Below are 115,343 nucleotides of genomic sequence, written 5' to 3'. Positions count from 1 at the left end.
GAAATGTCGTAATAGTAACTGGATTTCAAGGAATCAATGAAGATGGTGATGTAACTACTCTTGGGAGAGGTGGTTCAGACACATCTGCTGTGGCTCTTGCAGTTAAATTAAATGGGAAATGTGAGATATATACAGATGTTGATGGAATCTATTTTACAGACCCAAGAAAATATTCAAAGGCTAGTAAACTTGATGAGATTGAATATGAAGAAATGCTTGAGTTAGCAAGTTTAGGAGCACAAGTAATGCATTCAAGAAGTATAGAACTTGCACAAAAATATGGTGTTGAAATTTATGTTGGACGTACATGTGGTACAGTAAAAGGAACATATATAAGAGGGGGAAAAGATATGAAATTAGAGGATAAAGTAATAACAGGATTAGCTACTAGTGATGACGATAGCTCTATAACAATCAAAGATTTTAAAGCAGAAAATATATCTAGTTTATTTGAAGATATAGCAACTATAGGGATAAGTGTAGATATGATAAGTCAGACTGCACCTATCTTAGATAAAATAAGTGTATCATTTACAGTTCCAAAAGAAGAATTAGGAGAATGTAAGAAGATAGTATCTAAGTACACAGATGAAGAACATGTAGTGGTTGATAATAATATCACTAAATTCTCTTTGGTAGGTCTTGGCATGAAAAATACTTCTGGAGTTGCTGCTAAGGTATTTAAGATATTCAATGAAAATGGTATAATGATAAAACTTATAACTACATCAGAAATTCGTATAACATGTGCTATAAATTCTGATGATAAGCAAATAGCTATAGAAAAAATAGCAGAAGTATTTAATATATAAAATTTGGGGAGGATATTATGAAACTTCATGGAACTATGACTGTAAATGATAATGAATTATATATTGGAGGAGTGAGTTGTTTAGAGCTTAGTGAAAAATATCAAACTCCACTTTATGTATTTGATGAAGCTTTGGTAAGACAAAACTGTAGAGAATATGTAGAATATTTTAAAGCCAAAGATGGAAAAAACAAGGTTGCTTATGCAGGTAAAGCTTTTTTACCTATTTATATGTGTAATCTTATAAATGAAGAACAAATGTGCCTAGATGTAGTTTCAGGAGGCGAATTATATACAGCCTACAAATCAAATTTCCCTATGGAAAAAGTTTTCTTCCATGGAAATAATAAGACTAAAGAAGAAATAAATATGGGATTAGATTTAGGTGTAGGTAAGTTCGTAGTAGACAATTTTTATGAATTGGATTTGATTGAAAAGTTATGTGAAGAAAAAGGTAAAGTTCAAGAAATATATTTTAGAATAACACCTGGAATAGAGGCTCATACACACGATTATATAAAAACTGGACAGATAGATTCTAAATTTGGATTTGCCTTAGTGAATGGAGATTTATTTAGAGCAATAGAGAAATTGAGTGAATACAAGAATATAAGACTTGTGGGTCTTCATGCTCATATAGGCTCACAAATATTTGATGTAGAGCCATACATAGATACAGTGGACATAATGATGAACTTAGTAAAAGAGATAAAAGAAAAATTCAATATACAGCTAACAGAAATTGACTTAGGTGGAGGTGTAGGGGTTTATTACAGTAAAGAAGATAAGCCTAAGACTATAAAAGAATTCTGTGAGACTATAATTGCTAAAGCGGAAAGTTCATGTAAAGAGCTTGGGATAGAAGTACCTATATTGGTAATAGAACCAGGAAGATCAATAGTTGCAAATGCAGGAAGCACATTGTATACAGTAGGTTCAATAAAAGATATAAAAGATGTTAGAGTTTATGTAAGTGTAGATGGAGGTATGACAGATAATGTAAGACCTTCTCTGTATCAAGCTAGTTATGAGTGTAGTATTGTAAATAAAATTAACCATGAGACTATGAATCATGTAACAATAGCTGGAAAATGTTGTGAAAGTGGAGATATATTGATTGGGGATATAGATATAATGGATATTAAAAGTGGAGACATACTTATAACGACATCAACAGGTGCATATGGGTATTCAATGTCTTCAAATTATAATAAAATACCAAGAGCAGCAGTAGTATCAGTATTTGATGGAAATGATAAGGTAATATGTAAGAGACAAAGTTATGAAGATTTATTAGCTTTAGAAGTATAGAATGAAAATTAAATATTAAGTTTATTATAAGTAGATTTACTAAGGTATATATGGCTCTAAATTAATTTTTAGTTTGTTGTAGTTATACATAGCATATCTACTTATTTTTTTCTTTTACTAACAAATTTCTTGTAATAAATATAAAATATTTTAAAAACTTCCTAATTATGATAAAATTTAAAGTATATAACAAGGAGGGGTTTAATGAGAGGAAGAGTAATTTTATTAATATCGATATTATCTATATTTCTTGTAGGATGTTCATTTAATAATAAAGATGAAATAAATTTAACTGAGCAAGGAAAAACATACTTAGAAAAACATGACTATAAAAAAGCTATGGAATCATTGTCCTCTGCATTAGAAGAAGATAATACTAATGAGAATGCAAGGGCTATGTATATGCAAGCTATGAGAATGTCAAATATGACTGAGTTTGAAGAAGCGAAAAATTATGAGGATGCAATTAAGGAACTTAAGCTTATAGAGAAAATAAAAAATGGTTCATCTGTTATTAAAGAAGAAGCAACTAAAAAGAAAGAAGAATTAACTAAATTAGAAAAAGAACAAAATGAAGCAGAAGAGCAAAGAAAGAAAAAGGCAAAAGATACAGCAGGAGAAGATAGGTACAGAGTAGAATCAGACGCAAGAAAAACTTCTTATAGTAGAAATAGTAAAACTAATAAATCTAGTTCTAAAAATAACAGTAAAAAATCAGATGATGATAAATCTGATAATAATAGTAGCTCTTCTCAGAATCAAGAAAAACCAAATAATAATCCAGCACCAACACCACCTTCTCCAGATACTAGTGGTGGAGCAGAGAGTGGTGAAAATTCTCAAAGTTCAAATAATCAATAAATATAAAATGTGCATATATTTTTAATAAATAAAATATGCATTATAAAAAATTAGCTCTTAGCAAATTGTTTTTGCTAAGGGCTAATTTTTTATAAAATAGTTCAATAAAAAGCAACTAAATTTGAAATTAAAAATTTAAAAGTATATACAATAAATATAAGTTATTGTAGCCGATTATCTATATATTTATCAACATAAGTTTTTACAACAGCTGCTATTGGCACTGAAAGGAAAACACCTATAAAACCAAATAGAGATTGACCTATTAAAATTGCAGAAATTACCCATATAGCTCCTATACCAACTTGATTACCCATAACTTTTGGTTCTATAAAGTTTCCATCTAGTTGTTGTAATATAAATATGAATATAACAACCCAGATAGTTTTTTGTGGGCTATATAAGATTGTCATGGCTATTGGAGGTATTGCACCAATAAAAGGACCAAAATACGGTATTATATTACCTAAGAATATTATTGAAGCTAAAAATAAAGCATTTTCTATTCTGATAACAAATTGAAATCCTAAGAATGCAATTATACCAATAATAAGAGAGTCTAATATTCTACCAATCAAATAATCATAGAAAATGTCATGAGTAGTTCTAAAGAATTCTATAATATCATCTGCTTTGTTTCTATCAGTAGAAGAGTATAGTAATTTTTTAAACCCCAATGCAATTTTTTCTTTGTCATATATAATATATATAGACAGTATAAATCCCATTGTCATATTAAATAACATAGAAGATATACTAAGTGCATAGACTAATAAGTTTTTAGGAATTCTACTAATGGAATCATTTGCCTCTTTTAACACATTATCTAAGCTATGTTGTATGTGAGGAACTAAAGTCTTTAAAAAATCTATGTTTGACATATTTTTTTCTATAAAATTGTTTATATAATCAGTGTACATAGGCATTTCACTTATTAACCTGTTTAATGTATTGGCGATTGATGGAATTAACAATCTAATTCCAAAAGCTAAAATAAGACCTATAAATATATAAGCTATAAAAATAGCTAAAAGCCTATGTGCTTTAAATCTTATTTCAAAAAGCATTACTAATGGATTTAAAAGTAAAGCAAGCAAAATAGCTAGAAAAAATGGGCCAAAAAACTTTAAGAATCCTTCAATACTAGATATAAAATCTGATGGAGTATTAACAAATTTAAAAAATAAAATTCCAATAAACACGACTATTAAATAGTATTTTACATTTTCTTTTGAAATAATAATCACTTCCTTAAAATAGTGTTTAGTCAGCTATTACATATTAATAGTATGTGAAAAGAAATTACAATTATTTAGGAAAATTAAATAATTTTTTAGCTTGTTTTTAATCAAGGTCTAGTATAGTATAATAATGTAACAAAATTAACATTGATAAAAATATCAAATAACATATAATTTAAGATAAGAAAGGATTATGTATGAGAATTAATAAGTATATAGCTTCTTGTGGGATTGCATCTAGAAGAAAAGCAGAAGAAATTATTCTTGAAGGAAGAATAAAGGTAAATGGAAATGTAGTAAAAGAGTTATCATTTAATATTGAGGAAGATAAGGATATAGTGGAATTTGATAATAAAAAAGTAAAGCCAAGTGAAAAGCATGTATATATAGTGTTAAATAAGCCAGAAGGATATATAACTACAGTGAAAGACCAGTTTAATAGACCAAGTGTAATAGATATACTTAAAGATGTGAAAGAAAGAGTGTATCCAATAGGTAGACTAGATTATGAAACTAGTGGATTATTGATACTTACTAATGATGGAGACTTAACATATAAACTTACTCACCCAAAACATGAGGTTAACAAAACATATGTAGCAAGTGTGAAGGGAATTATAAGTAATGATGAAATAAGAAAGTTTGAAAGAGGATTAAACATAGAAGATTACACAACAGCACCTGCTAAAATAAGAGTAACTAAAGAAAATAAAGAAAAGAATTATTCTGTATGTGAAATAACTATACATGAGGGAAGAAATAGACAAGTGAGAAAAATGTGTAAGGCTATAAATCATCCAGTTTTAAATTTAAGAAGAATTTCTGTAGGTAAGATAGAATTAAAAGATATAAAAGTCGGAGAATATAGATACTTAACAGAAGATGAAATAAAATATTTAAAGTCAATAAAATAAGATAACAATGAAATAAGGTTAACAGTAGGGAGAGATAGTATTATGGCATATGCAAAATATTTAACTAAAATTACAGATATAAATAAATTTTATTTAGAAAAGGTTATAAGTAAAGGTGATATAGTAATTGATGCTACTATGGGAAATGGATATGATACAATGTATCTGGCTGAAAAGGTTGGAGAAAAAGGGTTTGTATATGCCTTTGATGTACAAGAAGAAGCAATAAAGTCTACAAGTAAAAAAATAGAAAAAGAAGGCTATGTAGACAGAGTAAAACTAATATTAGATGGTCATGAAAATATGAATAAATATATAAAAGAAGAAGTTTCATGTGTTTTATTTAATTTAGGATATCTTCCAAGAGCAAAACATTCAATTATAACCAAACCAGATACAACTTTAAAAGCTATAAAGTTGAGTTTAAAAATGTTAAAAGAAAATGGAGTAATAAGTATCGCTATATATACAGGGCATGATGGAGGTCAAGAGGAAAGAGATTGTATATATAATCTTATCAATAATTTAAGTCAGGATGAATTTAATGTTTTAGAATCTAAATTTTTAAATCAAGTCAATAACCCACCACAATTGATTTTAATTGAAAAGAAAAAATCACAATAAATACTAAAAAAAACTTGACAAGATTCTATTAAGAGTTAATATATATATTGTGACCTCTTAAAAATACTTTAAATAATAAGCATACGATAGTTTGCTTTTAAAATAAAATATATACTTAAATATGCAAAATAAGATAGGAAACTTTTAAATGAGTAAAAATTGAAAAATTTAAAAGAAATATTGGATAAATATTAAAAAATGCAAGGAAAGATGGTATAATAAATTTAATCGAAAATACTATGTGATGTATAAGGTACAGAAAAGTTAGAATTTTATGAGTTTAAGAAGTTATAATAAAAATTAATATGAAGTTGAGATAAAAACAAAATAATAGAATTTTTACAGAAAAAGACAATATTAACAAAAACAAAATAGTTTGTATAACTAAAAGGAGAAAAAAATGGAAGAAACAAATGAAATGAAGGACAGTAAACATTTGATATCAAATATACAATCTCAGTATACGAGATTGAGTAAAGGTCAAAAACTTATAGCACAATATATTTTAAATAATTATGATAAAGTTGCATTTATGACTGCATGTAAATTAGGTGAAACTGTAGGTGTAAGTGAGTCTACTGTTGTAAGATTTGCAAATGCCTTAGGTTATAGTGGATATCCTAAATTACAAGCAGCACTTCAAGAACTCATAAAAAATAAGCTAACTACAGTACAAAGAGTTGAAATGGCACATGATTATTCCGATGATTTTGCAATATTAAACAAAGTTTTAAAGAGTGATATAGATAATATAAGGTCCACATTAGAAGAAATTGATGAAAGAGCATTTAAAGAAGCTTCTAATAAACTTTTAAGAGCCAGAAAGATATATATACTTGGTATGAGAAGTTCTTTTGTAGTAGCTCAATATTTAGGTTTTTACTTAGATATAATACTTGACAATGTTCATATAATTAGAATGGATATGGGAGATGCTTTTGAGCAAATTGTAAGAATAAATGAAGAAGATGTTATAGTTGCAATTAGTTTCCCTCGTTATTCAAAAAAATCTTATCAAATTGTCGATTATGCTAAGGAAAAGGGAGCACATGTAATATCATTAACAGATAGTTTGTTTGCACCAGTAGCATCACTTGCAGATAATACTCTTTTAGTTAAAAGTAATATGGCTTCATTTGTAGATTCTTTAGTCCCAGCACTTAGTATTTCAAATGCTCTTGCTATATCTGTTGGAATGAAAGAGAAAGAAGATATTAAACAACACTTTGATGATTTGGAACAAATTTGGAAAAGATATTCTGTATATGAGTAAATTTTGTATATTAATAAATAGTTTCAAGGGTTAAAATGTTCAAATTTAACCCTATTTAAACAAAGATATTATAAAAAAACTGACTGACACTTAACTGACAAATTCCTTTTTTTAGGTCTAACTGACATTTAACTGACAGTCAGTTTTTTGTTTATCTGAATAATGTTTTGCTTAAATTGTTAGAGACTTCTTTGGTCATTTCCTCTAAAACAAGAGAATATCTATTCATAGTTATTTTTATATATGTATAACCCAACCTTTAAGAAACCACTTTCATATTTAGAAGAGGAATTTAATACTCTAGGAAAAGATGTTTGGAATACAATACAAGATTTTCCTCTAAGGTATCTAAAACATATTTTGACTTATGCTTAGATTGTGGTGAAATAGTGAGAACTTATATAAAGGGTAAGACTGACAGGAATTGGTGTAAAGATGAGAAATAAAAATACATAGGATTTAGACTATCTTTATAGATGCTCTTTTTTTATACAATAAATTAAGAGGACAATGAAGTTATTAAATTTAAAGAAGTATATAAAAAGATTAAGGAATTGATAGAAATTATCTAAACTAATATTAGTACCTGTTGGCTAATAATTAGCTTTATTCTTTATTATATGATATAATATAAAATAGAGATAAGGAAGTGGTTAGTATAGGAATATTAAAAAGTGCTGAATTAGTTAGAAAGATAGCACAAAGAATTGCTAGAGAAAAAGGAATAAGAGAGCAAGAAGCATGAAATGATGCTGTTACAGAGTATAAACAAAAACATAGATACTTAGTCTAGAGAATCATCTTTATAGATGGTCTTTTTTTATGTAAGAAGTTTGTGTAATAAATTAAAAATAAATGTAAAAAATATTATACAACTATAATAAGATAAAGTAATGTTTTTAAGGAGAAAAAGATATGCTTAATCAGTTTAATGAATTTCTTGGTAATTATATAAATATAATTTCTGTAATTGCATCATTTGCATCAATAGCAGCCTTGATTATATCAATTATAGCTTTTATGGAATCTAATAAACAAGCCAAATTAATACTAAAATATAGAAGAAATAATGAGAATAATATAGCTGGTGATTATTATGAAAATGGTAATGGATATATTAGACTTGATTCTAATAAGATAGATGATAAACCTGGTATCTATACTAAGATTCGTAGTAATAACTTGGTTGATTTTGTAATAGAAAACAAAAGTACAATTGTTGCAAAAAGCCCTATATTAAGTTTGAAATTTATTAATATGGAAGTAGAGATTGAAGAAAATAATAACTTTGAACAAATAAATAGTGAGCTTAGATGGCATCCAAAAGATAATACTACAATCCATAAAGGAATAAATTTTAGAATAGAGCAATTTAATTTTAGAAACTGTGTTATGCTTAAAAAAGACGTTTATATAGAGGTAGTATTATCAGCTGATAATATGGAGACAAAGGAATTTAGAATACCAATAAAAGTATATTAAGGGGCTGTCGCACTATAAAATAGTGCTACGCCCTTTTTTGTATAAAAAAATAAATCCCAAGTTCAAAAGAGCTTGGGATTCCTGTATAATAATTGTATGCTAAAACAAAATACTATACAAACTGATTATACTACTTATGGTGATAATTATCAATTTAAGTTACCACTAAATATTGATTACATGATTCCAAAAGATGATTCTGTAAGGTTATTAAGTCAAATTATTGAGGAGATGAATTTAGAAAAATTATATAAGACTTATTCTCGAGTTAGAGTAAATAAAGTAACCCCTAGACAACTTTTGAAAATTATAATATATGCAAACATGAACTGTATTTATTCTTCAAGAGAAATAGAGAAAGCATGCAAAAGAGATATTAACTTTATGTATCTTCTAGGCGGAGCCTCACCTCCAGACCATTCAACAATTGCAAGATTCCGTAGTATTCATTTTTCACCAATAAGCAAAACTTTGATTGCACAGTTTACAAACTTTCTTGGAGATAGTAAGGAGATTTCAATGGACACTCTATTTATTGATGGCACAAAAATAGAGTCATCTGCAAATAGATATACTTTTGTTTGGAAAAAAGCTATAAATAAAAATATAGCTAAAATGATGAGTAATATATCTGACTTCATATTAAAATGTGAAACTGATTTTGGTATTAAAGTAATTTATAAAGATAAAATAAAAATCTACCATTTGAAGAAACTTTTAAAGAAACTAAAAAAAATATCAAAAGAATTAAATATAACATTTGTTCATGGAAAAGGAAAGAAAAAATCTATGGTTCAAAAATCTATAGAGCAATTAAATAATTATATTGATAGATTGAAAAAGTATACTAAAGACCTTCATATAATGGGTGAACGGAATAGTTATTCTAAAACAGATAATGACGCAACTTTCATGAGAATGAAAGAAGACCATATGAAAAATGGACAATTGAAACCAGCATATAATATACAATTTGGTGTAGATTCAGAATATATAGTTTGGGTAAGTTCAGGACATCAACCTACTGATACGACAACATTAATACCGTTTTTAAAATCGATTGAGGACTATGCAAAATTCAAATATCCTAAAATAGTTGCTGATTCTGGGTATGAAAGTGAGGAAAACTATACATTTTTAGAGTGTAATAATCAATTATCTTTCATAAAACCTGCAAATTATGAAATTAGTAAAACTAGAAAATATAAAAATAATATTGGACATATTGATAACATGGATTATGATGAAAAAAATGATTATTATATTTGTAAAAACAATAAAAAACTACTTGCTAATAAAATAATAAATAGAAAGTCAAAAACAGGTTATAAAAGCGAAATAACTTGTTACACTTGTGAAGAATGTCATGATTGTCAATATAAAAGTAGTTGCATTAAGAGAAGTAATAGTAAGATTTCTCTTGAAAATAGGACTAAAAACTTACAAGTATCTAAGTTGTTTCATGAAAAAAGGAAAGAAAACTTAAATAGAATTATGAGCCCGGAGGGGTGTGAACTTAGAGTGAATAGAAGTATACAAGCAGAAGGAGCTTTCGCTCAAGTAAAACAAAATATGAAATTTAGAAGATTTTTAAGCCGAGGTAAAGAAAATGTTCTATCAGAGTGTATTATTGTAGCGATAGCTCATAACATTTCTAGGCTACACAATAAAATAGTAAAAAATAAATGTGGAATATATCTTCATACTTTAAAAAAAGCATTCTAAATTTATTATTTATAATCAAATATTATCTGAAAAAATGGTATTTTTATACCTTATATTTGTCATGCATAATTTTACTTAGAAAATAAACTATATATAAAATAATTAAAAATATACCTATTAAGATAAGTAAAAAGAGCTCTCACAGAACAAATTTAATTTGCCCATGCGACAGCCCCTTTTTTATTTAATGAATTGGAGGCAGCAAATGAATAAAAGAGAAGTTGTGTATTTAAATTTAGAAGATATAAAACCTTATGAAAATAATGCTTTAAAGATTCAATTAAATTCAAGTAAAATCTCTATATAAATCTTATTATATATTTAAAATATTTTTAGAATAATTATAAATTTATATTAATAAATAACTGTAAGAGTACACTTGTTTTATAGTATAATAAATTAATATATTATTCAGAAAATTAAGGAGAGATACTTATGCAAACCTTAGATGTATACATGAAAAAATTATGTCCACAGTATCTAATAAAACATAGTGAAATCGTTGATGAAGTAACTGTTGATGTACGTACACCAACAGAATATGGTAGTATAACTAAATTACAACATAATATCTCTGTTATTGATGAAAAAGAATATGACTTTCTGCACAGGAATAAACCTATTGCAGGAATTATTGTTTTATATGGTTTAATAAAAAATCGCAAAAATATAAAAGATAAACTCCTATCTATTAGTGATAACAATAGTAAAAAGATAATAATTGCTTGTTCTAAAGGTAGGATTCGTAGTCCAGTTGTTTGGATGTATTCTAGATATTTAAAAATAGATTCTAAAGTACTATTGGATGGAATAAACTCTATAAAAAATAATTCTTAAAAGCGAAAATTTGAGTATTTTGTAATTGTCTAATAGTTTTTGAAGGATATTGACCTTTGAAGTTGAATTTTATACTTTGGAAGAAATTAATATGGATGAAGAGTATTTAAAAGAATATTTATTTTATTATGAGAAATTAAAAGGTAAGAAGAGTAAAGAAGAAACTATAATTTAATAATAATAGAAAAAATAAATATATAGGACAATATAACTGTAGTAGATTTAAATGCTAGAAATAATATGTTGATATGGTTTTATACAGAATTGACTTTGTTTATTGAAATAGATAGTTTATCCATACAAGTTTTAAACAAAGCTTCATTTTCCATACTCATAACAATAATAGTTTTGATTCTTATGATGTATTTGTTATGAAAAAATGGAAAAGAGCTTAAGAATTTAAACAAAGGAATAGAAGAAGAAAATAGCTTTGTGATTAAATAACATCTATATATGAAAGGTATGAGTCCTAAAAAGGGCTCTTTTTTTATTCTCAAAACAAACAAAAACGAGATGGTTATATGGCTAAATATGAATATTGGATAACGGAATGGTGAGTATTTGGATGAAGATATGGGATTTACATGTGAGTATTGGAAATTAGTTAAAAAGTTCAATTTAATATCAGGTACAATATAAAATATACAATAAGAAGAGATTAAAATAATATGAGTAATTCAAGTGCTTTTTAGTCTGAAATACGACAAAGATTGACAATGTAAAATATGTAGCAGATGATAGATTCTTAGATGAAGAAGGAAAATCAGTTGAATGGAAATTAAGATTTTTATCTTCTAAGGAATACGAAAACTTAAGAAGAAAGTGTCCTAAAAGGGTTAAAAGTTGTAGGCAATAATGGGAAAGCTACAGGGCAATATACAAGTGAAATTGACTACAATAGCTATGTAGCTGAATTATGTGTAGCATTAACAGTATTTCTTGATTTAAAGAATGATGATTTACAAAATAGTTATGGAGGAATGTGAGAATTTCAGCTATTAAAATAATGCTTACAACAGGAGAATATATAAATTACACAGTAAAAGTGAATGAGGTTAATGGATTTGACACTTCATTTAAAGATAACATAGAAAAAGCAAAAAACTAATTCGAGATGGAGAAGAATGTAGAACTTAAAACTAAAGATTAAATTGGCATAGTCACATTACTAATATATGAAAATGTTACAATTTTGGAAATAGATGGATATATATGTTGTATAGTGTAATGTAGATAATATATCACTAAGTAAAAAATAACAAAGAAATCTAAATTATTAGAGGTGTATTTATGGAAAATAAGGATATTAAACTTACAATATGTATATTTGCTTTTGTAATTGGAATAATAGTGTTATTTTGCTGTATAGGTTTAGGGCAATTTAATATAGAATGTATTATGCGACAAAATGGTGGAACAATGGATACCAACCAATACAATATATATTTAGAACAATCTATTTCACAGTATAGAAATTTTGGTTCTATATTGGCTTTATTAGGAGGAATAGGAATACTGTGTGATAAAAAAGAAGTGATGTAAAAGGTAATAGAATTAGTATCATATCAACAATAAATAGTAATTTAAAAATATCACATAGAATATTTGATGAGCTGGAATCAAGTTATCTATTTACAGTAACTGAAAAAATTAACAATGAGCTTATTTCAATTAGGTCTAGTTCAAAAGATGTAAAGTACTACTATTTTAACAGATGAACAGATACTAAAATTGGCAATTGATTCTATGAATGTTTATTCTATAGAAATTAGCACAGAATGTGGAGTTGTAACAAGTAACGTTTACAAGAGTAAATAATAAACTAATTATTACAGTTAATTCATATAATTCCAATATTGCAAAGTTTACAGTATATGACTTAGATAATAACTTATCCAAAATAGAATGATATTTAGATGATGTACTAAAAGATACATTTACTACAGATTTAACAACAGAAAAAACAATAAACTATGAACTTACAGACAATGCAATTCACACACTTAAAATAGTAGCTACAGATGCAGAGCATGCAACAGTTAAGAAGGTCTTGAGTATAAGTAAAGAACTTATGCCTTTGCAAACAGATGCAACTCTGCAACATATCAACCAGGAAAGAGATATGGCCTCAAACTGGTGAAGCAACATAAGATGAATGTATTTTACGCAGTAAACAGAATTACAGAGGAACAATATTTAAAGTTAACACGTTTATTAGATAAAGAAGAAACACAAGTAGAACCAACAGTTTAAATAGGTTCTTTTTATTTACATTTATTGGGTCAATTTGTATTATAATTAATTTAAAAAAGGGAGATGTATTATGAATGAAGGTTTAGATATTAGAGAATCAATTATAAAAAGTGAGGTGGTTTTTAGCAAAGACAAAAAACATAGGTATTTGATAAAATGTATCTGGGATGAGGATAAACCTAAAGCATCAATTATATTGCTTAATCCAAGTTCAGCTAATGAATATAAATATGACAATACAAGTATGAAAGTAATAAACTATTTAGTTGATAATAGAGAATATGGTGGTATTTATATAGTCAATTTATATTCTTATATAGAAACAAACAGTGATAAAGTAACTGGTAATATAAAAATATTAGGTAAAAAAGAAAATGATAAATGGATTAAATCTGCTATAAATAACTCAGAGAAAGTTTATATAGCTTGGGGGTCAAATGATGGAAATAAGACACGAATTAAAGAAGTTATAGATATTTTAAAGTGCAATAATTGTAAAATTGTTTATAAACTATTGGATAAAAATGGGGATGCAAAACATCCATCCATATGTAACATAGTAAGTGAAGAGCAAATAGATATTGCTAGCATTTTATAACAATATACTAGATGAAAGAATTCTTATTTAACAAGGGTTTTTTAATACAAATAAGGAGGTTTTCATGAATGAAGAACTTTTCAAAGAGGCATATTTTAAAATAAGATGAAAATAAATAATGAAAATAGAATATTACTGATTTAATTGTTAAATGATTGAAACAAGGTGGAGCAACTGTATATACTACTGGTGAGATAGATAAATCGAATAATTATCTATCTGAACAATGCCAAATAGCAAATAAACAAGACATAGGCTTAGCAGTACAAATTAACTTTAATGCAAATAATACAACACTAAATTATAGAGGTACAAAAATAATATATAAAACTAATAATTGCAAAGTGTATGCAGATAGAGTAAATGATAAATTAGAAACAGTATTTAAAAATAGAGGTGCAAAATCAGATGAAAGTGGATTATATTGGCTTAGTCATACAAAGCACCAGCAATTCTAATTGATGTGTGTTTCGTAGATAGCAAAGCTGATACAGATTATTATATTAAAAATAAAAATATAGTTGCAAAGTTGATTGCTGAAGGTATATTGAATAAAAATATCGATAATACATAGGTTAAAAAGATAGTTAAACATGGAATAGTCCACAGTAGCGATGATAAAATATCAACAGACATCTTAGGGTTATATTACAAAATATTAAAAGAAAGTTATTTAGTTGTAGACATAAAAGATTATAAACCACATCAAACAGAAAATCTGTATGTTATTGGATGAGTTACTTGTAATAAGATGAAAGAGCTAAGCAAGACTACAGGAGAAAAATTTACAGAGATTTATTCTGATTATATGTGTTCAACGATAGATAGAGCTAGAGCATTTGTAAAAACTAAATTATAGAGTTAGAAGTTTTTATAATAAATTCATATGAAAATATAAAAAATAAGAACTTATTTAATTATGCATTTAAATAAGTTCTTATTCTTTGGTTCTTTTTTATAATTTCTCCTTTAAACTTTTAGGCATTTTTGGTTGGTTAATATACCATACTGATGTTGTGTTTGCAGATATAAAGGCTATAGCTATAGCTACACCACCAAAGAATTTCATAAATTTATATAAAATTTTATTCATATTATAACTCCTTATTTTTTATATTTATAAAGATTTGTATAATTAATAGTAAACTTACCCAAAATAAAGCTGAGGAAATATATATAATACAGTCATAAATGGGAGAATAGATACAACCTATAAAAATTAGTATTAATAGAATCGTAGATATAACTCTAGAAAAAAATTTATTTTTTTTATATCTATTTTTATCCAATGGGTTATTAATGTGGCAAACTGGAGCAAGTAAATATATACATAAAAAACTTAAAGTAGATATTAACATAATGTATATAGATAAAGCATTAAGTTTGTTTAACTCAATTCCCAAAAACATAGATAAAGAAAAAATGCTAATATTGCTGCTATTCTTCTACCCATTTTCATAATATAACCCCCTCATATTTATCATTTACTAATTTTATTTTAGCACCATATTTTGACAAAGTCATTAATTTATATAGTATTAATTTTAATAATAGAGTTATTTTATCCTAATAGATTTAATACTTATATTGTTATAGATTTTATTTATAGGTAAATATGTAAGCATTAATAAAATGGAAGATGTGTTATATCAATAAAAATATAGAAAATATCTTTTTATTATTGTGGATAAAAATATAAATAAGTTGTAGAAAAAACATACAAAAACTATGGATAAAATATTTAACTGACATTTAACTAACATGTATATACAATCTAAAATATAGAATGTTGAAAAAATAATGTTTATAGATGAAAATACAAGACAAATCTTATTTTGTATACGAATAATAATCTTATAACTTCTTAAAGATAGGAAAAAGCAATAAAACTTAAAGTCAAGCTATTAGAAATTTCATAGAAATTAGTCTAGACTATAATAAGTGGAACATTTTAAGTTACAGAATAAGTAAGAGTGTAAAAAATTAAAAACTCTCCCTTGACATAGTTAATTTGATATGCAACAATAGTTATACAACGTTAGTAATCTGAAAATCTAATAAGGAAGTGAAATTTAATGCCACCTAAAGCAAAAATAACAAAAAAAATGATTTTGAATATTGTATTGGAAATTACAAGGGAAACAGGATTTGAGACTGTAAATGCAAGGAGTATAGCAAACAAACTACAATGTTCTACTAGACCGATTTTTACTTGCTATGAAAATATGGATGAATTAAAAAACGAATTTCTTGCTTTTGCATATGAATACTACAAGCAGTATGTCACTAATTACAGTAATTCTGTAAATGTTAGCCCTTATTTAATTCTTCCTCTTTCATATATTGAATTTGCTCAAGAAGAAATACATTTATTTAAGTTATTATTTATAAATGATATGGATTTGAATATGACAGAGGCAAAGGATTTTTACAATGAGATTGACAATGAAAAAAGGGCAAGAGATTTTTCAGAAATCATTGGAATAGAATTAGAACGTGCAAAAGTAATATTCTTGGATTTATTCCTTTATACACATGGTATAGCAGTCTTAGTGGCAACGAAAAAATTAACATTAGATAGAAATAGTGCTGAAAAAATGGTAAGAAAGATATTGTCAGCTTTTATAATACAAGAAAAACCAGATTGGAATTTATCTATTTGATGTTTAATAATTAATATAGAAGGAGTATAATATGAAAACAAACAAATATTTAATTGATTTTTATAATAATTATGATGAAGATAGTAGACTGAGATTAAAGCATGGATTAATTGAGTTTTTTACAACTATGCGTTATATTGAGAAATATATAAAACCTAACGACCATGTTCTTGAAGTTGGGGCTGGAACTGGACGATATTCTCATACGTTGGCACGTCAAGGATATACAGTTGATGCAGTGGAGTTAGTAGAGCATAATATAGAGATTTTCAATCAAAATACACAATCTGATGAAGATATAACCATCACTCAAGGTAATGCCAAGGACTTATCTATTTTTCCTGACAATAAATATGATATGACGTTGCTATTAGGTCCACTATACCATCTTTATAGCATAGAAGATAAACAACAAGCTCTTTGTGAAGCAATTCGTGTAACAAAACAAGGAGGAGTGATTTTCGCTGCATATGTCATATCTGATGGATGTCTTCTTGATGAAGGGTTTAAACGCAGTAATATTAATGTTGCTGAATATGTTGAAAAAGGATTAATCGATTCTCTGACATTTGACACCAAATCCGAGTCAAAGGATTTATTTGAACTTGTACGTAAAGAAGATATTGATAATTTAATGTCCATATTTCCTGTAACCCGATTGCATTATGTAGCATCAGATGGATGTGCATTATTTATGCGTGAAGCAGTAGATGCAATGGACAATGACACATTTGAATTATATCTGAAATATCATTTTGCTACTTGTGAACGTGAAGATTTATTGGGAGTTACAAGTCATGCGATTGATATATTCAGAAAATAAGTATATGGATTTAAATTTAGAGATATTTTATAAATTGATGGTTGTTATTTATGAACTTACACCAATTAATGTAGTTTTAAAAGTATTATAAAAGTATAATTGTTTTTGTTGAAATACTACATAATTTAGACTACTATTAAAGAAAAGGTATTGGAGGAAATAGATATGATTATAAGTACTGGAGATATTAAAGAAGAATATGGGGTTATAGATGCTATATTTGCAATAGACTCTCATAAGGAAGGAATTTTTAGAGGTGCAGACCCAAATTCAGCGTTTAAAGGAGTAAAAGAACAATTAAAGAAAAAATGTGAACAATTAGGTGGAAATGCTGTAATTAATTGCCAATTTGAATATCGTATTGCTGTGGCAGATGGATTTGCAAGCAAAAAACAAGTTGTTGAAATATTTGCGTATGGAACAGCTGTAAAAACTTTATAATGAAATATAGATTAATTCAAAGGGTCACTTTAATCGATGGTCTATTTTATATATTATGGTAATATATAAAATAATTACTATGTAGTAAAGCATAAAGACATATTTACAAAATTAATAGCAAAAGGAGCATTAAATAAAAATATAAATGATAATGTATAAGTAAAAAATATGCTTAAAGGCACTATAATGTACAGTGGTGATTATAAGTATACATATTAGGATTTATATTATAAAAATGACAAAAGAGAATAATTTAGTAGTTGGTCTATCGAGTGATTTACTGGTTTGACAATACCAGCAAGAATAATAGGTAAGATTACATTTTTAACTAGAAAAGGGAACACTATAACAACGGGAAAAAAATTAACATTAAAAAAATATGAAAGTTTTACTTTAGAGCCAGAGTTAGGTAAGCAAATATTTGTACTTCAAGGTTCTTATTCAGTGCATAAATTTAAACCAGAATATAGCAAAAGATATTTAGATTGTTTAGGAGTCGCTTGCATGAAATAGTTATATGGGAGAAATTTTGAAAATTAAATTAGAAGTTTTTATTTAATATATATGATTAGAAGGTATCAGCTAGAGTTAGTTGTTACCTTCTTTTTTAATAAATTCAAAGTTTATAGAACGATATATCTTTTTCTAATTAAATAATACAATATGGCTGTTATAATTGCTACTACTATTATTACTATTATTGTACTCTCTGATTTTTTTATGAATAAACCCATTGTTATATATTCAAAGCTTATTAAATAGCTATAAAATATATCTAGTTTAACAGTTTTTTTTCTATCTATATTCCCATATTTTAATTCTAATTTATTGAAATATCTTTCACTACAAAAATTAGTTTTCCGTTTAATTAAATACCTTATTGTAGTCCCTATTATAATACCTATTCCAATAAGTATAAGATTGATATTATTAAAACTCATAGTAGGTACCTCCTTTAAAATTTAATAAAATAGAGCTGAGTTAAATTTTATTTTTTTTAGTAAATAAATGTGCCAAAAAATAAAATATACAAGCACCTGTTAGCATTCCAACTATAGTGTGAATTTCTATTTTCTTTTTAAATATAGAAATAAGTATAAAATATGAAATAAGTATGCCTAATATGTAGTATAGGAAAAAAATTAAAAGTTTTCTTTTCATATAATCACCAGCTTGTATAAGATTTGTTTTTCTTAATTAAAGTATAGCAGTAGTATATAGATAAAAAGAGTCTAAAATATTACAAATATATACAGTGAAAATTAATAATGATATAATACATTTCAAAAAAATTAGTTGTAAATATGACATACAATAAACATAATATACTTGATGGATATTCTGGATATAAAATAACTGATTGTCATATATTGAAAATCAGTTATTTTTTATATTGCTCAAATTACTATATACTTCTTTGGTACTGCATGTTTTGTAAAAGAATACCTATATTGTTTAAAAACTTTAATATAATTTTATACTCTATAACATATTTGGATAAACTATGTAATGAGATAAAAGGAGGTATAAGCAAATGGAAAATTCTATGTTTTGCTACCAATGTGAACAGACAGTAGGTGGAAAAGGATGTACAAAGATAGGGGTTTGTGGTAAGACACCAGAAATAGCAGCACTTCAAGATTTATTAATTTATCAATTAAAAGGTATAAGTTGTTATGCTAAAGTTCTTATAGATAATGGAGAAGAAATAGATAAAGAAATAGTTTCTTTTGTAGAAAATAGTCTGTTTACGACTCTAACTAATGTTAATTTTGATGGTGATGCTCATGAAGAAATGCTTAGAAAATCACAAGAAATAAAGCAGAGATTAAGAGAAAGAATTAAAGAATCTATTAAAAGTAATGAATATACTGAATATAATTTGAGTGATACAAGAAGTCAAATGTTAGAAGATGCTAAGAGAGCTGGAATAATGTTTGATGAAAGTTTAAATCCTGACATACGTTCACTTAGAATGACAATACTTTATGGGTTAAAAGGTATAAGTGCCTATGGACATCAAGCTAGAGAACTTGGATATTATAATAATCAAGTAGATGAATTTTATTTTAGAGCACTATCAGCAATTACAGATGATGATATTTCTTTAGAAAATTTAATAACATTGACTCTTAAGACTGGAGATATGAGTGTCGCTGTAATGCAAAAACTAGATGAAGCTAATACTACTGTTTATAAAAATCCAGAACCTCATAAGGTAAATGTCAAAATAAAAAAAGGACCTTTTATAATAGTATCGGGGCATGATTTAAAAGATTTAGAAATGTTACTCAAACAGACAGAAGGAAAAGGAATAAATATATATACTCATGGAGAAATGATTCCTTGTCATGGATATCCAGAATTAAATAAATACTCTCATTTAGTAGGTAATTTTGGTGGAGCGTGGCAAGACCAACAAAAAGAGTTTGATTCTATACCAGGATGTATATTAATGACAACAAATTGTTTGATGAAACCTAGAGATTCTTATAAAGATAGAATTTTTACGACTAGTGTTGTTGGATGGGATGGAGTAAAGTATATAGGTAAAAATGAAAATGGAGAAAAAGATTTTAGTGAAATAATAAATAAAGCACTAGAATTAGGTGGATTTAAGGAAAGTGAAGAGCCGCACGAAATATTAGTTGGTTTTGGGCATAAAGCTATATTAAGTAATGCACCTGCAATAATAGATTCAGTTAAATCTGGAAAGATAAGACATTTTTTCCTGATTGGAGGATGTGATGGTGCAAGACCTGGTAGAAACTATTATACAGAATTTGCTAAACAAGTACCAGAAGATTGTATAATTCTAACTCTTGCATGTGGGAAATATAGATTTAATAAGTTAAATTTTGGGGAAGTAGCAGGATTACCTAGACTGTTAGATGTTGGTCAATGTAATGATGCTTACTCAGCAGTAAGAATAGCCTTAGCTTTAGCTGATGCATTTGACACAGATGTAAATAGCCTTCCTCTTTCAATAATATTGTCATGGTATGAACAAAAAGCAGTAGCAGATTTGTTGGCATTATTATCATTAGATATAAAAAATATATATTTAGGACCAAGTTTACCAGCATTTATAAGTCCAAATGTACTACAGTATTTAGTTGATACATTTAATTTAATACCTATTAGTACTCCTGAAAAGGACTTGGCAACATGCTTAAATATCCCAGCAAAGTAATAAAAATTTTAGATTATAATCAAAAAAGAGTGTTTTAAACACTCTTTTTTAATCATCTTCATCTTCTACATACTCAAGTATATCTCCTGGCTGACATTCTAAAGCTTTACAAATTTCATTTAAAGTAGTGAATCTAATGGCTTTTGCTTTTCCAGTTTTTAATATTGATAAATTAGCATTTGTAATATCTATTTTTTCAGCCAAATCTTTAAGTGATATTTTTCTTTTTGCCATCATTACATCTAGATTAACTATAATTGCCATAACATCACCTCTATATTGTCAAGTCATTATCTTCTTTTATTTTTATAGCTTTATCAAATGTTTCAGCAATTACAAAACACATTAGTGCGAATATAAAAGAAATAATCATAAGTGGTGAAATACCACCATTGTCGCTTCCAAAAATTATTAGATTGTTTGTATTCAAACTGTAACCATTGATACATTCAATCATGGTATTGACTAACAAGCAATATCCCATTATTTTAAATCTCTTTACATTTTCAAGTATAAAAGGTGAGTATTTAGTGCTATTAATTATAAATATTAAGAATAAAATGACTATAAAGTAGTCAGAAAAATATAGTATTCTTGCAATTAAAGTAATTAATTTATCAGAACTAAAATCATACAAAAACATAGGTATCATACACAAAAATGTTATACCAGCAACTCCCAAAATTAATAATATAAAATATAGAAAGATTGATAAAATGTTACTAAAAAATTTTGTAATCATAAAAAATATTCTCTCCTTAACATAGACTATATTATTGATTATAATATATAATTTATTGTTTTTCAATAATAAATTATTGACATAACATATAAAACTATTATAATATATATTAAAAATAAGAATGTATAAGGTGGTAAGTTTATATGAAAAAGAATTTAAGTTCTAAAATATTAAATAATATTGTATTGGTCGGAATAATTTTGACCTTATTATCACTTATTTTAGTGCCATTAGTATTGACTGCATATTTTAAAAGTGGTGTGGGTATTACAGATACGAACATGCCAACTGTGATATCAGTGGCTATATATATATGTGCTATCCCATATATTGTGTCATTGTTTATATTAAAAAAATTATGCAAATTATTAGCAATCAATAAACCATTTTCAAAAGAAATACCTAAAGACTTAAAAAAAATATCTGTATGTGCATTTAGTGAGATTTTTATATTTAATTTTGTAGTGATAATATTATATTATTTCTATGATGTATATTTATATGCAATTACTATAATACCTTCAGTTATAGTGTCATTTGTTTCATTATCTATAGGTTTTTTGACTTTAGTTTTATCAATTTTATTTAAGAAGATTATTGAAATAAAAGAAGAAAATGATAAAACTATATAGTAGACTTAAAATTTGAGTGATAATATTTTATTATTATTTTTTTATAATTAATTTTATTAGATTTATTTAATATCATAACCTTAATGTCACAATAAATATGCATATATTAGTAAGAGATAAAAGATTGAGTTTTGTACATAAATACAGTTTATTGATAACAACAAGTAAAAACTGTACACTGTATAGAAGAGAGAGGGAAAGATAATATTTATCTTTCTTCTCTCTATGTCAATTAATTATTAGTGCTTGTTTAAGATTTTGTATACTTTTAAAGTTTTTAAATAACAATTAATTTATTGTCTATTTAATTACCTTAAATAACATCAAAATTAATTAAAGGCTTATAGACAATGTAATCATGAAAAGAATATTGTTATTTTTTATTTAAATGAGGTATTTATCCATTCATCTAATGCGTTTAGTTCTTCTGGAGTGTTAAACCAATGTTTGCTATTTTCAAGAATAGTTAGACTACAATCAAATTTTTGTACAAATTTTTCTACCACACTGATTTCAGTAAGTTCATCATATCTGCCATATAATATTTTTGTTGGTACATTCCATTTAGTAATAGGATGTTTTTTTGCATATAATAGATATTCCCAAGAAAGAGTATGCCCAAATGAAGTTGGAATAACTAGTTCATGTTTAAGTTGTTCTTCTGATACATTTGCCCAAAGCATCATATTTGAAATGAGCTGTTGCATATCAAGAATTGGAGAAACAAAAATGCATTCTTTTAATGTATCTCTTTCAAAGCTCAACATACTATACCATGCTCCAATACTATTTGCATATAAAGAAATTTGATTCCAATGACACTTTACATATTCCATAATAGTTGATAACTCTGGGACAACATGCCAAGGGTCAAATGAATTATTTTCTTTTTTACGCTCTCCATGTTCAGGTAAATCTATACTTAAAACCTGATATCCATGATAAACAGCGATATTGGCAAAAGCTTCAGCCTCCTCTTTATAACCTGATTGTCCATGTATGTAAATATACAATTGATTTGAAGGATTTCCCCAAAGAATTGAAGGAATCCCATGAATTTTAAAATATTTTTTTTGCATAAAAATCTCCTCTCAGTTTGACATAGTAGTTATTTCTATAATTAAGCAAATTATAAAATAATATTGCAATGAAACAAATTAGCAAAATACTAATTAAATTAGCTAAAAAACTAATATAATTAGTATTGTATTGAATTGAAATCAAATTGTCAATACTTTATAACAGTATAAAATATTTTCTAAGTTTCAATTATTGACGAAACTAATTAGATTAATTAAACTAATAAGGTAAGTAATTTAAAATGAAAGAAGGAGAATTATGCGTGTTAATAGAGAAATAGTTATACAAACTGCATCAGATATAGCTGATAAAGATGGTCTTAATAGGGTTTCTTTAAAAGTTGTTGCAGCAAAGCTAGGTATACGTACACCATCTTTATACAATCATATAGAAAGTTTAGATGACCTGCTACTTGAAGTGGCACATAATGGAATGCGAAAAATGAATAATCAGATGGAAAAGGTTGCTATTGGTAAGTCTGGAGACACAGCTATAAAATGTATAAGTATAGAATATTTTAATTTTGTAACTTCTCATCCTGGTGTCTATGAAACAATACAATGGGCTACTTGGCATGGAAATAATGAAACATTAGAGGTATTTGGTGAATATAAAACCTTATTAGAAAAACTTATTGTTTCTTGTAATTTAGAAATAAAAAACACAGATGAAGTGTTAAATTTGATAATGAGTGTACTGCATGGTTATTCGACTTTACAACTTGGAAAAGCACTTGTAAGTCAAGAAGAAGCTATAAAAGGTCTAGCTGATTCCATTGATACTGTTCTATTAGGTATTCATAAAAAGTATGATTAGTAGGAAACTCTTAGGGCTATATGTTAATACAATAGATGATTGATATTATATATCTAGTGGGTAAATTGTAAAAATACAATAATAAAAAATATCTCTTGTTTATATAAAGCTAATAGTTTAATAATTAATTTGATTGATACATTAACAAAAAAGATATAAAAAAATAAATCAAAGTTCCATATTAGTAAGATTTTTAAAGTGTGTTATCAAAAATAAAAAAGGTATAATTACTTTTAAGCATTAATAAAAAGCAAAGCTACTATAAAATATTTAAGAGACTTTGCTTTTTATTTAAGTTATTATATTGTCAATTTCATAGGTGTAAAACGTATACCATCAACAGTTTGCTCAATATCAACATCTTTAAATCCTAATTTGTGGTAAACTTCAACTGCATAAGGTGATGAATTTACAGTGATTTCTGTTAGATTGGTTTTGTTATTAGTACAATATTCTATACCTGTATTCATTAATTTTCTTGCAATACCACGTTTATGATAATTTTTATCTACAAATAGCATACATATATGATTTAAATCTCTAATAGATAAGACTCCTATTAATTTTTTACAATCAAAACAACCCCAAAAGAAGAGTGGTTTTTCTTGGACTTTTTCAATAATAGAGTTATATTCTATAAATTCATGAAATGATTTGATTCCATCATCACAATAATCTGGAGATTCAAATTCTTCAAATACATTCCATATTAAATCTAATGCATTTATAATGTCCTGTTCTTTTAATGCTCTTATTAAATATTCTTTACTTATCACAAGCAACACCTCTATTATTAAAAAAATTTTATTATAAGTATATATCTTAAATATATTTAAGTCAATACGATTTATTTTATAAATTTAGAATATTATGATAATATATAATTTATATACAATAGAGATATACTATAAAATTTACTTAAATATATACAATTTAGTAGTTTAAATAAGTCTAAAATGACATTATTTAAAAACTATAAATATGACATAATATTGTCGTATTTAAAATGTTAAAATAAAAATATATAAATGATATTCATAAACTATTATATAATTAGAAAAGGAGAAAAGTATGAAAATTATTGATATAAATATAAATAATATTGACAATGAACATATATGCTGTTCAATTTCTGAAAAAAAAGGAGAAAATTGTGCTCTTTCTAAAAAACTTTGGATGAAAAATCATTTTGATAAAGGTCTTGTTTTTAAACGACTTGATGTAAGAGGTAAAGCTTTTATAGAATATATTCCAGCAGAAAATGCATGGTCTCCTATTATCGCAGATAATTATATGTTTATTAACTGTTTTTGGTTATCTGGAAAATTCAAAGGTCAAGGATATTCTAATTTATTGCTACAGGAATGTATTGATGATGCAAAATCAAAAGGAAAATATGGATTAGTTGTGCTTTCATCCAGTAAAAAAATGCCGTTTTTATCTGATGCTAAATATCTAAAATATAAGGGATTTTGTTTAGCAGATACATCAGAACCAAATTATGAGTTATTATATCTTACATTTACTGATAATGCTCCTATTCCATGTTTTAAGGATTGTGTGAAGCAAAGAAAATTAAATGGAAAGAGCATCGTTTTATATTATAGTAACCAGTGTCCACACACAGAAAAATATGCTTCTATTTTGAAGAAAATTGCAGATTCTAGAAGTATAGATGTAAATCTCATAAAATTTGAAACAGCAAAAGAAGCTCAAAATGCTCCTGCACCATTTACTACATACAGTCTTTTCTTTAATGGTGAATTTATGACTAATGAGATACTTTCTGAGAAAAAGATTGAAAAATTTTTAGATAGTAAGGTTCAAAATATATAACTAAAAAATGATATAAATATTGCAATCTGAAATTGTAGTATTCTATAATTTAATATATTTTAGATGTCTCTTAAATTGATATATGATAATATAAAAGAATAGTATTAGGAGGTGATGAATATGAAAAGACTCTTTAAACAGATTAAAATATATATAAACAATAATAGAAGGATTGTTATTGTATCTGTTTAGGTGTTTTTTTGATAACAATTATAATCTTTCTCTTAAAAAGGAGAAAAAATGATATTAAAAACAAAAAGATTAACTTTAATTCCACTATCACTTCGTCAACTTGAGCTTTGGATTTTCGATAACTCAAAATTAGAAGGAGAATTAAACTGTACTTATTGTGCACAACCAGTAACTGGATTTTTCTATGATATTGTAAAAGGACAAATAAATATTGCTAATAAAGATAAAAAAAATATATTATTTTATACATTTTGGTTTATTATGTTAAATGAAAATCGTAAAGTTATAGGCCTAGTTGATTTTAAAGATGTACCAAATTTTCATGGTGAAATTGAGATTGGTTATGGTTTAGGTGATAATTACAGAAAAAAAGGATATATGACAGAAGCAGTTGAAAAAATATGTGACTGGGGATTAAATCAACCAAATGTATCTTTTGTAATAGCTGAAACTGATATTGAAAATATCGCTTCACAAAATGTTTTATTACGATGTGGATTTAAATTATATCGAAATTCTAATACAAAATGGTGGAAATTAAGCATATAGAAAAAAATTCCAAGATTTTATAAATTATATTGACAAAGTTAAAAAAATAAACTATCATATAAAACAATAAGAAAATAAATTGAAATTCTATGAAAAAGAGAGTAGCATAAAAATAATTGATAGAGAGCTGGGGTTGGTGGAAGCCTAGTAATGAATTTTATTGTGAATAGAGCTTTGGAGAAGATTACCAGAATTAATAGTATGGTAATTGGTGAGTCTCGCCTTAAGAGATTAGAGTGGGTAAGATTATCTTATCAATTAGAGTGGTAACGCGGGTGTATATTCGTCTCTTGGTCTTTGACCAAGAGGCTTTTTTAATTTTAAGAATTCATTTGCAGATACTTTTTGATTTGATTTGTAGAGATTATTATAATTTTACCAATAAGAGTGGTACCGCGGAAATTCGCCTCTTAGTATTTATAATACTAAGGGGCTTTTATTTTAGTTAGAAGGTTTTAATCTATGTATTATCAAATGATTATTATATGATAAGAAATAAAAATAGAATTCTAATATTGCTTTAATATAAAATGGAGGGAATAAAATGAGTAAAATAAAAGCTGGGATTATTGGCGCAACTGGATATGTTGGAGTAGAATTACTAAGATTATTAATAAACCATGATAAAGTTGAAGTGACAGCAATAGGTTCAAATTCGTATGTAGGAAAAGATATAGTTGAACTATACCCGAGTATAGGCTATAAAAATAGCATGATATGTATAGAAAACGAAAAAATTATTGATATGTGTGATGTTGTGTTCACTGCTCTCCCACATGGGGTTAGTGAAAAGTTTGCAATAAAAGCAATTGAATCTAAAAAGAAAGTTATAGATTTAGGTGCTGATTTTAGAATAAAAGATGAAGAAATATATAACAAGTGGTATGGAGTACCATTTATAGATGAGACTTTACATAAAAAAGCTGTTTATGGATTAAGTGAAATATATGAGGATGATATAAAAGATGCAGATATAATTGCAAATCCAGGATGTTATCCTACTAGTATTTCTTTACCATTAATACCATTATTGAGTTCTAAGTTAATAAAATGCAATAATATAATCATTGACTCTAAATCAGGTCTTACAGGGGCTGGTAGAGAATTGTCATTTAGTAGCCACTTTACTGAGGTTAATGAAAATATAACTGCATATAAAATAGGCAAACATAGACATACTCCAGAGATAGAACAAAATTTAAGTGAAGCATATAAAGAAAAAATAAATGTAGTTTTTACACCGAATCTAATTCCAGTAAATAGAGGGATATTATCAACTATATATTGTGCAAAAGAGGATAATATCTCTATAAATCAGATATATGAAAAATTGACTGATTATTATGAATATAAAGAATTTATAGAAGTTCTTCCATTGGGAAAAGTAGCCTCTTTAAAGAATGTTAAGTTATCAAATAAATGTGCAATATCATTACATGAAAATGGAGATACATTGATAATTTGCTCAGCTATAGACAATATGATTAAGGGAGCAGCAGGGCAAGCTATACAGAATATGAATATAATGTTCGGTATTGATGAAACTACAGGTTTAAAAAATATAGCACCATCATTTTAGGAATAAAAAATACTAAACTCATATAGGTAGGAGGATAAAGATGGAAATTATAAAGGGTGGAGTTACAGTTTCAGAAGGATTCTTTGCTTCTGGAATTCACTGTGGCTTGAGAAAAAATAAAGAAAAAAGAGATTTAGCCTTGGTTTATTCAGATGTTTTATGTGATGCAGCAGCGGTAGTTACTCAAAATAAGGTAAAAGGAAATCCTGTTTATGTAACACAGGAACATATTAAAAATGGAAAAGCACAGGCTATTATAGTAAACAGTGCCAATGCTAACACATTTAATGGAAAAGAAGGACTTATAAATGCTTACAAAATGGCTAAATTCACTAGTGATAAATTAAATATTAAGGAAAATGATGTTTTAGTTGCATCTACAGGTGTTATAGGAAAGCCATTAAATATAGACTTAATAGAAGAAAATATGGATGAATTAGTGAATAATCTAAGCAAGCAAGGTCATATTGGAGCAAGAGAAGCAATTATGACGACTGACATTATAAAAAAAGAAATAGCAGTAGCAATAATGTATGGGGATAAAAAGATAACTATTGGTGGTATGGCAAAAGGTTCAGGTATGATACACCCTAATATGGCTACAACTTTAGGATTTATAACTACTGATGCAAATATTGATGGAGTTTTGCTAAAAGAAGCTTTGAAGGTGGCTGTTGATAAAAGTTTCAATAGAGTTAGTGTAGATGGAGACACAAGTACTAATGATATGGTAATGATTCTAGCGAATGGAAAAGCAAAGAATGAGAAGATGAGTAAAAAGGATGAACATTATCAAGTATTCTTGAGTGCACTTACATATGTTTGTATAGAACTTGCTAAATTAGTTGCCAAAGATGGAGAAGGATGTACAAAATTAATTGAATGTTATATAAATGGAGCATTAAGTGAAGAACATGCAGTAAAATTAGCAAAAACAGTTATATCTTCTTCGCTAGTAAAGACAGCTGTATTTGGAGCTGATGCAAATTGGGGAAGAATACTGTGTGCTTTAGGATATGCAGGTGAAGATATAGATATGGAAAAAGTGGATATTATTTTTGAAAGTATGAAGGGATATATTGAAGTATGTAAAAATGGAAATGGATTAGATTTTAATGAAGAAAAAGCAAAAAAAATTCTTGAAGATGATGAAATAAGTATATTAGTAAATTTAAATATGGGAAATGCTCGAGGAAATGCATGGGGATGTGACTTAAGCTATGATTATGTAAGAATAAATGGAAGCTATAGAAATTAGGAGGAAATATTTTAATGATTAATATAGAAAAAGCAAATACACTTATAGAAGCTTTACCTTATATAGAAAAACATCAAGGTAAGACTATTGTGGTTAAGTATGGTGGAAGTGCAATGAAAAAAGATGGTCTAAAAGAATCTGTTATGGAAGACCTTGTACTAATGAGTTATGTTGGAATCAATATAGTTCTAGTACATGGCGGAGGGGCAGAAATTAATAAGATGCTCGCAAAAGTAGATATAGAAAGTAAATTTGTAAATGGACTTAGATATACAGATGAAGAGACTATGGAAATTGTAAAAATGGTGCTTGCTGGTAAAGTAAATAAAGACTTAGTGAATAAAATACATACGAAAGGTGGAAAAGCAGTGGGTCTTTGTGGAATAGACAATAATATGCTTTTATGCGACCCGTATAAAAATTATGAGCTAGGATTTGTAGGTGAAATCAAAAAAGTAAATGTGGAGCTTATAGAATCTTGTTTAAAGTCAGGTTATATTTCAGTAATTGCCACTATAGGTGTTGGAGAGGATGGCGAAACTTATAATATAAATGGAGATACAGCAGCTTCTGCTATAGCCAAGGAATTAAATGCAGATAAATTGATACTTCTTACAGATGTACCTGGCTTATTAAGAGATCCAGATGAAGAAAAATCATTAATAACAGAAGTTATATTAGAGAATGTTGATAAATTATTTGCAGAAGGAATAATTACTGGAGGTATGATACCTAAAATATGTGGTTGTGTAGATGCCTTAAATAATGGAGTAAATAGAGTGCATATTTTGGATGGAAGAGTTCCTCATTCTATAATAACAGAGTTATTTACTGATAGTGGTATAGGAACATTAATAAGAAAAGAAAATGAATAGAAAAGAAAATAATATATAAGAAAATTATGAATCTAAGAAGGGATGATAAGAATGAATAAGAACAGTACAATCTCAAAATGGAATGAATATTTTATAGATACATATAATCAACCTAATTTTGTTATAGATTATGGTAAAGGAAGTTGCTTTTTTGATATTGATGGTAATAAGTATATAGATTTTACAAGTGGATATGGAGTATCTTCTCTTGGATATAGTAATAACAGTCTAAAAAATGCTTTAAAAGAACAAGTGGATAAACTACTTCATACTTCAAATCTATATTTTAATGAACCAGTATTATATGCTGGAGAGAAAATAATTAATATAAGTGGAATGGATAAAGTATATTTTTGTAATTCTGGAACAGAGGCAAATGAGGCAGCATTTAAAATAGCAAGAAAGTATAGTAGTGATAAATATGGTGAAGGTAGAGGAACTATTATAAGTTTAAAAGACTCTTTTCATGGTAGAACAATGATGTCTTTAATGGCAACTGGTATGGATAAATATCATAAGTACTTTTATCCACTTCCTGAAGGTTTTAAGTATATAGAAAGAAATAATATTGAAGATTTAAAAAGTAACATAGATTCAAGTGTTTGTGCAATAATACTCGAAGCAATCCAAGGTGAAGGTGGAGTTAATGTACTTGAAAAAGATTATGTTTTAGAACTATCAAAAATATGCAAAGAAAAAGATATAGTGTTGATTTTTGATGAAGTCCAATGTGGTATAGCAAGAACTGGTAAGCTTTTTGGATATGAATACTTTGATGTAAAACCAGACATAGTTACAGTAGCAAAAGGATTAGGAGCAGGCATACCAATAGGTGGAGTACTAGTAAATGAAAAGCTTTCAAAAGTACTAGGAAAAGGAGACCAAGGTACAACCTTTGGAGGTAATTTATTGGCCATGGTGGCAGCTACAGTTGTATTAGATGAGATATCTAAAGAAGGTTTTTATAATGATATAACAGAAAAAGGTGCTTATATAAGAAAATCTATTGAGGATTTTAATAGTGAAGTAGTACTAAACACAAAAGGTCTTGGTTTGATGATAGGAATTGAAACTAGTGTTGAATCTAGCATTATAGAAGAGAAAGCTAGAAAAAAAGGGTTGCTTATTTTGACTGCTGGTAAAAATGTATTAAGATTTTTACCACCATTAACAGTCAGTTACAAAGAAATAGATGAGGCTCTTAAAATTTTAAAAGACATACTACTAGAAATTAACTAAATATTCAAAAACAAATAATTAAAATAAAGAATTAATATATATAAAATAAATAACTCGCAAATTTAACTGAATTTAAAAAAGTTTACAAAAAGGGGAGAATGAATATGAATAATATAAGCTTAAAGGGAAAGAGTTTTTTAACATTAAAGGATTTTACAAAAGAGGAAATCAGATATTTATTAACTTTATCTAGTTATTTAAAAACTAAGAAAAAGGTCGGCATAAAAGGAGATTTACTACAAGGGAAAAATATAGCTTTATTATTTGAGAAAACATCAACAAGAACTAGATGTTCATTTGAAGTAGCTGCCCATGATGAAGGAGCACATGTAACTTATCTAGGCCCTAATGATTGTCATATGGGAAAAAAAGAGTCTGTATCTGATACAGCAAAAGTCTTAGGCAGATTTTATGATGGAATAGAGTTTAGAGGCTTTAAACAGGAAACAGTTGAAAGCTTGGCTAAATATTCTGGTGTACCTGTTTGGAATGGACTTACAGATGAATACCATCCAACGCAAATACTTGCAGATTTTTTAACAGTGATTGAAAATGTAGATAAGGATTTGAATAAAGTCAAATTCGTGTATGTTGGTGATGCTAGAAATAATATGGGAAATTCATTAATGATAGGATGTGCTAAAATGGGAATCCATTTTGTAGCACTTGCACCTAAAGAACTTTGGCCAAATGAAGAGTTAGTGAAGGATATGAAGGAGATAGCTAAGAAATCTAAGGGAGATATAATATTGACTGAGAATATTGATGATGTAAAAGGTGCAGATGTTATATATACAGATGTATGGGTTTCTATGGGAGAAGAAGAACAATATGAAACAAGAATAAATCAACTTAAGGATTATCAAGTAAATATGGAAATGATAAAGAAAACTGAAAATGAAAATGTTATATTTTTACACTGCCTTCCAGCATTCCATGACTTAGAAACTAAAGTTGCTCAAGAAATTTATGAAAAATTTGGATTATCAGAGCTAGAGGTTACAGATGAGGTATTTAATTCAAAATATTCAAAGGTATTTGAAGAAGCTGAAAATAGAATGCATACTATAAAAGCGGTTATGGTTTCTACTATGACTGATGTAGACATGAATAACAGTTTAGTATAGACATCCTTTATCCTAAGCCTTATTTTAAGGAAAATGCATAAATATTCTAAATATATTATTCAAAAACTCTTATTATATGTTAAAATAACTTATGTATCAACAAATTAAGAGGGAGGATTTGAGATATGAAAAAAATCATATTAGTTTTAACAACTTTTTTATTAGCAATATCTTTAACAGCATGTTCAAGTGCAAAACCAGAAGATACAATCGATAGTTTTTTTAACAGTGCAAAGAAGTTTGACTTTGAAGGCATGAATAAGGTAATGGAGAATAATGATGAAAAATATAAAGATGTATTAAAAGAACTAGATACAAAAGACCCAAATGCACAGTATGCTTTAGATTATCTAAAACAAAATGCATCTAAAATCACATATACAATAAAAGATAGTGAGATTAAAGATAATAAGGTGACAGTAAAAGTAGAGTGTAAGTTTGTAGATTCAACACCATTACTTAAAGAGATAGTAGCTGAAGCATTTACAAAGATGCTTGGTATGAGTTTTTCAGGACAAGACTTAACTGATGAAAAAACAACTGAAATGCTAGTATCAATTATGAAAGAAAAACAAAAAAGTGTTAAAGAGACTTATGTAACAAAAACTGTAGAGTTTGAGTGTTCTAAAAAAGATAACAAATGGATAATAAGTTCAGTTAATGATGCAGTAGCTGATGTATTATTATCTAATCTTGTTACAGCAGGACAAGAGTTATCTAATTCTATGGGTACTATTCAATAGTATAATCTTAAGTGTAATAAATAGAAAAATATTTAAAAAGGATACCAATCTTGGTATCCTTTTCTATTAAAATACTATAATATATAGCTAAATTTTATATCATCAAAGAATTAAAATATAAAACTATAGGTTTATATTTTTTTAACTAAACAAACAACTTGTATCTTTTCTAAAATATAGTATCTAAAAATTTATTTAGCTAGTTTTAGATATTTGTTGATAACTGCTTCAGCTAAACATTTTGATGAATCGATAATATTAATTGAAGAATGAGATTTTTCTAAAACTACATTTAAATCAGTACAAGCAATTATTATATTTTTAATAGATTCTTTTTTCACATCTTCAATAAGTTCATTCCAAATATCAATATTATATGGGTTTCCTTTATCTGTTTTTATATTTTGAATAAGAGTATTTAATTTTTTCTGCCATTCATCTTTAAATATAAACTCATGCCCATTATGTAGTATGCCCTCTTGATAAATTGTAGATTCAAATGTTGATTTAGTTGAAAAAAGGGTTACTTTTTGTGAGACAGTAGGAAGTTTCTTAATGGTTTCTTCTACAATGTTTAACAGTGGTATATTAATTGATTCTTTTAATTCTTTAAAGTATATATGTGCTGAATTACATGGCATAGCAATAAAATTTACTCCAATTGATTCAAGTTTTTGCAAACCATCAATAATAGTTTGTTTCATAAGTTCATGGTTTATTGAACGGTCAATGTAAAATGGAGTAGGTAAGGAATATATCATCATCTTTGGGAACTCATCATCATATTTTGCTCCATATTGTGATTGACATTCATCAATAACTAAATCCACAAATGGTGCAGTTGACCTTGGGCCCATTCCAGCTAAAATTCCAATTAATTTTTCATCCATAAAAATTATCTCCTTAATGTACAAATTTATCTTAGGTATAAAATATCAAAACTGGTTATATAATAGTATAAAAGTCTGCTTTTATAATAGATAATATAATACAATTATATAGCATAAGGTAAGTAATGATAATATGCTTTAATTGTGTATTTTTTCTGGTATAAAATTATTTTAAATCGAGATTATCTAATATTTTTAAAAATATTTTTACAGCAATATCTAAATCATCTACAGAAACACTTTCGTCAGGATTATGACTTATTCCTCCAGCGCATCTTATAAATACCATACCAATATCAGTTATATTGTCCATTTCTTGAGCATCATGACCAGCTCCACTGTAAATATAAAAAGGATTAAGATTTAAGTCTATAAAACTTTTTTCTATAGTTTTAGTTATTTTATCAGAACATGGTACAGGAACATTTTCAAAAGAAAGTTCACTTGTATAATTAAGCTTTCTATCCTCACATATATGAGATATTTCGTTGAATATCTTTTCTACTGAACTATCAAGAACTTCTTGAGAACAAGAACGTACATCAAGGGTAAATTCAACCCTTTCAGGTACTACATTTGATGAAGATGGATAGAAATTCATCTTTCCAACAGTAGCAACTAAATTAGTAGTCATTCTAGCTATATTTTCAATGGCTAACACACATTCACAAGCACAACATCCAGCATCAAATCTCATATCCATTGGTAGTGTACCAGCATGTCCAGATTTACCATTTACTGATATCTTAAAACTTTTAAATCCTGTAATACTTGATACAATTCCAGCAGGAAGAGATTCATTTTCTAAGACAGGTCCTTGTTCAATATGAAATTCTAAATACGCATCTATATCTTTTCTAGGATGTAAATTTATTAAGTTTTTAGTATTAAATCCAAACTTTGTTACAGCTTCTTCAAGTGTAATTCCATTTTCATCAACAGATTTAAGAAGATTATTTTTAAAAGTGCCAGCAAAAACTTTACTTCCCATTAAAGATGTTTCAAATCTAGTTCCTTCCTCTTCGGCGAAGGCAACTAGCTTAATGTTGAAAGGATAAGATTTATTCTTGTTTTTTGACTCTTCAAGTCCAATTAAAGGGACTATTATTCCTAGCATACCATCAAATATACCTCCACATTTTACACTATCTTGATGAGATGCAACTACTAATGTAGGGGCATTTGGAATATTAGATTTATATGTACCTATGACATTTCCAATATCATCAATTTCAATATCAAGATTCAAATCTTTCATCCATGAACTTATTAAATCAATAGATTTTTTATGTTCATCAGTTAATATAAGTCTTGTAAGACCATTTGTTGTTGAACTTATTTTTCCTAATGTTTGCAGATAATTCATACATTTTTGACCTAGCATGTGTACCTCCTAAATATGTATTTTTTTATTTTCAGGATTAGTAAGGTTATATTCTAATAATCCTTGAAAAATAACATCCTCATCTTGCTTTTCTACTTTTTCTGTAATTTCTAATTCCGTGTTTGAATTGTCTCCTTATACAATCTTTTATTTATTTTCATTTTTTATCTAGAACAATTGAAATACTCTAGTTTAACATTATTCTAATAGTCATTTATGCTGATGTCAAATTAAGAAAATTTATTTTTAACTTTATATTATCAAGATTAAAATTTTTAAAAATAAAATAGAACTTTAATTCTATTAATAATGATTAATAAATTTAGTAATTTTGGCATTAAGTATTAAAATAATTTAATTTACTGTGTATAAGAATTATTTTTAAACAGAGTCTTGTTTTTAGATTCAAGAATGTAATTAATAATTAAATTTATATGAACATCATGTTGAATGAATATACTGATAAAAGAGTAAAGTATTATTAAAGATAAATATTCAAAATATAATACCGAGTAGATATAAGGCATAAAAATAAAATACTATCAAAACAAAATTGATAGTATTTTTAATAAAATCTTACTTAAACAGTTTAAATAAAAACCCATATAAAATATTTTATATTTCTTTTTTGCTATAAATTTTTGATGATATAAAATATGAAATTACAAATAGCAATATAGCAATAAATGGAAGAGAATATAATAGTGTATTAAATATAATTTCTAGTGAAAGAGGTGAACTAATAGTTTCTAGAATATTTTTAGAAACTAATAAAAGTAATGTTGGAACTAAAAAACATAAAATCATTAATACACGAGCTTTTTCTGTACCAAATTTATAAACAAGTGGTAAGATAAGACTACCAAAACATATTGAAATAGATAAGACTAATGCATTAATAAGTAGAGTTTCACTTAATATAAAATTATGTTTAAAATAACCAATAATGATACTAAGTATAAGTGAAACCAATACACCTACAAAGCTAAATATTAACATAGTCAAATATTTACTTAGTACAATATCATTACGCTTAATAGGCATTGTAAGTACATAACTATCCCATTTATTTAAATCATCATATGAGAATGTTGAAACAATCATTGTTGTACATAGGACTACAATAATACCCACAAGATTATTAGCATCTCCTCCTCCAAAAGAAGATATAAGCCCAAACATAATTACAAATAAAAGTAGAAATTTTATATTGCCTTTTAAATTAATTAAATCTTTTAAAATTAAGCCTTTCATTATTTATCACCTCTCACATAAAATAACATAATTTCTTCTATAGACGTATTATCAACTACAAAGTTTGGATGTTTTGCTATAAATCTATATTTATCATTAAGAAGTACTTCATATCCAAATTGGCTTTTACGATAATATGAGTAATCTTCTTTTGAAATATTATCAAAATCAGTAGGTTTGCATTTTAAAATTCCCATATTATTAATTAATTCATCCTTATTTTCACTAAAGACTATTTTACCTTTATGTATAAATGTAATATAGTCAGCTATTTTATCTAAATCACTTGTAATATGTGAAGATAAAATAATAGAGTGCTCTTCATCTTGTATAAAATCTAAAAATATATCCAATATTTCTTCACGAACAATAGGGTCAAGTGAACTAGTTGCTTCATCTAGAATTAATAATTTTGGATTATGTGATAAAGCTACAGCAATACTAAGTTTCATTTTGTTACCCTTTGAAAACTCCTTAATTAGCTTATTCTCTGGAACTCTCAACTTTTTTAAATAGTCTTTGAATAATGCATGATTCCAATTTTTATAGATTTTACTCATAATTTTTGATACATTATCTAGATTTAAATTTTCATGAAAATTACTTCCTTCAAATACGACACCAATTTGTTCTTTAATTTCTTTTTCATTTTTTTTGTTATCAAGACCAAATATTTCTATATTTCCACTATCATAAGAAATTAAATTTAAAATTGCTTTCAATGTAGTAGTTTTTCCTGCACCATTTTCACCTACAAATCCCATTATGCTTCCTTTTGGTACTGAAAAAGATACATTTTGTAGACTAAAATCTTTATAAGTTTTATTTAAGTTTTTTATAGTTATTGCATCCATAATTATCATTCTCCCTTATATAATAAAAGTAAAATATCTTTTAGTTCGTCATATGTAATACCACTACTTTTAGCTGTATCAACTGCTTTTTGTAGATACTCTTCAATTAAACGAAATTGCTCTTCTTTCACAAAATCCATGTTTTTACTAGATACAAAGCTACCTTTACCAGTAACTGTCTCAATAAATCCATCACGTTCTAAATCACTATATGCTCGTTTTGTAGTAATCACGCTTATTCTAAGTTCCTTTGCCAATAGTCTCATACTTGGAAGAGCTGACCCTTCTGGTAATTCTCCACTTATAATCATACTTTTAATTTGTGTAGTAATTTGTTCATATATTGGCTTTCCACTTGAATTACTAATAACTATATTCAACAAAACACCTCCTTAAAGTGTATATATAGTATATACACATTATATAAATATATATATAATATGTCAACTGTTTTTAGAAAAAAAGGAATTTGAAATATATATATTTGAAAAAAGTATTTTATAAGATACTAGTTTTTTTGATGTATTAAAATTTTAAAAAAAATTTATAAATATTGTTCTAAAATGTTACCAATAAATTGGAAATGCTAATTTAAAAACGTAATAAAGTTTAGCTTATAGGTAAACAAAAGTTTAGTCTAGAGCTAAACTTCTTGCATTCTTACTTTTGACATACATATTTTTTTGTAATATATTTATATTATCAATTAGAGGTAAGGAGAGTGATAAGAGATATTTAATTTAGATAAGACATTAAAAAAAGACCTAAATCAGGAATATACAGAGAGTAAAGATTTAGTTATGAATAAAAGTAAATATATGAATATTTGCTTTAAAAATTATATTAAAGTAGTAGAAGGAATGTATACTAAAAGAGATTTAATTCCATTAAAATTAATAAACTCTATGGATAAAAATAATAAGATTAGAAAAACACTACATGAATTATCTTGTGAACTTGAATATCCAAAAACTTCTTTATCTTCATTGTTTACAGAATTGAAAAAAATGGATTTTTTACAGAGAGTGAAAAATGGGGAGTATATGATAAATCCACATATAGCTTATAAAGGTAGTAGAGCTGATAAAGAAAGTTTATTAGCAGAATATAATGAGATAAAAAGACCTAGTAAGGTTAGTAAATAAGGAAGAAGGTTTTTATATGAGTTTAAAACTTGATAGAAATGTTCTACAGTGGTTTGATTATGTATTTGAGAATGAAAAAACTAGTTTAAGACACTACAATTTTGATTGTACACTAAAAGAGATTAGTCGTGCTAGTTTAAATAGAGTAGCTTTTATATTAGAAAAAAATAATTCTAGGTACTGGAAGCTTTATTTTGAAATACCAGCCGAAGTCACTTTAAAACTTAAACAAAACATTCATCCTTTATTTAGGGAGTATATATATGAACAAATATCACTGTATAACGATAATCAAATTTACAATTTTGTAAATTCAAACATATTAAAAGTGTTTAACAATATTGCTATTTATCAATATAATATTTTAGAAAATCTATATACTATTGATTTTAGAAAGAGTTTTATAGATAAATGTCAATATTTATTAATTGGTGAAAAAAGACTTATAGATGAAGATTTATACTTAAGGGCAAAATCAAAAGAAGTATTTGATTTTTTTAATTCAGATGAAACTTTTAATCTAACGTTAAGTTTTGACATGCAAAAAAATGAGAATTTACTCGATAGTCTTTTGGAGCTTAGGAAATCAATAATCATAAATGAGAGAATTTAATTTATTTGGATATAATATTAAAATGGAGGGATTTATATGGACGTAGAAAAAATGACTTTAAGAGTTCAAAAAAGTTTAAATGAGGCTTATAATGAAGCAGTAAAAAATCACAACCAACAAGTAGATGTAATTCATCTTTTCTCAGCACTTATTAACCAAGAAGATGGATTAATACCAAATATAATCGAAAAAATGAATATATCAATTGATTCTTTGAGAAATACTGTAAATTCTGAACTGGATAAGCTTCCAAAAGTATATGGAGAAGGCGCTGACTCACAAGGAGTATCAGCTACTAGAAAAATAAATGAAGTACTTATAAAGGCAGAGAGTATTTCTAAAGAATTTAAAGATTCATATATAAGTGTAGAGCATGTCATGCTTGCAATGATGGAAACAGAATCAAAATCAATTGTTGGTAAAATATTAAAACAATATAATATAAATAAAAATGACTTTTTAAATGTTTTATCACAAGTTAGAGGGAGCCAAAGAGTAGAAACACAAGACCCAGAAGGGACATATGATGCACTTGCTAGATATGGAACAAACTTAGTAGATTTAGCTAAGAAAAATAAATTAGACCCTGTAATTGGAAGAGATGAAGAAATAAGAAGAATTATAAGAATTTTATCAAGAAGAACTAAAAATAATCCTGTATTAATTGGTGAGCCAGGTGTAGGTAAGACTGCAATTGTTGAAGGATTAGCAGAGAGAATTGTAAGAGGCGATGTACCAGAAGGATTAAAAGACAAAATTGTATTTTCCCTTGATATGGGAGCATTAATTGCTGGTGCAAAGTATAGAGGTGAATTTGAAGAAAGATTAAAGGCAGTTTTAAAAGAAGTTCAAAGTTCTGATGGAAAGATTATATTATTTATAGATGAAATTCATACTATAGTTGGAGCTGGTAAAACAGAAGGTTCAATGGATGCAGGTAATCTTATTAAGCCTATGCTTGCAAGAGGTGAATTAAATTGTATTGGTGCAACTACTTTTGATGAATATAGAAAATATATAGAAAAAGATAAGGCACTTGAAAGACGTTTTCAGCCTGTAATTGCAGAAGAACCTACTGTTGAAGATACAATATCTATACTTAGAGGTTTAAAAGAAAGATTTGAGATACACCATGGAGTAAGAATACATGATAATGCTATTGTAGCAGCAGCAAAACTTTCTCATAGATATATACAAGATAGATTTTTACCAGACAAAGCAATTGATTTAATTGATGAAGCAGGAGCTATGATTCGTAGTGAAATAGATTCGTTACCAACAGAATTGGATGTTGTAAGAAGAAAGTTATTTATGCTAGAAACTGAAAGAGAAGCATTACTTAAAGAAAATGATGATAAGAGTAAATCAAGATTGGATGATATTCAAAAGGAAATAGCGGAATTAAAATCTAAAAATGATGAAATGACTGCTAAATACGAAAAAGAAAAGAGTCAAATATTAGATATTAAAAACTTAAAATCTCAATTGGATGAAGCTAAAGGTAAAGCTGAAAAATATGAGAGAGAATATGATTTCAATAAAGCAGCAGAGGTTAAGTATGGTGAAATACCTAAATTAGAAGAACAAATAAAGAACTATGAAGAAAGTATGAAAGATGGTTCTGAAAATTCACTTTTAAAGGAAGAAGTTACTGAAGAAGAAATATCTAGTATTGTATCAAAATGGACAGGTATACCGGTAACTAAACTAGTTGAAGGTGAAAGAGAAAAATTACTTAAACTAGAAGAAGAGCTTCACAAAAGGGTTATAGGGCAAGATGAAGCAGTTACAGCGGTTTCAAATGCAGTAATACGTGCAAGAGCTGGTCTAAAAGATGAAAGAAAGCCAATTGGTTCATTTATTTTCTTAGGACCTACAGGTGTTGGTAAAACTGAGCTTGCAAAAACTCTTGCTAGAAATTTATTTGATAGTGAAGATAATATAATTAGAATTGATATGTCTGAATACATGGAAAAACATGCTGTATCGAGATTAGTTGGACCTCCTCCAGGATATGTAGGATATGAGGAAGGAGGACAACTTACAGAAGCAGTTAGACGTGCTCCTTATTCTGTAATACTATTTGATGAGATAGAAAAAGCACATGAGGATGTATTTAACATGTTCTTACAAATATTGGATGATGGTAGACTTACTGATAATAAGGGTAAAACTGTGGACTTCAAAAATACTCTTATAATAATGACTTCTAATATAGGAAGCAATTATCTATTAGAAGCAGGAGGAAATATAACAGAAACTACTAACAACTTAGTAATGAATGAAATGAAACACAGATTTAAACCTGAGTTTTTAAATAGAGTAGATGACATTATAATGTTCAAGCCTCTAGACCAAGAAAATATCAAGAAAATTATAGATATATTTATGACAGATTTAAAAAATAGATTAAAAGAAAAAGATATTACTATTGAGGTTACAGATTCAGCTAAAGATGTTATGGTGAGAGAGGGTTATGACCCTGTATATGGAGCAAGACCACTTAAGAGATATATAGGAAATACATTAGAAACTGTAATTGCAAAGAAACTTATTGCTGGAGAAGTATATGATGGATGTACTATAGTTATAGATGGAAAAGATGAAAATATTGAAGTTTTAGTTAAATAATTAAAAAAGAAGCAGGGTATAATTATGTTAAAGATTTTACCCTGTTTCTTTTTGATTTATAAACTATAATAAAATATATGTTTTGTCAAACTGATAAAAATACTTTTAAATCAATATATTAAAACTAATCTGATTCAAAGTCAGTATTTTAATAAGTTCTCTATGATATATTCATAGTTCTAAGATACTTATAACTTTAAGATAATTGTAAAAAACTATTATTCATTTTTATTATACTTAAATAAATAAAAGCCAATTAATAGTGCCCCTATTAGGCAAAGAAGTGTAATAATAATATAAACATTTCTCATTCCAAATACAAATATTTTATCATTATCAATTATATAGTCGTTAACCTTATACCCAGCCTTAATACTCATAAAATTATATAAAAGTGTTGTAGAAATGGTAATACCTATAACTTGACCTAAATTTCTTACAAGAGAATTTATACTTCCGACAACTCCCAACTTACTTTTGGGACAATTTGACATTATCAAAGCATTATTGGCAGGTTGAAACACAGATTGTCCTATTGATATTATTGATACAGAAATCACGAATAAAATAAGGATAGAACTCTCTTTTAATCTTGACATTAAGAAAAATCCAAAGCTCATAACAATAAGACCAATTAAAATAATTTTTTCTGACTTAATTTTATCTGATATATTCCCAAATATCGGTGAAAAAATGGCTAAAATCAAAGGGGATAATATCATAAATAAACCTGCTTGAATTGGGGAAAGTTTCATAGTATTTTGTAAATAAAATGGAATTAAAATACTAGATGATGCAATACAAATGAATGATGTAAGAGCACAAACTAAATTCAATGAAAATTTTAAGTTTCTAAAAATTTCAAGGTCAAGAAGTGGTTGAGGATGATTTTTTTCTAATATCAAAAATAATATAATAAAAATAATTGATAGTAATAGTGTAATTAATATATATGGATTTAGTAATCCCGTTTGTTGAGCAATAATTAGAGCACTAAAAAATAATGTTGTTCCTAAAAATTGAAGTATAGCACCAGCCTTATCCATTTTTTCTGAAGTTATTTTACTGTCTGGGAGAAATTTTGTATTTAAAAATATTACAATAATACCTATTGGAATGTTTATAAAGAATATAAAGTTCCAATTAAACATTGATAAAATAAATCCTCCTATAGATGGTCCGACCATATTGCCAATAGCAACAGCAGTAACCAAAATTCCTAGAGCTTTACCTCTACTTTCCTTTGGAAATAACTCTGTAATGATTCCATGATTGTTTGCCATGTAAGCAGAAGCACCTATTCCTTGAATAAAACGGCAAATTATAAGTAAAGTTAAAGAATTACTTAATCCACACAATAATGAAGCTGTTGTAAAAATAATAGTGCCTGCTTGAAATATTCTAGGTTTACCAATGATATCTCCAAGTCTTCCGAAAAATAATAGTGTTGAACAAATAATAATTGAATAACTTGCTATTATCCATTCAATGGATGATAGAGAGACATTTAATTCACTTGCAAGAACAGGAAGTGCTACATTTATAATACTAGAATCTAATGTTGCCATAAAAGTCATTGCAATAACTACAAATAAAACTGTTATACTTTTTTTGTTTTCACTTTCTTTAAAAAATTTTGTCATTTTTATTACCTCCTTATTATAATTACTAGTATTATTTTAATGTTTACAATAATAATTACATTTTATATAATATCGATATGAAATAATGAATACAACAACGATATTGCTTATAATTAGCACTATTTTGATAAGAGGTAAATAATGAATGATAAAAACAAATATTTTGACAGAAAAAGTCAAGAAAGTTTCATAGATATTTTTTTAAAAGAGGATATTAAAAAGGGAGAAAATTTTAAAAGACATTGGCATGAGCATCTACAAATATATTATTTTGTTGATGGTATAGCATACTTAGAATGTGGCTTGAGTAATTTTAAAGTAGTATCTGGAAATATTGCAATAGCAAATAGTAATGAATTACATTATTTAGAAAGTCTATCAGATAATCTAAAATTTTATACTATTCGTATTGAACCTAGTTTTCTTTTTAGTAATCAAGTTGATTTGTTACAAACTAAGTACTTAGCACCAATAACTCTAAATCGTATTGTATTTAAGAATTTAATTCAAAACGATTATTTTATTTTAAAATATATTAAAGATATACTTGATGAATATGACAATAAAGAAATTGGATATGAGTTATCTATAAAAGCTAATATTTATCAATTTATAGTATTTTTGTTAAGAAATCATGTTGACAAAATCTTTTCTGAAGAAGAATTTATAGAAAGAAAATATTCTTTAGAAAAATTTGAAAGTGTATTTGATTTGATAGAAGAAAAATACATGGATAAAATCACATTAAAAGAACTTGCTTGCAATATGAATTTGAGCACACATCATTTTTGTAGAACATTCAAACAAATAACTGGTAAGACTACAACTGATTATATAAATGGAGTAAGACTTAATAAGGCTATATATTATTTAAAACAAACAGATTTAAATATGACAGAAATTGCTATGAGATGTGGTTTTGATAGTATAAATTATTTTAGTCGTTTATTTAAAAAGAATTATGATATATCTCCAACTAAATATAGACATGAACATAGAGATGCTTGCAGTATTCTCTTAAAAAATAATAACGAATAACTCATAAATATACTTTATAGAAAGTGTAGTATTTCAAGTTTTTGAATTTTTATAAAGATTGATAAAATATATGATATAAAAGAGTAAAATTATTAATAAAATTAAAGTTGTAAATGAATATGAAAGGATATTGTACCTAATGAAAAATATTTTTTATTATGAAACTAAAATTGGTAAAATAGGAATAGCAGAAAAAAATAGTTGTATTACAAATCTGTTTTTTGACACATCTAGCTTAGATTCTAAAGAATATTTAGTCAAAGAAACCAAAATTATAATAGAAGCAAATAAACAACTAAAAGAATATTTAGATGGAAATAGAAAAGAGTTTGATTTACCTTTAAAGTTGTCTGGAAGTGAGTTTATGAGAAAAGTTTGGAATGAACTTTGTAAAATTCCATATGGAGAAACAATGACTTATATAGAGCTAGCAAACATAATTAATAATCCTAAAGCATACAGAGCAGTAGGGATGGCAAATAGCAAAAATCCTATTTCTATCTTTATACCTTGTCATAGACTAGTAGGTTCTAATGGAAGTTTGAGAGGTTATCTAGGAGGAATAAAGGTAAAGGAATATTTGTTGAAACTTGAAAAAGATAATAAATAATATATGCAAAGTAGAAGTTTAAAGACAATGATTATTAGAGAAAAGTTAAATTCTATCTAAAAAACTACAATAAGTTAAATGAATATAAAAATTTTATATATTTATAAAAAGTTTTATAATAAAAATTATCTTAAAAATATATAAAAATGTAAAAAATATACAAGATTCTACAACAATAGATTTTTTTGTTATTATTACGGGTTTTTTATTGCATCTGTAGAATAAAAGTATTATTATATAGTTAAGATAATTATCTAGGAAAATTTTGGATGATTATAACATATTTTATAAAATATAAATACATAAACTTTATTAAAAAATTGTTGGAATTTCTGACTAATATTAAGAACGTAAGTTTGCTGGGGGATGGTGTATGTGGAAAAATCAAATACTACTGTTACAAGAAAAGAAAAAATTGAAGATACAGGAATGAAATTAGATTATTTATTGAGTGAAGATATTACTTTTTATGAATTATTACTTGAGGTTTTGAATAAAGAAAAAGAAGAGAATTAATTCTCTTCTTTGAGAAATCTTTTTAGATAAGCATTATCAATCATTTTTTCTATAGCTTCTCTATCTTCTTTTTCAAGTGAATATATTTTTTCTAATAGTTTTTTTGTTTTTTCACTGACTGATAAGTTTTCTATGATTAATTTATCTTCTTTACTCATCTTTGTACTTTCATTTACACCCAGTAAATAATCAGTGGATGTTTTCAGTTCTTTTGCCAATCTTACTATAATTTCACTTTTAGGTTCTCGTAAATTATTTTCATAACGTGATAAACTCGCCTCAGTTATACCGACTTTAGTAGCAAGTTCTTTTTGATTTATATCCAATTCTTTTCGTAAATTTGCTATTCTATCTCCTAAACTTTCCATATGTACATCACTCCTTACCGAAATTATAAGTTATTTTTATAAAAAGTAAAATAAAATTACCAAAAATATAAAAAAAAAAGATTAAAATAATAAAATATATTGAAAATTACCATTTGTATATGTATAATATGAATTATACAAATGGTAATTGATAAAGAGGTGATATTCTGAAAATAGAACATAAATAAGTAATAAATATATACTATCTAGATACATTTTATTTAAATATAAATAAATATTTTAACAATGAAATTACCAAATGTATAAAACGATGCTATAGTATAAATAGTTTGATGTTTCAATAAATTTAAATGTTTAAATATACTAGAAATAAATTATATGATATTGCTTCTTATAAATTAAAATAAGTTGAGTAGATGGAGGAATTAATGTGATAATAATTAGAAGTCAAGATAAAACTGATTTAATGCAAGTTAATCAAATTAAAATAAATGATAGTCGAATTTATGTAGTATTTGAAAACCTTAATACTAAAAAAATAGGAACTTATGAAAGCAATGCAAGAGCTATACAAGTGTTGGATAATATACAAAGTTTTATTGAGAATGGAACAAAATATGATTATATAACATCTAACAAAGTTAGATATAATATTAATAAAATATTTCAGATGCCAATTAAATAGTGAATGTGTATTTTATGTTTAAGAATGGAAGCCTTCTTTCCTTATATAGAATATAGAAAAGAAGGCTTTACATCTTTATGAATATTGAAATATTTTTGTTTTTTTATTTAGATTATTCAATAGTATATTAAGGACCAATTAAATAACAAGAATTCTCCTAAAACAGTCAATATTAAATATATGATAGCTTCATTTTTATAAAGAGGGGTAGTTTTTTTATTTATTTCATCATCGATTGTAATAGCAATTTCATCTTGAATGATATTTTTACATATCGGTGCTAAAATAGTATTTTTCTTCATCAAATTAAATAACTTATTTACACATATCCATATTAAATATCCTAAAATAGCTCCTAATGTATTCATCATTAAATCGTCAATATCTGTAGTTCTAAGATTAAATAATTGACAAAATTCAATTGATAATGAGAAACCTAATCCAGTTATTGACATATTAATAATATTTCTAAATTCCTTCCAAATTAAAGGAAGTAAAAATCCTAAAGGCATAAACATAATTATATTTAAAATATATGTTAAAGCACCAACTGAGCTAAATGGTATTAGATTTATTTCATTAAATCTAATAATTTCTCTATACCTTCCTATATCCCAGATGCTCCCAATACCAGCTTTACTAAGTGCTAAGTAAATATATAGTAAAAAAATATATACCCATACTAAATGTATTACTACATTCTTTTCACATTTCAAGTTTTTTCTTTTGATAACAATTATTTGATATATCAAGCATGGTAGTATAGCGCAAAGAAATGAATAAAGTATCCACATAATTGTATTTTATCTCCTTTCAAAATTTATGTTTTAGCTATATAACTACTATATTTATATTAAGCTTTAAGTTTTAAAAATCTTTTAATAAAATCTTACAAATTTATTAATTTATAAAAATATCTTATTAATCTTAATAAAGCATAGAAAACCAAAGTTCCTATACTTATATATGGATGTTTAAAAAATTTTATCATATGCATAAATATTATAAATATATGGAAATAATAATAGTATATTTTGGTAAAATAGGAGGGATTCTATGAAATGGATTAAATGGTATAGTATTACATGTATATGTATTTTTATATTTGTAGCTTTTTGGATGCTAATATTTCCTAGTGAAGTAAAATCGATTGACACTTCATCTGCATATAATTTTGTTGAAAAAAAGGTTCCAAAAAGTGCAGTATATCAAGGATATAAGCAGAACCCAATCAATGGTACTACTACAATTTATTATAATTATAATGATTCAACACATATAGTTAAATTGTCACATCCAGAAGATTATTCAAGAGAGATTAATTGGAATAAAGTTTCAAATATTAGATTTGATTAATAAAAAAGTATCTAAAAAATACAAATACTAAAGAGTTTAAATATGCAAAACAAAAAGATTTTTTAGAGTGCATATATTTAATATACTTAAAGTAATTCAGTCAATCAAAATGATTGGCTGTTTTCTTTATATGATAAAAGAAGTATAAATCTAATTGGATAACATGATTGTCAGTTTCTTATACTAGAAAAATAAAAATTGTCATCAAAACACATAAAAGCGAAAGTATATACATTCATAGCTTGTAAACAATTGAATTTACTAGATTCTAATAAAACGGAAAATACTGATATTTATCTATTAAGATTATTTATTCTGTTTCATAGAATAAATAATCTTACTCTATGATTTTCAAAATTTATTAAAAATATAATTATATAATCCAATTGTGTAATATATTTATAGTAAATTGTAATAATTTTGCATTAGTAGATACTAATATTTTTTAGATTTTTCGTAATTAATTAATAGAAAAATGTATTATAATAATATTATGAAAATTTAAAAAAGTGGGAAAGAGGTAATATTATGAGAAGTGATATAAAAAAAGGAATAGAGGGAGCTCCAAAGAGAGCATTAATGTATGGAATGGGTCTTACTATAGAAGAAATTGAAAGACCTTTAATAGGTATAGTAAATGCACAAAATGAGGTGATTCCTGGTCATCTCCACCTTGATGAAATAGCAGAATCAGCAAAAACTGGTGTTAGAATGAGTGGTGGGTTACCATTAGAATTTCCAGCCATAGGAGTATGTGATGGTATAGCCATGGGACATGTTGGAATGAATTATTCACTTGCTTCAAGAGAATTAATAGCAGATTCAATAGAAGCTATGGCTATGGCACATGGTTTTGATGCTTTAGTACTTATACCTAATTGTGATAAGATAGTTCCAGGAATGTTAATGGCTGCTGCAAGACTTAATATACCAAGCGTTGTTGTGAGTGGAGGCCCTATGCTTTCAGGCAGAAAAAATGGAAAAGTGTACGATTTTAACTCTGCTATGGAAGGTGTTGGAGCATGTAAAGATGGAGCAATGAGTGAAGAAGAATTAGAAGAATTAGCTATGAACTCTTGTCCTGGATGTGGTTCATGTTCTGGGCTTTTTACAGCAAATAGCATGAATTGTTTAACAGAAGCATTAGGTATGGGTATTCCATATAATGGTACTGCCGCATCACATTCTGGAGAAAGAAAAAGAATAGCAAAATATGCAGGTATGTATGTTATGGAACTACTTAAAAATGATATAAAACCTAGAGATATTTTAACAGTAGATGCATTTAAAAATGCAATAACTGTGGATATGGCAATGGCTGGTTCTACAAATACAGTACTTCACTTACCTGCAATAGCTTATGAAGCAGGAATAGAACTTAACTTAGACTTTTTTGATGAAATAAGTGAGAAAACTCCTTGTCTAACAAAATTGAGTCCAAGTGGGAAACATCATATTGAAGATTTACATATGGCAGGAGGAATTCCAGCTATAATGAATGAACTTTCTAAGATAGAAGGAATAAACTTAAATTGTAAAACTGTGACAGGTAAGACTATAGGAGAAAATATAAGAAATTGTAAAATAGAAAATGAGGAAGTAATACATACATTAAAAAACCCATATAGTGAACAAGGTGGACTTGCAATCTTGAGAGGAAATCTTGCTACAAACGGAGCTGTTGTAAAAAAATCAGCAGTTGCAGAGGAAATGTTAGTTCATGAAGGGCCAGCAAGAGTTTTTAATTCAGAAGAAGAAGCTGTAAGTGCTATATTTAATAAAAAAATAAATAAAGGCGATGTTATAGTTATAAGATATGAAGGACCAAAAGGAGGTCCAGGAATGAAAGAAATGTTATCTCCTACTTCAGCAGTTGCAGGAATGGGACTTGATAAACATGTTGCACTTCTTACTGATGGTCGTTTTTCAGGAGCAACTAGAGGAGCATCCATAGGTCATATTTCTCCAGAAGCTATGGAAGGAGGTTTAATTGGAATAGTTGAGGAAGGTGATATAATTTCTATCAATATACCAGAAAAAAAATTAGAGTTAAAAGTAAATGAAATAGAAATAGAAAATAGAAGATTAAAATTTATACCTTTAGAGCCTAAAATAAAACATGGGTACTTAAGTAGATATGCTAAACTGGTAACATCAGCAAATACAGGGGCAGTGTTGAAGTAGTAGATTATGTATAAGAGAGTTAAGTAAAAATATAAAAAGGATATCTAAATGTTCCAGTACTAATAAGATATCCTTTTTATCTGATATATAAAAGATTTAAATCATTATAAATATATTGAATTTCTTACGCTTTAGAATATAAGTATAAGTAAATTTTTACTTTTAATATAATTGTCTAAATATTATTTTATATACAATAAAATATGACTCCTAAAAATAAAAAATACATCATAAATATAAATAAGTAGATATAAGTTGTTAATTTGATTTATAAACTTATCATGAAAGCAAATTTATAATATTTATAAGTAATAAAATTTTTAGGAGGATATATAATGAATAAAAGAATGAAACTAATTCCTTATGAAATAAATGAAAATCTAAGAGGAGCAAAGAATAAGTTTCCCTATGGAATAAAACAAATGAATGCCAGAGGAATGTGGGATGAAGGATATACTGGGAAAAATATTTTAATTGGGATAATCGATACAGGCTGTGACAGCTCTCATCCGCTTTTAAAAGGTAAAATAATTGGTGGCGCAAACTTTAGTGATGATAGTAATGGAAATAAAAATATATATGAGGATTTTAATGGACATGGAACTCATGTAGCAGGAATTATAGCTGCATCTAATTATAATAATGAGGTTATGGGTGTAGCTCCAGACTGTAAATTATTAATAGCAAAGGCGTTAAATAAAGATGGTGTTGGGACATATCAAAGTATAATTAATGCTGTTAATTTTGCTATAAATAACAAAGTTGATATTATATCTATGTCTCTTGGAGGAAATAAAGATGACAAAAACTTAAGAAATGTAGTTTTACAAGCAGTAAAGAATAATATTTCTGTAGTGTGTGCAGCAGGAAATAATGGAGATGGAGATTCTAGTACAAGTGAGTATAGTTATCCAGCCAGTTATGCTGAGGTAATAGAAGTAGGTGCAATAAATGAAAACTATTTAGTTGAAAAGTTTAGTAATTCAAATACCACAATAGATTTGGTAGCTCCAGGAAGAAATATTATATCAACTTATATGGATAATAAACTTGCTATTATGAGTGGCACTAGTATGAGTGCACCATATGTATCAGGGTCACTAGCACTAATTAAAGAATGGGCTAGAGAAGAATTTGAGAGAGATTTAGATGAAGCTGAGTTATATGCACAATTAATAAAATGTACAAGAGCACTTGGAATACCTAGAACAGAACAGGGGAATGGGTACCTATATTTAAATCTTTATAAATACAAGAATACTGGAAAAAGATAATTTATAATTTGACAGTAAAATACAGATATTCTATGTAGTTAATGCAAATGTTGACGAGTTTTTAAGTATAGAATTTCATAGAGATAGACGAAAATATAGAGTAATAAAATTTATAGATATGCCAGAGAACTAATAATTATAAAAAATATGCAGTATTATAGATAGCACATCTTAGAAAAGGTGTGTTTTTCTATATATCTGCATAGTTAAAAGTTTGAATATAGGAAATACAAGCTAAATTAAGGCTAATATATATGAATATATAAGATGATTTGTAATATAAATAAGATGATATGAAAAATATCCTGATTAAAGATTTAGGTATAAGGAGTAATTTTGCAAATAAAAAATGTATAAAATTTAAATGATAAATAATATCAATAACTATTGAATTTCAAATTCAATTATGCTATTCTATATTTAGAAAAATGAAGAGATTTCAAATAAAGAAATCTTTTATTTTTTAGATACTAGTTAGCTATAGGTAACTAGTAATTAAAAATATTATAGGAGGTAAGAATGAGTAAAATATATATTGTTTATTGGAGTGGAACAGGAAATACCGAAAAAATGGCAAATTTTGTAGCTGAAGGAGTGAAGTTAAAAGGTAAAACACCAGAAGTTATAGATGTAAGCTTATTAAAACCAAGTGACTTAAAAGAAGAAAATAAATTTGCATTAGGTTGCCCATCTATGGGAGCAGAACAATTAGAAGAGGGTTATATGGAGCCATTTGTGGCAGAATTAGAATCTATGGTATCAGGTAAGCAGATTGGATTATTTGGTTCATATGGTTGGGGAAATTGTGAATGGATGAGAGAATGGGAAGAACGTATGCAAAATGCTGGTGCTACAATTATAGGTAGTGAAGGAATTACTTCAATGGAAGAACCCGATGAAGAAGCAAAAGATGAATGTGTACAATTAGGTAAAATGTTGGCTGAATAAGTTTATATACTATAGTAATTATATACAACTAATAATAACAACATTATATAATACTAAAAGAGACTAATATTACAATACATAAGAAAATATCCTTAATAAAAATAGATAAAACATTAGTCTCTTTTAGTATAAATCAAATTTATAAATTAATGTCGTTTTTTATCTGGTACAATCTCATCATAAAAAGACAATAATTGTTTGATAACATAAGTTATAAATGTTGTATCTTGTGCAAAACATAGCATACTTGCTCCTGTATTAATCCATGTTTCAATACTTTTCTTTTCTATTGAAGGAAAGATAATAAAGGGCATATTGTATTTTTTACATACTTTAGCAGCTTGAGAAATCATATCTTTTATTTCAATTCTATTCATATCTCCAGAAAATCCCATGTCTAAAGATAAATCACCAGGTCCTAATGCTATAATATCGACACCTTTGACTTGTGCTATTTCTTCAATGTTATCATAACCTGCTTTCTGTTCAATTAACATCATTTTTAATGTTTCATTATTTGCGTTTTTAACATAGTCTAAATAACTCATATTTCCATAATAGAAAGCTCTTTGAGGATTGCATCCTCTTATGACCATATGGAGGATAAGTACAAGCTGATACTGCTTTTTCTGCATTCTGTGCTGTATTAATAAATGGAAAACATATAATATCTGTTCCCATATATATTATAGGTTTAACAAGGTCAGGATTATTGTTTGATAATCTAATTAAAGAAGCACACCAGCATGTGCAGCTATCATATGTTGCTGAATATCTTTGCGGTCTAAAACACCATGTTCACCTTCAATCCAAACAAAATCATATTCTGATAGACCAATTAATTCACTTACAAATGAATCAGATAGTGAAACTGCCACTCCACATAATACCTTTCCTATATTTAAATTTTCTTTAATCATAGTTGTGTAATTTTCTATTTATATTATTCCTTTCTTTCGGTAATTTATTTCTACACTTCAAAGAATACAACTTCAACCTAGCTTGAAGTCAATACTTTTTTATTGACTATTGTATAATGGATTTTTATAATGTTCTTATTCATATAAAATTTTAGGGAGGAAAAAATATGAAATATTCCATGACTGATGTATCAAAAATAACGAACATTTCTTCATCGGCTATTCGATTTTATGAAGAAAAGGATTTACTACTTCCTATTAGTAGAAAACCAAGTGGTGTTCGTTATTTCTGTGAAGAAGATATGGAGCGTTTGACATTTATAAAAGATTTAAAAAAGGCTGGTTTATCTATTAAAGATATCCATGAATGTTTTCATTTTTGTGATATGGGAGACGATACTATAGATAAAAGAATCCAACTGTTCCAACAGTACAAGAAAAACATTAAAAATAAAATACAGGAACTAGAAGATTGTATGGATAAAATAGATGAGAAGATATGTTATTTAAATGAAAAAAAGATGTGTAAAAAATAATTCTTATAAAATAATTAAACTTTTAATTTCTTTAATATAAAGAATAAGTTAGAACTATTTAAGTTTATTGTTTTCAAGACGTATTTTTACATATAATAGAACTATGTTCTATATAGTTATTTCTCTATGTAATAAAAAAGAAAATTATGATAATATATATTAATGTAAGTGGCGAAATATCCTAATTTATAAATATGAGTATTTTTAAATACTATAAATATGAATACTATAAGTTTTTGAATATATAGTTATGTTTTTCTAATTATTATAATTAAAATATTATAATAGAGTTGCTAAATTTGGAGGCTATTGGAATGTATGAATCAAGAGAAAATTATTTGGAGACAATACTTATTTTAGAAAAGAAGAATGGACTTGTAAAATCTGTTGATATAGCTAAAAAGCTAAATTATAGTAAAGCAAGTGTAAGTAGAGCTATGGGAATCCTAAAAGAACATAGCCTTATTATAATGGAAATTGATGGTGGCATTATTTTAACTAAAGAAGGTAGAAAAAAAGCAGAGGAAATTTATGAAAAACATATTTTAATCACTAAATTTTTAGTAAATACATTGGGAATTTCATTTGATATAGCTGAGAAAGATGCATGTAGGATAGAACATATTATAAGCAAAGAGACATTTGAAGGAATAAAAAAATATTTAGACAAAAACTAAGAGGTGAGTTTATGGAGTATTTTAGTGAGTCGAATAATGAAGTACAAAAATTTGATTGGGGAGAAGTTACATGGATACATGAACCATCAAAAACACAATTTAATAGGCTTAGTGCTGGAATTGTAAGATTTTTTCCAAAAAACTGCCAAGAAAAACATTTTCATTTAAGTGAAGAACAGCTTTTATATGTAATTCAGGGGGAAGGATTACAAATTATTGATGGTAAAAAGGTCAATATAAAGGAAAAATCAATAGTTTATTGCCCACCATATTCAGAACACGAAATTATAAATACTGGTAAAATTGATTTAGTAATATTAATCACTTATGTCCCTCATAAATTTTCGAGCTTGAGACAACTACCTATAGTATTTTCTGAAAATACTATACAAGAGCTAATTAATGTAAATATAATTGAAAATATTGCAAATCAAATATCTAATATATTGAAACTTAGAATATCTGTATATGATTCAAAACATAAAGAAATATTTGATACTAAAAAAGAAACTAGATTTTGTGATATTTGTAAAAGTATAAAAGTGTGCAATAGAAAACTTGATAAGAGTATAAATGGTGATAATTTTGAAAAAATGTATGAATGTGAGTATGGTATTTCTAGTTTGGAAATACCAATAGTATTAGAAGAAAATATAGTTGGCTTTATAGAGTGTGGTAATTTTATAATATATAAATCTAGTGATACAGATAAAAATTTATCTAAATTGTCAAGTAATTCAGATATTGATGTAAAATACATAAGTAAAATCTACAATGAACTTTCATTAATTCCAAAGAGTAGACTATATGTGTTAAAAGAAAATTTATTAATGATGTCTGAATTTATTCAGGAAATAGCTAAGAGAAATTTTTTTGAAAATCAACTTAGTATAAAAGATGAGGAGATATTGAAGAATAGAAAGAAAAATATAAAGCTTGAAGAAGCACTTAAAAAAGCAAATATTAAATTGTTAGAAGAAAAGTATATTATCAATCCAATCGATTTATTCAATAATGTTTTACGAGAATATCCTTTTGAATTAGAACTTTCTATAGAGAAAGAAATAAAAGAAATGAATTTAGAAGGTATTTATAATCTGATAGATGCTAATAAATTAATGTATAATGATGTTAGAGATATTATTCAAGAAATGATATTTGTATTATCTAGAACAGTGCTTAGAGATTTAGAAGATTTAAAGCTTATATCTTATCTAAGAAATAAATACAATAAAAAAATATCACTTATAAATAGTAATGAAGATTTATGGGATATATTATTACAATTTTCTGAAGAGTGTATTGATAAGAATAGAGAATTTTGGAAACAAGATAAGAGAGATTTGATTGAAAATGTGAATGAATATATACAAAAATATTATAAAGATAATATAAACTTAAATAGTATCGCGAAGATATTTTTTATAAGTCCAAATTATTTGAGCTCTATTTTTAATGAAAAAAATCAAGTATCAATAACTGAGTATATAAATCTTCTTAGGATAGAAGAATCTAAAAAATATCTATTAAATATAAATATGAGTATTAGTGAGGTTTGTAAGAAAGTAGGTTTTAATAATAGTAGTTATTTTTCACAAATATTTAAGAAATTCAATAATATGAGTCCAAATGAGTATAGAAAAAATATGCTAGACGATAGAGATTAGATAGTATTATGTAAGATATATGTTTTATTGGTTAGATTTATAATTAATATCTTGTATGAATGATATATATTATAAATTCTAAAGTATTGAAATTGCAAAGGTATAGCTGATTATATAAAATTGATTATATTAGATTTTAAAATAGGTAAATTAGATTTTGCCACCCGTTTGCCACCGTATTATAGTTTTGGGTGGCAAACTAGTTTGTAATTCTTTCAAATATATCTACAGTTTCATTTTTCATTTTTTCAGTTACATGTGAATAGGTATCCATTGTAGTTGATAACTGACTATGACCTAAGCGATTTTGTATATCTTTAATATTAGCTCCATTTTCCAATAATAGGGTAGCATGTGTATGTCTTAAACAATGAAAATGGAAGTCGTTGTTTAAAGCTTTTCGAATTTGTTTTACTATAGTGTCTAAAGTGTGGGTATTTACTTGTTGACCATTTTCTTTAGTACATACCCAGTTGCTATCAAAGTAAAATTCACCATATTTTAATTTCATTTTCTTTTGATGTAGTTTATGTTCTTTTAGTATCCTTATTAAAGTATCTCCTGTAAAGATAGTTCTACAAGAACTTTCTGTTTTTGGTTGGCTTAATTCAAATATTCCATTCTTCTTTTTAATCAGTGTATGTTTTACTGTAATAGTTTTGTTATCAAGATTTATATCATCCCATGTTAATGCAATAATTTCTCCTCTTCTCATGCCAGTATAAAATCCAATTAGTAGGACTATACGCTGAAATGAATCTTGAGGAAATATATTCAGTATTTGATTAAATTCATCTAATGTAATAGTTTTAACTTTGCTAGATTCTGTTTTAGTCTTAGCTTTTGGTATACTTACATATTGCATAGGATTTTCTCGTATATGTTTGTAAGGATAGACTGCTGATTTTAATGACCTATGTAATATGTTTTTTAATACTTGTAATGTATTTTGAGAATAATTCTCTTTGTATTTTTTATTTATGAAGCTTTGTAGTATCGCGGGTGTTAAAGCTTTTACTTTGTAAACTCCTAGTTTTGGTTTTATGTGTTTTTCTATGTTTATTCGGTAACTTTCTTGAGTGTTGTATTTACAGTTAAGTAAGACATATTCTTTGTACCAAAAGTCTAAATAGTCTGATACACTTATGTTGCTTTCTTCAAATACTATACCAGAGTTTTCATATTCATTTAGTGCTTCTCTTAGTGCTTTTTCTGCTTCCTTTTTTGTATTGCCACCAACTCTTTCTACTTTTTTTCTTTTACCTTCTACTATCCCTAGGTCAAAGTAGTAATACCATTTGTTACTTCTTTTTCTTAATCCACCTTTCATAATAGTAACCCCCTTTTCAGAATGTATGTTTGTTTTTTATTTATATAAAAGAGCAGAATTACTGCTCTTAAATAACTAGTTTAATTATAAAGATAATATTTATTTTATGTATTTTTCTGCAATAAAGATTAATTCATTTTTTAGCTCATTTATGTCTATTACAGCGTCCATTTTATATTCTAAATAATCTTGACTTCCATTAGGCAAGCGAATCATCTTATGGGCTCCTAGCTCTATTTTACATATCCAATGCTCAAGATTATTTTTATACATTATATTAACTTCATTATTTACTTTTTTATAAGTGATTTCATTTTTATCAATTTTTTTAGATAAAATATCTTGAACTATATTAATAGCCTTCAATTCATCATCAGTAATTACTATATTACATTTATCAATTTTTTCTACAGTAGGAGCTTGCTTTTCTTCTTTTTGTTTTATAAGTTCAGTATCAGTTTTACTTTTTTCTTTCTTTTTGCTATCTTTTACTTTCTTTTTATCATATTCTTCATTATCATTTTCCAATAATGTTTTTAATTTCTCATTCATAAAATCGTTGACAAATTGGGACATAGACCTTTTGACTATAGGTCTGAATTTTTCTACTACATTTTGTGTTTTAACACCATTGTAGAAATCATTTATTATAAACCTAACAAATTCATCTGATGGGTTTTCTAATTGTGAGTTTAACTGGGATTTTATTAGATTTGTATATTTTAATTCTGAGGCTATATTAAAAATAGTATCTATATTAAATGTACTTTTAGTAAATTTTTTCAAATGTGATATTTTGTTATCATCCATATTTAATAGATTTAATACTAAAAATGGCTTATCATCCATCTTATTTTTTTCTTCTAAGTCAGTGAAAAATTTATAAATTATTCCATTTGTAAGTATTGCAAATTTTGCTTCTGTTGCTGTAAAATATCTGAATAATTGCGCATCATGTTTTTTGAGTTTATCTGTAGCACATTTTGCTTCTATTAAAATTAAAGGTTTACCATTTTCAAGTATAGCATAATCTACTTTTTCTCCTTTTTTTACACCTACATCTGCGATAAATTCTGGCATAAATTCTAAAGGATTAAAAATATCATATTCTAATATTTGAAACAAAGGCATTATTAATGCTGTTTTTGTTGCTTCTTCTGTAACTAAACTATCTTTTAGTGTTTCGATTCTTTTGCTGAATTGTTTTATTTTGTCTGAAAAATCCATATAAAATCCCCCTATCTTATTTGTTATAAAGTATATTATAAATTTGTAAATACATAAAATAATTAATAAATTTCATCATAATGTTTATTTTATTAAGTCTAAATTAGCATCAATAATACTTTTAGCTAAGTAGCTAGTTGTTGATGAAAATTTTATATCATATTTTTTTTCATCAAACAATAGATATAGAGCAAATAAATTTGCTTCATGTTCAAGTTTAGAATCAGAAGAGCCAAAATGATTTACACCTTTGTGTTCTAATATAATATGTCCTAATTCATGAGCACAAAGTATAGATTGTGACTCTTCAGTAAAGTTTGAATTTAAATAAATTATTTTTTTACCTAATACATCTGTATAATAACCTTTCATTCCATCTGGATTATAGTTTTTGAATCTTATAGTCACATCAAGTTTTTCGCACAATTCAAATGGATTGTTAGTTTCAAAATTATTTATAACATAATTAACTACATTAGCTATATTCTTTATATCATTTATTCCCATTACTCCCCCTAAAAATATTATTTTTTATATTTAAAACTGATTAGTTTTATTTGTTGTAATAAATCATTTGCAAAATCTATAACTTCTTCATCACTTAATTTTTTTATATTATAATCTCCATAGGCCATAAGTGTTGGTTGCTGGAGAATAAATTTTATGGCATCATTTGCATTATCAAATGACTTTGGTAGAGATTCAGAACAATTATTACTTTTGATGTCTGTTTTACCTAATAAATAATCAACACTTACATTAAAAATTTTTGATAATTCAGCAATCATATAGGCATCTGGTACTGTTTTCCCCTGTTCATAGTAACCATATGCACTTTTACTTAATCCAATTTTTTTTGAGATATCTTCTTGTGTAAAATTAAGTTCTTTTCTTAGTTCTTTTAATCTGTTTTCAAGTTTTTTATTTGACAATATTATCAACTCCTTATATCTTAAATATACAATTAATAATCGTAAAAGTAAAGAAAACAATTTTAAATTGTAGAAAAAACAATTTAAAGTTGACAAACAAGTATAAATTGTTTATTATTAATTTATAAAGAAATTCAGTATAATAAATATATGATTAACTTCATTAATTTCAAAGTGAAATGGGTTAGAACTTTAAAAAGTAAATACTTAAATTGTTTGATAGATATATGAAATTACTTGGGATGAAAAATTTTAATAGACTATATTTATTATAGTATAATGTAGTATTAATTGTAATATTATTGTATAAAAAACACTTACTTTATATAAAGTAGGTGTTTTTTATACAATAATGTTGAGATTGATAGTTAAAACTATATGAATATTTAACTTATCTATTATTAAGGTCTATACAGAAAAGTTTACTAAATAAATAACAGAATATTTTGACATAAATGATTTTATAAATTAAACTTGGGGGGAAGAAACGGAATGGATGAAGAAAGAGTAAAATTAATTGATGATGCAGAGAGATTAGCAAATATAGGAATAAACCAAATTTTAAAATTTAAAGATGCACTAGATATAGAAAATCTAAGATATATAAATATAGTCACGACAAACTTAAAGCCTAATATAAAAAAATAGCCACCCTTTTGGGTGGTTTTATTGTGCTATATTTTTCATTAGATTTATGAGGAATTCTTTTTGTCTAATATTTTGAAAAGACATGTTTATAAAGAAGATAAAGTGGTCTGAGAAATATTGATTTTGATGGTAAGCAAAATATAAACAATGTGTTAGATTTGTACAAATAAGGAAATAATATATATAAGAGGCCACTACATATAGTGTAAATAGTATAAATAAAAACGAATGGTATATTTAATTTTAAGTAAATTTAAATAGATTATCAAAAACTTGAAAAAATGTATAAATAGAAAAAGAAGAGAATTTTATCTCTTCTTTTTCTATTTACCACATAGTTAATATAATAATATTTCTTGTTACATTTGTAAAATAATTGTGTTTATCTTTACATACCACATAGTTAATATAAAATGTGAATATTAATCTTATGTATTGAACATCTTATTAAGTTCATGTTATTATATTACTATAGATTTCCATAATTTGGAACATTATTATATTTATAGGAGAGCAAATTATGGAAAAACATAATAACATTATTTTAAACTATTTATCAAATTATTTCAAGATATATATATATATATAATTTGATAAGCGACCTATTAAAGAAGACTAATTAATTATAATCATAAAACATGTTGCTTTATATGATGTATTATAGCATAAAAAGTAATATTTTAATTGGGGTAATATAAAATTTTTGTAAGGAGGAATATATTAGTGGATGAAGAAAGAGTAAAATTAATTGATGATGCAGAAAAGCTAGCAAACATAGGAATAAATCAAATTTTAAAATTTAGGAACGCATTAGATATAGAACATTTAAAGTACATAAATATAGTTGCAACAAATTTAAAGCCAAACATAAAAAAATAGCCACCCTTTTGGGTGGTTTTATTGTGTCATATTTTTCATTAGATTTATGAGAAATTCCTTTTGTTCATCACTTAATTTACTAAAAGTAAATAACACATTTTTCATAAACCTATCATCTTCATTTATAATATCAGTTGCTATTTTTAGAACCTTTTCATTTTCAGAGAATTCTATAAACATTTCTCCTTCACCAGTTTCTAACCAAGCTTTATTGACATTATATAGGTCGCAAATATCAGAGATAACACGCTCTGTAGGTTTTACTTTACCAGTTTCAATGTTTCCATAATTTGAGCGACTTATTTTTATTGATTTAGCTATTTCTTCTTGTGTATGTCCTAAAGTTTTTCTTAATTCAATTAATCTTTTTATTTTTTCTTTTTCCTGCATGTTTAGATATCACCTCTTTTCTTTAATAAGATGATAACATTAAATAGTAATGTTTGCAACAAGCAAATTTATTTTTAAAAATGCTTGACACAATAAATAAAAAGATATACAATGATTGTAACAAGCAAGGAGGTGATGAGATGAAAACACAAAAAACGAATTATAATTTAAACAATTTAATTCTAGATGAGGATGATAGAAAGCTTATTCAAATGACTCTTTTGTTTAAAAAATTAAATTTAGAACAACAAGATTATATCTCTGCTATGGCTGATGGTATGAAAGTATCAAATGAGCTTTTAGAAAAATCAACTATGAATAATTGATACAAAAACACAGAGCCGAAATGCGATTTCGCCCACTTGTGGTGAAAGATGACTAAAGTAGGTTTATTAGATACCGATTTTAACAGCACAAAAATAAAAAACTAGGGAGGAATAAATTATGAGTAATAATTTGATGATGTTTGAAGGAAAAGAAGTTGAAGTGTTTGAATTTGAAGGTGAAATTTTATTTAATCCATATCATTGTGGAAATTGTTTAGGAATTAGTAATGAAGGAGTTAGAAAGGCAGTTACTAGAATGAATAAGAATCAAGTGATTAAGTTGACTAATTCAGTTGTGACTAATAGTCACATCCGAAAATTAAATAATGCTGGAGAAAATTTTCTTACTGAAAGTGGAATGTATAAATTAATCTTTAAATCAAGAAAAGAAGAAGCAGAGAAATTTCAAGATTGGGTTACAGATGAAGTTTTACCATCAATAAGAAAAACAGGTACATATAGTAAAAAACCTAAAGATATTAAGGATGAATCAGAAATAAAATACATAAATGCTCAAGCAAGATTGAAAAATGCAAGAGCGAGGGAAGCAAAGATTTATCTGGAATTAGCTGATAAAGTAGATATAAAGGAATATAAACAAATTATGTACTCAAAGACTACTGAACTTATTTCTGGAGAAGCATTAATACCTTTACCTAAGAGGGAGAAAAAAACTTATTCAGCTACAGAGATAGGTAAGATATTAGGAATTTCAGCTAACAAAGTTGGAGGATTAGCAAATGCTTATAATCTGAAAACAGATGAATATGGAATTAAGGTATGGGATAAAGCTAAATATTCAGATAAACAAGTTGAAAACTTTAGATACTATGAAAATGTAATACCTGTTTTAGAAAAAGCTTTAAACGCTTTTGAAAACTAAAAATTACAAAAATTAATAACAGAATATTTTGATAATATGGGGGTTAGATTAGAGTATGGATAACACAAATGAAATAGTTAAAAATTTAAGTAATAGCTTAAGGTCTTTAATAGAAGTTGAGGTAAATAAGCAAGAGACTGATAGAGTTAGAAGTCAGACTTTTGAACAAAAGGTAAAAGTACTAGAGCCTAAAGATATAGTTGTTTTGATAAAAAGAAGCTATCCAAATTATTTAATAACAATAGAAGAAGCAAGAGGAATCTTAAAATTAGATACAAATTTTATGCGTAGATTGGTAAGCACAGGGTTAATAAAATCACTAGCTAGAGGTGATGGTAGAAAAATTTCAAGATATGAAGTTGATGATTTTATTGAAAGAAATCAAGGTAGAAATTTGGATAAACTTTTAGAAGAAGCAGAGAGGGGGGATAAAGTTGCTGAGTCTTGATACTAATAATAAGAATATAGTAACTCTTAAAAAAGATGGTAAGTTTTTAGTAGATATAGTATTTAAGGATGTTAAAACTGGCAAGAACATATCAGTTGCTATATTAAATAAAAAGTGCTGGTCAAATAACCAACACACAAAAAAATAAAAAATAAAATATAACACAAATAAAGTATAACACAAAAAGGAGAGATTTAAAATGGTTGAAGTTAATGTAAATGTAAAAGTTAAAGTGGAAGCACCAGAATTTACAAATGCACTATTAGTAGTAGCGAATGCTTTAGGAGGTCTTAATTTAGGACAAGCAATGCAAATAGAACCTATAAATATAACAGATATAAAAGAAGAGAAGAAAGTTGAAACTAAGAAAGCTGAAAAGACTAAAAAGGTAGAAGTAAAAGAAAATGTTAAAGAAGAGAAAACAGAAGTCGAAGAAAAAGTAACAGAGAATAATGAAAATACAACTAGAGAGGTTAAATACACAAAAGAAGAGGTAAGAAGTAAGGCAGCACAAGCAAGTAAGGCAGGCAAAAAAGATAAGCTTAAAGAGTTATTTGGAGAATTTGGGGCTAGTAAGTTAAGTGAAGTAAAAGAAGAAGATTATACAGCTTTTATGGAGAAATTAGAAAGTTTATAGGAGGTACATAAATGGCACAACATGCAAGACTTAGTGCAAGTGGAGCACATAGATGGCTTCACTGCACTCCTAGTATAAAATTAGAAGAAAACTATCCATCATCAACTAGTATATATGCAGAAGAAGGAACAGTAGCACATGAATTAGCAGAAGCTAAATTAATGTTAGAGTATGAAAAAATAAGTAAAAAGGCATATAATGCAAGAATTAAAAACATACAGAAAAGTGAATATTATAACTCAGAAATGGAGGATTATATACAATCTTATGTTGATAATGTAATTGAATTAGTAAATGACAGTAAAGCTATATGTGATGATGTAATAGTAATGTTAGAAGAGAGACTCGATTTTAGTGAATGGGTTCCAGAAGGCTTTGGAACAGGAGATGTTGTTGTAATATCTGATGGAATACTTCAAGTGATAGACCTAAAGTATGGAAAAGGTGTGGAAGTCTCAGCTATAGAGAACCCTCAACTTAGACTATATGGTTTAGGTGCATATAATCAGTTTGAAATACTATATGATATTGATTTGGTTAAGACAACAATAATTCAACCTAGATTTGATAATATATCAAGCGAAGAAATAGAAGTTACCAAGTTACTTACATGGGCAGAGAATGTTAAAAAGAAGGCTCAGATGGCTTTCAATGGAGAAGGTGATTTTGTAAGTGGTGACCATTGTGGATTTTGTAGAGCTAAAAATGATTGTAGAAAAAGAGCTGAAGATAATCTTGAGAAAGCTAGAAAATATGATTTTGCTGATACATTTACTCTTAATGAATTTGAGATTGCAGACATTTTGGGATTTGCTAAGAATGTTCAAGATTGGTTAAAGGATATTCAAAGTTATGCACTAGAACAAGCTGAAAAACATGGTGTTAAATATCCAGGATATAAGCTTGTAGAAGGTAGAAGTAATAGAAAGTATGTGGATGAACAAGAGGTTGCTAATGTTTTATTAAATTCAGATTATGATGAGGAAAAGATTTATAAACCAAGAACATTAAAAGGAATTAGTGATATGGAAAAAGCTATAGGCAAAAAGAGTTTTACTAATCTACTAAGTGATTTAATTATAAAACCAGTTGGAAAAGCCACTTTAGTAGCAGAAAGTGATAAAAGGGAAGAAATTAATAGTATAGATTCAGCTAAAAAAGACTTTGAAATATAAATTGGGGGTGTATTAGTGTATATACCAGAACATATAAAGGTTAGTCCAGTGTGCTTTGTATCAGTAAGAGTAAAGGATAATTAAAAATATTTAATTCCTAGTAGCTATAAAACGTTTAAAAAGGGGATATAGTTTTATGGATAATCAAGAAATAATTAAACTAGTGCTAGAATTCAAAAACGGAAATGAATTAGCATTTGAAACATTACTAAAAGAGTTTGATAAAGAAGTAAAGATAACAACCAATATATTGTTAAAAAACAATAAAAATAAAACTTATATAGATAAAGATGACTTAATTCAATCTGGATATATAGGATTGTATGAGGGAATAAAAAATTTGAAGACAGAAGGAGAGACTTACCCTAAAGCATATTTTAAGAAATGTATTAGATACAAAATGTATGCTTATATTAAAAGTCAGTTGAGAAAAAAACATACATTTTTGAATGAAGGAATTTCTATAGAACCAAAACATTATGAAATACTGTCTAATGGCAATACACTAATAGAAGATGAAGTAATAAACACATATATTTCAAAAAAAGTAATTAATTATATTAATTATTTACCAGAAAAGCAACAAAAGGTAATGAGATTATATGCAGAAGGTTTTGAGGTTATACAGATATCTAAACTATTAAAATATAAAAGAAAAAATGTAGAAAATGGGGTATACAGTGCAAAAAAGAATTTAAGAGAATTATGTTTAGATAATATCTATTTATAAAATATAAAAATATTAGGAGGAAGAAAATTATGAGTAATTCAGTACAATCAACAAAGGTGGTAACAGGAAAGGTGAGATTAAGTTATTGTAATATTTTTAAAAGCAGAGCAATGGTAGAAGGTGCAGAGCCCAAGTATTCAGTTTGTATTTTAATACCAAAATCAGACAAGGTGACTTTAGGAAGAATAAAGAAGGCTATTGATGCAGCAAAAGAACAAGGTAAAACTTCTAAATGGGGTGGAAAGTTACCAGGTAATTTAAAAACACCTCTTCGTGATGGAGATGACGAAAGAGCTGATGAAGCAGAGGAATATATAGGAATGTATTTTCTAAATGCAAATAGTACTCAAAAACCAGGAGTAGTTGATAAAGACTTAAATGAAATATTAGATAATACAGAAGTATATAGTGGTTGTTATGGAAGAGTTAGTATAAACTTTTTCCCATACAATAGTGCAGGAAATAAAGGAATAGGTTGTGGGTTGCAAAATGTTCAAAAGTTAGCAGATGGAGAAGTACTTGGAGGAGCTAGAGCTAGTGCAGAAGCAGATTTCTCAGATGATTTTGAAGATGAAGAAGAGGACTTCTTAAGTTAATGAGAACATTATCAATTGATATAGAGACATATAGTGATTTAGATATAAAAAAAGTTGGAGTCTACAGATATGTAGACTCTACTAATTTTGAGATACTGTTATTTGCCTATGCTTTTGATGAAGAAGAAGTAAGAGTTATTGATTTAGTAAATGATGAAGAGTTACCAAACGAAGTAATAGAAGCTTTAAAAGATAACACTATTATAAAATCAGCATTTAATGCTAACTTTGAAAGAATAGCAATAAGTAAATTTTTGGGCATTGATTTAAAACCAGATGAGTGGTCATGTACAATGATAAAAGCTTTAACACTGGGACTTCCAGGAAGCTTAGATAGTGTATCTAAGGCTTTAAAGTTTAATGAAGATAAGCAGAAAATGAAAGAAGGTAAGTCATTAATACAATATTTCTGTAAGCCTTGTAAAGCTACAAAAATTAACAAAGGAAGAACTAGAAATTTACCAATACACGATATGGAAAAGTGGAATAAATTTAAAGAATATTGTAAGCAAGATGTTGTAGTTGAAAGAGAAATAAGAAATAAACTTAGCAAGTATAAGACTTCTGAAAGAGAAAATAAGTTATGGTATTTAGACCAAATAATTAATGACACTGGCATCAGAGTAGATACACAGCTAATAGAAAATGCAATAGAGTGTGATAGAAAGTACACTGAAAAACTTACAAAAGAAGCAATTGAAATAACTGGTCTAAATAATCCAAATAGTCCTGCTCAATTAAAAAAATGGTTAAGTGATAAATCGGGCTTTGAGGTTACAAGCCTAACAAAAGAAAGTATTCCAGAAATATTAAAACAAGTTGAGGATAAAAATGTAATTAGGGTTTTAGAGCTTAGAAAATTAATGTCCAAAACCTCTATAAAGAAGTATGAGGCTATGAAATTAGCTAAAGGTAATGATAATAGAGTAAGAGGTCTGCTACAGTTTTATGGGGCTAATAGGACTGGTAGATGGGCAGGAAGATTAGTACAAATACAGAATTTACCACAAAATCATATAGAAGATTTAGACTTGGTTAGAAATCTATTAAAAGAAGGTGATTTTGATTTAATAGAGCTTTTGTATGATAGTGTACCAGATGTCTTAAGTCAATTGATAAGGACAGCTTTTATACCAAGTGAAGGTCATAGATTTATAGTATCAGATTTTAGTGCAATAGAAGCTAGGGTTATAGCATGGCTTGCTGGTGAGAAGTGGAGATTAGATGTATTTAATTCTCATGGAAAAATATATGAAGCTAGTGCCAGTCAGATGTTTAAAGTTCCAATAGAAAGTATTAAAAAAGGTTCTGAGCTTAGACAAAAAGGAAAGCTAGCAGAATTATCGAATGGATATGGTGGGAGTGTAGGGGCTTTAATTTCTATGGGAGCTATTAAAATGGGGCTTAAAGAAGAAGAACTTCAACCTATTGTTACTGCATGGAGAAATGCTAATCCAAATATAACTAAGTTTTGGTGGGATGTAGATAAGGCAACTAAAAAAGCTATAAAAGATAGGACTATAGTAGAACTTCAACATGGAATTAAATTTATTTATAATCCAGGAGTTTTATTTATAGAACTACCAAGTGGTAGAAGATTATCCTACTTAAGACCTAAGATAGAACCTCATACTACGTTTAGTGGGGATAAGATAACATATGAAGGCATGGAACAGACAAGTAAACAATGGAAAAGAATAGATACCTATGGACCTAAATTAGTTGAGAATATTGTTCAAGCTACAGCTAGAGATTGCCTAAGAGAAGCTATGTTTAATGTAAAAGATGCAGGTTATGACATTGTAATGCATGTACATGATGAACTTGTACTTGATGTAGATAAAAAATATGGTTCTTTGGAAGAAGTTAACAGAATTATGGCAAAAGAAATCTCTTGGGCTAAAGGACTTTCACTTAAAGCAGATGGATATGAATGTGATTATTATAAGAAAGACTAGGTGATTAATTTATGGATGTAAAGGCCAGTGAAATTGAACACATAAATGTAAAACATGATGGCCAACTCATGCTGGCCATAGGAAAAAGTAAGTTAGAAACTCATTGGAAGAATAAAAGTATTTTATGGTCCGAACTTGTAAATAGATTAAGTAAAACATTAAGAACTCAAGAAACCTATACAGAATATAAGAAGATGTCAAAGACTGAAAAAGATAGAGTCAAAGATGTTGGTGGATTTGTAGGTGGAAGCTTAAAAAATGGTAGACGAAAAGCAGAGAATATTGCAAATAGAAGTATTATAACTTTGGATATAGACTATGCAGATAAGGCTATATGGGATGATATTACACTATTAAATGATTATGCTTGCCTTATGTACTCTACTCACTCACATACTGAGAGTAACCCTAGATACAGACTGCTAATACCTTTAGCTAGACCAGTACTATCAGAAGAGTATCAAGCAATTTCTAGGATGATAGCAGATGCTATAGGAATAGATATGTTTGATGATACTACATATCAACCCCATAGGCTTATGTACTTTCCAAGTACTTCAATTGATGGAGACTATATATTTAAATTTCAAGATGGAGAGTTTTTAAACCCAAATGAAATACTAGATTTATATTTAGACTGGACGGATGTAAGCTATTGGCCAGAAAGTTCAAGGGAGAGACAAAAGTTTAATACACAATTAAAAAAGCAACAAGACCATCTTGAAAAGGACGGAATTATAGGTGCCTTTTGCAGGTCCTATAGTATCACAGAAGTTATAGAAACTTTCTTAAATGAAGTATATATTTCTGGTATTGATGAAACGAGGTATACATATGCAGAAGGTAGTACAAGTGGTGGAATAGTTATTTATGATGATAAGTTTTCCTATAGTCACCATGGGACAGACCCTGCAAGTGGAATTTTATGTAATGCTTTTGATTTAGTTAGGATACATAAATTTGGAGAACTTGATGAAGACTCTAAACCAGAAACACCTGTAAATAGATTACCTTCATTTACTCGAATGAGCGAATTTGCAAGCAGTGACACTAAAGTACGAAAGACTATAGGGAGAGAAAACATTGATAAAGCTAAGGATGATTTTGGTGATATAGATTTTGAAGATGATGAATGGTTAACTAGATTAGATTATGACAATAAAGGAAGCTACAAGAAAACAACAAACAATATCTTAATGTTTATAGAAAATGACCCATATTTGAAAGGAAAAATAGCTTACAATGAATTTTCAAATAGAGCTGTTGTTTTAGGTAAGTTACCTTGGAGAAAAGATGATAAATTAAATGATTGGAATGATAGTGATGATTCTGGACTTAGACATCATATAGAAACAATTTACAATGTCTCATCACCATCAAAAGTAAATGATGCTCTAGTAATTGCTTTTGAAAATAATACTTTTCACCCTATAAAAGATTATTTAAATTCTTTAAAGTGGGATGGGATTAAGAGAGTGGATACACTTTTAATTGACTATTTAGGTGCAGAAGATATTCACTATACAAGAACTATAATAAGAAAAGTTTTAGTAGCAGCAGTAGCAAGAGTATTTAATCCAGGAATAAAATTTGATAATATGATGGTTTTATCTGGTCCTCAAGGAATGGGAAAAAGTACTTTTATTAAAAAACTTGGTGGAGACTGGTATTCTGATAGCTTAACTACTGTGCAAGGTAAAGAGGCATATGAACAATTACAAGGAGTATGGTTGCTTGAAATGGGTGAAATGATGGCTACTAAAAAAGCAGATATTGAAGCAGTTAAGCATTTTCTAAGTAAATCAGAGGATATATATAGGGTTGCATATGGGAAGAGAACATCAAGGTTTTTACGTCAATGTGTAGTTATAGGAACAACTAATGATAAAGAATTTTTAAGAGATAAAACTGGTAATAGAAGATTTTGGCCAATAGATACAGGAGTAAATAAGATTAACAAGAGTATATTTAATGGCCAACTTGATAATGAAAGAAATCAAATTTGGGCAGAATCATTAGAATTGTATAAAGCTAATGAACAGTTATATCTATCAGATGAGGAGAAAAAGGAAGCTGAAAAACAACAAAAAAACCACTCAGAAGAAAATGCTAAATCTGGAATTATTGAAGAGTATATAAATAAACCTATTGCTGAGAATTGGTATGATTTAAGTATTTCAGAAAAAAGAGAATATATACATGGTTCAGATTTTGGTGATTTAAAAGAAGGAACAGTATTAAGAGAAAAAACGTGTGTTATGGAGATATGGGTTGAGCTATTTAATGGAGAACCTAAACAACTCACGCCTATCTTATCAAGAGAAATTAATGATATATTGAAAGGATTAGATGGATGGGAAGCTCATAATAAACATTTAAGATTTGGAAAAATATATGGTAGACAGAGGGCTTATGTACGCAGAAATTAGTGTCACCAAAGATGATTTAGTCTGATTTATTCAAAATATGAGGGTGTCACCAATGTCACCAAAAAAAATAGCTTTGGTGACGCTTTTGGTGACACCTTAAACATAGTAATTGCAAGAGTTATAATACTACTGTCACCAATGTCACCAAAATATATATATAAAGTAGTAAAAGTAATATTAGGCATATATGTATATATATGAGTATGCCTAATACGTATATATGTATATATATAGAAATTGTGGTGACACTGGTGACACCTAGATTTAAGGAAGTGATATTTTGCTAGAATTACAAATAGAAAAAAGACTTAAAAAAGAGATTGAGTTGTTAGGTGGAAAGGCTATGAAGTTTATCTCACCAGGGGAAGCAGGTGTGCCAGATAGGATTGTCTTATTACCAGAAGGACATGTTATATTTGTAGAGCTTAAAGCACCAGGTAAAAAACCAAGGAAGCTTCAACAGTATAAAATGCGAGAATTAAGAGAGCTAGGATTTAAAGTTAAGTGTGTAAGTACATTAAAAGAGATAGATGATTTTATCAAGGAGGTTAAGGGATGGAATTTAAACCACATCCATACCAAGAGTACACAATTAGAAAAACTATAGATAATAATAATATAGGTTTACTATTAGATATGGGATTAGGTAAAACAGTCTGTACTTTAACAGCTATAAATGAATTAATGTATGATTACTTTGATATATCAAAAGTTTTAGTTATAGCACCTTTAAGAGTTGCAAGAGATACCTGGAGTAGTGAAGTAAAAAAATGGGAACATCTAAGGCATCTAAAAGTGTCTAAAGTTCTTGGTAGTAAATCAGATAGAGTGAAAGCTTTAAGTACAGATTCAGATATTTATATAATAAATAGAGAAATGGTATCTTGGATAGTAGATTTTTATAAAAGAAGATGGCCATTTGATATGGTTGTTATAGACGAACTTAGTTCTTTTAAATCAAATAAAGCACAACGATTTAAAAGTTTAAAGAAAGTATTGCCCTTAACTAAAAGAGTAGTGGGGCTTACTGGTACACCAGCACCAAATAGTTTAATAGACTTATGGCCACAGATGTACTTACTTGATAGAGGAGAAAGACTAGGTAAAACTATTACAAGATATAAAGAACGATATTTTGAACCAGGACAAAAAAATTATCAAACAGGAGCTATATATAATTGGCAGCCTAAAGATGGAGCAGAAAAGGCAATACATAATAAAATAAAAGACATTTGTATAAGTTTAAAAGCAGAAGATTATTTGAACATGCCTAGAAAAATAGATAATAGACTTGAAATACACCTTGATAGTAAAACACTTAAATATTACAAAGAACTAGAAAGAGAGAAAATGTTAGAATTAGATAAAGATATAATAACAGCTTCATCAGCAGCTGTAGTAGCAAATAAACTTTTACAATTAGCTAATGGAGCAATTTATGATAATGATAAAAATGTAAAGGAACTTCATAAAGAAAAATTAGAAGCTCTAAAAGAAATTATAGATGTTTCAAATGGGAAACCTATTATAGTTTTTTATAACTATAAACATGATTATAGTCGTTTAATGAAAGAGTTTAAGCGTTTGAAACCAAGAACAATAGAAAACTCAAAAGATATACAGGATTGGAATAATGGCAAAATACAATTGTTACTTTGTCATCCAGCAAGTACAGGACATGGCCTTAATTTACAGTTAGGCGGAAGTATAATCGTTTGGTTTGGATTAACTTGGAGCTTAGAACTGTACCAACAAGCTAATGCAAGGCTTTACAGACAAGGTCAAAGGGAAACTGTTATTATTCACCATCTAATATGTAAAGGCACCATAGATGAACAAGTAATGGAAGCTCTAGAGAATAAGGATAAAGGACAAAGTGCATTACTTGAAGCAGTCAAAGCAAAATTAAAAGAATATAGGGAGTGAAGGTATGAAAGTAAAAAGAAAAGATGGAACTTATAAACCCAGGTAAAATAGTAAGATGTTTTTATTGTGGAAAAAGATTTTATAAATTAGATAACTCTAAAGTCATATATTGCAGTAGAAGATGTTCAAGGAGAGCAAGAGGGAGTGGTTTAAATGGATAAAGAAAGTATAAAAGAAATTGTAAGAGAATTAAGAAAAGAAGAAAAAGAAAATAAAAAAAGAGAAGTCTTTCATAATACTAAGCTTTTATTAAAGCATTATAATGATTTAACAAGTCATATTGCGAATTCTATTAGTGATATTGAAGATATTAAAAGTGATTATGATGATTTACTATGTCTAGATACAGAAGATTTATATATATTAAGCATTAAAAGAAGCAAGGCAAAGACCTTAATTATGGTGGCACATATAGATATGGCATTAGAGACCCTAAAAGCAACACAAAATAAATTGCAATCCTTAGAAAAATACAAAGCTTTAGAGTTATATTTTTTTAAAGAAAAAACGTATGAGGATATAGCAGAACTTTTACATTGTGGAGTAGCAACAGTAAGACGTTGGGTAAATGAAATGGTTAAAGAACTTGGAATATACCTGTTTGGAGTAGATGGTCTAAAAATAAAACTGTGATAATATGATGATATTTTATTGTTATTTTATATAAGTTATAATAGTAGTATGAAACAAGTGTATAATATATCCCCTTGAAAAAGACTAAGTTACCCCCGGCTTAGTCTTTTTATATTTAAAACAAAGGAGAATAAAAAATGGATATTATAGCTTTATATTAATTTTATGTACTGTATAAAATGACAAATATAGAATATTATGATTGTTATTTATTGGTGTAGAATGTATAATTTAGGTAAAATATATAAATTATACAGGGGGATATAATGCAAATATTATATAAGTCTATACATATAATTAACTATGAAGAAAATAAGATTATTCCAAGGGAGATACCAGAACATTTTAATTTTTACATTGAACATGTAATTGACTTTATAGATACTAATACAAGAACAAGACAGTATAGAGTAGATTCACAATCAACAGATGTTGTAAAAAATATAAAGGGAATAATAAGTGATAATGATTTACAACTATGCTATGATGAAAAATCATATAACATAGTTAGTAAACTATTAAACACAGAAAATGAAAGACAAAGTAGAATAGGTAGCATGGATGTTAAAATAAAAAAAGGAAGTGTTATTCAGGCTCTATTAAAAGATGAAGAGGTTGACAGATACGAGTATCTTATTGCCAAGGTAAATCACACAAACTTTATAGACGATTCAGATTTTATTTTTAGGACAGGATTTTCTGCTAAAGAACAAGATATATCAAAAACTTGCTTATTTGAAATTACTAAGGAAGATGATATATTAATTGATAGTGCAAGTATTTATCTAGATAATAGAGCAAGTTATTGGGCAAATGAATTTTTAGAATTAACTGAAATGAGAGATGATGAAATAAACACTAAAACTGTATTTAAAGAAGTTAATGCAGTTCTCATGAGAAATATAAATAAAAAGTCTAAAAATGATTACACTGTGTTGAGAAACTCACTGATAGGATATTTGAAAAAAGAAAGATTAGTTAATTATGACAATCTGATAAAAGATTTATTTGAAGGTTATAGCCCGTTAGATGATGAAAAGTTAAATAGAGATGCTATGAAAAATACGATTGAAAAATTGGAAAAATTACCACAAACTAAAAATTTTGATTTACAATTTAATTCAGCACCAACTGCAATAAATTCTAAGATTAAAAAAGAATATATAGTTAATCAAGGTATAAAAATTAAGATTGATGACTATATTGAAGATATAAAAAATATAATACATTCAGAAGAAGAAAAGGATGGGTCACGATATATAAAAATAAAAACTAATAACGAAGAAACATTCAAAGCTTTTGAGTAGAAATTTTAAGAGGAGGGATATTGAATGAGTATTTTAAGTGAATTTTTTTCTTTGTTTAATGCTAATTCAAGTGATTTATCAGAAAGAGTTCAGGTAGTGGAGTGTACTTTTACTTGTAATGGTAATGAACTTCCTCCCATTGAAAATATAAAATGTGTCTTAAATAAATTTCCAACAAGGGATGAAGTAAAAATAAAACTTTATAATGATTATGAAGAGACTATTATTTTTGATAATCATAATGATGAAATAATTGGATATGAAGTTGAAGATTTCTATCAAGATAGTAAAGAAGATACAGAAGTAAGTATAAGCCTTGAAATAAATAAAATTATTGGTCAAAATACTTTATCTGTATATAACTTTGAAAAGTTCTCAAATTCTATATTGAACAAATCCAATAAAGAAATAGTGGGAATATTTAGTGATTTTTTAAAAAATAAAGAATACTTAATATTTGAGTTATATGATTCTAACTTATTATTTTGGACTAATACAATGGTGTTTAAGAACTATGAGCAGAATACTCCAGAAATTAAATTTTTAAGAAAGAATAAAATTGAAATTTGTAAACAAATTTCTTCATTTTACAATGTTACAGATTATGAATTAATACCAGATGATTTTGAAATAATATCTAATTCTAATAATAATATTTTTGAAGAGATTTTTTCTAAAATAAGAACTCTGATGTCTATGATATATGTATCTAATACTGCTATTATTGACAATGAAAGTTTAAATGTTGAAATAATAGGACAAAGAAAATCATGTTTTAATTATAATATAAATACACAATTGGTAAATAATGATGAATTGTATAAAATTTATAAATGGATATTTACTGATGGTAATTCAGTAGACAAGGCTATAATTGCTAGAAACATAATTAGCTTACATTGTCAATATGATGATATATTAAGAACTGACCAGAAAACTTTCTCATCAATACAATCAAATTTTAGTTTATATCAAAGAGATAATGTAGTTAAATATATAGAGTTAAAAAATAAGTTAGGTGAGTATATAATAAAGATTGTGACTGAAACAAATGACATAGTAATAGGATTGACAGATAAACTCAAAAAAAATATAATTGCATGTTTTACCTTTATATTTACTATTGTATTAGCTAATATTGTATCAAGTAAACCATTGAACAACATATTTACTAAAGATATAGTTTTTTTACTTGAAATAATTTTAGTAGGCTCTATAGGATATTTAGTTATAAGTGTATTGGAGATGAATTATAATTTAAAAAAATTAGAAAAAGGTTACGAAGATTTAAAGAATAATTATACTGATATATTAGATGCTAATGATATTTTAGAAATATTCAATAATGATAAAACCTTTAAGGATAATGTTAAAGATGTTAAAAAAAAGAGAATTATATTTATAGGAATATGGATAGGAGCAATATTAGCTTGTTTTATAGGTCTTAAATGTATAAGTTAATAAGTAATAATCATAAGCTAATTAAAAAAATAAAAATATTTTGTGCTTATCTAATACTTTTTGAAGGATATTGACCTTTGAAGTTGAATTTTATACTTTGGAGGGGATTAATATGGATTACATTTTGAAAAATATTGATAGTATTATAAAATTGGTAGGATTATTATCAACTGCATTGACTATTATTGGTACATTCTATAACAGTAGCAAAAAAAATGCTGAGATATATACAGAAATTTATTTTGATAAGATTTTACTTCCTTATGTAGAGAAATATCGGAAAGACAAAAAAATAGATGATGCTATTTCTTATTTTAATGATAAAAACAGTTTAATGAATTCCTATATACCTAATTATATATTTAGTGTTATTGATAAAAAGGATTCTTTTTTATTGCACAAGATTTTGATTGTAGACTATTGGACAAACTGTAAATCGAGTTTGACTATTCTCAGTAAAAAAATTAATAAAATAGGTGATATAATTGAGTTTATATGGATGTTTATATTCATTTTTGTGAGTAGCCTTTGTTTATTGCTAGGTATATTCTTCTTAGGAGAATTTTTATTGACTATTTTAAAAGCTAATAAAATAGAAGCAATTATAAGTATTGTAGGTGCTCTTATATTCTTGGGGGTATTTTTAGTATTAATGAGATATTTGAAATATATGTTTAGGAATATTGATGATGATTATACAATAAAGAAAGAGAAAATAGAAAATATTATAAAAAAAAGAAATGACGAATATGATGAAGAACATTCAAAATATTATATTAGTTAAAGAACTCAAAATGAGTTCTTTTTTTTATTCCCAAAACGACAAACGAACGAGGTGGTGATGTGCAAGATGTCAAAGAAAAGGTAAAACAAGATTATCTAAAAGGTATGAAACAAAAGGAAATATCAGCAAAGTATGACATTAGTTTAAATACTTTAAAGTCATGGATAAAAAGATACAATTGGGCTAGTGAAAAAAAGAAAGGTGCACCTAAAAATAAAAGGGGTGCACCCATAGGTAATAAGAATGCTACTGGTCCACCTGGAAATAAGAACGCTGAAAAGTTTGGTTTCTTCTCAAAATACTTACCCGAAGAAACTCAAGACCTAATTAATGAGATAAAGAATAAAGATAAATTCGATATTCTTTGGGAACAGATAATAATTCAATATGCAGCAATAATAAGAGCACAAAAGATAATGTATGTTAAAGACAAGGAAGAAATGATTAAGGAACTTAAGAAACATGAAAGTACAGAAAATGGTGAGAAGATAGAGTATGAATTTCAATTTGCATGGGATAGGCAAGCATCTTTTCTTAATGCACAGAGTAGAGCTATGAGTGAGTTAAGGAGTTTAATTAAGCAGTATGATGAAATGATTCATAAGGATTGGAATTTAGCTACAGAGGAGCAGAAAAATAGAGTTGAAAAGTTAAAATGTGAAGTAAGAGAACTCAATAGAACTGATGATGAAGATGATGAATTAAAAATAGTAATAGATTATGGTGATTCTAATGATAACTAGAGTACAATTTAATCCATCTTTTAGAGAAGCTAACTTTACTAAAAAAAGATACAGAGCAATGAAAGGTTCAGCAGGTAGTGGAAAATCTGTTAATGTAGCACAAGACTATATACTAAAGCTAGGCGATAAAAAGTACCAAGGAGCTAACTTATTAGTAGTTAGAAAATCAGAAGCTACACATAAATATTCAACCTATGCAGAACTTACAGGAGCTATAAATCGTATTTATGGTAAACAAGCTGATAAGTATTGGAAAACAACTTTAAATCCTTTAGAAATTAAGAGCAAAGTTACTGGTAATTCTATAATTTTCAGAGGGGTTAATGATGCAAAACAAAGAGAAAAATTAAAATCAATTAACTTCTCAAAAGGTAAATTAACATGGGTATGGTGTGAAGAAGCTACAGAACTTATGGAAAGTGATATAGATATACTAGACGACCGTTTAAGAGGTATTTTAACTAACATTAACTTATACTATCAAATGACATTTACATTTAACCCAGTCTCAGCTACTCATTGGATAAAAAGAAAATATTTTGATTATAAAAATGATGATATATTCACTCATCATAGCACTTATTTACAAAATAGATTCATTGATGAAGCTTACTATAGAAGAATGCAAATGAGAAAAGAGCAAGACCCCAAAGGATACAAAGTCTATGGGCTTGGAGAATGGGGAGAAACTGGTGGAGCAATACTTAAAAACTATGTCATACATGAATTTCCTACAGAATTTGAATACTTTGATAATATGAGACTGTCACAAGACTTTGGCTTTAATCATGCAAATGCAATACTTAGAATTGGTTTTAAGGATGGTGAACTATATATATGTAATGAAATATATGTACATGAAATGGATACCTCGGAAATAATAAGGATTGCAAATAGTAAAGGTTTAGAAAAGAATCTATTTATGTATTGTGATAGTGCTGAACCTGACAGAATTAAAATGTGGAAAAGTGCAGGATATAAAGCTAAAGGAGTTAAAAAAGGACCTGGAAGTGTTAAAGCTCAAATAGATTATTTAAAACAGTTAAGAATACATGTACATCCTAGTTGCACCAATACAATAAAAGAAATTCAACAATGGAAATGGAAACAAGATGAAAGAACAGGGTTATATCTTGATGAACCGGTTGAGTTTATGGATGATGCAATGGCTGCTCTTAGATATTCTATAGATAATAAACTTAAAAATAATGGAATAAGCTTCTTGAAATAAAGGAGGTGTTAAAAATTTATATAAGTGAAACAGATTTGATAAAAGCTCAACTTAAAAAAGAGAGTACTTTTAACTTAATTAATGTTATAGAGCACTACATCTTAAAACATAGACCGGAACAGTACAAAGAAGGAGAAGAATATTATTATGTAAGAGCAAAGATAAAGAACAAAAGAAGATACTACCTTTTAGATGGTTCTAAGGTTGAGGATTTCACTAAGGTTAATAATAAAGCAGTTAACAACTATCACAAGCTTTTAGTTGACCAAAAAGTGGGCTATAGTGTTGGAAATCCAATAGTATTTAATGCAAATGATGACAATTTCACTAAGCTTTTAAACGACCTGCTAGGGGAAGAATTTGACGATACAATAACAGAACTCTACCTCAATGCAAGCAATAAAGGCATAGAATGGTTACACCCATATATTAATAGAAAAGGTGAGTTTAAATATGTAATAATACCTGCTGAGGAAGCTATTCCTATTTGGGATAGTAAAAGGCAGAAGGAATTAGTCGCATTTATTAGGTTTTACTACATTGAGGATATAGATGGTAACAAGATAAAAAGAGTTGAATATTATACAGAAAATGATGTAACTTACTTTATTGAAAGAGGTAACAGTTTTGTTCAAGAGCTTTTATATGATGAATATGGAAAAATGACCGATATACAAGAAGGTCATTTTAGAATAAATAACAAAGAACAAGGATGGGATAAAGTGCCTTTTATACCTTTTAAAAATAATGAAAAGTGTGTATCTGATTTAACTTTCTATAAGTCTTTAATTGATATATATGATAATAACATTTCTACACTTGCAGACAATTTAGATGAAATGCAAGAGGTTATTTATGTATTAAAAGAATATCCAGGAACAAGTCTACAAGAGTTTATAGATAATATAAGATACTATAAATCAATTAAAGTAGATGGTGGAGGTGGAGTTGATAAACTAGAGATAAGTATACCAGTTGAAGCTAAAAAAGAGCTTCTTGATAGATTAGAAAAGAATATAATTATTTTTGGTCAAGGGGTTAATCCCGAATCTCAAAACACAGGTGACAAATCGGGTGTAGCACTTAAATTTTTATATTCACTACTGGACCTTAAATGTTCCAAGACTGAAAAGAAGTTTAAAAAAGCAATTAGAGAACTTTTGTGGTTTGTATGTGAGTATTTAAAGATAAGTAGCAGTAAGAGCTATGATTATAAAACAGTTCAAATTACTTTTAATCACTCTATGATAATAAATGAAGCTGAAAAGATAGATATGGCTTCTAAATCAACTGGAATTATATCAGATGAAACTATTGTTAGTAATCATCCTTGGGTTGAAGATGTTAATGACGAACTTGAAAGACTTAAAAAACAGGAAGAAACCCAAAAAGAATATGATGATTTAATTCCTACTAATAATCAAGAGGGTGTTATAGATGAAACATAAAGATTATTGGAGGAAAAGATTTGAACAATTAGAAGAAGCTCAGAATAATAAAAGTGTAAAATACTATCTTGAATTGGAAAAGCAATACAAATTAGCTATGAATAGTATAGAAAAAGATATATTATCATGGTATAACAGATTTGCTGAAAATGAAGGTATTTCTTTGTTAGAAGCTAAGAAGCTACTTAACACAAGAGAATTAGAAGAATTTAAGTGGAATGTAGAAGAGTATATTAAATATGGCAAAGAAAATGCTATAAATCAGAAATGGATGAAAGAGTTAGAAAATGCTAGTGCAAGGGTTCATATAACGAGGCTTGAAGCTTTAAAGTTACAAATACAACAACAAGTAGAAGTTTTATATGGAAATGAACTTGATAGTATTGATAGGTTAATGAAAGATATTTATATAAGTGGATATAATCATACAGCTTTTAACATTCAACAAGGAGTAAATATTGGGTGGAGTTTAATGTCACTTGATACTAATAGAATAAATAAAATTATTTCTAAGCCTTGGACTAGTGATGGATTAAATTTTAGCGAAAGGATTTGGGGTAAACATAGACCTGCTTTAGTAAATGAACTACACACTAAATTAACTCAATCGATTATTAGAGGTGAAAATCCAAAGAATCTAGTAAATGACTTTGCTAAGAGATTTAATGTATCTAAATCTCAAGCTAAGAATTTAATAATGACTGAATCAGCTTTCTTTGCATCAGCTTCTAGGAAAGATTGTTTCAACGATTTAGATGTAGAAAAATATGAGATAGTTGCCACATTAGATTTAAGAACCTCAAATATATGTAGAGAATTAGATGGTAAAGTATTTGATATGAAAGATTATCAAGTTGGAATAACAGCTCCACCATTTCATTGTCGTTGTCGGACAACAATAGCTCCTTGGTTTGAGGACGAAGAAGGTTATAGAGCAGCAAGAGATGAAAATGCTAAAACTTATTATGTACCATCTAGTATGAAATATAATGAGTGGTATAAGAAACATATTGAGGATAGACTTGGAAAAGAAAAAGCTGATACTCTTAGAAAAATGCAACTAAATGAGAGTAAAGATAGAAAACAATTTAAGGAATATAAAAAAGTATTAGGAAATGAAATACCTTCTAAATTTGATGAATATCAACATATGAAGTATAATGATACTATAAGGTATAAAGAAGTTAAAAAGCTTTATAAAGATGTAAATTGGCAAGTTAAAAATCAGAGGAATTTAACTAGTGGAAGTGTTCATTCAGTGCCATTTGAATCAAAACCAAATAGTGTATTTGATAATTACAAAGATGGTAAATTAATTCAAAGAAGATACTATGGTAATACAGGAAAACCTAGATTAGATTTAGATTTAACTGACCATAGAAACCCAAAGCAACACAAAATTGTACCTCATAAACATGATTGGTTAGCTGATGAAAATAACCATGACAGGGTAAAAAGAGAGAAGGATATGGAGCTTACAAAGGCTCATAAAATAGCTAACAAAGATATTTTGAAAGGAGAATAAAATGGATAATAAATTTAAGAATTTGCAACATTTAATTAATTCTATTGATTTAGGATTAGATATAGAATTTGACTTATATAGCAAACCATATAATATATCTATCGGAGATGATGATACAAGATTTATTACTCTTTGTCCTGATGGAGATACAAAGTATTATAAAAATGGTAAGGATATGGTTGATAATTACAACATTGATGGTAAATTACTAAAGGATTTATGGAAAGATATACAGATAGTAAATATGTAAAAGCACTTACTTAAATGATAAATTGGTAGGTGCTTTTATTATGCAAAAAATGAAAGGAGATATTAAAAATGGATTGGTTAAAAGAACTACTGGAAGGAATAAAAATAGAGGATAACAAGATTGATATAGCTTCTTTTCAAAAGTCTATAGAAAAGAAAATAAAAGAGACTACAGTTACTCAAGAAGATTATATGAATCTTGAAACACAACTTAATACAGCTAATGAAACTATTAAAAAGTTTGAAGGAGGTATGACAAAAGAAGATGTAGAGAGTCTAAAAACAACTTATGAAACTGATAAGAAAACTTTAGAAGAAACTTACAAAAAAGAAATTGAAGAAAAAGACTTTAATTACTGGTTAGGTGATGCTTTCAAATCTGTTAAATGTAGAGATGAAATCGCATTAAAAGCTCATTTAGACATAGAAAGCTTAAGAAATAGTAAAGATAGACAAAAAGCTTTTGAAGAGCAAATAAATCCTTTGAAACAGGATAAAGATTATTTGTTTAATGCAACGCTAGAAGGTGAAGAACCTAAAATAAATACTATAACACCAGGTCAAGAACCTAAAATAACTGATTTTGGTTTTAATTTTACTGGGGTAAGACCTCATGAAAATAATAATAAATAGGAGGAAATAAAATGGCAGCACTAAATTATGCAAAAGAATATTCAAATGTTTTAGCACAAGCATATCCTTATACTTTAAACTTCGGGGATTTGTATGCAACAGAAAATAATGGAAGATATAGATGGACTGGGTCTAAAACAATAGAAATACCAACTATAAGCACGACTGGGAGAGTTGATTCAAATAGGGATACAATTGCAGTAGCTCAAAGAAACTATGATAATGCTTGGGAACCTAAAGTATTAACTAACCAAAGGAAATGGTCAACATTAGTTCATCCAGCGGATGTTGACCAAACTAACCATGTAGCTTCAATAGGTAATATAACTCAAGTATATAATGAAGAACAAAAGTTCCCTGAAATGGACGCTTATTGTATATCTAAAATATATGCTGATTGGACAGCACTAGGCAAAGTAGCAGATACAACAGTTATTACAACTGCAAATGTCTTAGAAATATTTGATATGATGATGGAAAGAATGACAGAAGCTAGGGTTCCAGAAAATGGAAGAATATTGTATGTTACACCAGTGATAAACACTCTTATTAAAAATGCTAAAGAGATACAAAGAACAGTAAATATAAAAGATGGAGGGACTTCTCTTAATCGTCAAACAACTGATATAGATACAGTAAAGATAATTAAAATTCCATCAGCACTTATGAAAACTGCATATGATTTTACAACTGGATGGAAAGCAGGAGCAGGAGCTAAACAAATAAATATGTCTTTAATACATCCATCTGCAGTAATTACACCAGTTTCTTATCAGTTCGCTACTTTAGACGAACCAAGAGCAGTTACAGAAGGAAAATACTTGTACTTTGAAGAAAGTTTTGAGGATGTATTTATATTAAATAAAAAAGCTGATGCAATACAATTTGTTGTTGAAGCATAAAAAAGGAGTGATATATAGTGCCACAAGTAAAAAAACTAAATAGAATACTAACTATAGAAGAATGTAGAATAGATGATTTTTTAGAGATGGGATATGATTTGATAGATGAAACTGGTAAGGCAGTAAAATATGGGAAGTCATTAAATATAAAAGATTTGGTAGCTGAAAATAATATTTTAAGGTCAAAAGTTGAGTCTTTAGAAGAAGAAAATAAGCAGCTTAAAGAGAAAAATAAGCTTACTAAAAAGTAGGTGAAAGTTATGGAAAATAATATAATTGATGATATAGAAAAAAGACTTGAAAGCTTTGAGTATACATTAAAAGATGGAGACAAGTGGTTAATAGGTTTTGTTAAAGAAAAGATAGAGAATATCATTAAACTAGATTGTAATATAAATTCTATTCCTATTGAATTAAAAGAAATTGAAGTAGATATGATAGTTGGTGAGTTTTTATTTACTAAAAAAAATATGGGTCAATTAGATATAGAAAGTCTTAATTTTGAAACTGTAGAAAAGTCTATATCAGAAGGTGATACAAAGATAGACTTTGCTATAGGAAGTGGCTCACAAACTCCCGAACAACGCTTTGATAACCTTGTAACCTACCTTATGACTTATGGTAAGAGTAAAATATTAACCTTTAGGTGCTTAAGATGGTAAGTAAAACTAGAAAAGCAATAGAAATGTTATATAGAGATAAATGTACTATAGTTGAGTATCAGCCAATTAAAGACCCTATAACTAAAAGGAGCAGCAATAAAGAAGTAGTCGTATTAGAAAATCAAACATGTAAGCTTTCATATAAAAATATTGCATCAGCTACAGATGGAAAAGTGGCTAAACTTATACAGACAATTAAACTCTTTATATCACCAAACATAGAAGTTAAAGCAGGTTCAAAACTTATTATAACTAATCAAAATAATATTACAAAAGAATATATAAGAAGTGGAGAATCTGCGATATATCCAAACCATCAAGAGGTAATACTTGAATTATTTAAGGATAAAGCATAATGGGTAGAGGTGGAAGTGTTGATTTTAAAGAACTAAAGAAGTTACAAAGAAATTTACAAAGGTTGGAAGAAAGTCAACTCGATAAGTTTTGCAGAGATTGTGCAAAAGAGTTAGCAGCAAGATTAATTGGTAAAGCTATAAAACGTACGCCAGTTGACACAGGAGTGTTACGACAAGGTTGGAATGGTGTAGCTTATGCAAGGTCACTTCCAGTCATTAAAGCTGGAGATACTTACATTATAGAAATTATTAACCCCATCAAATATGCCAGTTTTATTGAATATGGTCATAGAACTAGAAATCATAAAGGTTGGGTTAAAGGTAGATATATGATGACTATTTCAGTACAAGAATTAAGAGGTCAAGTGGATGTAATAATAGAAAAGAAATTAATAAATTTATTAAAGAAGGTATTTGATGCTTAATAATATAATTGATGGAATATCAGTAAAATTAGATAAATCGTTTGGAGAAAGTTATACAATTTATAGTGAAGATGTAGAACAAGGGATAAATGAACCTTGTTTTTTTATTTGCCCTTTAAATCCAAGTAAAGTACCATATCCAAGTGGCAGGACATTAAATAAGAACTCATTTGATGTACATTATTTTCCCAAAAGCAATGATAAATCATTTGAGATAAATGAGATAGCTGAAATGTTGTTGGAGGAATTAGAGTATATAGAAATTGATGAAGATTTAGTAAGAGGTACAAATATGAACTTTGAAATTATAGATAATGTGCTACACTTCTTTGTTGACTATAACTATTTCACTATAAAAAGTAATGATACAGAAAAAATGAATGGAGTTGAATTGTTTGGCGGTCTAAAGAGAGGTGATAATTTTGAGTAAAACATTAAGTAAAGAAGATAATTATAAGTTTACTAAGGAGCAAATAGTTAATTCTAAGAAGTATGTAAATAGAAAAGATTTATTAAATGCAATTTTAAAAGAAAATGAGTTATATTCTTTCTTAGAAGTAGAGGATAGAATAAACAATTTTATGAAAGGAGTGAGTTAGATGGCTTTAGGTGGAGGAACATTTGTAACACAAAATAAAGTGTTACCAGGAAGTTATATAAACTTTGTAAGTGCTGCAAGGGCAACTAGTTCGCTTAGTGATAGAGGGATTGTTGCAATGCCAATTGAACTTGATTGGGGTATTGATGAAGAAGTATTTCAAGTAAGTAGTGATGATTTTGAAAAGTATTCAGTGAAGTATTTTGGATATGATTACACTCATGAGAAGTTAAAAGGTCTTAGAGATTTATTTAAAAATATAAGATTATGTTATTTTTATAAATTAAATAAAGGAGTTAAAGCTAGTTGCAGTATTGCTACAGCTAGATGCAGTGGTATAAGAGGTAATGACTTAAAAGTAATAGTTACAACAAATGTTGATGATAATACTAAATTTGATGTTGTAACTTTGCTAGATAATAAGAAAGTAGATACACAAATAGCTAAAGTCATTACAGATTTAATTGACAATGACTATGTTAGTTGGAAAAAGGATGCAACACTAGAAGCAAGTGCAGGACTTGTATTTACTGGTGGTACTAATGGAGAAGCAGTTACAGGGACAGAATACCAAGCTTTCTTAGATAAAATAGAAAGCTATAGCTTTAATGCTTTAGGATGTTTAGCTACAACAGCAGAAATTAAAAGTTTATTTGTAGAATTTACAAAGAGAATGAGAGATAAAGTAGGGGCAAAATTTCAAACAGTACTATATAAGAAAAATGATAGTGATTATGAAGGTGTAGTATCTGTTGAAAATAAAATAAAAGATGTTGGATTATTAGAGTCTAGTTTAATTTATTGGTCAACTGGAGCTATAGCAGGATGTGATATAAATAAATCTAATACAAATAAGCGATACGATGGTGAATTTGATATTGATGTTAATTACACACAAATACAACTTGAGGAATCGCTAAAGAGTGGTAAATTTATATTTCATAAAGTTGGTGATGAAGTTCATGTGCTAGAGGATATAAATACTTTTGTTAGTTTTACAGATGATAAGAATGACGATTTTTCAAGTAATCAAAGCGTTAGAGTGCTTGACCAAATAGCTAATGATATTGCAACTTTATTTAATGAAAAGTACTTGGGTAAAGTTCCGAATGATGCAGCAGGAAGAATAAGTTTTTGGAATGATGTTGTTAAGCATCATAAAGAATTAGAAAATATAAGGGCAATAGAAGATTTTAAAACTGATGATGTTTTGGTGGAGCTTGGAAACGATAAGAAAACAGTTATAGTAAGTGATGCGGTTAAGGTTATTAATGCTATGAGTAAGCTTTATATGACTGTTTCAGTAAGTTAGAGGAGAGTGATAATATATGTCTAAAAATGTTACTATGAATGTTAGAGACGCAATAAGTGCATCTGAAGCAGAGTGTTTTGTAACAATAGAAGGTAAAAGATATAATTTTATGAGTGCTATTAATTTAGAAGCTAAAATGGAAAAAACCAAAAGTGAAATTCCTATACTGGGTAGAACTACAAAAGGGAATAAAACAACAGGAAGTAAAATTACAGGGAGTGCAACATTTCATTTTAATACTTCTATTTTTAGAGAACTGCTTTATAGATATAAAGAGACTGGTGAGGATATTTATTTTGATATACAGGTAACCACTGAAGACCCAACAAGTTCAGTAGGAAGACAGACAGTAATACTCAAAGACTGCAATATGGATAGTGGAATAATTACTAAATTTGATGCTGATGGTGAGTATTTGGATGAAGATATGGACTTTACGTGTGAGGATTGGGAATTAGTTGAAAAGTTCAATTTAATATCAGGTACAATATAGAATACACATTTATAATTTATAGATGTGTATTTTTTATGTAGAAAATTAAAATAATAAGGAGATTAGAATAATATGAGTAATTTAAGTGCTTTTTTAAGTCAAAATGCAATAAAGGTTGATAATGTAAAATATATAGCAAGTGATAGATTTTTAGATGAAGAAGGAAAGCCAGTAGAGTGGGAACTTAAAGTTTTATCTTCTGAGGAAGACGAAACATTAAGAAGAAATTGTACTAAAAGAGTGAAGGTAATTGGCAACAATGGGAAATATACTGGTCAATACACTAGTGAAATTGACTACAACAGTTATGTAGCTGAATTATGTGTGGCATCTACTGTATTTCCCGATTTGAAAGACGTTGAGTTACAAAATAGTTATGGAGTTATGGGAGAAGCTCAGCTACTAAAAGCAATGTTAAATGCAGGTGAGTATGTAAATTATACAGTAAAAGTGAATGAAGTAAATGGATTTGATACCTCATTTGAAGATAAAGTAGAAGAAGCAAAAAACTAATCAGAGGTGGCGATTTTGATGCTAGTATAACTCATTATTGTATCCAAAAATTAAAGTGGAAACCAGGTGATTATATGAATTTAGAAGTTAATGAGAGAGCATTAGCAGCCGCCTCAATACTTGTCAAGATAGAGGATGAAGAGGAAGCAATGAAAGAAGCTGAAAGAGAGAGAAAGAGGGGACGAAGAAGATAGAAAAATATAAAATAAATGTAGAATAGGTAAAATATGTAAGAATTATGTGTTATAATAATTGTAGCAAGAAGATGTAATCTACAATTTATAGAGTGGAGTTCATACAAAAGATTATCCTCCCAACGTATAGAAGGGAGGTGTGTATGTATGGATAATTTTTTGATTGGCGTATTAGCTAGCTTAACAGCTACTCTAATAGCTTACGTAATTGGTAAATTAATCAAAAAAGCAAAAAGCCACTCTCGCACAAAGAGTGACTTACAAGTTGAATTTAAATTTATGTTTAAATCCAAAAAATAATTAGCTTATAATTATGAACTTCACTCTACTGTCAAATAGATTGTAGTTCTTCTTGCTTTTATTATACCACAATAAAAAAATTTTAACATTAATTATTGTCAGTTTTGACAATAATTAATGTTAATTTTTACAAACAATGATAATGAATCTAAATTAATGAATAAATTTAATTATAAAAATTGTAAATAAGAAAGCACTTACTTAAATGGTAGGTGCTTTTGTTTTGCCAAATCTTACTTAGTTAAAGAAATATAGAATAGGTAAAATATGTAATAATTATATGTTATAATATTTTTAGCAAGAAGATGTAATCTACAATTTATAGAGTGGAGTTCATACTGAGATAAAACCTACTTCCTAATGAAAGGAGGTGGGAAGTATGAATAACTTTTTACTTAATGTAATAGCTGGCGTTATTGCTAGTTTAATATTTTGCTTAATTTGTAAAGTATTTCTAAAAGTAAAAAGCCACTCAACTCGCGGCAAGAGTAAAAGTGGCTGGGAATTTGATTTTAAAATCAAGTTCCATAAATTTAAATAATTACTAATTGTTTAAATTATGAACTTCACTCTACTGTCAAATAGATTGTAGTTCTTCTTGCTATTATTATACCACAAATTAGAAAAAATATGCAAAGTACTTGTTTTAATAGAAAGTACTTTTTTTTGTGAAAAAGAAGGTGATTATATGGAGAAAGATGTAGAACTTACAGAAAAGGATTTATATTGTATTGCTAGACATATTCAAGTATATGTATTAAAAAATGAAAATGAAGTTATAAAAAAGGAATATAATCCATGTTGTAGATGTGAATATAGATATGAGTGTTACAAAAATAATGCTTGCATTCATCACTGGACCTCATTTAAGAAATTATCTAAAATTACAAGTCTTAAAATGGGTCCAGGATTAAGAATTTAGTACATTTTTAGAGCTATTTTAGTTAATTCACAATCAAATGTTCCCCAAAATGGACATTCATCAGAACAGGGAGAATCTAAATTTGAAAATTTTAGCCCTTTTTCAGTAGCATTTAAAATAGGAACCTCATAAAATTCGGCTGTTGCCATTACATTTTCACCTGCTACTGAACAATACTCATAAATACTTTCAAATACCATATATTCACCATCCTTTCATAATTAGTTTAGAAGTATCTACTAATACCTCTTGAATTAATTATAGCATGGTATATTAGGGAGATTTGTTTATATTAAGAATAATATGTAAAAATTTTATGTTTGTAGTATGGGAAATAAATAAACAAAGAAAGCACTTACTTAAATGGTAGGTACTTTTGTTTTACCAAATTATGCTATAATATTGTTTGAGATGAGTAATTTGTGGGGGATTTTATTATGTCAGCGATAATAGTAGCAATAATATTAATATTATTAGGAATAGGTATATTTATATATTTTATGCCAGTGAGTTTAATGTTACTGGCTTTACTTGTACTTCTTTATTTCATTGGAGAAAAACAAAAAGTTATGGGAATTTTATCTTGTATTTTTCTTATTTTCACAATATATCTATGGTCAGTTTGGGATGATATAATCTCATATACAGAAGAAAAACTAGTTATTAGAAAAGAGCAAAGAATGCAGGAAGAAGAGACTAAAAAAGAAGAATGGCAAAGAGCAAATGAAGAAGATGATGCGAGAAGAAAAAAGGAAAAAGAAGAAAAATATGGTATAGAAATAAGTGCAGAAGATTTAGAAAATAAATTAGAACCATTAATACCTCAAGAATATAGAGGTGCTAATTACAAGTTAGAGGTATACTCTATTAGAGATATGTATACTACATTTAATATAAGTGTACAAAATGAAATATTTAAAGATGAAAAGGAGTGCAAAAAATTTATAAGAAAAATAGCAACAGAATTGAAGGACTACGAAATTTTTGAGCCATCATTTGCTTTTTATTCAGACAAAAACGATGACTTGTGTCATTATATAAGTTTTTATAATGAATTTAGAGATATACAAACAGGGAAAGAATCTGTATTTAATTTAGAAATTGATTAGAATTAACCATAATATTATATGTACTACTAGAAATTAAAATATTAGGGCAGAAAGCACTTACAAACATGTAGGTGCTTTTAAATTGATAAATTATTCCATTTTAATTTTATAGTTTGAATTTTATGATATAATAAAAATATAGAAATTTTGCAGTGAGCGATATTTGTGATAAAGTAGGCTTTAACAGTTGCAATGTAAGGCATTGAGGTTGTGTGATAAGTGTTATCAACTGCACTACTCATGGTTCACTGCAAATTTGAGAGAGTTGTATATGTGTAAGTATTGAAAATACTAAGTTTATTTTGGGATTTTATATTAACTAAGTGGTATGTAAAGCACATTTTCTTTAAAAGTTAAAGTCAAAAAAGAACTATTTTATATTAACTAAGTGGTATGTAAAGTCAATTACCTTTTTTATTAGTTTTATATTCTATAAAAATTTTATATTAACTAAGTGGTATGTAAAGATTATTACTGAAAAAGTTGTTATTGATTTAACTCGTATTTTATATTAACTAAGTGGTATGTAAAGCAATTTTCAAAATATTTATACTTATATAATAACAAATATTTTATATTAACTAAGTGGTATGTAAAGACAATAGCACCATATTCAAATCCACTCAAATACATAATTTTATATTAACTAAGTGGTATGTAAAGATTTTCGTCTGACAATAATACGTTTCAAGAACTTTATCATTTTATATTAACTAAGTGGTATGTAAAGTTTATACGAAGCGCAGTACAAGTTGTATCCAATATGATTTTATATTAACTAAGTGGTATGTAAAGATGTTAAATTTAAGGCTAGACTGATTTTTTCTAATGATTTTATATTAACTATGTGGTATGTAAAGTTTACTTTTAGAGAAATAACAAAATAGAGCATTCTCATTTTATATTAACTATGTGGTATGTAAAGTATCTATGAAGGATTATTATATGACTATATTCTTTAAAATTTTATATTAACTATGTGGTATGTAAATTCCACTTACTGTATCTGCTAAGTTTGAACCAAATACAGGTTTTATATTAACTATGTGGTATGTAAAGAATATTATCAAATCTATCGCTGATTATTTGGATGTGGATTTTATATTAACTATGTGGACTTAAAATTAAAAATAATTAAAAAACACTTACTCAAGTAGGTGTTTTTTTATTGAAAGGATGTGGTTATAATGTAAAAACTTTACTTATATAGTATAATAATCTTATAAAATTATTATATGGGGGTAATATTATGGGATTATTTGGAGGGAAAGAGAATTGTTGTATTTGTGGAGAAAAAGGAAAACAAAAAATTGCTGATGGATGGTTGTGCAAAGAGTGTTTTAAGAAATATGCAGTTGCTACTTTTATTCCAGGAAATAATAATTTATATCGTGAAATGCCAACTAAGTTAGAAGTCGAAAAAGCTATTGAAGCAAAAAAAAATAGACAAGAAGATTTAAATAGTTTCAATCCTACAAAAAAAATATATAAATTTATAGAATTTGATGATGATAATAAGAAGTTTGTTGTTTTGAATGGATTTGATAGAGAAAAAATGAATTTAAATGTTTATAATTACAGTGATGTTATAGAATATGAACTTTTGGAAAATGGCGAAACTTTGACTAAAGGCGGAATAGGAAGAGCTTTAGCAGGAGGTGCATTGTTTGGTGGAGTAGGTGCTGTTGTTGGTGGAGTAACAGCTAAAAGAACAACAAAGGCACTTATAGATAATCTTAAAATAAAAATAACTTTAAATGATTTAAATAACCCTAATATTTATATAAATTTAATTCAATTTAGAACTAAGGGTAATTCTTCGATATATAAAATGGCATGCTCTTCTGCTCAAGAGATATTATCTATTCTTGCAATAATTGTGAAAGATAATGAAGTTATTGATACACAAAATAATAATATTCCATCTGTAGCAGATGAAATATTAAAATATAAAAATCTTTTGGATAATGAAGCTATCACACAAGAAGAATTTGATACTAAGAAAAAGGAACTATTGAATTTATAATACATAAGCACTTACTTAAAAATAAGTAAGTGCTTTTATTATTCCCAAAAAGAAAGGAGAGTGAGAAAATGGCAACGATACAAACTTCAATAAAAATTTTTGATGGAATGACACCTGCTTTTCGTAATATGACTACATCTATTAACACAACAATTAATAGTTTAGAGAGATTACAAGGAAGATTGAATAATCCACTTAATGCAGGTGGGATACAGGCATCTCAGCAAAGTCTGAATAATATTGAAAGTATTCTTACAAGGATAGAACAGAAAATTGGAAGAAACACAAATGAACAAGAAAACTTTAATAATAAAATAAGACAAGGAAGTGAAGCAGGTTCTTTATTAGTTTCTAAGTTAAAAAGTATTGCTGGTATATACATTGGAATAAAAGGAATAGAAAGTATTACAAAAGCAGCAGATACAATTGCAAGTACAAAAGCACGTTTAAATCTAATGAACGACGGATTACAGACAACGGAACAATTAAACAAGATGATTTATTTGTCTGCTCAAAGTGCTAGGGCTTCTTATGCAGATACAGCAGCACAAGTAAGTAAGCTAGGAATATTGGCAGGAGAAGCATTTGGAAGTAGTGCAGAAGTTGTAAAATTTGCTGAACTGATGAATAAGAGTTTTGTAATCGGAGGAACGTCAGCATCAGAAGCAAGTGCTACAATGTATCAACTTACACAAGCGATGGCGGCAGGAAAGCTTCAGGGTGATGAATTTAGGTCTATTATGGAAAATGCTCCACTTCTAGCTACTAAAATAGCTGAATCTATGGGTAAGGGTAAAGAAGCATTAAAAGATTTATCTCGGACAGGAGCTATAACGGCAGATGTAGTGAGAAATGCTTTGTTTAAAGCAAGTGCTGAGATAGAAAAGAAATTCGCAAGTATGCCAATAACTTTTTCTCAAGCTCTTACAATGATGAAAAATGATGCCTATATGATTTTCTCTGAGACTCTCGGAAAGATAAGTGGGGCATTACAAAGTGTTAGATTTAGCGAGATTGTTGTGTCCATGAGAAATGTAATGATTGCAATATCTTCAAGTATTTATGACACAATGAATATTATAAAAAATATTTTAAATAGCGATTTCTTTTCAGACTTTGTTAGAGGAATTACATTAGGAACTATATTAATTATCAATGCATTAGGATGGGTTACTAATGCTGCACTAAATGTTGCTAATGTCTTTGTTCAAAATTGGTCAATTATTGCTCCTATTATTTACGGGATAATTACTGCTATTGGCATATATGCAATTGCTACTCTAGCTCTGGCTGTATCAAAAAAAATAGCTGCTTTATCTGAAGCATGGTTTAATTTTCAAATGACTCAAACGGTTATTATGTTTGATTTGGCAGCTGGTGCAACCTGGAGACAAATAGCAGCACAATATGGTTTAAATGCAGCATTATATGCTTGTCCTTTAACATGGATAGTACTTGGATTTATAGCAGTTATTGCTGTTGTCTTTATGGCAGTAGCAGCAATAAATAAATTTACAGGTACTTCTTTGACTGTACTAGGGGTAATTGTAGGTGCAGTATTTGCAGCAGTAGCAACAATACAAAATATAATGATTGGGCTTCTAAATGGATGTATAACTGTAAATGAAGCTATTGCGAATGGTTGGAATCAGTGTGTATTTTTTATGAAACAAGCTATTGCAAAGGGTGTAATCTTTATAATAGAAAAAATGGCATCTCTAAATGATTCTGTAAATAGTGCAGGAAATGCACTTGGAAAAGCCTTCATAGACGGGGCAAATATAGCAATCAGAGGAGTAAATAAGCTTGTTGATTTGTTAAATAAAATACCTGGCATAAATATTGGAAAAGTTGGAGAAGCAACATTCACACCAGTCCAGGCAGATAATAGCACAATTAAAAAACAAATCGCAGATTTAAACAAGTGGGTAGGAGATGCACCAGAAAAAATAAAACTGGATAGAATGGGATACAAAGATATTGGAGCAGAATTTCAAAAGGGAAATGCTCTAGGAACTAAGTGGCAAAATGCTATAACTGATAAATTTAAAGATACTTTTGATATAAATAAGATGTTGGAAGATGCAAAGAAAAAATTAGGATTAGACGATTTGTGGAATAAACAAAATCCGCTTAATAATCTTGGAGGATTCGGAAGTGGAGATTTAGGAAAGAACGTAAAAGATACCGCAGGAAATACTGCAAAGATGGCTAAGACCATGGATAAAAGTCAAGAAGATTTAAAATATCTTAGAGACATAGCAGAACAGGAAGTAATCAACCGATATACAGGAGTAAACATTAAAATTGACATGAACAACACAAACAACATAAATAGTGATACAGATGTTGATGGTATAGTAAATGTTTTAACAGAAAAATTAAACGACGCCATGATTGTATCAGCCGAAGGAATTGTTTAGAGAGGAGGGATATATAAATGGCTTATGATTTTTACTTGGATGGAGTACAATTACCAATTGCACCACCCAAACTTGAGATTAAAGTAACAAATAAAAATAAAACTGTAGACCTAATAAATACTGGTGAAGTAAATATATTAAAGACTCCTGGTTTATCAGAGTTTTCATTTGAAGCAGAGTTTACACACAATAAATTACCATTTTATCGTGGTACTTTTAGAGATGTACAATTCTTTTTGAGTAAATTAGAACTATTAAAAACAGATTGTAAGCCATTCCAGTTTATTGTATCTCGTGAGTTGGGTAACAAGGTACTATTTAACACTAATATGAAAGTATCACTTGAGGAATATACAATCTTAGAAGATGCAGATAATGGCTCAGATACAAAAGTTTCTATTAAATTAAAACAATATAGAGATTACTCAACTAAGAAATTAGTTCCTGCTGCACCTAAAAACGAGACAGGTAGACCTAATGTAAAAATAGAACCAAAACGAGTTGATTCAGTCAATGCACCAAATGCTAAAACATACACAGTCAAATCGGGTGATTCTCTTTGGTCAATCTGTCAAAAGCAGTTAGGTAATGGTTCGTTATATAAGAAAGTATATGAATTAAATAAATCTATGATGGATAAGGCTAACAAGGGTAAAAACTTAAGTAAATATACCATTTACAAAGGGCAGGTGTTGAGGCTTGTCTGATGATTTAGTTTTAGCAAATGATAGAGAGGTAAGACTAGTAATAGCACATTGGGAAGATTTCTATGAACCTGCCGTTTTAGATGGAATCACATGGGAAATTGAAAGACGAGGTACACCTTCAAAGCTAGAATTTACAATAGTTATGGATAAGATATTAGAGTTTTGCGAAGGTAACTCAGTAAGATTATATTACAAGGGTGTAGGCATATTTTATGGATATATATTTCAGAAGAAAAGAGACAAAGAAAATCACATCAGAATAGTTGCATATGACCAGCTGAGATATTTTAAAAATAAAGATACTTATGTATATAGTAATAAAACAGCAAGTGAACTTATAAAAATGTTGGCTAAAGATTTTAATTTAAAATACAATGTCATAGAAGATACAAAATATAAAATATCTAGAGTTGAAGAAAATAAAACACTCTTTGATATGATACTAACAGCACTAGATGATACTTTAAGAGAGAAAAAGGAAATTTATACCTTGTATGATGATTTTGGAAGAATAACTTTAAAAAATGTTGCATCAATGAAATTAGATACTGTTATGAATAATGATGTAATAGAAGATTTTGACTATAACTCAAGCATTGATAGTGATACTTATACAAAAATTAAACTTGTGAGAGACAACGAGGAGTCAGGTAAAAGAGATGTTTATATTGCACAAGATTCTACGCATATGAGAAGTTGGGGAATACTTCAAATGTTTGATACAGTAGACAAGAACATGAGTGAAGCAGAGATAAAACAAAAATGTGATATACTTTTAAAACTATATAATAGAAAAACTAAAACGCTAAGTTTAAAAAATGCAATTGGAGATATTAGAGTGAGAGCAGGTTGTTTAGTACCTGTTTTTTTGTCGTTAGGAGATATAGAGTTACAAAATTATATGTTAGTTGAGAAAGTAAAACATACTTTTGAAAATAACAGTCATTTCATGGACCTAACTTTGGTTGATGGAGACGAGTTTGCCTCTTATTCTTCAAGTTCCTACTCAAGTGGAAATACTAACAATAAAGATGAAAAGAAAAATGGCCCTGCACAAAGTACAAAAACAAATACAGGAAGAAAAGTACCAGCATTATTTACAGCATATTGGCCAGGTCCTGGTATAGAAGGTGGAGATACAGATTGTACTGGAAAAAAATTAGTGCCTAAGGAACAAACTTGTGCAGCTCCTATGGATGTAAAAAGATATTACAAAAGCTGGTATAGTGATAAATTTTTAAAGGATAACCCATTTATAAAGCTAAATGATAAAATCAAAGTAATATTACCAGGTTCCTCTATAGATGGAAAAACATATACAGTTAGAGATAATGGAAGTGCTATTAACATATCATCCTCAGGAGTTTATGATATAGATATATTAATGTCTACAGCAAGTGAGTGTAAGAGATTTGGCAAAAGAAAAGGGTATATAATTATAAATGGAGATGAAGAGCAAACATATCAAGTTGAAGGTAATAATCAAAATAGTAGTACAAACAATAGCTCTAAAGCAGATAAACTAATTAGCATAGCAAAAAGCAAGCTAGGTTGTAAATATGCTCGAGGAGCAGAAGGACCTAATACTTTTGATTGTAGTGGTTTTACTCAGTGGTGTTATAAACAAGTAGGCATAAGTATTCCTAGAACAGTTGCAACACAAAGTAAAGCAGGAAAGGCTGTAGATTTAAAAGATAGGAGTAAATGGAAAGCAGGAGACCTATTATGTAGAGTTGAAGGAGGAAGTAGTAACCATGTAATGATGTATCTTGGAAATGGTCAAATGATTCATTCGCCACAAACTGGTGATGTAGTAAAAATACAATCAGTTGATTCATATCGAAAAGGTAAATCATACACACATGTGAGAAGATTTATATAAGTGAGGTGATAATATGAGCCAAGATTTATTACAAATAATTAAAAAGGCAGCAATGGATGCAGTAGAGACAAGTAATCCTATTAGGGTTGTATTTGGGACAATAGAAAGTATTAGTCCTCTAAAAGTTAAGATAGAACAGAAATTATCTATTGGTGAATTTTTTTTAATACAAACAGATACATTTAAAAGATATACTGATAAAAAAATAGGAGACAAATTGGTTTTAATAAGAATGCAAGGAGGGCAACAATACTTGATTTTAGATAGGATGTGATGAAGTGATACCAACAGATAGCGTAGATTATGATATAGAAGATGTATCAATTATAAATTTCAATGTAAGGCAAGAACCAAGTAAGACTTTTAAATTAAATATAGAAAAAAACAAAGTAGATGGTATTTGTGATAATGTAGAAGCATTAAAACAGACCATCTTTTTAACTTTAAATACTGAAAGGTATCAACATTTAATATATAGCTGGAATTATGGAGTAGAATTAAATGATTTAATTGGAGAGCCTATTTCTTATGTAATACCCGAACTTGAAAGAAGGATAATAGAAGCATTGGTACAGGATGATAGAATTGAAAATGTAGATAATTTTGAGTTTGAAAATCAAAAAGGAAAGGTCCAGTGTAAATTTATTGTCCATACCAAATATGGAAATATCAAAGCAGAGAAGGTGGTGAGTATTTAGTGTTTGAACTTATGACATTTGAAAATATAATTAAAAGAATGTTAGATAGTGTACCTGACACGTTTGACAAACGAGAGGGTTCTATAATATATAATGCCTTGGCACCAGTTGCTATAGAACTTACAGAGACCTACATTGCCATGGATGAATTACTAGACCAAACATTTGTTGATACTGCTAGTTACTATTATTTAGAAAAAAGATGCAAAGAGCGAGGAATCACACCTTTACCAGCCACTAATACAATTGCAAAAGGAGTCTTTAATATAGACATTCCATTAGATTCACGTTTCAATCTAGGAGAATACAATTATATTGCAACCGAGAGAATTAGTGAAGGAATATATAAAATGAAATGCGAAACTGCTGGACCTATTTTTGAACTTGGTCAGTTGATTCCAATTGAATATGTAGACAAATTAGAAACAGCAGAATTGACAGAAATATTGATAAATGGAGAAGATGAAGAATCAGAGGACAGTTTAAGACAAAGATACTATGATAGTTTAAATTCACAAAGTTTCGGTGGGAATATACAAAACTATAAGGATGAAGTTAATAAATTGCCTGACGTTGGGGGAGTTAAAGTTTATCCAGTTTGGGACGGTGGAGGTACTGTTAAGTTAGTAATAATTAATTCTAATTTCAAAGTACCAAGTGCCGATTTGGTTAATCTAGTACAAGAAGAAATTGACCCAAACCCAAAAGGACAAGGCATTGGATTAGCACCAATAGGTCATAGAGTGACTGTAGAAGGAGTTACAAGTACAACTATAAACATATCAGCAGAGATAACATACAAGAGTGGCTATGCTTGGGAGAATATAAAGACTATAGCAGAAGAAACAATTGACGATTATTTAAATGAACTTAATATGAGCTGGGAAGATGAAGAAAACTTAATAGTTCGTATAGCTCAGATAGAAACTCGTTTGCTAAGTATTGATGGAGTATTAGACATTGCAAACACAATGATAAATGATGTCAAATCTAATCTAACAATAGATAGTAATAGCATAGTAGTAAGAGGTGAGGTAGTTGGATAAAGAGATAAATCTAATAAGTTACTTACCACAAATTCTGCAAGATAAAGAAGAATATATAAAAGCATTTAATGCAGATAACAAAGAAATAAAGATACTACATGATAAATTAGATGATGTATTAAATGACCAATTTCTAGAGGATTTGACCATAAGCGGAGTAAAGAGATGGGAAAAAATAATGTCTATAGTTCCTAAATCAAATGAGAGCCTAGAAGATAGAAGATTTAGGATTTTTAGTAAATATATAAGTAAATTACCTTATTCGGAGAAATTTCTTAGGAACTGGTTAAATAGTATAGTTGGAGAAGGAAACTATGAATTAAATGTAAATAATGCCACTTATAACATTCATTTAGAGAGTGATGCAAGAAATCAAGATTGGTTTGATGAGGTTCATACTTTTGTAAGTAACATTAAACCTTGTAACCTAACTTTAGATTATACTAGAGTTTTAGTTAGTAAAGATAATGGTATGTACTTTGGAGCAACCACTATTACAGGACATGAGATTACAATTTACCCTTGGTCACCTTCGGATATTGAAACTCAAGGGGAAATTAATATAATTAGTGGTAATGGATTTGGATACCAAGAGATTACGATTTATTAGATAGGAGGTGGTAGTTTGGCTACAGATAAAAGTTATTACACGATATTAACAAACATAGGTAAAGCTAAGATAGCAAATGCAAGTTTAGTAGGAGAAAAAGTTGACTTTGCTAAGATTCAACTTGGAGATGGTGCAGGAAGTGAATATAATCCAACAGAAGGGCAAACAGTACTCAAAAATGTAGTTTGGGAAGGGAAAGTAGGAAATGTCACAACTGACAAAACTGTGTCTAATTGTTTACTATTAGAAAGTCTTATTCCTGCGAGTGTTGGAGGCTTTGTAGTTAGAGAGATAGGTTATTTAGATACAGAGGGTAATTTACTTGCTATTTCTAAGTATAGGTCAGCATATAAACCTAGATTGGAAGATGGAGCAGTTATTGATATGAAGGTAAAAACTATTTTTGTTGTATCTAATGTTAATAATATAGAGCTTAAAATTGACCCTACAATAATTTTTGCTACATTAAAAGATTTACAAGATTTAGAGGTTAAAATAGATGCTATTGACACTAAAATTGATACAACTAAAACAGAGTTAACAAGCAACATAGAAACTACTAAGACAGAGTTAAACACTAGAATAGGTGATACAAAACTACTTGAAACAACAGATAAAACAAATATAGTCAGTGCAATTAATGAGGTAAAAACTAGTGTAGATAGTATAGAAACAACAGCAGAGAAAACAAGTATAAAAGATACAGATAACTTATTCGAAAGTAATAATGTAGAGGGAGCATTAAAAGAAGTGATGCAAGAAGTAAAAGGTAATAGAAGTAGTATTATATCAACAATAAATAATAATTTAATACCAATGTAGAAAGAGAGGTGATAAAGTGAAGATATGGAAATACAATAGAACTGTGAAGAAAAGAAGAGGTGTCTATACAGAATTAGATATACTTACTCAACGATATGAATTTGAAGAAGATGGGAAATTTTATACAGCTTATTTTCATTTATATACTAATAAAAATATAGATATATTCAGAGATAAAGATTTATATAAAGAATCTTATATGATGGACTATAGAGTTGGAGGTGTATCAACTGATATTGATGATGTAGTACAACAAACAACTATAGTAAGATTTATACCTGACCCTGTTATTGATATTGTAATTGATAACATTAGCAGAGGATGTGAAATAAACTACAAAATTATAGATAATGAGCCAAGCATAAAATTCATTGTTACAGAAAAATTAAATGGCACAATAATAGAAACAAAAACAAATTCTAGTGATAATAATTATAAACTCAAATTAACTGATGAACAAATAGTACCATTAGCACTCAACTCTTCAAATTCAATAGTAATAGAAATAAGTACAGAAGATGGAGGTTTAGTAACAAGCAAGACAGTAACATTTACAAGAACAAATAATAAGCCATCTATTTTGGTTAATTCATATAGTTCTACTTCTGCAAAGTATGTAGTATCTGACTTAGATAATAATTTAAGTAAAATAGAATGGTATTTAGATGATGTAGTAAAAGATACATTTACTACAGATTTAACAACAGAAAAAACAATAAACTATGAACTTACAGACAATGCAATACACACACTTAAAATAGTAGCTACAGATGCAGAGAATGCAACTGCTGAGAAAGTTTTAAGTATAAGCAAAGAAATAATGCCACTTCAATCTGATGCAACTTTGCAAGATATATCATCTAAGTTGGTAGAGATTGGAGAAGGATTTAGAAATGGGAAAACAAGTATTATAAATACTTTAGCACTTAAAAATATAGATGCAAATTTAAATAATACACTTGTTGAGTTATCAGAGAAAATTAAGGGAGGTTTTGATAGTGGAGACGCTAGTTTACAAGATTTGATGAATCAATTAACACAAGCTAATAATACTATAACTCAGTTAAATACTCAAATAAGTGCATTAAATTCTAAATATAAATATGCTTATAGCACTGATGTTACATTGCATTGGTTTGTTGATTGTGGCTTTAGACCTGATTTTGTTATTTACCACTGCTGGACTAAATCAACACAGCTTCTAACTATTGCTACACCAGACAAATATTTTTCTTTTATGAATAGTTCTCGTGGTTGGGCTATTATTCAAAGTGACCCTAATGATGAATATTCTTTTTCTAAAAATGATACTACTAGATATTTTGGTACAGTATTTAGAGAGAATGGTTTTTATTGCTCCAACATGCCAAACGATTCACTTAATGATAAGTATTATTTTTATTATGCTATTAAATGTTTATAGGAGGTCTAGATATGAAAAATATAGGAAGAATAGTTTTTTATGATAATAAAACAGGAGATGTATTAATGTTTTATGGAGAAAAAACAGTAAGTAATAGTATAGATATCAATATTCCTAAAATAGATTCTATTGAGTTGCCATATGGAAGTATAGATTATACTAGAAATAGGCTAATAGGTATAAATATAGAAACAAAAGAACCAATTTTAGAAGAAATACCAATCTATGTGAGTGAAGAAGAAAAGAGAATACAAGAGTTAGAAAATCAGATTTTATTAAATGAAAATGAAAAAGTAGGAGGGTTATTATAATGAATATAAATAATGTTGTAGTAAGAATATTGGCAGAGAGAATATTAAATAAGGGATTAAATCCATTGAAAAATCGAGAATTTAAATTAGATGACGTGACTAACACGGAGTACAGAAAAGCAGTAGAGGATTATATAATTAGAGAAAGTGGAGTAGTAGAAGGAGCATAACCTACAATATAGGAAATGTTCCTTTTTTATTTCTTAAAATATATAAATTCATTTACATTTTGCCTACACTTCATCTACACTTTGCAGACGTTTATGGTTTTAAAATTAGGTACAATAAAATCATAAATTAAGAAAGAGGTGGATTAAATGGCAACAGTTTATGAATTTAATTATACAAAGAATGAACAACGTGTAACATTAAAACCTGGTAAATATAAATTAGAATGTTGGGGTGCAGGAGGCGGAGCTTATAGTGAATCTCGTACTAAGCCAGGTGGATATTCTAAAGGCGAAATAACATTAAAAAAAGAAACTACTTTGTATGTATATGTTGGTCAAAGTGGATATAATGTTAGTACATCTGGTAACAGTGGATACCATACATTTAATGGTGGTGGATTAGGAAGTTTTGTAAATTACAAAGATACCGTTGGTATTAAGACTTATCTTGGTGGTGGCGCCACTGATATAAGACTTATTGGTGGAACATGGGATAATGAACAAGGATTATTATCACGTATAATTGTAGCAGGAGGGGGAGGTTCTAATGGATTTAATGATGGCACTATTGGTGGAGGTGGAGGTGGAACTACTGGATTAAGTGCTACAATACCTATCGACAATAACACTAATCTTACATTACGTGGAGGAAGTCAAACATCTGGTGGAATAAGTCAGCAAGAAGAAGAATTTTCAGGTTCTTTTGGAAAAGGGGGATGTCGTCAAACTAGTTCATTATATAGTGGGTCAGGAGGAGGAGGAGGGGGATGGTTTGGTGGTTTAGCTTATGCTACCAAATATCCTAGCAATAATTATCTTGATGTTTTAAGTGGGTCAGGAGGTTCTGGTTATGTATTAACTAAAGATAGTTATAAACCTGCTGGTTATATTCCAACAAAAGAATTCTGGATGGAAAATAATACCACATATTCCAATCAAGGTATTGGTAGTAACGGGAGAGCAAGGATAACTTTATTAGAAGGTTTACCTTCGTTTGAACTGAAATCTTACTCATCTACACAAGCAGTATTTATAGCATCACATACAGAAGAAAATAAACTTACTAAAATAGAATGGTTTATAGATAATATACTAAATGGGACAATAACTGATAACTTATACTTAGAAAAAACTATTAATTATACCCTTACTGATAACGCTATACATACTTTAAAAATAGTTGTCACAGATTATTATAACAAAACTATAGAGAAAGTTATAAGCGTAAGTAAAAGTATAATGCCATTGGAAGATGACGCAAGTCTACAAGATATAGCAAGTAAAGTTAGTGAAATAAAAGAAGGATTAATAAATGGAAAAACTTCTATAATAAATGTATTAGCATTAAAGAATATTGAATCAAGTTTAAATAATTCTCTAGTAGAATTGTCAGAGAAAGTAAAAGATTCTTTTGATAGTTCAGATGCTAATGTACAGGAGTTACAAAATCAATTAATAGAAAAGAATAATACAATAAGTCAACTAAATGCACAATTAAGAAAAAGAGCTCAATTTATTAAAGGGAATGTTAATTTAGCTAATAATAAATCATATCATATTACTACTGATTTTAAATGTAAATTCGCCATTGCTTTTTGTACGTATAAAAACAGTGCAGATGTTACAAAAGAATCTATGGCTGTTTCTATTGATGGCTATTCATTTAGTAAAAAAGGAACAAACCAACCGAATGGTACTCCTATTCCATACTTTGCTAATCACAGGGGTGATAATAGTAATTTTACTTTGTATCTTGATATTGTTGGTGGAAATTCTTGCTCTATAGATTATTACGTATTTGGTGAAATTTAATATTATAAAATGTAACAAATATTTTGTATAGTAAAGTTAGATACATATTCAAATATGTAAAGGACTTAGATAACCTCTAAGTCCTGTTTTAATACAAAAAAATTAGGAGGTTTTCATGAATGAAGAACTTTTCAACGCAGATTTAAAAAGGCACGAAACAAGAATAAATAAACATGGAGAAGAAATAGATGAATTAAAGATAGCAAACATTGAATCTAAAGCAGAATTAAAAGCACTATGCGAGAACTTAAACTCACTTACAAGTATGCTTAAATGGCTAATTGGGACAATGATTACAACACTTGTAGGGTTCTTTATATTTGCAATACAGAGAGGAATATTTTAAATTAGGAGGTTAAGAGATGGATAATTTAATAAGTTTCATACCAGAGCAGTTGCTAATTTTAGTAGCTGCTCTTTATGTTATAGGAGCAGGTTGTAAGAAGTATAAACAGTTAGATAACAAGTATATTCCAGTAGTGTTATTAGCACTTGGAATAGGTTTCTCAATATGGATGTTAGGATTAAATCCAACCTCAGTTTTACAAGGTGTAATTTGTTGGGGTATATCAATAGGTATAAATCAAACTTACAAACAGTTAAAGGAGGAAAATAAACAATGAAAATAGCAATAGTACCAGGGCATACACTAACAGGTAAAGGAACCGGAGCAGTTGGTTATATAGACGAAGGAAAAGAAAATAGAATACTTACTGACTTAATAGTGAAATGGTTAAAACAAGGTGGAGCAATTGTCTATACAGATAAGATAGATAAATCCAATAATTACTTAGCAGAACAATGTCAAATAGCCAATAAACAAGATGTGGACCTAGCAGTACAAATCCATTTCAACGCAAATAAAACAACACTAAACGCAATGGGTACAGAGACAATATACAAAACTAATAATGGCACAGTGTATGCAGATAGAGTAAATACTAAATTAGCAACAGTATTTAAAAATAGAGGTGCTAAATCAGATGTAATGGGCTTGTATTGGCTTAGAAATACAAGAGCACCAGCAATATTGATTGAGGTATGCTTTGTAGACAGTAAAGCAGATACAGATTACTATATTAAAAATAAAAATACAGTTGCAAAGCTAATAGCTGAGGGTATATTAAATAAGAAAATAGATAATATTGAGGTGAAACAAATGTATAAACATACAGTAGTTTTCGAGGGAGAAGTTGACAAGGTATTAGCACAAATAGTCAGTTGGAATTATAAAGAGAGTGAATGTAGAGTATGTGATATAAAAGATTATAAGCCATATCAAACAGAAAATTTATATATTGTAGGTGGAGGAGCATGTAATAAGATAAGTTCTATAACTAAAGAAAGATATACTATGATAAAAGGTAATGATAGGTTTGATACACTTTATAAAGCATTAGATTTTATTAATAGATAGATTAGAAGGTAACAACTAGAATTAGTTGTTACCCTATAATTCCTAATAAAAAATAATTTATTATATAATAATATTAAAGTTTGTTTCTAAGGTTAATATTATGTGCTACAATTCAATTGGGTAAATATTATTTGAATGAGGTGTGGGGATGAAAACTTTAAGTAAAAAGGCAGTTATTTTATCACTTTCATTGGTAGTTGTATCACCTTTGATACATAAGATAAATGCACAAGATATTGAGAAGAATATGGAAGTTAGATATGAAGCAAGGAAAATTAATAACTTAGAAAATATGACAATGGAAGAAGCCTTTCCTGATGAAAATTTTAGAAAAGTAATTTGTGATAAACTAGGTATTTTAGATGATGGGAATCCTATTGGAACTTCGAAAAAAGCGATTATAGAATCTACAAAAGATTTAACATTAGGAAGCAAATCAATAGAAAATTTATCTGGAATTAATTATTTTATTGGGTTAGAAAATTTTAGTTGTAGAGGAAATCAGTTAACAAATCTAGATTTAAGTAATAACATAAATTTAAAAGAATTGTATTGTAATGAAAATCAGTTAACAAGTTTAGACCTAAGTAATAATAATGAGTTGATAACAGTACATTGTGGGGAAAATAATCTAACAAACTTAGTTATAGAAAATTCTAAATTAGAAGAATTAAACTGTAGAAAAAATAATTTGAAAAACTTAGATATAACTAAAGCAACTAATTTGACAACTCTTTTATGCTTTGAAAATGAATTGAGTAGTTTGAATTTATCTAAGAATCAAAAATTGAAAATTTTAAAGTGTGAATATAATAATTTAAATACTTTAGATGTATCTACAAATTTAGAATTACAAGATTTAAACTTTTCCTTTAATCAATTAACAAATATAAATTTAGATAATAATAAAGAAATTGTTAAGTTAACTTGTAACAACAATAAATTGCAAAATTTAAACTTAGAAAATCATGAAAAACTTGTAAAACTATATTGTAATCAAGAGCAATTAAGTAATTTAAATGTGGAAAAGTGTATTAATTTAGAAGATTTAACTTGTAGTAGAAGTAATCTTAAGAATCTGGATATAAGTAGCAATAAGAATTTAAAATATCTAGAGTGTGCAGTGAACAAGTTAACAAGTTTGAATATAGAGAATAATATAGAACTTTTAGAATTATACTGTTATGACAATGAGATAAAAGCTTTAGATATAAGTAAAAATATTGAATTGGAGAATTTAACTTGTTATAAAAATAAATTAGATAGTTTAAATGCAAGTAACAATAAAAATCTTAAATATTTATATTGTTCACAAAATGAATTAACTAGCTTGGATGTAACAAAAAATATAGAACTTGAGAGGTTGTACTGCGGGGAGAATAGATTAACTAGTTTAGATGTAAGCAAAAACACAAAATTAGAAGAGTTAGATTGGTCAAATCAAAAAAAATCAACATCAGCAGGAGGTTCGTCAGGAGGTGGAGGAGGTTCATCATCTACAAATGAAGAGTCTTCTAAACCTAAAATAACAACCTCAAATAAAAAAATAGTTGGTTCAGATAGAAATGAAACATCAGTAAAAATAAGTCAAAAAGGATGGAATAAAGCTGATAATATAGTGTTAATAAATGATTCTAGTATATCTGATGCCTTATCAGCAACACCATTTGCTAAGTCTAAAGATGCACCAATACTACTTACTAAAAATAATAACTTAAATAAATTAACAGAAAAAGAAATAAATAGGTTAGAAGCAAAAAATGTTTACATAGTAGGTGGATTAAAGTCTGTTGATGAAAAAGTAGTATCTGATTTAAAGGAAAAGGGATTAAATGTAATTAGGATATCTGGAAATGATAGATACGAAACATCAATAAAACTTGCAAAAGAATTAGATAAAAATTCTAATCTATCAAAAGTAGTAGTAGTAAATGGAGAAAAGGGACTAGCTGATGCAGTAAGTATGGGAGCTATATCAGCAAAAGAGGAAATGCCAATTCTTCTTACTAATCAAAATGATGATATGAAAGATATAAAAGACTTAATAGCTAATAAAGACATATCAAAATCATATGTAATAGGTGGAGAATCTTTATTTAATAGTAAAGAAGTGAGTAATACATTACCATCTGTAACTAAAATAGCAGGTTCTGATAGAACAGAAACTAACTCAAAAGTAATAAATCATTTCTATAGTAAAGATACACTTAATGACTTATATGTAGCTAAGAATGGAATGAATAAACAAGATGATTTAGTAGATGCTTTATCAGTAGGAGTACTCGCAGGCAAAACGGAATCTCCAGTAGTATTAGTTGGAAATGGATTAGATAATAGCCAAAAAGAGTTAATCAAGAATAAAAAGTTTAAAAATATAACTCAAGTTGGTGGAAATGGAAATGAGAAAGCATTTAGTGAAGTAGAAAACTTAGTTAAATAGATTAGAAAGTAGCAGCCAAAAGTGGTTGTTACCTTCTTTTTTTATATTTTCTTTCTCTAAGCTTTTTCTTTTTCATATCTTCTAATACATCTAATGCAGTAATATAAAATTGTATTTCATCTCTGTAAGGTATAGCTATATCAAGAGATGTATTAATAGCTATAAATGTGAGTATTATTATAGATGCGGATTGCAGAATTAAATTTATATAATTATCTTTAATATTTAATGAACTGAAAAATAAATTAGCAAGTAATGAAAAAATAATAGCCATAAGGGAGAAAAACAATGCATTACTAGGATTATTGCTTTTCTCTAACTGACCTTTAATTCTAGCTTGATCAATTTCTATTTCTCTAATTGTATTAATATTCTTAATTTCATTGTAATGATTATAAACTTTTGTGTAATATTCTTGATAATTTATTACACTTTCTTTATTTCCCTTAAAGTATTTTATATCCTTCTTGATTTGTTTTTTCTTTTTTCTATTTTTAAACCAACATTTAAAACTCATAAAGTCCCCCATAAATTCATATATAATATACTTTAATTTATAGCATATTTAAGAGTTTATATCAGCAATTTGTCGAACGATTCTATAATTATAAAGTGAAATGTTATTATTTTATAAATAGATATATTTCATTGTCGAAACTTATTCATTTAAATTATATATTTTGATTGGTATAATAAAAATATATAATCTTATAAGGAGTAGAAAGATGATTGATAGGGGGAAGTTGTCAAATATAACATTAAGAAACCTTATGCTTGAAGTTCTAGAATGGGAGGGAGTATATAGGTCTATAGAAAGTAATCATAACTTTAATAATACTCATGGAGTACATAGAGATAATTTATTTACACTAACAGAAGAGTTAGCAATTAATAAGCAGTTAGTAAAATAAGATGTAAAAATTCCTTGGTCAGCAGGATAAAAAAATTTTTTCCAAGTAAAAATACTAATTTTATAGTAAGAGAAATAGAGGGGTTATGAGAATCATTCAATATATTATTAAATAATAATATAATATCGTCTGATGTATACAGAGAAAATCCTGAGTTACTTTTTTTATATAACAGATCTTGGCCGTATTTGTATAAAAAAGAGGGATGTATTATCATATGATATAGATGGTTATTTACAAGAACTAAATGCAATAGAAGGATTAGATGAGTGGTTAAAAGAATTAGAAAATATTGTAGATATTTCCGCAAGAGATATTTTCTTTACTTTTTTTAGATTAAATAAAAATGACGTGTCACATTGTTTTGAAATTAAAAAAGATGAAACACAAATATTGTTATTATTTACTTCATTTATAAGGTACTGTTCCATGATGACTAGGATTCAAAATAAAATTAGATATTTTCTATCATCTACAATATCGCAATAAAATTTGACTCATTAATAAATTAAGTGAAACAATAAACTGTAATTATTTTTAAAAATATTAAATTGTAATTAGTTTTTATTTATAACTCTTAAGGTTGATTATAGTATAATCAGAAATGAAATATAGTATCAATATTACATATTTAGCTTAAAAACATATAATTATATTTAAATAGGAAGGTGTTAAAATGGATAGTGGAATTGTGCAAATTATTATTGCTTTAATTGGTATATTAGCTTTTGGCACATTAAGTTTTGTTATAACAAAAAGAGTGAAAAATAAAAAAGATAAGAATAAGATGGGTGAAATTAATCAAACAATAATTGGATATGATAATAATCAGGCAGGAAGAGATATTAATAATGACAAGTCTAAGTAATACTCAAACGATAACTGGATATAGCAATAACCAAGCTGGTAATGATGTAATTATAAATAATTATTATGCTCCCCAGTCTATACGTTTTTATGCTGAAGATATTAAGCAAGTTATTTTATATTTTTCTTCAAATATACCATCAATTAGGGAAAATAATTTAAGTATGAACAAGATTGATATAGAAACAAAAAATGAAATAAATAACTTATCAGAGGCGTATTTTCAGTATATGAAGGAAAAGCATTTATTATATTTCACCCAGATTCGAGTGTTTTTAGGCGATCCCAAAAATGAAAGATATCTTAAATTATATAATAATACAATTAATGAATTGCAGTTCAGAATAGCCATTATAAGAAAAAATTACGATTGTTTTGAAGAAATATTTAATGATTTATTAAATTTTATGCTTCAAGATAAGAATATTGATTTTGTAGAAAATCGAAACTTATGTATTGTGTTCTTGAATTTTATGTATTGGAATTGTGATATAGGTGATAAAAAATGATAAAGCCTTATAAATATATGGATATTAATACCTCAGTTTTAAGTATAGCTGCTATTATATTAAAAAAAATGATAGATGTAGGTTCATTATCATATGATAGTTTATTAGATTCTGTTAAGGATGAATTAGGAAGTAACATAAAGTATAACTATATATATGCTTTAAATTTATTGTTTCTTCTTGGGAAAATATCATATAAAAAAGGTGAGGATATAGTGGAGTTGGTTAAATGAAATTAGTACAGATATATTCAAATGACAGTCGATTTAAAAGTGTGAAATTTAATGATAATTTCAACATTATAGTTGGCAGAATTAAAAATAGTGGAAACTTAAATAGAGACTCACATAATTTAGGTAAAAGTACATTGGCACAATTGATTGATTTTATGTTATTAAAAAATGTAGATAAGAAGTTTTTTTTATTCAAAGAGATATTCAGAAATTTTATTTTTTACATGGAGATACAACTAAATTCGGGCAAATATGTAACAATTCGTAGAAGTGTTAAACAAAATACAAAAATATCTTTTAAATTACATAATAATAAGTATCATAATGCATTAAATGACATAAATTGGGATTATGAGAATCTATCATTAAATAGTAAAACAAAAAATCCAAAAATTATTCTAAATCAATTACTGGAATTTGATGTTATGAATTCATATGATTATAGAAAAACGTTATCATATTTTTTGCGTTCACAAAATGATTATGGCGATCTTTTTAGACTGAGTAAATTTAAGGGTAAAGATTTAGATTGGAAGCCAATATTATTTGAACTGCTTGGATTTAAAGGAGAAGTAACTAGAAAGAAATATGAAGCTGAAATGGATGTAAGTGAGCAGCAAAGAAAGATAGATAATATAAAATCAACTATGGATATTTGTATTGAAGAAAAAGATAAGTTAGTTAGCCTAATAAAAATAAGAGAAGAAGAAAGAGACGAGACACAAAAACGAATTGATAAATTTGATTTTTATAAAAAAGAATCTAGGCTTGAAAAAGATATTGTTGAAAAGATTGAATTTAATATTTCGGAGCTAAATATGAGGAAATATGATCTTGATTACGAAATTTCTAAGATAAAAGAATCAATTCAAGAAGGTACAGCTATTCAATTAGAAAAAATTAAAAGCATATTTAAAGAAGCTAATATATATTTTGGGTCACAAATACAAAAAGACTATAATGAATTAATAGAGTTTAATGAGCAGATTACTGAAGAACGAAATAAATATTTAGAAGAAACGTTGACCATTAAAGAAAATGAGTTAAAAGAGATTGAAAGAAAATTGGTAAAAGAGAATGAAAAAAGATGTGATTCTTTAAAATTTCTAGGAACATCAGATACTTTTAAAAAATACAAGAAATATCAAGATGATATAATTTCTATTGAAAGAAATATTGAAAGATTAGAACAACAGTTGGAACAAATGGATGTATTAAAAGAAGATGAAAAGTTGCTGGATGATTTGAAGTCACAAGTCAAAAATTATACTGATAAAATATCTAATGAACTTGATAGAGAGGATAGTATTTACAGAAAAATTCAACACTCATACAAAGAGTATATGCAGTTTATAATTAAAAAAACAGCCCTAGTTCATATCACTATTAATAAAAATAAAAATATTGAGTTTAATGATGAGATTTTAGATGATAATGACTTTGTAACATCACAAAATGAAGGACATTCTTATAAAAAAATATGTTGTGCATGTTTCGATCTGGCTTTAATTGTGAATTATATAGATAAATCATATTACAGATTTATTTACCATGATGGTTGTTTGGAGGCATTAGATCCTAGAAAACAAATGAGGTATTTAGAATTGGTCAAAAAATTGTCTAATAAATATGATTTTCAATATATTTTAACAGCATTAGAGACTGATATTCCAATTATAGAAGGAATGGAAAATATAGTAGAGGAAAGAGACAGAGTTCTTGAGTTAGATGATTCTGAAGATGATAGTGGTAGACTATTTAGCTTAGCATTTTAGTTTAGGAATATGATGAAATAAGGAACTTTACTAATAAATAACAAAATGTATATTTAATTTAAATGAATAGCATCCTGAATAGGATGCTGTTTAAGTTATAGTAGCTTCTTTTTTTATAATTAAAAAACAAGGGTGGCAAAACCAAACTTGCCACCATCTTGCCACCGAAAATAAGGAATAGAATAAATTTAAATTAAGTATAATAAAACATAAACAACAAACTAATACTAATAAATCGTTGGAATACCAGCATTTGTTAAAAAATAATAATAATAAACAAATAAAATAGAATAATATTACAACATAAGTAAGATATATGTTGTTAATAAAATTGAGATAGAATATGTGGAGGAGTTTTATGCTTGTAATTATTTTTTTATGCATAGGAGGTTTTTTAGCTGCTTTTGTAGACTCTATAGCAGGAGGGGGTGGACTCATAAGTATGCCTGTTCTTATGGCGATTGGAGTGCCAGTGCATCTTGCTATTGGTACAAATAAATTTGCTGCATCAGCAGGCTGTATAAGTAGTGCTTATAGATACTCAAAATCTGGTAAAACTAATAATGAACTTTTAAAGAAATTAGTACCATTTACTATTATTGGTAGTATTTTAGGTGTAAGATGTGTACTATCAATAAGTGAAGATATATTAAATGTTTTAGTTGTAATAATGATTTTAATAGTGGCTATTTACACTTTTATTTCTAAAAACTTAGGTCAAGAAGATAATTTTGAAGGTATTAATAAGAAAAATCTAAGATTAGGTATGATTATGGCTCTTATAATGGGTTTTTATGATGGTTTTTTTGGACCTGGTACAGGTACTTTTTTAACTTTTGGATTTATAAAAATATATGGATATGATTTTTTACATGCTTCTGCAAATACAAAAATATTAAACTTAACAAGTAACATAACATCATTATTATTGTTTATGATAAATGGTCAAGTATACTATAAAATTGCTATAGTGTTTGCATTAGTAATGATAATAGGTGCTTATGTGGGTGCTAAAGTTGCTATAAAAAAAGGTTCAAAGATGATAAAACCAATATTTTTAGTAATGGCATTGTTTATGGTCACAAAATTAGTGTATCAAACGTTATTTTAATTGATTAACTTTTAAATTTTATAAGTAGTTGTGATTAAAATATATCAAATGACTTTTAAAAGTTCTAATTATCTTCTAATACAGTTCATATGTAATACACATATAAATTGTAATATTATACATAGAAAGATTATATATCAAAAAAATATAATTTTAATTTTATTTATATGAAATATATAATAATTTGTAGGAGGAGTTGTTTATGAATATATCAAGAAGAGCTATGAAGATAATCGAATTGGCACAAAAAATCGCTAATAAAAAAGGTGTAACAGTACAAGAAGCTTGGAATGATGCAATGAGAGAATACAAAGCAAAATATGAATATGTTGCATAATCATATGCATTATATTTTAAATATAGGAAATATATAAAATATAAGGGTCTAGAGTTAACTTCTAGGCTCTTTTATTTTTTGAAGTTAAGATATTTGAATAGAAATAAAATGTAAGTAAAATCAACTTATTAAAAGAAAATAAAAACTTTATTTGATAATTTAAAATAAGTATTTAGAAAAAATTCTAAATAGATATTGAAATATAATAATACCTATGCTATATTCTAATTAGATGAAATTCTAAATAGAGAGGTGATGGTGTTGGGTTTTCCAGAAACGTTTAAAGCTCTTTCAGACCCTGTAAGAAGAGAAATATTACTTATGTTAAGGGGGAATAAAATGTCAGCAGGAGAAATTAGTGAAAAATTTAATATGACAAATGCCACAATTTCTTATCATCTATCTCAATTAAAAAAGGCAGGACTCATATTTGAGACAAAGTATAAAAATTTTATTTTCTATGAAATAAACATTTCGGTTTTTGAAGAGGTTATGCTTTGGTTTTCACAATTTATGGAGAAGGGAGAAAAAGATAATGAAAAAAGCGATAAATAAACAATTTATTTTATCTACATTAATATGTTTTATACCATTTATTGTATCAATATATTTTTACAATAGACTACC

At 27.3% G+C, this 115,343-nt stretch carries 135 protein-coding genes, 1 CRISPR repeat array and 1 other annotated feature (2 of these 137 running past the window's edge); of the genes, 109 read left to right on the top strand and 26 right to left on the bottom strand.

Annotated elements, in window-relative coordinates; all coding sequences use genetic code 11:
- The 3 genes from ACTG46_RS11245 to ACTG46_RS11235 form a co-directional block, all read left to right on the top strand.
- Positions 1 to 812 carry the 3' portion of an aspartate kinase gene (locus ACTG46_RS11245; protein WP_054270508.1) on the top strand. It extends 382 nt beyond the left edge of the window, so 812 of the gene's 1,194 nt are visible here — the last part of the coding sequence; the start codon falls outside the window, past its left edge; the stop codon is at positions 810 to 812.
- A 17-nt stretch (positions 813 to 829) separates the two neighbouring features.
- Entirely contained in the window at positions 830 to 2,122 is a 1,293-nt protein-coding gene (gene lysA, locus ACTG46_RS11240; RefSeq protein ID WP_054270507.1) for a diaminopimelate decarboxylase, read from the top strand.
- A 204-nt stretch (positions 2,123 to 2,326) separates the two neighbouring features.
- Entirely contained in the window at positions 2,327 to 2,983 is a 657-nt protein-coding gene (locus ACTG46_RS11235; protein ID WP_054270506.1) for an outer membrane protein assembly factor BamD, read from the top strand.
- 161 nt (positions 2,984 to 3,144) lie between these two features.
- On the opposite strand, the gene ACTG46_RS11230 is transcribed toward ACTG46_RS11235, so the two are convergent.
- On the bottom strand, positions 3,145 to 4,230 hold the full coding sequence (locus ACTG46_RS11230) for an AI-2E family transporter (RefSeq protein ID WP_054270505.1): 1,086 nt from the start codon (positions 4,228 to 4,230) through the stop codon (positions 3,145 to 3,147).
- 191 nt (positions 4,231 to 4,421) lie between these two features.
- On the opposite strand from ACTG46_RS11230, the gene ACTG46_RS11225 reads away from it, so the two are divergent.
- The 13 genes from ACTG46_RS11225 (at position 4,422) to ACTG46_RS11165 (ending at position 14,388) form a co-directional block, all read left to right on the top strand.
- Complete coding sequence (locus tag ACTG46_RS11225; protein WP_074178226.1) at positions 4,422 to 5,138, top strand: pseudouridine synthase; 717 nt, start codon at positions 4,422 to 4,424, stop codon at positions 5,136 to 5,138.
- Positions 5,139 to 5,180: 42 nt separating this feature from the next.
- Complete coding sequence (mnmM, locus tag ACTG46_RS11220) at positions 5,181 to 5,762, top strand: tRNA 5-(aminomethyl)-2-thiouridylate-methyltransferase MnmM (protein WP_054276862.1); 582 nt, start codon at positions 5,181 to 5,183, stop codon at positions 5,760 to 5,762.
- A 400-nt stretch (positions 5,763 to 6,162) separates the two neighbouring features.
- Positions 6,163 to 7,035 (top strand): MurR/RpiR family transcriptional regulator, encoded by an 873-nt coding sequence (locus tag ACTG46_RS11215; RefSeq protein WP_021384902.1) that lies wholly within the window; start codon positions 6,163 to 6,165, stop codon positions 7,033 to 7,035.
- Between the two features lie 915 nt (positions 7,036 to 7,950).
- Complete coding sequence (locus ACTG46_RS11210) at positions 7,951 to 8,517, top strand: hypothetical protein (protein WP_407814904.1); 567 nt, start codon at positions 7,951 to 7,953, stop codon at positions 8,515 to 8,517.
- Between the two features lie 96 nt (positions 8,518 to 8,613).
- The gene (locus ACTG46_RS11205) at positions 8,614 to 10,242 is read left to right on the top strand and encodes an IS1182 family transposase (RefSeq protein WP_167641160.1); all 1,629 of its coding nucleotides are present in this window, start codon (positions 8,614 to 8,616) and stop codon (positions 10,240 to 10,242) included.
- Between the two features lie 435 nt (positions 10,243 to 10,677).
- The gene (locus ACTG46_RS11200) at positions 10,678 to 11,079 is read left to right on the top strand and encodes a hypothetical protein (RefSeq protein WP_074178224.1); all 402 of its coding nucleotides are present in this window, start codon (positions 10,678 to 10,680) and stop codon (positions 11,077 to 11,079) included.
- Positions 11,080 to 11,128: 49 nt separating this feature from the next.
- Positions 11,129 to 11,254, top strand: coding sequence for a hypothetical protein (locus ACTG46_RS11195; protein WP_284182020.1), 126 nt, complete (start codon positions 11,129 to 11,131; stop codon positions 11,252 to 11,254).
- 534 nt (positions 11,255 to 11,788) lie between these two features.
- On the top strand, positions 11,789 to 11,935 hold the full coding sequence (locus tag ACTG46_RS11190; RefSeq protein WP_243193726.1) for a phage tail assembly chaperone: 147 nt from the start codon (positions 11,789 to 11,791) through the stop codon (positions 11,933 to 11,935).
- 31 nt (positions 11,936 to 11,966) lie between these two features.
- A complete protein-coding gene (locus ACTG46_RS11185; protein ID WP_479924068.1) occupies positions 11,967 to 12,065 on the top strand; it encodes a hypothetical protein in 99 nt (32 codons plus the stop codon).
- On the top strand, positions 12,062 to 12,187 hold the full coding sequence (locus ACTG46_RS11180) for a phage tail assembly chaperone (RefSeq protein WP_265340534.1): 126 nt from the start codon (positions 12,062 to 12,064) through the stop codon (positions 12,185 to 12,187). The genes ACTG46_RS11185 and ACTG46_RS11180 overlap by 4 nt, the downstream gene beginning before the upstream one ends.
- Positions 12,188 to 12,369: 182 nt before the next feature.
- Entirely contained in the window at positions 12,370 to 12,621 is a 252-nt protein-coding gene (locus ACTG46_RS11175; RefSeq protein WP_479922830.1) for a hypothetical protein, read from the top strand.
- Positions 12,622 to 13,402: 781 nt separating this feature from the next.
- Positions 13,403 to 13,930 carry a DUF1643 domain-containing protein gene (locus ACTG46_RS11170; RefSeq protein WP_479922829.1) on the top strand — a complete coding sequence of 176 codons (528 nt, stop codon included), beginning with the start codon at positions 13,403 to 13,405 and terminating at the stop codon, positions 13,928 to 13,930.
- 155 nt (positions 13,931 to 14,085) lie between these two features.
- Positions 14,086 to 14,388: an N-acetylmuramoyl-L-alanine amidase gene (locus ACTG46_RS11165; RefSeq protein WP_479922828.1), complete on the top strand. Its 303-nt coding sequence runs from the start codon at positions 14,086 to 14,088 to the stop codon at positions 14,386 to 14,388.
- Positions 14,389 to 14,885: 497 nt separating this feature from the next.
- On the opposite strand, the gene ACTG46_RS11160 is transcribed toward ACTG46_RS11165, so the two are convergent.
- Positions 14,886 to 15,023 (bottom strand): cyclic lactone autoinducer peptide, encoded by a 138-nt coding sequence (locus ACTG46_RS11160; protein ID WP_167640657.1) that lies wholly within the window; start codon positions 15,021 to 15,023, stop codon positions 14,886 to 14,888.
- A gap of 1 nt (position 15,024) precedes the next feature.
- The gene (locus tag ACTG46_RS11155) at positions 15,025 to 15,354 is read right to left on the bottom strand and encodes an accessory gene regulator B family protein (RefSeq protein WP_479924067.1); all 330 of its coding nucleotides are present in this window, start codon (positions 15,352 to 15,354) and stop codon (positions 15,025 to 15,027) included.
- Between the two features lie 651 nt (positions 15,355 to 16,005).
- On the opposite strand from ACTG46_RS11155, the gene ACTG46_RS11150 reads away from it, so the two are divergent.
- The 4 genes from ACTG46_RS11150 to ACTG46_RS11135 all read left to right on the top strand — a co-directional run bounded on the left by ACTG46_RS11150 (position 16,006) and on the right by ACTG46_RS11135 (position 18,370).
- The gene (locus tag ACTG46_RS11150; protein ID WP_054270498.1) at positions 16,006 to 16,593 is read left to right on the top strand and encodes a TetR/AcrR family transcriptional regulator; all 588 of its coding nucleotides are present in this window, start codon (positions 16,006 to 16,008) and stop codon (positions 16,591 to 16,593) included.
- 31 nt (positions 16,594 to 16,624) lie between these two features.
- Entirely contained in the window at positions 16,625 to 17,416 is a 792-nt protein-coding gene (locus tag ACTG46_RS11145) for a class I SAM-dependent methyltransferase (RefSeq protein ID WP_479922827.1), read from the top strand.
- A 165-nt stretch (positions 17,417 to 17,581) separates the two neighbouring features.
- On the top strand, positions 17,582 to 17,857 hold the full coding sequence (locus tag ACTG46_RS11140) for a heavy metal-binding domain-containing protein (protein ID WP_021384859.1): 276 nt from the start codon (positions 17,582 to 17,584) through the stop codon (positions 17,855 to 17,857).
- 285 nt (positions 17,858 to 18,142) lie between these two features.
- Positions 18,143 to 18,370, top strand: coding sequence for a hypothetical protein (locus tag ACTG46_RS11135; protein WP_054270496.1), 228 nt, complete (start codon positions 18,143 to 18,145; stop codon positions 18,368 to 18,370).
- 110 nt (positions 18,371 to 18,480) lie between these two features.
- Here ACTG46_RS11135 and ACTG46_RS11130 read toward each other — a convergent pair whose 3' ends face one another.
- The gene (locus ACTG46_RS11130) at positions 18,481 to 18,798 is read right to left on the bottom strand and encodes a hypothetical protein (RefSeq protein ID WP_479922826.1); all 318 of its coding nucleotides are present in this window, start codon (positions 18,796 to 18,798) and stop codon (positions 18,481 to 18,483) included.
- A 593-nt stretch (positions 18,799 to 19,391) separates the two neighbouring features.
- Between ACTG46_RS11130 and hcp the strand changes: the two genes are divergently transcribed.
- On the top strand, positions 19,392 to 21,050 hold the full coding sequence (gene hcp / locus ACTG46_RS11125; RefSeq protein WP_479922825.1) for a hydroxylamine reductase: 1,659 nt from the start codon (positions 19,392 to 19,394) through the stop codon (positions 21,048 to 21,050).
- A 48-nt stretch (positions 21,051 to 21,098) separates the two neighbouring features.
- Here hcp and ACTG46_RS11120 read toward each other — a convergent pair whose 3' ends face one another.
- Positions 21,099 to 21,314, bottom strand: coding sequence for a helix-turn-helix domain-containing protein (locus ACTG46_RS11120; RefSeq protein ID WP_054270493.1), 216 nt, complete (start codon positions 21,312 to 21,314; stop codon positions 21,099 to 21,101).
- Positions 21,315 to 21,324: 10 nt separating this feature from the next.
- Entirely contained in the window at positions 21,325 to 21,792 is a 468-nt protein-coding gene (locus ACTG46_RS11115; RefSeq protein WP_054270492.1) for a DUF2975 domain-containing protein, read from the bottom strand.
- A 143-nt stretch (positions 21,793 to 21,935) separates the two neighbouring features.
- Between ACTG46_RS11115 and ACTG46_RS11110 the strand changes: the two genes are divergently transcribed.
- Positions 21,936 to 22,424 carry a DUF2975 domain-containing protein gene (locus tag ACTG46_RS11110; RefSeq protein WP_054270491.1) on the top strand — a complete coding sequence of 163 codons (489 nt, stop codon included), beginning with the start codon at positions 21,936 to 21,938 and terminating at the stop codon, positions 22,422 to 22,424.
- A 380-nt stretch (positions 22,425 to 22,804) separates the two neighbouring features.
- Here the strand turns inward: ACTG46_RS11110 and ACTG46_RS11105 are convergent, their stop codons facing one another.
- Positions 22,805 to 23,503 carry an alpha/beta hydrolase gene (locus tag ACTG46_RS11105; RefSeq protein ID WP_479922824.1) on the bottom strand — a complete coding sequence of 233 codons (699 nt, stop codon included), beginning with the start codon at positions 23,501 to 23,503 and terminating at the stop codon, positions 22,805 to 22,807.
- 259 nt (positions 23,504 to 23,762) lie between these two features.
- Between ACTG46_RS11105 and ACTG46_RS11100 the strand changes: the two genes are divergently transcribed.
- Positions 23,763 to 24,320, top strand: coding sequence for a TetR/AcrR family transcriptional regulator (locus ACTG46_RS11100; RefSeq protein WP_479922823.1), 558 nt, complete (start codon positions 23,763 to 23,765; stop codon positions 24,318 to 24,320).
- Between the two features lie 299 nt (positions 24,321 to 24,619).
- Here the strand turns inward: ACTG46_RS11100 and ACTG46_RS11095 are convergent, their stop codons facing one another.
- Positions 24,620 to 25,096, bottom strand: a complete 477-nt coding sequence (locus ACTG46_RS11095) for a GNAT family N-acetyltransferase (protein WP_479922822.1) — start codon at positions 25,094 to 25,096, stop codon at positions 24,620 to 24,622.
- Between the two features lie 295 nt (positions 25,097 to 25,391).
- On the opposite strand from ACTG46_RS11095, the gene ACTG46_RS11090 reads away from it, so the two are divergent.
- The 8 genes from ACTG46_RS11090 (at position 25,392) to ACTG46_RS11055 (ending at position 33,718) form a co-directional block, all read left to right on the top strand.
- Positions 25,392 to 26,156 (top strand): YoaP domain-containing protein, encoded by a 765-nt coding sequence (locus ACTG46_RS11090; protein WP_479922821.1) that lies wholly within the window; start codon positions 25,392 to 25,394, stop codon positions 26,154 to 26,156.
- 240 nt (positions 26,157 to 26,396) lie between these two features.
- Complete coding sequence (locus ACTG46_RS11085) at positions 26,397 to 26,897, top strand: GNAT family N-acetyltransferase (RefSeq protein ID WP_054270487.1); 501 nt, start codon at positions 26,397 to 26,399, stop codon at positions 26,895 to 26,897.
- Positions 26,898 to 26,977: 80 nt separating this feature from the next.
- Positions 26,978 to 27,191: a binding site (T-box leader), on the top strand.
- Positions 27,192 to 27,441: 250 nt separating this feature from the next.
- Positions 27,442 to 28,476, top strand: coding sequence for an N-acetyl-gamma-glutamyl-phosphate reductase (gene argC, locus ACTG46_RS11080; RefSeq protein ID WP_479922820.1), 1,035 nt, complete (start codon positions 27,442 to 27,444; stop codon positions 28,474 to 28,476).
- 40 nt (positions 28,477 to 28,516) lie between these two features.
- Positions 28,517 to 29,734 carry a bifunctional glutamate N-acetyltransferase/amino-acid acetyltransferase ArgJ gene (argJ, locus tag ACTG46_RS11075; RefSeq protein WP_074178217.1) on the top strand — a complete coding sequence of 406 codons (1,218 nt, stop codon included), beginning with the start codon at positions 28,517 to 28,519 and terminating at the stop codon, positions 29,732 to 29,734.
- A gap of 14 nt (positions 29,735 to 29,748) precedes the next feature.
- The gene (gene argB, locus ACTG46_RS11070; RefSeq protein ID WP_479922819.1) at positions 29,749 to 30,609 is read left to right on the top strand and encodes an acetylglutamate kinase; all 861 of its coding nucleotides are present in this window, start codon (positions 29,749 to 29,751) and stop codon (positions 30,607 to 30,609) included.
- A gap of 51 nt (positions 30,610 to 30,660) precedes the next feature.
- A complete protein-coding gene (locus tag ACTG46_RS11065) occupies positions 30,661 to 31,848 on the top strand; it encodes an aspartate aminotransferase family protein (RefSeq protein WP_479922818.1) in 1,188 nt (395 codons plus the stop codon).
- Between the two features lie 104 nt (positions 31,849 to 31,952).
- The gene (gene argF, locus ACTG46_RS11060; RefSeq protein WP_243193382.1) at positions 31,953 to 32,975 is read left to right on the top strand and encodes an ornithine carbamoyltransferase; all 1,023 of its coding nucleotides are present in this window, start codon (positions 31,953 to 31,955) and stop codon (positions 32,973 to 32,975) included.
- A 125-nt stretch (positions 32,976 to 33,100) separates the two neighbouring features.
- Positions 33,101 to 33,718 (top strand): hypothetical protein, encoded by a 618-nt coding sequence (locus tag ACTG46_RS11055; protein WP_479922817.1) that lies wholly within the window; start codon positions 33,101 to 33,103, stop codon positions 33,716 to 33,718.
- 191 nt (positions 33,719 to 33,909) lie between these two features.
- On the opposite strand, the gene ACTG46_RS11050 is transcribed toward ACTG46_RS11055, so the two are convergent.
- The 5 genes from ACTG46_RS11050 to ACTG46_RS11030 all read right to left on the bottom strand — a co-directional run bounded on the left by ACTG46_RS11050 (position 33,910) and on the right by ACTG46_RS11030 (position 38,480).
- A complete protein-coding gene (locus tag ACTG46_RS11050; protein ID WP_167640667.1) occupies positions 33,910 to 34,608 on the bottom strand; it encodes an aspartate/glutamate racemase family protein in 699 nt (232 codons plus the stop codon).
- 166 nt (positions 34,609 to 34,774) lie between these two features.
- Positions 34,775 to 35,992: a M20 family metallo-hydrolase gene (locus ACTG46_RS11045; protein ID WP_479922816.1), complete on the bottom strand. Its 1,218-nt coding sequence runs from the start codon at positions 35,990 to 35,992 to the stop codon at positions 34,775 to 34,777.
- Between the two features lie 615 nt (positions 35,993 to 36,607).
- Entirely contained in the window at positions 36,608 to 37,246 is a 639-nt protein-coding gene (locus ACTG46_RS11040) for an ABC-2 transporter permease (protein WP_054270479.1), read from the bottom strand.
- A complete protein-coding gene (locus tag ACTG46_RS11035) occupies positions 37,246 to 38,109 on the bottom strand; it encodes an ABC transporter ATP-binding protein (RefSeq protein ID WP_079739729.1) in 864 nt (287 codons plus the stop codon). The genes ACTG46_RS11040 and ACTG46_RS11035 overlap by 1 nt, the downstream gene beginning before the upstream one ends.
- Positions 38,106 to 38,480 carry a GntR family transcriptional regulator gene (locus ACTG46_RS11030; RefSeq protein WP_021384840.1) on the bottom strand — a complete coding sequence of 125 codons (375 nt, stop codon included), beginning with the start codon at positions 38,478 to 38,480 and terminating at the stop codon, positions 38,106 to 38,108. Before ACTG46_RS11030 ends, ACTG46_RS11035 begins: the two co-directional genes overlap by 4 nt.
- A gap of 420 nt (positions 38,481 to 38,900) precedes the next feature.
- Between ACTG46_RS11030 and ACTG46_RS11025 the strand changes: the two genes are divergently transcribed.
- The 3 genes from ACTG46_RS11025 to clpB are packed head-to-tail and all read left to right on the top strand — an operon-like array spanning position 38,901 to position 42,489.
- A complete protein-coding gene (locus ACTG46_RS11025; protein WP_054270477.1) occupies positions 38,901 to 39,245 on the top strand; it encodes a replication/maintenance protein RepL in 345 nt (114 codons plus the stop codon).
- Positions 39,246 to 39,261: 16 nt separating this feature from the next.
- The gene (locus tag ACTG46_RS11020; protein ID WP_054270476.1) at positions 39,262 to 39,858 is read left to right on the top strand and encodes a hypothetical protein; all 597 of its coding nucleotides are present in this window, start codon (positions 39,262 to 39,264) and stop codon (positions 39,856 to 39,858) included.
- A 36-nt stretch (positions 39,859 to 39,894) separates the two neighbouring features.
- Complete coding sequence (clpB, locus tag ACTG46_RS11015) at positions 39,895 to 42,489, top strand: ATP-dependent chaperone ClpB (RefSeq protein ID WP_479922815.1); 2,595 nt, start codon at positions 39,895 to 39,897, stop codon at positions 42,487 to 42,489.
- Positions 42,490 to 42,707: 218 nt separating this feature from the next.
- On the opposite strand, the gene ACTG46_RS11010 is transcribed toward clpB, so the two are convergent.
- Positions 42,708 to 44,132 (bottom strand): MFS transporter, encoded by a 1,425-nt coding sequence (locus tag ACTG46_RS11010; protein WP_479922814.1) that lies wholly within the window; start codon positions 44,130 to 44,132, stop codon positions 42,708 to 42,710.
- 141 nt (positions 44,133 to 44,273) lie between these two features.
- Between ACTG46_RS11010 and ACTG46_RS11005 the strand changes: the two genes are divergently transcribed.
- The 3 genes from ACTG46_RS11005 (at position 44,274) to ACTG46_RS10995 (ending at position 46,296) form a co-directional block, all read left to right on the top strand.
- Positions 44,274 to 45,170, top strand: coding sequence for an AraC family transcriptional regulator (locus ACTG46_RS11005; RefSeq protein WP_479922813.1), 897 nt, complete (start codon positions 44,274 to 44,276; stop codon positions 45,168 to 45,170).
- 139 nt (positions 45,171 to 45,309) lie between these two features.
- Positions 45,310 to 45,780 carry a methylated-DNA--[protein]-cysteine S-methyltransferase gene (locus ACTG46_RS11000; RefSeq protein ID WP_479922812.1) on the top strand — a complete coding sequence of 157 codons (471 nt, stop codon included), beginning with the start codon at positions 45,310 to 45,312 and terminating at the stop codon, positions 45,778 to 45,780.
- 375 nt (positions 45,781 to 46,155) lie between these two features.
- Complete coding sequence (locus ACTG46_RS10995) at positions 46,156 to 46,296, top strand: hypothetical protein (protein ID WP_065388392.1); 141 nt, start codon at positions 46,156 to 46,158, stop codon at positions 46,294 to 46,296.
- On the opposite strand, the gene ACTG46_RS10990 is transcribed toward ACTG46_RS10995, so the two are convergent.
- The gene (locus ACTG46_RS10990) at positions 46,293 to 46,664 is read right to left on the bottom strand and encodes a helix-turn-helix domain-containing protein (protein WP_054270470.1); all 372 of its coding nucleotides are present in this window, start codon (positions 46,662 to 46,664) and stop codon (positions 46,293 to 46,295) included. The genes ACTG46_RS10995 and ACTG46_RS10990 overlap by 4 nt on opposite strands.
- Positions 46,665 to 47,055: 391 nt before the next feature.
- Here ACTG46_RS10990 and ACTG46_RS10985 point away from each other — a divergent pair, with 391 nt between their 5' ends.
- The gene (locus ACTG46_RS10985; RefSeq protein ID WP_054270469.1) at positions 47,056 to 47,310 is read left to right on the top strand and encodes a hypothetical protein; all 255 of its coding nucleotides are present in this window, start codon (positions 47,056 to 47,058) and stop codon (positions 47,308 to 47,310) included.
- A gap of 116 nt (positions 47,311 to 47,426) precedes the next feature.
- Here the strand turns inward: ACTG46_RS10985 and ACTG46_RS10980 are convergent, their stop codons facing one another.
- A complete protein-coding gene (locus ACTG46_RS10980) occupies positions 47,427 to 48,104 on the bottom strand; it encodes a VanZ family protein (protein WP_479922811.1) in 678 nt (225 codons plus the stop codon).
- Between the two features lie 262 nt (positions 48,105 to 48,366).
- On the opposite strand from ACTG46_RS10980, the gene ACTG46_RS10975 reads away from it, so the two are divergent.
- The 4 genes from ACTG46_RS10975 (at position 48,367) to ACTG46_RS10960 (ending at position 53,072) form a co-directional block, all read left to right on the top strand.
- Positions 48,367 to 48,666, top strand: a complete 300-nt coding sequence (locus ACTG46_RS10975; RefSeq protein WP_054270467.1) for a hypothetical protein — start codon at positions 48,367 to 48,369, stop codon at positions 48,664 to 48,666.
- Positions 48,667 to 49,194: 528 nt separating this feature from the next.
- Positions 49,195 to 50,850, top strand: coding sequence for a dihydroxy-acid dehydratase (gene ilvD, locus ACTG46_RS10970; protein ID WP_479922810.1), 1,656 nt, complete (start codon positions 49,195 to 49,197; stop codon positions 50,848 to 50,850).
- 335 nt (positions 50,851 to 51,185) lie between these two features.
- The gene (locus ACTG46_RS10965) at positions 51,186 to 52,124 is read left to right on the top strand and encodes a S8 family peptidase (protein WP_054270465.1); all 939 of its coding nucleotides are present in this window, start codon (positions 51,186 to 51,188) and stop codon (positions 52,122 to 52,124) included.
- Between the two features lie 519 nt (positions 52,125 to 52,643).
- Positions 52,644 to 53,072, top strand: a complete 429-nt coding sequence (locus ACTG46_RS10960) for a flavodoxin (protein ID WP_284182013.1) — start codon at positions 52,644 to 52,646, stop codon at positions 53,070 to 53,072.
- Between the two features lie 146 nt (positions 53,073 to 53,218).
- On the opposite strand, the gene ACTG46_RS10955 is transcribed toward ACTG46_RS10960, so the two are convergent.
- From ACTG46_RS10955 to ACTG46_RS10945, 3 genes are read right to left on the bottom strand one after another with little or no spacing between them, the layout of a single operon-like run.
- Positions 53,219 to 53,620 carry an aldolase/citrate lyase family protein gene (locus tag ACTG46_RS10955; protein ID WP_479922809.1) on the bottom strand — a complete coding sequence of 134 codons (402 nt, stop codon included), beginning with the start codon at positions 53,618 to 53,620 and terminating at the stop codon, positions 53,219 to 53,221.
- Positions 53,598 to 53,759, bottom strand: coding sequence for a hypothetical protein (locus tag ACTG46_RS10950; RefSeq protein WP_479924066.1), 162 nt, complete (start codon positions 53,757 to 53,759; stop codon positions 53,598 to 53,600). Before ACTG46_RS10950 ends, ACTG46_RS10955 begins: the two co-directional genes overlap by 23 nt.
- Before the next feature lie 41 nt (positions 53,760 to 53,800).
- Complete coding sequence (locus tag ACTG46_RS10945; RefSeq protein WP_479922808.1) at positions 53,801 to 53,992, bottom strand: hypothetical protein; 192 nt, start codon at positions 53,990 to 53,992, stop codon at positions 53,801 to 53,803.
- A gap of 167 nt (positions 53,993 to 54,159) precedes the next feature.
- On the opposite strand from ACTG46_RS10945, the gene ACTG46_RS10940 reads away from it, so the two are divergent.
- From ACTG46_RS10940 to ACTG46_RS10930, 3 genes are all read left to right on the top strand, one after another.
- Positions 54,160 to 54,528, top strand: coding sequence for a MerR family transcriptional regulator (locus ACTG46_RS10940; RefSeq protein WP_479922807.1), 369 nt, complete (start codon positions 54,160 to 54,162; stop codon positions 54,526 to 54,528).
- Between the two features lie 314 nt (positions 54,529 to 54,842).
- Positions 54,843 to 55,205, top strand: a complete 363-nt coding sequence (locus ACTG46_RS10935; RefSeq protein ID WP_284182010.1) for an iron dependent repressor, metal binding and dimerization domain protein — start codon at positions 54,843 to 54,845, stop codon at positions 55,203 to 55,205.
- Between the two features lie 11 nt (positions 55,206 to 55,216).
- The gene (locus ACTG46_RS10930) at positions 55,217 to 56,872 is read left to right on the top strand and encodes a helix-turn-helix domain-containing protein (RefSeq protein WP_479922806.1); all 1,656 of its coding nucleotides are present in this window, start codon (positions 55,217 to 55,219) and stop codon (positions 56,870 to 56,872) included.
- A gap of 199 nt (positions 56,873 to 57,071) precedes the next feature.
- Here the strand turns inward: ACTG46_RS10930 and ACTG46_RS10925 are convergent, their stop codons facing one another.
- The 4 genes from ACTG46_RS10925 to ACTG46_RS10910 all read right to left on the bottom strand — a co-directional run bounded on the left by ACTG46_RS10925 (position 57,072) and on the right by ACTG46_RS10910 (position 60,361).
- Positions 57,072 to 58,202: a tyrosine-type recombinase/integrase gene (locus ACTG46_RS10925; protein ID WP_479916847.1), complete on the bottom strand. Its 1,131-nt coding sequence runs from the start codon at positions 58,200 to 58,202 to the stop codon at positions 57,072 to 57,074.
- A 99-nt stretch (positions 58,203 to 58,301) separates the two neighbouring features.
- The gene (locus tag ACTG46_RS10920) at positions 58,302 to 59,429 is read right to left on the bottom strand and encodes a type I restriction endonuclease (RefSeq protein ID WP_479922805.1); all 1,128 of its coding nucleotides are present in this window, start codon (positions 59,427 to 59,429) and stop codon (positions 58,302 to 58,304) included.
- 84 nt (positions 59,430 to 59,513) lie between these two features.
- The gene (locus ACTG46_RS10915; RefSeq protein WP_479922804.1) at positions 59,514 to 59,936 is read right to left on the bottom strand and encodes an ImmA/IrrE family metallo-endopeptidase; all 423 of its coding nucleotides are present in this window, start codon (positions 59,934 to 59,936) and stop codon (positions 59,514 to 59,516) included.
- A gap of 17 nt (positions 59,937 to 59,953) precedes the next feature.
- Positions 59,954 to 60,361 carry a helix-turn-helix domain-containing protein gene (locus tag ACTG46_RS10910; protein WP_021384833.1) on the bottom strand — a complete coding sequence of 136 codons (408 nt, stop codon included), beginning with the start codon at positions 60,359 to 60,361 and terminating at the stop codon, positions 59,954 to 59,956.
- 492 nt (positions 60,362 to 60,853) lie between these two features.
- On the opposite strand from ACTG46_RS10910, the gene ACTG46_RS10905 reads away from it, so the two are divergent.
- Together ACTG46_RS10905 and ACTG46_RS10900 are read left to right on the top strand one after the other, a co-directional pair.
- Complete coding sequence (locus tag ACTG46_RS10905; RefSeq protein WP_479922803.1) at positions 60,854 to 61,009, top strand: hypothetical protein; 156 nt, start codon at positions 60,854 to 60,856, stop codon at positions 61,007 to 61,009.
- Between the two features lie 723 nt (positions 61,010 to 61,732).
- Entirely contained in the window at positions 61,733 to 61,888 is a 156-nt protein-coding gene (locus ACTG46_RS10900) for a hypothetical protein (protein ID WP_479922802.1), read from the top strand.
- A gap of 18 nt (positions 61,889 to 61,906) precedes the next feature.
- Here the strand turns inward: ACTG46_RS10900 and ACTG46_RS10895 are convergent, their stop codons facing one another.
- Positions 61,907 to 62,278, bottom strand: coding sequence for a helix-turn-helix domain-containing protein (locus ACTG46_RS10895; protein WP_479922801.1), 372 nt, complete (start codon positions 62,276 to 62,278; stop codon positions 61,907 to 61,909).
- Between the two features lie 140 nt (positions 62,279 to 62,418).
- Between ACTG46_RS10895 and ACTG46_RS10890 the strand changes: the two genes are divergently transcribed.
- From ACTG46_RS10890 to ACTG46_RS10720, 35 genes are all read left to right on the top strand, one after another.
- On the top strand, positions 62,419 to 62,604 hold the full coding sequence (locus tag ACTG46_RS10890; protein ID WP_479922800.1) for a hypothetical protein: 186 nt from the start codon (positions 62,419 to 62,421) through the stop codon (positions 62,602 to 62,604).
- Positions 62,605 to 62,722: 118 nt separating this feature from the next.
- Positions 62,723 to 63,487: a BRO-N domain-containing protein gene (locus tag ACTG46_RS10885; RefSeq protein WP_479922799.1), complete on the top strand. Its 765-nt coding sequence runs from the start codon at positions 62,723 to 62,725 to the stop codon at positions 63,485 to 63,487.
- Between the two features lie 55 nt (positions 63,488 to 63,542).
- Positions 63,543 to 63,935, top strand: a complete 393-nt coding sequence (locus tag ACTG46_RS10880) for a helix-turn-helix domain-containing protein (protein WP_479922798.1) — start codon at positions 63,543 to 63,545, stop codon at positions 63,933 to 63,935.
- Entirely contained in the window at positions 63,922 to 64,083 is a 162-nt protein-coding gene (locus tag ACTG46_RS10875) for a hypothetical protein (RefSeq protein ID WP_021384815.1), read from the top strand. Before ACTG46_RS10880 ends, ACTG46_RS10875 begins: the two co-directional genes overlap by 14 nt.
- Before the next feature lie 51 nt (positions 64,084 to 64,134).
- Positions 64,135 to 64,572, top strand: coding sequence for a hypothetical protein (locus ACTG46_RS10870; RefSeq protein ID WP_021384807.1), 438 nt, complete (start codon positions 64,135 to 64,137; stop codon positions 64,570 to 64,572).
- 11 nt (positions 64,573 to 64,583) lie between these two features.
- Positions 64,584 to 65,747: a DUF2800 domain-containing protein gene (locus ACTG46_RS10865; RefSeq protein ID WP_479922797.1), complete on the top strand. Its 1,164-nt coding sequence runs from the start codon at positions 64,584 to 64,586 to the stop codon at positions 65,745 to 65,747.
- Positions 65,748 to 65,883: 136 nt separating this feature from the next.
- Positions 65,884 to 66,477: a sigma-70 family RNA polymerase sigma factor gene (locus ACTG46_RS10860; protein ID WP_479922796.1), complete on the top strand. Its 594-nt coding sequence runs from the start codon at positions 65,884 to 65,886 to the stop codon at positions 66,475 to 66,477.
- 29 nt (positions 66,478 to 66,506) lie between these two features.
- Positions 66,507 to 67,073 (top strand): DUF2815 family protein, encoded by a 567-nt coding sequence (locus ACTG46_RS10855; RefSeq protein WP_219673954.1) that lies wholly within the window; start codon positions 66,507 to 66,509, stop codon positions 67,071 to 67,073.
- A complete protein-coding gene (locus ACTG46_RS10850; RefSeq protein ID WP_479922795.1) occupies positions 67,073 to 69,031 on the top strand; it encodes a DNA polymerase in 1,959 nt (652 codons plus the stop codon). The genes ACTG46_RS10855 and ACTG46_RS10850 overlap by 1 nt, the downstream gene beginning before the upstream one ends.
- An 11-nt stretch (positions 69,032 to 69,042) precedes the next feature.
- Complete coding sequence (locus ACTG46_RS10845) at positions 69,043 to 71,460, top strand: virulence-associated E family protein (RefSeq protein ID WP_479922794.1); 2,418 nt, start codon at positions 69,043 to 69,045, stop codon at positions 71,458 to 71,460.
- Between the two features lie 280 nt (positions 71,461 to 71,740).
- The gene (locus ACTG46_RS10840; RefSeq protein ID WP_479922793.1) at positions 71,741 to 72,067 is read left to right on the top strand and encodes a VRR-NUC domain-containing protein; all 327 of its coding nucleotides are present in this window, start codon (positions 71,741 to 71,743) and stop codon (positions 72,065 to 72,067) included.
- Positions 72,016 to 73,386, top strand: a complete 1,371-nt coding sequence (locus tag ACTG46_RS10835; protein ID WP_479922792.1) for an SNF2-related protein — start codon at positions 72,016 to 72,018, stop codon at positions 73,384 to 73,386. The genes ACTG46_RS10840 and ACTG46_RS10835 overlap by 52 nt, the downstream gene beginning before the upstream one ends.
- Positions 73,387 to 73,539: 153 nt before the next feature.
- The gene (locus tag ACTG46_RS10830; protein WP_054270445.1) at positions 73,540 to 74,019 is read left to right on the top strand and encodes a sigma factor-like helix-turn-helix DNA-binding protein; all 480 of its coding nucleotides are present in this window, start codon (positions 73,540 to 73,542) and stop codon (positions 74,017 to 74,019) included.
- Positions 74,020 to 74,285: 266 nt separating this feature from the next.
- Complete coding sequence (locus tag ACTG46_RS10825; RefSeq protein ID WP_479922791.1) at positions 74,286 to 75,326, top strand: hypothetical protein; 1,041 nt, start codon at positions 74,286 to 74,288, stop codon at positions 75,324 to 75,326.
- A gap of 24 nt (positions 75,327 to 75,350) precedes the next feature.
- A complete protein-coding gene (locus ACTG46_RS10820; protein ID WP_479922790.1) occupies positions 75,351 to 76,787 on the top strand; it encodes a hypothetical protein in 1,437 nt (478 codons plus the stop codon).
- 112 nt (positions 76,788 to 76,899) lie between these two features.
- Positions 76,900 to 77,571: a hypothetical protein gene (locus ACTG46_RS10815; RefSeq protein WP_479922789.1), complete on the top strand. Its 672-nt coding sequence runs from the start codon at positions 76,900 to 76,902 to the stop codon at positions 77,569 to 77,571.
- A gap of 59 nt (positions 77,572 to 77,630) precedes the next feature.
- The gene (gene terS, locus ACTG46_RS10810; RefSeq protein WP_479922788.1) at positions 77,631 to 78,314 is read left to right on the top strand and encodes a phage terminase small subunit; all 684 of its coding nucleotides are present in this window, start codon (positions 77,631 to 77,633) and stop codon (positions 78,312 to 78,314) included.
- A complete protein-coding gene (locus tag ACTG46_RS10805) occupies positions 78,304 to 79,545 on the top strand; it encodes a PBSX family phage terminase large subunit (protein ID WP_479922787.1) in 1,242 nt (413 codons plus the stop codon). Before terS ends, ACTG46_RS10805 begins: the two co-directional genes overlap by 11 nt.
- Positions 79,546 to 79,580: 35 nt before the next feature.
- Complete coding sequence (locus ACTG46_RS10800) at positions 79,581 to 80,993, top strand: phage portal protein (RefSeq protein WP_479922786.1); 1,413 nt, start codon at positions 79,581 to 79,583, stop codon at positions 80,991 to 80,993.
- A complete protein-coding gene (locus tag ACTG46_RS10795; RefSeq protein WP_479922785.1) occupies positions 80,983 to 82,518 on the top strand; it encodes a minor capsid protein in 1,536 nt (511 codons plus the stop codon). The genes ACTG46_RS10800 and ACTG46_RS10795 overlap by 11 nt, the downstream gene beginning before the upstream one ends.
- Position 82,519: 1 nt before the next feature.
- A complete protein-coding gene (locus ACTG46_RS10790; protein ID WP_021395626.1) occupies positions 82,520 to 82,768 on the top strand; it encodes a hypothetical protein in 249 nt (82 codons plus the stop codon).
- A gap of 68 nt (positions 82,769 to 82,836) precedes the next feature.
- Positions 82,837 to 83,400, top strand: a complete 564-nt coding sequence (locus ACTG46_RS10785; protein WP_479922784.1) for a phage scaffolding protein — start codon at positions 82,837 to 82,839, stop codon at positions 83,398 to 83,400.
- An 11-nt stretch (positions 83,401 to 83,411) separates the two neighbouring features.
- Entirely contained in the window at positions 83,412 to 84,302 is an 891-nt protein-coding gene (locus ACTG46_RS10780) for a capsid protein (RefSeq protein ID WP_284181006.1), read from the top strand.
- A gap of 17 nt (positions 84,303 to 84,319) precedes the next feature.
- The gene (locus ACTG46_RS10775) at positions 84,320 to 84,553 is read left to right on the top strand and encodes a hypothetical protein (protein ID WP_479922783.1); all 234 of its coding nucleotides are present in this window, start codon (positions 84,320 to 84,322) and stop codon (positions 84,551 to 84,553) included.
- Positions 84,554 to 84,562: 9 nt separating this feature from the next.
- Entirely contained in the window at positions 84,563 to 84,964 is a 402-nt protein-coding gene (locus ACTG46_RS10770; RefSeq protein ID WP_479922782.1) for a hypothetical protein, read from the top strand.
- On the top strand, positions 84,958 to 85,320 hold the full coding sequence (locus tag ACTG46_RS10765) for a hypothetical protein (RefSeq protein WP_479922781.1): 363 nt from the start codon (positions 84,958 to 84,960) through the stop codon (positions 85,318 to 85,320). Before ACTG46_RS10770 ends, ACTG46_RS10765 begins: the two co-directional genes overlap by 7 nt.
- Entirely contained in the window at positions 85,320 to 85,745 is a 426-nt protein-coding gene (locus ACTG46_RS10760; protein ID WP_021385813.1) for an HK97 gp10 family phage protein, read from the top strand. Before ACTG46_RS10765 ends, ACTG46_RS10760 begins: the two co-directional genes overlap by 1 nt.
- On the top strand, positions 85,738 to 86,175 hold the full coding sequence (locus ACTG46_RS10755) for a phage tail terminator family protein (RefSeq protein WP_479922780.1): 438 nt from the start codon (positions 85,738 to 85,740) through the stop codon (positions 86,173 to 86,175). Before ACTG46_RS10760 ends, ACTG46_RS10755 begins: the two co-directional genes overlap by 8 nt.
- Entirely contained in the window at positions 86,159 to 86,344 is a 186-nt protein-coding gene (locus ACTG46_RS10750) for a hypothetical protein (protein WP_479922779.1), read from the top strand. The genes ACTG46_RS10755 and ACTG46_RS10750 overlap by 17 nt, the downstream gene beginning before the upstream one ends.
- Positions 86,345 to 87,655, top strand: a complete 1,311-nt coding sequence (locus tag ACTG46_RS10745) for a phage tail sheath family protein (RefSeq protein WP_479922778.1) — start codon at positions 86,345 to 86,347, stop codon at positions 87,653 to 87,655.
- A gap of 16 nt (positions 87,656 to 87,671) precedes the next feature.
- The gene (locus ACTG46_RS10740; RefSeq protein ID WP_254487059.1) at positions 87,672 to 88,148 is read left to right on the top strand and encodes a phage tail tube protein; all 477 of its coding nucleotides are present in this window, start codon (positions 87,672 to 87,674) and stop codon (positions 88,146 to 88,148) included.
- Between the two features lie 72 nt (positions 88,149 to 88,220).
- Positions 88,221 to 88,661, top strand: a complete 441-nt coding sequence (locus tag ACTG46_RS10735; RefSeq protein ID WP_479922777.1) for a phage tail assembly chaperone — start codon at positions 88,221 to 88,223, stop codon at positions 88,659 to 88,661.
- A gap of 341 nt (positions 88,662 to 89,002) precedes the next feature.
- Complete coding sequence (locus ACTG46_RS10730) at positions 89,003 to 89,155, top strand: type I toxin-antitoxin system toxin (RefSeq protein WP_227834518.1); 153 nt, start codon at positions 89,003 to 89,005, stop codon at positions 89,153 to 89,155.
- A 379-nt stretch (positions 89,156 to 89,534) separates the two neighbouring features.
- Positions 89,535 to 89,696, top strand: a complete 162-nt coding sequence (locus tag ACTG46_RS10725) for a type I toxin-antitoxin system toxin (protein ID WP_003429855.1) — start codon at positions 89,535 to 89,537, stop codon at positions 89,694 to 89,696.
- Positions 89,697 to 89,843: 147 nt separating this feature from the next.
- Positions 89,844 to 90,077, top strand: coding sequence for a hypothetical protein (locus ACTG46_RS10720; RefSeq protein WP_479922776.1), 234 nt, complete (start codon positions 89,844 to 89,846; stop codon positions 90,075 to 90,077).
- On the opposite strand, the gene ACTG46_RS10715 is transcribed toward ACTG46_RS10720, so the two are convergent.
- Positions 90,074 to 90,277 (bottom strand): hypothetical protein, encoded by a 204-nt coding sequence (locus ACTG46_RS10715; protein WP_479922775.1) that lies wholly within the window; start codon positions 90,275 to 90,277, stop codon positions 90,074 to 90,076. The two genes, ACTG46_RS10720 and ACTG46_RS10715, sit on opposite strands and share 4 nt — an antisense overlap.
- A gap of 237 nt (positions 90,278 to 90,514) precedes the next feature.
- On the opposite strand from ACTG46_RS10715, the gene ACTG46_RS10710 reads away from it, so the two are divergent.
- The 18 genes from ACTG46_RS10710 (at position 90,515) to ACTG46_RS10625 (ending at position 108,973) form a co-directional block, all read left to right on the top strand.
- The gene (locus tag ACTG46_RS10710) at positions 90,515 to 91,186 is read left to right on the top strand and encodes a hypothetical protein (RefSeq protein WP_479922774.1); all 672 of its coding nucleotides are present in this window, start codon (positions 90,515 to 90,517) and stop codon (positions 91,184 to 91,186) included.
- A gap of 307 nt (positions 91,187 to 91,493) precedes the next feature.
- Positions 91,494 to 92,245: direct repeats of the CRISPR family, unit length 29 nt; unit sequence ATTTTATATTAACTAAGTGGTATGTAAAG.
- A gap of 190 nt (positions 92,246 to 92,435) precedes the next feature.
- Entirely contained in the window at positions 92,436 to 93,212 is a 777-nt protein-coding gene (locus ACTG46_RS10705) for a DUF4428 domain-containing protein (RefSeq protein WP_479922773.1), read from the top strand.
- 68 nt (positions 93,213 to 93,280) lie between these two features.
- A complete protein-coding gene (locus tag ACTG46_RS10700) occupies positions 93,281 to 95,635 on the top strand; it encodes a tape measure protein (protein ID WP_479922772.1) in 2,355 nt (784 codons plus the stop codon).
- A 17-nt stretch (positions 95,636 to 95,652) separates the two neighbouring features.
- Entirely contained in the window at positions 95,653 to 96,342 is a 690-nt protein-coding gene (locus ACTG46_RS10695) for a LysM peptidoglycan-binding domain-containing protein (RefSeq protein WP_479922771.1), read from the top strand.
- On the top strand, positions 96,335 to 98,224 hold the full coding sequence (locus ACTG46_RS10690; protein ID WP_479922770.1) for an XkdQ/YqbQ family protein: 1,890 nt from the start codon (positions 96,335 to 96,337) through the stop codon (positions 98,222 to 98,224). Before ACTG46_RS10695 ends, ACTG46_RS10690 begins: the two co-directional genes overlap by 8 nt.
- Before the next feature lie 13 nt (positions 98,225 to 98,237).
- Entirely contained in the window at positions 98,238 to 98,498 is a 261-nt protein-coding gene (locus ACTG46_RS10685; protein ID WP_479919158.1) for a DUF2577 domain-containing protein, read from the top strand.
- A gap of 4 nt (positions 98,499 to 98,502) precedes the next feature.
- Positions 98,503 to 98,922 (top strand): DUF2634 domain-containing protein, encoded by a 420-nt coding sequence (locus tag ACTG46_RS10680; RefSeq protein ID WP_479922769.1) that lies wholly within the window; start codon positions 98,503 to 98,505, stop codon positions 98,920 to 98,922.
- Positions 98,922 to 99,968: a baseplate J/gp47 family protein gene (locus tag ACTG46_RS10675; protein ID WP_479922768.1), complete on the top strand. Its 1,047-nt coding sequence runs from the start codon at positions 98,922 to 98,924 to the stop codon at positions 99,966 to 99,968. The genes ACTG46_RS10680 and ACTG46_RS10675 overlap by 1 nt, the downstream gene beginning before the upstream one ends.
- Positions 99,961 to 100,578: a YmfQ family protein gene (locus ACTG46_RS10670; protein WP_479922767.1), complete on the top strand. Its 618-nt coding sequence runs from the start codon at positions 99,961 to 99,963 to the stop codon at positions 100,576 to 100,578. Before ACTG46_RS10675 ends, ACTG46_RS10670 begins: the two co-directional genes overlap by 8 nt.
- 15 nt (positions 100,579 to 100,593) lie before the next feature.
- Positions 100,594 to 101,400, top strand: a complete 807-nt coding sequence (locus ACTG46_RS10665) for a phage tail protein (RefSeq protein ID WP_479922766.1) — start codon at positions 100,594 to 100,596, stop codon at positions 101,398 to 101,400.
- Between the two features lie 16 nt (positions 101,401 to 101,416).
- Positions 101,417 to 102,823, top strand: coding sequence for a hypothetical protein (locus tag ACTG46_RS10660; RefSeq protein ID WP_479922765.1), 1,407 nt, complete (start codon positions 101,417 to 101,419; stop codon positions 102,821 to 102,823).
- 11 nt (positions 102,824 to 102,834) lie between these two features.
- Positions 102,835 to 103,134, top strand: coding sequence for a hypothetical protein (locus tag ACTG46_RS10655; RefSeq protein ID WP_479922764.1), 300 nt, complete (start codon positions 102,835 to 102,837; stop codon positions 103,132 to 103,134).
- On the top strand, positions 103,134 to 103,304 hold the full coding sequence (locus ACTG46_RS10650) for a hypothetical protein (protein ID WP_479922763.1): 171 nt from the start codon (positions 103,134 to 103,136) through the stop codon (positions 103,302 to 103,304). Before ACTG46_RS10655 ends, ACTG46_RS10650 begins: the two co-directional genes overlap by 1 nt.
- Before the next feature lie 147 nt (positions 103,305 to 103,451).
- The gene (locus ACTG46_RS10645) at positions 103,452 to 105,116 is read left to right on the top strand and encodes a glycine rich domain-containing protein (RefSeq protein WP_479922762.1); all 1,665 of its coding nucleotides are present in this window, start codon (positions 103,452 to 103,454) and stop codon (positions 105,114 to 105,116) included.
- Positions 105,117 to 105,231: 115 nt separating this feature from the next.
- A complete protein-coding gene (locus tag ACTG46_RS10640) occupies positions 105,232 to 105,462 on the top strand; it encodes a hemolysin XhlA family protein (protein ID WP_021385516.1) in 231 nt (76 codons plus the stop codon).
- Positions 105,463 to 105,478: 16 nt separating this feature from the next.
- Positions 105,479 to 105,739, top strand: coding sequence for a phage holin family protein (locus ACTG46_RS10635; RefSeq protein WP_479922761.1), 261 nt, complete (start codon positions 105,479 to 105,481; stop codon positions 105,737 to 105,739).
- On the top strand, positions 105,736 to 106,533 hold the full coding sequence (locus ACTG46_RS10630; protein ID WP_479922760.1) for an N-acetylmuramoyl-L-alanine amidase: 798 nt from the start codon (positions 105,736 to 105,738) through the stop codon (positions 106,531 to 106,533). The genes ACTG46_RS10635 and ACTG46_RS10630 overlap by 4 nt, the downstream gene beginning before the upstream one ends.
- A 148-nt stretch (positions 106,534 to 106,681) precedes the next feature.
- Positions 106,682 to 108,973, top strand: coding sequence for a cell wall-binding repeat-containing protein (locus ACTG46_RS10625; RefSeq protein WP_479922759.1), 2,292 nt, complete (start codon positions 106,682 to 106,684; stop codon positions 108,971 to 108,973).
- Between the two features lie 28 nt (positions 108,974 to 109,001).
- On the opposite strand, the gene ACTG46_RS10620 is transcribed toward ACTG46_RS10625, so the two are convergent.
- The gene (locus ACTG46_RS10620; protein WP_479922758.1) at positions 109,002 to 109,490 is read right to left on the bottom strand and encodes a hypothetical protein; all 489 of its coding nucleotides are present in this window, start codon (positions 109,488 to 109,490) and stop codon (positions 109,002 to 109,004) included.
- Between the two features lie 208 nt (positions 109,491 to 109,698).
- Here ACTG46_RS10620 and ACTG46_RS10615 point away from each other — a divergent pair, with 208 nt between their 5' ends.
- The 9 genes from ACTG46_RS10615 to ACTG46_RS10575 form a co-directional block, all read left to right on the top strand.
- On the top strand, positions 109,699 to 109,884 hold the full coding sequence (locus tag ACTG46_RS10615; RefSeq protein WP_479922757.1) for a hypothetical protein: 186 nt from the start codon (positions 109,699 to 109,701) through the stop codon (positions 109,882 to 109,884).
- A 676-nt stretch (positions 109,885 to 110,560) separates the two neighbouring features.
- Positions 110,561 to 110,752, top strand: coding sequence for a hypothetical protein (locus ACTG46_RS10610; protein ID WP_479922756.1), 192 nt, complete (start codon positions 110,561 to 110,563; stop codon positions 110,750 to 110,752).
- Entirely contained in the window at positions 110,736 to 111,260 is a 525-nt protein-coding gene (locus ACTG46_RS10605) for an ABC-three component system protein (RefSeq protein WP_479922755.1), read from the top strand. The genes ACTG46_RS10610 and ACTG46_RS10605 overlap by 17 nt, the downstream gene beginning before the upstream one ends.
- A complete protein-coding gene (locus ACTG46_RS10600; RefSeq protein WP_479922754.1) occupies positions 111,257 to 111,493 on the top strand; it encodes an ABC-three component system middle component 8 in 237 nt (78 codons plus the stop codon). The genes ACTG46_RS10605 and ACTG46_RS10600 overlap by 4 nt, the downstream gene beginning before the upstream one ends.
- Positions 111,490 to 113,268 carry a DUF2326 domain-containing protein gene (locus ACTG46_RS10595; RefSeq protein ID WP_479922753.1) on the top strand — a complete coding sequence of 593 codons (1,779 nt, stop codon included), beginning with the start codon at positions 111,490 to 111,492 and terminating at the stop codon, positions 113,266 to 113,268. The genes ACTG46_RS10600 and ACTG46_RS10595 overlap by 4 nt, the downstream gene beginning before the upstream one ends.
- A 358-nt stretch (positions 113,269 to 113,626) precedes the next feature.
- Positions 113,627 to 114,379, top strand: a complete 753-nt coding sequence (locus ACTG46_RS10590) for a sulfite exporter TauE/SafE family protein (RefSeq protein ID WP_054270423.1) — start codon at positions 113,627 to 113,629, stop codon at positions 114,377 to 114,379.
- A gap of 202 nt (positions 114,380 to 114,581) precedes the next feature.
- Positions 114,582 to 114,716: a hypothetical protein gene (locus tag ACTG46_RS10585; RefSeq protein WP_284181950.1), complete on the top strand. Its 135-nt coding sequence runs from the start codon at positions 114,582 to 114,584 to the stop codon at positions 114,714 to 114,716.
- Positions 114,717 to 114,971: 255 nt separating this feature from the next.
- Entirely contained in the window at positions 114,972 to 115,271 is a 300-nt protein-coding gene (locus ACTG46_RS10580; protein WP_479916814.1) for an autorepressor SdpR family transcription factor, read from the top strand.
- On the top strand, positions 115,252 to 115,343 hold the 5' end (the start) of the coding sequence (locus ACTG46_RS10575) for an SdpI family protein (RefSeq protein ID WP_407811702.1). The gene runs 550 nt beyond the window's last position; the window shows 92 of its 642 coding nt (coding positions 1-92); it begins with the start codon at positions 115,252 to 115,254; the stop codon falls past the right edge of the window. The genes ACTG46_RS10580 and ACTG46_RS10575 overlap by 20 nt, the downstream gene beginning before the upstream one ends.

It is taken from the genome of Clostridioides sp. LIBA-7678 (assembly GCF_056716065.1).
Note: the sequence above shows the minus strand (reverse complement) of the source record. Positions and strands in the feature narration are given on the sequence as shown.

Bases quoted from the DNA above. Each gene is read 5' to 3' on its own strand.
- lysA (WP_054270507.1), top strand. From the start codon at position 830: ATGAAACTTCATGGAACTATGACTGTAAATGATAATGAATTATATATT.
- ACTG46_RS11235 (WP_054270506.1), top strand. From the start codon at position 2,327: ATGAGAGGAAGAGTAATTTTATTAATATCGATATTATCTATATTTCTT.
- ACTG46_RS11225 (WP_074178226.1), top strand. From the start codon at position 4,422: ATGAGAATTAATAAGTATATAGCTTCTTGTGGGATTGCATCTAGAAGA.
- mnmM (WP_054276862.1), top strand. From the start codon at position 5,181: ATGGCATATGCAAAATATTTAACTAAAATTACAGATATAAATAAATTT.
- ACTG46_RS11215 (WP_021384902.1), top strand. From the start codon at position 6,163: ATGGAAGAAACAAATGAAATGAAGGACAGTAAACATTTGATATCAAAT.
- ACTG46_RS11210 (WP_407814904.1), top strand. From the start codon at position 7,951: ATGCTTAATCAGTTTAATGAATTTCTTGGTAATTATATAAATATAATT.
- ACTG46_RS11205 (WP_167641160.1), top strand. From the start codon at position 8,614: ATGCTAAAACAAAATACTATACAAACTGATTATACTACTTATGGTGAT.
- ACTG46_RS11200 (WP_074178224.1), top strand. From the start codon at position 10,678: ATGCAAACCTTAGATGTATACATGAAAAAATTATGTCCACAGTATCTA.
- ACTG46_RS11175 (WP_479922830.1), top strand. From the start codon at position 12,370: ATGGAAAATAAGGATATTAAACTTACAATATGTATATTTGCTTTTGTA.
- ACTG46_RS11170 (WP_479922829.1), top strand. From the start codon at position 13,403: ATGAATGAAGGTTTAGATATTAGAGAATCAATTATAAAAAGTGAGGTG.
- ACTG46_RS11160 (WP_167640657.1), bottom strand. From the start codon at position 15,023: ATGAATAAAATTTTATATAAATTTATGAAATTCTTTGGTGGTGTAGCT.
- ACTG46_RS11150 (WP_054270498.1), top strand. From the start codon at position 16,006: ATGCCACCTAAAGCAAAAATAACAAAAAAAATGATTTTGAATATTGTA.
- ACTG46_RS11145 (WP_479922827.1), top strand. From the start codon at position 16,625: ATGAAAACAAACAAATATTTAATTGATTTTTATAATAATTATGATGAA.
- ACTG46_RS11140 (WP_021384859.1), top strand. From the start codon at position 17,582: ATGATTATAAGTACTGGAGATATTAAAGAAGAATATGGGGTTATAGAT.
- ACTG46_RS11130 (WP_479922826.1), bottom strand. From the start codon at position 18,798: ATGAGTTTTAATAATATCAATCTTATACTTATTGGAATAGGTATTATA.
- hcp (WP_479922825.1), top strand. From the start codon at position 19,392: ATGGAAAATTCTATGTTTTGCTACCAATGTGAACAGACAGTAGGTGGA.
- ACTG46_RS11120 (WP_054270493.1), bottom strand. From the start codon at position 21,314: ATGGCAATTATAGTTAATCTAGATGTAATGATGGCAAAAAGAAAAATA.
- ACTG46_RS11115 (WP_054270492.1), bottom strand. From the start codon at position 21,792: ATGATTACAAAATTTTTTAGTAACATTTTATCAATCTTTCTATATTTT.
- ACTG46_RS11110 (WP_054270491.1), top strand. From the start codon at position 21,936: ATGAAAAAGAATTTAAGTTCTAAAATATTAAATAATATTGTATTGGTC.
- ACTG46_RS11105 (WP_479922824.1), bottom strand. From the start codon at position 23,503: ATGCAAAAAAAATATTTTAAAATTCATGGGATTCCTTCAATTCTTTGG.
- ACTG46_RS11100 (WP_479922823.1), top strand. From the start codon at position 23,763: ATGCGTGTTAATAGAGAAATAGTTATACAAACTGCATCAGATATAGCT.
- ACTG46_RS11090 (WP_479922821.1), top strand. From the start codon at position 25,392: ATGAAAATTATTGATATAAATATAAATAATATTGACAATGAACATATA.
- ACTG46_RS11085 (WP_054270487.1), top strand. From the start codon at position 26,397: ATGATATTAAAAACAAAAAGATTAACTTTAATTCCACTATCACTTCGT.
- argC (WP_479922820.1), top strand. From the start codon at position 27,442: ATGAGTAAAATAAAAGCTGGGATTATTGGCGCAACTGGATATGTTGGA.
- argJ (WP_074178217.1), top strand. From the start codon at position 28,517: ATGGAAATTATAAAGGGTGGAGTTACAGTTTCAGAAGGATTCTTTGCT.
- argB (WP_479922819.1), top strand. From the start codon at position 29,749: ATGATTAATATAGAAAAAGCAAATACACTTATAGAAGCTTTACCTTAT.
- ACTG46_RS11065 (WP_479922818.1), top strand. From the start codon at position 30,661: ATGAATAAGAACAGTACAATCTCAAAATGGAATGAATATTTTATAGAT.
- argF (WP_243193382.1), top strand. From the start codon at position 31,953: ATGAATAATATAAGCTTAAAGGGAAAGAGTTTTTTAACATTAAAGGAT.
- ACTG46_RS11055 (WP_479922817.1), top strand. From the start codon at position 33,101: ATGAAAAAAATCATATTAGTTTTAACAACTTTTTTATTAGCAATATCT.
- ACTG46_RS11050 (WP_167640667.1), bottom strand. From the start codon at position 34,608: ATGGATGAAAAATTAATTGGAATTTTAGCTGGAATGGGCCCAAGGTCA.
- ACTG46_RS11045 (WP_479922816.1), bottom strand. From the start codon at position 35,992: ATGCTAGGTCAAAAATGTATGAATTATCTGCAAACATTAGGAAAAATA.
- ACTG46_RS11040 (WP_054270479.1), bottom strand. From the start codon at position 37,246: ATGAAAGGCTTAATTTTAAAAGATTTAATTAATTTAAAAGGCAATATA.
- ACTG46_RS11035 (WP_079739729.1), bottom strand. From the start codon at position 38,109: ATGATAATTATGGATGCAATAACTATAAAAAACTTAAATAAAACTTAT.
- ACTG46_RS11025 (WP_054270477.1), top strand. From the start codon at position 38,901: ATGAATAAAAGTAAATATATGAATATTTGCTTTAAAAATTATATTAAA.
- ACTG46_RS11020 (WP_054270476.1), top strand. From the start codon at position 39,262: ATGAGTTTAAAACTTGATAGAAATGTTCTACAGTGGTTTGATTATGTA.
- clpB (WP_479922815.1), top strand. From the start codon at position 39,895: ATGGACGTAGAAAAAATGACTTTAAGAGTTCAAAAAAGTTTAAATGAG.
- ACTG46_RS11010 (WP_479922814.1), bottom strand. From the start codon at position 44,132: ATGACAAAATTTTTTAAAGAAAGTGAAAACAAAAAAAGTATAACAGTT.
- ACTG46_RS11005 (WP_479922813.1), top strand. From the start codon at position 44,274: ATGAATGATAAAAACAAATATTTTGACAGAAAAAGTCAAGAAAGTTTC.
- ACTG46_RS11000 (WP_479922812.1), top strand. From the start codon at position 45,310: ATGAAAAATATTTTTTATTATGAAACTAAAATTGGTAAAATAGGAATA.
- ACTG46_RS10990 (WP_054270470.1), bottom strand. From the start codon at position 46,664: ATGGAAAGTTTAGGAGATAGAATAGCAAATTTACGAAAAGAATTGGAT.
- ACTG46_RS10980 (WP_479922811.1), bottom strand. From the start codon at position 48,104: ATGTGGATACTTTATTCATTTCTTTGCGCTATACTACCATGCTTGATA.
- ACTG46_RS10975 (WP_054270467.1), top strand. From the start codon at position 48,367: ATGAAATGGATTAAATGGTATAGTATTACATGTATATGTATTTTTATA.
- ilvD (WP_479922810.1), top strand. From the start codon at position 49,195: ATGAGAAGTGATATAAAAAAAGGAATAGAGGGAGCTCCAAAGAGAGCA.
- ACTG46_RS10965 (WP_054270465.1), top strand. From the start codon at position 51,186: ATGAATAAAAGAATGAAACTAATTCCTTATGAAATAAATGAAAATCTA.
- ACTG46_RS10960 (WP_284182013.1), top strand. From the start codon at position 52,644: ATGAGTAAAATATATATTGTTTATTGGAGTGGAACAGGAAATACCGAA.
- ACTG46_RS10955 (WP_479922809.1), bottom strand. From the start codon at position 53,620: ATGAGTTATTTAGACTATGTTAAAAACGCAAATAATGAAACATTAAAA.
- ACTG46_RS10945 (WP_479922808.1), bottom strand. From the start codon at position 53,992: ATGATTAAAGAAAATTTAAATATAGGAAAGGTATTATGTGGAGTGGCA.
- ACTG46_RS10940 (WP_479922807.1), top strand. From the start codon at position 54,160: ATGAAATATTCCATGACTGATGTATCAAAAATAACGAACATTTCTTCA.
- ACTG46_RS10935 (WP_284182010.1), top strand. From the start codon at position 54,843: ATGTATGAATCAAGAGAAAATTATTTGGAGACAATACTTATTTTAGAA.
- ACTG46_RS10930 (WP_479922806.1), top strand. From the start codon at position 55,217: ATGGAGTATTTTAGTGAGTCGAATAATGAAGTACAAAAATTTGATTGG.
- ACTG46_RS10925 (WP_479916847.1), bottom strand. From the start codon at position 58,202: ATGAAAGGTGGATTAAGAAAAAGAAGTAACAAATGGTATTACTACTTT.
- ACTG46_RS10920 (WP_479922805.1), bottom strand. From the start codon at position 59,429: ATGGATTTTTCAGACAAAATAAAACAATTCAGCAAAAGAATCGAAACA.
- ACTG46_RS10915 (WP_479922804.1), bottom strand. From the start codon at position 59,936: ATGGGAATAAATGATATAAAGAATATAGCTAATGTAGTTAATTATGTT.
- ACTG46_RS10905 (WP_479922803.1), top strand. From the start codon at position 60,854: ATGGATGAAGAAAGAGTAAAATTAATTGATGATGCAGAGAGATTAGCA.
- ACTG46_RS10895 (WP_479922801.1), bottom strand. From the start codon at position 62,278: ATGCAGGAAAAAGAAAAAATAAAAAGATTAATTGAATTAAGAAAAACT.
- ACTG46_RS10890 (WP_479922800.1), top strand. From the start codon at position 62,419: ATGAAAACACAAAAAACGAATTATAATTTAAACAATTTAATTCTAGAT.
- ACTG46_RS10885 (WP_479922799.1), top strand. From the start codon at position 62,723: ATGAGTAATAATTTGATGATGTTTGAAGGAAAAGAAGTTGAAGTGTTT.
- ACTG46_RS10880 (WP_479922798.1), top strand. From the start codon at position 63,543: ATGGATAACACAAATGAAATAGTTAAAAATTTAAGTAATAGCTTAAGG.
- ACTG46_RS10870 (WP_021384807.1), top strand. From the start codon at position 64,135: ATGGTTGAAGTTAATGTAAATGTAAAAGTTAAAGTGGAAGCACCAGAA.
- ACTG46_RS10865 (WP_479922797.1), top strand. From the start codon at position 64,584: ATGGCACAACATGCAAGACTTAGTGCAAGTGGAGCACATAGATGGCTT.
- ACTG46_RS10860 (WP_479922796.1), top strand. From the start codon at position 65,884: ATGGATAATCAAGAAATAATTAAACTAGTGCTAGAATTCAAAAACGGA.
- ACTG46_RS10855 (WP_219673954.1), top strand. From the start codon at position 66,507: ATGAGTAATTCAGTACAATCAACAAAGGTGGTAACAGGAAAGGTGAGA.
- ACTG46_RS10850 (WP_479922795.1), top strand. From the start codon at position 67,073: ATGAGAACATTATCAATTGATATAGAGACATATAGTGATTTAGATATA.
- ACTG46_RS10845 (WP_479922794.1), top strand. From the start codon at position 69,043: ATGGATGTAAAGGCCAGTGAAATTGAACACATAAATGTAAAACATGAT.
- ACTG46_RS10835 (WP_479922792.1), top strand. From the start codon at position 72,016: ATGGAATTTAAACCACATCCATACCAAGAGTACACAATTAGAAAAACT.
- ACTG46_RS10830 (WP_054270445.1), top strand. From the start codon at position 73,540: ATGGATAAAGAAAGTATAAAAGAAATTGTAAGAGAATTAAGAAAAGAA.
- ACTG46_RS10825 (WP_479922791.1), top strand. From the start codon at position 74,286: ATGCAAATATTATATAAGTCTATACATATAATTAACTATGAAGAAAAT.
- ACTG46_RS10820 (WP_479922790.1), top strand. From the start codon at position 75,351: ATGAGTATTTTAAGTGAATTTTTTTCTTTGTTTAATGCTAATTCAAGT.
- ACTG46_RS10815 (WP_479922789.1), top strand. From the start codon at position 76,900: ATGGATTACATTTTGAAAAATATTGATAGTATTATAAAATTGGTAGGA.
- ACTG46_RS10805 (WP_479922787.1), top strand. From the start codon at position 78,304: ATGATAACTAGAGTACAATTTAATCCATCTTTTAGAGAAGCTAACTTT.
- ACTG46_RS10795 (WP_479922785.1), top strand. From the start codon at position 80,983: ATGAAACATAAAGATTATTGGAGGAAAAGATTTGAACAATTAGAAGAA.
- ACTG46_RS10790 (WP_021395626.1), top strand. From the start codon at position 82,520: ATGGATAATAAATTTAAGAATTTGCAACATTTAATTAATTCTATTGAT.
- ACTG46_RS10785 (WP_479922784.1), top strand. From the start codon at position 82,837: ATGGATTGGTTAAAAGAACTACTGGAAGGAATAAAAATAGAGGATAAC.
- ACTG46_RS10780 (WP_284181006.1), top strand. From the start codon at position 83,412: ATGGCAGCACTAAATTATGCAAAAGAATATTCAAATGTTTTAGCACAA.
- ACTG46_RS10770 (WP_479922782.1), top strand. From the start codon at position 84,563: ATGGAAAATAATATAATTGATGATATAGAAAAAAGACTTGAAAGCTTT.
- ACTG46_RS10765 (WP_479922781.1), top strand. From the start codon at position 84,958: ATGGTAAGTAAAACTAGAAAAGCAATAGAAATGTTATATAGAGATAAA.
- ACTG46_RS10760 (WP_021385813.1), top strand. From the start codon at position 85,320: ATGGGTAGAGGTGGAAGTGTTGATTTTAAAGAACTAAAGAAGTTACAA.
- ACTG46_RS10755 (WP_479922780.1), top strand. From the start codon at position 85,738: ATGCTTAATAATATAATTGATGGAATATCAGTAAAATTAGATAAATCG.
- ACTG46_RS10745 (WP_479922778.1), top strand. From the start codon at position 86,345: ATGGCTTTAGGTGGAGGAACATTTGTAACACAAAATAAAGTGTTACCA.
- ACTG46_RS10740 (WP_254487059.1), top strand. From the start codon at position 87,672: ATGTCTAAAAATGTTACTATGAATGTTAGAGACGCAATAAGTGCATCT.
- ACTG46_RS10735 (WP_479922777.1), top strand. From the start codon at position 88,221: ATGAGTAATTTAAGTGCTTTTTTAAGTCAAAATGCAATAAAGGTTGAT.
- ACTG46_RS10730 (WP_227834518.1), top strand. From the start codon at position 89,003: ATGGATAATTTTTTGATTGGCGTATTAGCTAGCTTAACAGCTACTCTA.
- ACTG46_RS10725 (WP_003429855.1), top strand. From the start codon at position 89,535: ATGAATAACTTTTTACTTAATGTAATAGCTGGCGTTATTGCTAGTTTA.
- ACTG46_RS10720 (WP_479922776.1), top strand. From the start codon at position 89,844: ATGGAGAAAGATGTAGAACTTACAGAAAAGGATTTATATTGTATTGCT.
- ACTG46_RS10715 (WP_479922775.1), bottom strand. From the start codon at position 90,277: ATGGTATTTGAAAGTATTTATGAGTATTGTTCAGTAGCAGGTGAAAAT.
- ACTG46_RS10710 (WP_479922774.1), top strand. From the start codon at position 90,515: ATGTCAGCGATAATAGTAGCAATAATATTAATATTATTAGGAATAGGT.
- ACTG46_RS10705 (WP_479922773.1), top strand. From the start codon at position 92,436: ATGGGATTATTTGGAGGGAAAGAGAATTGTTGTATTTGTGGAGAAAAA.
- ACTG46_RS10700 (WP_479922772.1), top strand. From the start codon at position 93,281: ATGGCAACGATACAAACTTCAATAAAAATTTTTGATGGAATGACACCT.
- ACTG46_RS10695 (WP_479922771.1), top strand. From the start codon at position 95,653: ATGGCTTATGATTTTTACTTGGATGGAGTACAATTACCAATTGCACCA.
- ACTG46_RS10685 (WP_479919158.1), top strand. From the start codon at position 98,238: ATGAGCCAAGATTTATTACAAATAATTAAAAAGGCAGCAATGGATGCA.
- ACTG46_RS10655 (WP_479922764.1), top strand. From the start codon at position 102,835: ATGAAAAATATAGGAAGAATAGTTTTTTATGATAATAAAACAGGAGAT.
- ACTG46_RS10650 (WP_479922763.1), top strand. From the start codon at position 103,134: ATGAATATAAATAATGTTGTAGTAAGAATATTGGCAGAGAGAATATTA.
- ACTG46_RS10645 (WP_479922762.1), top strand. From the start codon at position 103,452: ATGGCAACAGTTTATGAATTTAATTATACAAAGAATGAACAACGTGTA.
- ACTG46_RS10640 (WP_021385516.1), top strand. From the start codon at position 105,232: ATGAATGAAGAACTTTTCAACGCAGATTTAAAAAGGCACGAAACAAGA.
- ACTG46_RS10635 (WP_479922761.1), top strand. From the start codon at position 105,479: ATGGATAATTTAATAAGTTTCATACCAGAGCAGTTGCTAATTTTAGTA.
- ACTG46_RS10630 (WP_479922760.1), top strand. From the start codon at position 105,736: ATGAAAATAGCAATAGTACCAGGGCATACACTAACAGGTAAAGGAACC.
- ACTG46_RS10625 (WP_479922759.1), top strand. From the start codon at position 106,682: ATGAAAACTTTAAGTAAAAAGGCAGTTATTTTATCACTTTCATTGGTA.
- ACTG46_RS10620 (WP_479922758.1), bottom strand. From the start codon at position 109,490: ATGAGTTTTAAATGTTGGTTTAAAAATAGAAAAAAGAAAAAACAAATC.
- ACTG46_RS10615 (WP_479922757.1), top strand. From the start codon at position 109,699: ATGATTGATAGGGGGAAGTTGTCAAATATAACATTAAGAAACCTTATG.
- ACTG46_RS10610 (WP_479922756.1), top strand. From the start codon at position 110,561: ATGGATAGTGGAATTGTGCAAATTATTATTGCTTTAATTGGTATATTA.
- ACTG46_RS10605 (WP_479922755.1), top strand. From the start codon at position 110,736: ATGACAAGTCTAAGTAATACTCAAACGATAACTGGATATAGCAATAAC.
- ACTG46_RS10600 (WP_479922754.1), top strand. From the start codon at position 111,257: ATGATAAAGCCTTATAAATATATGGATATTAATACCTCAGTTTTAAGT.
- ACTG46_RS10595 (WP_479922753.1), top strand. From the start codon at position 111,490: ATGAAATTAGTACAGATATATTCAAATGACAGTCGATTTAAAAGTGTG.
- ACTG46_RS10590 (WP_054270423.1), top strand. From the start codon at position 113,627: ATGCTTGTAATTATTTTTTTATGCATAGGAGGTTTTTTAGCTGCTTTT.
- ACTG46_RS10585 (WP_284181950.1), top strand. From the start codon at position 114,582: ATGAATATATCAAGAAGAGCTATGAAGATAATCGAATTGGCACAAAAA.
- ACTG46_RS10580 (WP_479916814.1), top strand. From the start codon at position 114,972: ATGGTGTTGGGTTTTCCAGAAACGTTTAAAGCTCTTTCAGACCCTGTA.